This is a genomic window from Verrucomicrobiaceae bacterium, from assembly GCA_016713035.1.
Lineage (GTDB): Bacteria > Verrucomicrobiota > Verrucomicrobiia > Verrucomicrobiales > Verrucomicrobiaceae > Prosthecobacter.
In genome coordinates, this window is sequence record JADJPW010000012.1 from 1 (window position 1) to 115,343 (window position 115,343).

78 protein-coding genes and 2 pseudogenes (1 of these 80 running past the window's edge) are annotated in these 115,343 nt (G+C 58.7%); 30 read left to right on the top strand and 50 right to left on the bottom strand.

Features of this window, described 5'->3' with window-relative positions; genetic code table 11:
- Nucleotides 1–280 precede the first annotated feature (280 nt).
- The gene (locus IPK32_23880; GenBank protein ID MBK8094924.1) at nt 281–505 is read left to right on the top strand and encodes a hypothetical protein; all 225 of its coding nucleotides are present in this window, start codon (nt 281–283) and stop codon (nt 503–505) included.
- 405 nt (nt 506–910) lie between these two features.
- On the opposite strand, the gene IPK32_23885 is transcribed toward IPK32_23880, so the two are convergent.
- The 15 genes from IPK32_23885 to IPK32_23955 form a co-directional block, all read right to left on the bottom strand.
- Nucleotides 911–1,159 carry a hypothetical protein gene (locus IPK32_23885; protein MBK8094925.1) on the bottom strand — a complete coding sequence of 83 codons (249 nt, stop codon included), beginning with the start codon at nt 1,157–1,159 and terminating at the stop codon, nt 911–913.
- A gap of 6 nt (nt 1,160–1,165) precedes the next feature.
- Nucleotides 1,166–1,513 (bottom strand): hypothetical protein, encoded by a 348-nt coding sequence (locus tag IPK32_23890; protein ID MBK8094926.1) that lies wholly within the window; start codon nt 1,511–1,513, stop codon nt 1,166–1,168.
- A 158-nt stretch (nt 1,514–1,671) separates the two neighbouring features.
- Nucleotides 1,672–1,857: a virulence factor SrfB gene (locus IPK32_23895; GenBank protein ID MBK8094927.1), complete on the bottom strand. Its 186-nt coding sequence runs from the start codon at nt 1,855–1,857 to the stop codon at nt 1,672–1,674.
- A gap of 268 nt (nt 1,858–2,125) precedes the next feature.
- Entirely contained in the window at nt 2,126–2,434 is a 309-nt protein-coding gene (locus IPK32_23900) for a hypothetical protein (protein ID MBK8094928.1), read from the bottom strand.
- Nucleotides 2,424–3,038: a hypothetical protein gene (locus IPK32_23905; protein ID MBK8094929.1), complete on the bottom strand. Its 615-nt coding sequence runs from the start codon at nt 3,036–3,038 to the stop codon at nt 2,424–2,426. The genes IPK32_23900 and IPK32_23905 overlap by 11 nt, the downstream gene beginning before the upstream one ends.
- Nucleotides 3,039–3,456: 418 nt before the next feature.
- Nucleotides 3,457–3,669: a hypothetical protein gene (locus IPK32_23910; GenBank protein ID MBK8094930.1), complete on the bottom strand. Its 213-nt coding sequence runs from the start codon at nt 3,667–3,669 to the stop codon at nt 3,457–3,459.
- Between the two features lie 433 nt (nt 3,670–4,102).
- Complete coding sequence (locus IPK32_23915; GenBank protein MBK8094931.1) at nt 4,103–4,810, bottom strand: hypothetical protein; 708 nt, start codon at nt 4,808–4,810, stop codon at nt 4,103–4,105.
- Between the two features lie 21 nt (nt 4,811–4,831).
- The gene (locus IPK32_23920) at nt 4,832–5,206 is read right to left on the bottom strand and encodes a hypothetical protein (GenBank protein ID MBK8094932.1); all 375 of its coding nucleotides are present in this window, start codon (nt 5,204–5,206) and stop codon (nt 4,832–4,834) included.
- 64 nt (nt 5,207–5,270) lie between these two features.
- A complete protein-coding gene (locus IPK32_23925) occupies nt 5,271–5,939 on the bottom strand; it encodes a hypothetical protein (protein ID MBK8094933.1) in 669 nt (222 codons plus the stop codon).
- A gap of 56 nt (nt 5,940–5,995) precedes the next feature.
- Nucleotides 5,996–6,742 (bottom strand): hypothetical protein, encoded by a 747-nt coding sequence (locus tag IPK32_23930; GenBank protein MBK8094934.1) that lies wholly within the window; start codon nt 6,740–6,742, stop codon nt 5,996–5,998.
- Nucleotides 6,743–6,758: 16 nt separating this feature from the next.
- The gene (locus IPK32_23935) at nt 6,759–6,932 is read right to left on the bottom strand and encodes a hypothetical protein (protein MBK8094935.1); all 174 of its coding nucleotides are present in this window, start codon (nt 6,930–6,932) and stop codon (nt 6,759–6,761) included.
- Nucleotides 6,911–7,435, bottom strand: a complete 525-nt coding sequence (locus IPK32_23940) for a VWA domain-containing protein (protein MBK8094936.1) — start codon at nt 7,433–7,435, stop codon at nt 6,911–6,913. The genes IPK32_23935 and IPK32_23940 overlap by 22 nt, the downstream gene beginning before the upstream one ends.
- Before the next feature lie 509 nt (nt 7,436–7,944).
- Nucleotides 7,945–8,592, bottom strand: coding sequence for a hypothetical protein (locus IPK32_23945; GenBank protein ID MBK8094937.1), 648 nt, complete (start codon nt 8,590–8,592; stop codon nt 7,945–7,947).
- A gap of 163 nt (nt 8,593–8,755) precedes the next feature.
- The gene (locus tag IPK32_23950; GenBank protein ID MBK8094938.1) at nt 8,756–9,646 is read right to left on the bottom strand and encodes a DUF475 domain-containing protein; all 891 of its coding nucleotides are present in this window, start codon (nt 9,644–9,646) and stop codon (nt 8,756–8,758) included.
- Nucleotides 9,647–9,719: 73 nt separating this feature from the next.
- Nucleotides 9,720–10,625, bottom strand: coding sequence for a LysR family transcriptional regulator (locus IPK32_23955; GenBank protein MBK8094939.1), 906 nt, complete (start codon nt 10,623–10,625; stop codon nt 9,720–9,722).
- 128 nt (nt 10,626–10,753) lie between these two features.
- Here IPK32_23955 and IPK32_23960 point away from each other — a divergent pair, with 128 nt between their 5' ends.
- The 6 genes from IPK32_23960 (at nt 10,754) to IPK32_23985 (ending at nt 18,793) form a co-directional block, all read left to right on the top strand.
- The gene (locus IPK32_23960; GenBank protein ID MBK8094940.1) at nt 10,754–10,996 is read left to right on the top strand and encodes a hypothetical protein; all 243 of its coding nucleotides are present in this window, start codon (nt 10,754–10,756) and stop codon (nt 10,994–10,996) included.
- 26 nt (nt 10,997–11,022) lie between these two features.
- The gene (locus IPK32_23965; GenBank protein MBK8094941.1) at nt 11,023–13,176 is read left to right on the top strand and encodes an ATP-binding cassette domain-containing protein; all 2,154 of its coding nucleotides are present in this window, start codon (nt 11,023–11,025) and stop codon (nt 13,174–13,176) included.
- Nucleotides 13,177–13,251: 75 nt separating this feature from the next.
- Entirely contained in the window at nt 13,252–14,523 is a 1,272-nt protein-coding gene (locus IPK32_23970; protein ID MBK8094942.1) for a biotin/lipoyl-binding protein, read from the top strand.
- Nucleotides 14,520–15,989, top strand: a complete 1,470-nt coding sequence (locus IPK32_23975) for a TolC family protein (protein ID MBK8094943.1) — start codon at nt 14,520–14,522, stop codon at nt 15,987–15,989. Before IPK32_23970 ends, IPK32_23975 begins: the two co-directional genes overlap by 4 nt.
- 83 nt (nt 15,990–16,072) lie before the next feature.
- Nucleotides 16,073–16,438 carry a hypothetical protein gene (locus IPK32_23980; protein MBK8094944.1) on the top strand — a complete coding sequence of 122 codons (366 nt, stop codon included), beginning with the start codon at nt 16,073–16,075 and terminating at the stop codon, nt 16,436–16,438.
- 162 nt (nt 16,439–16,600) lie between these two features.
- Nucleotides 16,601–18,793: a bifunctional SulP family inorganic anion transporter/carbonic anhydrase gene (locus IPK32_23985; protein ID MBK8094945.1), complete on the top strand. Its 2,193-nt coding sequence runs from the start codon at nt 16,601–16,603 to the stop codon at nt 18,791–18,793.
- Between the two features lie 20 nt (nt 18,794–18,813).
- Here IPK32_23985 and hisF read toward each other — a convergent pair whose 3' ends face one another.
- Complete coding sequence (gene hisF / locus IPK32_23990; GenBank protein MBK8094946.1) at nt 18,814–19,572, bottom strand: imidazole glycerol phosphate synthase subunit HisF; 759 nt, start codon at nt 19,570–19,572, stop codon at nt 18,814–18,816.
- Nucleotides 19,573–19,736: 164 nt separating this feature from the next.
- A complete protein-coding gene (tal, locus tag IPK32_23995) occupies nt 19,737–20,678 on the bottom strand; it encodes a transaldolase (GenBank protein ID MBK8094947.1) in 942 nt (313 codons plus the stop codon).
- 302 nt (nt 20,679–20,980) lie between these two features.
- Here tal and IPK32_24000 point away from each other — a divergent pair, with 302 nt between their 5' ends.
- Nucleotides 20,981–21,739 (top strand): SDR family oxidoreductase, encoded by a 759-nt coding sequence (locus IPK32_24000; protein MBK8094948.1) that lies wholly within the window; start codon nt 20,981–20,983, stop codon nt 21,737–21,739.
- Nucleotides 21,740–21,756: 17 nt separating this feature from the next.
- Here the strand turns inward: IPK32_24000 and IPK32_24005 are convergent, their stop codons facing one another.
- Entirely contained in the window at nt 21,757–23,160 is a 1,404-nt protein-coding gene (locus tag IPK32_24005) for a sulfatase-like hydrolase/transferase (protein ID MBK8094949.1), read from the bottom strand.
- A gap of 52 nt (nt 23,161–23,212) precedes the next feature.
- On the opposite strand from IPK32_24005, the gene IPK32_24010 reads away from it, so the two are divergent.
- The 13 genes from IPK32_24010 (at nt 23,213) to IPK32_24070 (ending at nt 38,915) form a co-directional block, all read left to right on the top strand.
- On the top strand, nt 23,213–24,598 hold the full coding sequence (locus IPK32_24010) for an amino acid permease (protein MBK8094950.1): 1,386 nt from the start codon (nt 23,213–23,215) through the stop codon (nt 24,596–24,598).
- Nucleotides 24,599–24,633: 35 nt separating this feature from the next.
- Entirely contained in the window at nt 24,634–25,680 is a 1,047-nt protein-coding gene (locus IPK32_24015; GenBank protein MBK8094951.1) for a 3-deoxy-7-phosphoheptulonate synthase, read from the top strand.
- On the top strand, nt 25,677–25,985 hold the full coding sequence (locus IPK32_24020) for a DUF3820 family protein (GenBank protein ID MBK8094952.1): 309 nt from the start codon (nt 25,677–25,679) through the stop codon (nt 25,983–25,985). The genes IPK32_24015 and IPK32_24020 overlap by 4 nt, the downstream gene beginning before the upstream one ends.
- 141 nt (nt 25,986–26,126) lie before the next feature.
- Nucleotides 26,127–26,858, top strand: coding sequence for an RNA polymerase subunit sigma-24 (locus IPK32_24025; GenBank protein MBK8094953.1), 732 nt, complete (start codon nt 26,127–26,129; stop codon nt 26,856–26,858).
- Between the two features lie 139 nt (nt 26,859–26,997).
- Nucleotides 26,998–28,992 (top strand): serine/threonine protein kinase, encoded by a 1,995-nt coding sequence (locus IPK32_24030; protein ID MBK8094954.1) that lies wholly within the window; start codon nt 26,998–27,000, stop codon nt 28,990–28,992.
- Nucleotides 28,993–29,008: 16 nt separating this feature from the next.
- On the top strand, nt 29,009–33,091 hold the full coding sequence (locus IPK32_24035; GenBank protein MBK8094955.1) for an SUMF1/EgtB/PvdO family nonheme iron enzyme: 4,083 nt from the start codon (nt 29,009–29,011) through the stop codon (nt 33,089–33,091).
- A 278-nt stretch (nt 33,092–33,369) separates the two neighbouring features.
- A complete protein-coding gene (locus IPK32_24040; protein ID MBK8094956.1) occupies nt 33,370–33,822 on the top strand; it encodes a hypothetical protein in 453 nt (150 codons plus the stop codon).
- An 86-nt stretch (nt 33,823–33,908) separates the two neighbouring features.
- Nucleotides 33,909–34,871 (top strand): hypothetical protein, encoded by a 963-nt coding sequence (locus tag IPK32_24045; GenBank protein ID MBK8094957.1) that lies wholly within the window; start codon nt 33,909–33,911, stop codon nt 34,869–34,871.
- Nucleotides 34,872–34,960: 89 nt separating this feature from the next.
- Nucleotides 34,961–35,395, top strand: coding sequence for a hypothetical protein (locus IPK32_24050; protein MBK8094958.1), 435 nt, complete (start codon nt 34,961–34,963; stop codon nt 35,393–35,395).
- On the top strand, nt 35,392–35,676 hold the full coding sequence (locus IPK32_24055) for a hypothetical protein (protein MBK8094959.1): 285 nt from the start codon (nt 35,392–35,394) through the stop codon (nt 35,674–35,676). The genes IPK32_24050 and IPK32_24055 overlap by 4 nt, the downstream gene beginning before the upstream one ends.
- 116 nt (nt 35,677–35,792) lie before the next feature.
- Nucleotides 35,793–37,571: a hypothetical protein gene (locus IPK32_24060; protein ID MBK8094960.1), complete on the top strand. Its 1,779-nt coding sequence runs from the start codon at nt 35,793–35,795 to the stop codon at nt 37,569–37,571.
- A 233-nt stretch (nt 37,572–37,804) separates the two neighbouring features.
- Entirely contained in the window at nt 37,805–38,470 is a 666-nt protein-coding gene (locus IPK32_24065; protein ID MBK8094961.1) for a hypothetical protein, read from the top strand.
- Nucleotides 38,471–38,549: 79 nt separating this feature from the next.
- Nucleotides 38,550–38,915 carry a hypothetical protein gene (locus IPK32_24070; protein ID MBK8094962.1) on the top strand — a complete coding sequence of 122 codons (366 nt, stop codon included), beginning with the start codon at nt 38,550–38,552 and terminating at the stop codon, nt 38,913–38,915.
- 39 nt (nt 38,916–38,954) lie between these two features.
- Here IPK32_24070 and sufD read toward each other — a convergent pair whose 3' ends face one another.
- From sufD to IPK32_24130, 12 genes and pseudogenes are all read right to left on the bottom strand, one after another.
- Nucleotides 38,955–40,253 carry a Fe-S cluster assembly protein SufD gene (gene sufD / locus IPK32_24075; protein ID MBK8094963.1) on the bottom strand — a complete coding sequence of 433 codons (1,299 nt, stop codon included), beginning with the start codon at nt 40,251–40,253 and terminating at the stop codon, nt 38,955–38,957.
- Between the two features lie 3 nt (nt 40,254–40,256).
- Nucleotides 40,257–41,129: a hypothetical protein gene (locus IPK32_24080; GenBank protein MBK8094964.1), complete on the bottom strand. Its 873-nt coding sequence runs from the start codon at nt 41,127–41,129 to the stop codon at nt 40,257–40,259.
- A pseudogene (locus tag IPK32_24085) lies at nt 41,126–42,140 on the bottom strand (virulence RhuM family protein). The gene IPK32_24080 and the pseudogene IPK32_24085 overlap by 4 nt, the downstream one beginning before the upstream one ends.
- Nucleotides 42,137–42,889 carry a hypothetical protein gene (locus tag IPK32_24090; GenBank protein MBK8094965.1) on the bottom strand — a complete coding sequence of 251 codons (753 nt, stop codon included), beginning with the start codon at nt 42,887–42,889 and terminating at the stop codon, nt 42,137–42,139. The pseudogene IPK32_24085 and the gene IPK32_24090 overlap by 4 nt, the downstream one beginning before the upstream one ends.
- A 34-nt stretch (nt 42,890–42,923) precedes the next feature.
- A complete protein-coding gene (sufB, locus tag IPK32_24095) occupies nt 42,924–44,372 on the bottom strand; it encodes a Fe-S cluster assembly protein SufB (GenBank protein MBK8094966.1) in 1,449 nt (482 codons plus the stop codon).
- Nucleotides 44,373–44,415: 43 nt separating this feature from the next.
- Complete coding sequence (locus tag IPK32_24100; GenBank protein ID MBK8094967.1) at nt 44,416–44,604, bottom strand: DUF4177 domain-containing protein; 189 nt, start codon at nt 44,602–44,604, stop codon at nt 44,416–44,418.
- Nucleotides 44,605–44,621: 17 nt separating this feature from the next.
- On the bottom strand, nt 44,622–45,140 hold the full coding sequence (locus IPK32_24105) for a YcxB family protein (GenBank protein MBK8094968.1): 519 nt from the start codon (nt 45,138–45,140) through the stop codon (nt 44,622–44,624).
- A gap of 8 nt (nt 45,141–45,148) precedes the next feature.
- Nucleotides 45,149–45,907 (bottom strand): Fe-S cluster assembly ATPase SufC, encoded by a 759-nt coding sequence (gene sufC, locus IPK32_24110; protein ID MBK8094969.1) that lies wholly within the window; start codon nt 45,905–45,907, stop codon nt 45,149–45,151.
- Between the two features lie 117 nt (nt 45,908–46,024).
- Complete coding sequence (locus IPK32_24115) at nt 46,025–46,483, bottom strand: transcriptional repressor (protein MBK8094970.1); 459 nt, start codon at nt 46,481–46,483, stop codon at nt 46,025–46,027.
- A gap of 144 nt (nt 46,484–46,627) precedes the next feature.
- Entirely contained in the window at nt 46,628–48,445 is a 1,818-nt protein-coding gene (locus IPK32_24120; GenBank protein MBK8094971.1) for a squalene--hopene cyclase, read from the bottom strand.
- Nucleotides 48,446–48,472: 27 nt separating this feature from the next.
- Complete coding sequence (locus IPK32_24125) at nt 48,473–48,970, bottom strand: hypothetical protein (GenBank protein ID MBK8094972.1); 498 nt, start codon at nt 48,968–48,970, stop codon at nt 48,473–48,475.
- Nucleotides 48,971–49,072: 102 nt separating this feature from the next.
- Entirely contained in the window at nt 49,073–54,355 is a 5,283-nt protein-coding gene (locus tag IPK32_24130; GenBank protein MBK8094973.1) for a ThuA domain-containing protein, read from the bottom strand.
- Between the two features lie 237 nt (nt 54,356–54,592).
- Here IPK32_24130 and IPK32_24135 point away from each other — a divergent pair, with 237 nt between their 5' ends.
- Nucleotides 54,593–56,899 (top strand): DUF1592 domain-containing protein, encoded by a 2,307-nt coding sequence (locus tag IPK32_24135; protein MBK8094974.1) that lies wholly within the window; start codon nt 54,593–54,595, stop codon nt 56,897–56,899.
- 85 nt (nt 56,900–56,984) lie between these two features.
- Here the strand turns inward: IPK32_24135 and IPK32_24140 are convergent, their stop codons facing one another.
- From IPK32_24140 to IPK32_24185, 10 genes are all read right to left on the bottom strand, one after another.
- Nucleotides 56,985–57,275 (bottom strand): 30S ribosomal protein S6, encoded by a 291-nt coding sequence (locus IPK32_24140; GenBank protein ID MBK8094975.1) that lies wholly within the window; start codon nt 57,273–57,275, stop codon nt 56,985–56,987.
- Nucleotides 57,276–57,330: 55 nt separating this feature from the next.
- Nucleotides 57,331–57,942, bottom strand: coding sequence for an aminoacyl-tRNA hydrolase (locus IPK32_24145; GenBank protein MBK8094976.1), 612 nt, complete (start codon nt 57,940–57,942; stop codon nt 57,331–57,333).
- 48 nt (nt 57,943–57,990) lie between these two features.
- Nucleotides 57,991–58,668 (bottom strand): 50S ribosomal protein L25, encoded by a 678-nt coding sequence (locus IPK32_24150; protein ID MBK8094977.1) that lies wholly within the window; start codon nt 58,666–58,668, stop codon nt 57,991–57,993.
- A 66-nt stretch (nt 58,669–58,734) separates the two neighbouring features.
- Nucleotides 58,735–59,673: a ribose-phosphate pyrophosphokinase gene (locus IPK32_24155; protein ID MBK8094978.1), complete on the bottom strand. Its 939-nt coding sequence runs from the start codon at nt 59,671–59,673 to the stop codon at nt 58,735–58,737.
- A gap of 94 nt (nt 59,674–59,767) precedes the next feature.
- Nucleotides 59,768–62,083 carry a response regulator gene (locus IPK32_24160; protein MBK8094979.1) on the bottom strand — a complete coding sequence of 772 codons (2,316 nt, stop codon included), beginning with the start codon at nt 62,081–62,083 and terminating at the stop codon, nt 59,768–59,770.
- Between the two features lie 217 nt (nt 62,084–62,300).
- Complete coding sequence (locus tag IPK32_24165; GenBank protein ID MBK8094980.1) at nt 62,301–79,268, bottom strand: autotransporter-associated beta strand repeat-containing protein; 16,968 nt, start codon at nt 79,266–79,268, stop codon at nt 62,301–62,303.
- 942 nt (nt 79,269–80,210) lie between these two features.
- Nucleotides 80,211–80,885 (bottom strand): response regulator transcription factor, encoded by a 675-nt coding sequence (locus tag IPK32_24170; GenBank protein MBK8094981.1) that lies wholly within the window; start codon nt 80,883–80,885, stop codon nt 80,211–80,213.
- A gap of 97 nt (nt 80,886–80,982) precedes the next feature.
- Complete coding sequence (locus IPK32_24175; protein ID MBK8094982.1) at nt 80,983–81,663, bottom strand: response regulator transcription factor; 681 nt, start codon at nt 81,661–81,663, stop codon at nt 80,983–80,985.
- Nucleotides 81,664–81,834: 171 nt separating this feature from the next.
- A complete protein-coding gene (locus IPK32_24180) occupies nt 81,835–87,081 on the bottom strand; it encodes an autotransporter-associated beta strand repeat-containing protein (GenBank protein ID MBK8094983.1) in 5,247 nt (1,748 codons plus the stop codon).
- Nucleotides 87,062–96,475, bottom strand: coding sequence for an autotransporter-associated beta strand repeat-containing protein (locus IPK32_24185; protein ID MBK8094984.1), 9,414 nt, complete (start codon nt 96,473–96,475; stop codon nt 87,062–87,064). The genes IPK32_24180 and IPK32_24185 overlap by 20 nt, the downstream gene beginning before the upstream one ends.
- 380 nt (nt 96,476–96,855) lie before the next feature.
- Here IPK32_24185 and IPK32_24190 point away from each other — a divergent pair, with 380 nt between their 5' ends.
- A complete protein-coding gene (locus tag IPK32_24190; protein MBK8094985.1) occupies nt 96,856–97,539 on the top strand; it encodes a response regulator transcription factor in 684 nt (227 codons plus the stop codon).
- Here the strand turns inward: IPK32_24190 and IPK32_24195 are convergent.
- Both IPK32_24195 and IPK32_24200 read right to left on the bottom strand, forming a co-directional pair.
- Entirely contained in the window at nt 97,516–98,946 is a 1,431-nt protein-coding gene (locus IPK32_24195; GenBank protein ID MBK8094986.1) for a hypothetical protein, read from the bottom strand. The two genes, IPK32_24190 and IPK32_24195, sit on opposite strands and share 24 nt — an antisense overlap.
- On the bottom strand, nt 98,943–99,893 hold the full coding sequence (locus IPK32_24200; protein MBK8094987.1) for an ABC transporter substrate-binding protein: 951 nt from the start codon (nt 99,891–99,893) through the stop codon (nt 98,943–98,945). The genes IPK32_24195 and IPK32_24200 overlap by 4 nt, the downstream gene beginning before the upstream one ends.
- A 240-nt stretch (nt 99,894–100,133) precedes the next feature.
- Here IPK32_24200 and IPK32_24205 point away from each other — a divergent pair, with 240 nt between their 5' ends.
- The gene (locus tag IPK32_24205; protein ID MBK8094988.1) at nt 100,134–100,436 is read left to right on the top strand and encodes a DUF485 domain-containing protein; all 303 of its coding nucleotides are present in this window, start codon (nt 100,134–100,136) and stop codon (nt 100,434–100,436) included.
- A gap of 51 nt (nt 100,437–100,487) precedes the next feature.
- Nucleotides 100,488–102,098, top strand: a complete 1,611-nt coding sequence (gene actP, locus IPK32_24210; GenBank protein ID MBK8094989.1) for a cation/acetate symporter ActP — start codon at nt 100,488–100,490, stop codon at nt 102,096–102,098.
- 9 nt (nt 102,099–102,107) lie between these two features.
- Here the strand turns inward: actP and IPK32_24215 are convergent, their stop codons facing one another.
- From IPK32_24215 to IPK32_24235, 5 genes and pseudogenes are all read right to left on the bottom strand, one after another.
- On the bottom strand, nt 102,108–103,076 hold the full coding sequence (locus IPK32_24215; protein MBK8094990.1) for an ATP-binding cassette domain-containing protein: 969 nt from the start codon (nt 103,074–103,076) through the stop codon (nt 102,108–102,110).
- Nucleotides 103,077–103,532: 456 nt separating this feature from the next.
- A pseudogene (locus IPK32_24220) lies at nt 103,533–104,510 on the bottom strand (ABC transporter ATP-binding protein).
- Nucleotides 104,507–106,522, bottom strand: a complete 2,016-nt coding sequence (locus IPK32_24225; protein ID MBK8094991.1) for an ABC transporter substrate-binding protein — start codon at nt 106,520–106,522, stop codon at nt 104,507–104,509. The pseudogene IPK32_24220 and the gene IPK32_24225 overlap by 4 nt, the downstream one beginning before the upstream one ends.
- A 128-nt stretch (nt 106,523–106,650) precedes the next feature.
- A complete protein-coding gene (locus IPK32_24230) occupies nt 106,651–108,162 on the bottom strand; it encodes an ABC transporter permease subunit (GenBank protein MBK8094992.1) in 1,512 nt (503 codons plus the stop codon).
- Between the two features lie 7 nt (nt 108,163–108,169).
- Nucleotides 108,170–109,420, bottom strand: coding sequence for an ABC transporter permease (locus IPK32_24235; protein ID MBK8094993.1), 1,251 nt, complete (start codon nt 109,418–109,420; stop codon nt 108,170–108,172).
- Nucleotides 109,421–109,571: 151 nt separating this feature from the next.
- On the opposite strand from IPK32_24235, the gene IPK32_24240 reads away from it, so the two are divergent.
- The 5 genes from IPK32_24240 (at nt 109,572) to IPK32_24260 (ending at nt 113,852) form a co-directional block, all read left to right on the top strand.
- Entirely contained in the window at nt 109,572–109,811 is a 240-nt protein-coding gene (locus tag IPK32_24240; GenBank protein ID MBK8094994.1) for a hypothetical protein, read from the top strand.
- Between the two features lie 107 nt (nt 109,812–109,918).
- Nucleotides 109,919–110,560, top strand: a complete 642-nt coding sequence (locus tag IPK32_24245) for a TIGR00266 family protein (protein ID MBK8094995.1) — start codon at nt 109,919–109,921, stop codon at nt 110,558–110,560.
- 5 nt (nt 110,561–110,565) lie between these two features.
- Nucleotides 110,566–111,864 (top strand): M48 family metalloprotease, encoded by a 1,299-nt coding sequence (locus IPK32_24250; GenBank protein MBK8094996.1) that lies wholly within the window; start codon nt 110,566–110,568, stop codon nt 111,862–111,864.
- Between the two features lie 31 nt (nt 111,865–111,895).
- Nucleotides 111,896–112,903 (top strand): clan AA aspartic protease, encoded by a 1,008-nt coding sequence (locus IPK32_24255; GenBank protein ID MBK8094997.1) that lies wholly within the window; start codon nt 111,896–111,898, stop codon nt 112,901–112,903.
- A 37-nt stretch (nt 112,904–112,940) separates the two neighbouring features.
- Nucleotides 112,941–113,852: an aspartyl protease family protein gene (locus IPK32_24260; protein MBK8094998.1), complete on the top strand. Its 912-nt coding sequence runs from the start codon at nt 112,941–112,943 to the stop codon at nt 113,850–113,852.
- 88 nt (nt 113,853–113,940) lie between these two features.
- Here the strand turns inward: IPK32_24260 and IPK32_24265 are convergent, their stop codons facing one another.
- The 3 genes in view from IPK32_24265 to IPK32_24275 are tightly spaced (at most 31 nt apart) and all read right to left on the bottom strand, a layout consistent with a single transcriptional unit that may run on beyond the window.
- Nucleotides 113,941–114,315 (bottom strand): hypothetical protein, encoded by a 375-nt coding sequence (locus tag IPK32_24265; GenBank protein MBK8094999.1) that lies wholly within the window; start codon nt 114,313–114,315, stop codon nt 113,941–113,943.
- Nucleotides 114,316–114,346: 31 nt separating this feature from the next.
- Nucleotides 114,347–115,045, bottom strand: coding sequence for a hypothetical protein (locus tag IPK32_24270; protein MBK8095000.1), 699 nt, complete (start codon nt 115,043–115,045; stop codon nt 114,347–114,349).
- A protein-coding gene (locus IPK32_24275) for a hypothetical protein (protein ID MBK8095001.1) crosses the window boundary here: on the bottom strand, nt 115,038–115,343 show its end. The gene runs 408 nt beyond the window's last position; only the last 306 of its 714 coding nucleotides appear in the window; its start codon lies off the right edge, out of view; it ends in the stop codon at nt 115,038–115,040. Before IPK32_24275 ends, IPK32_24270 begins: the two co-directional genes overlap by 8 nt.

The following is a 115,343-nucleotide window of genomic DNA, read 5'->3' on the forward strand; positions in this document are numbered from 1 at the left end:
GGGCAACAGGCTCTCCAGCCAGTAACGAGTGCCATCCAGGTCAGGCGGCGCGTTCATTGACGATCTGCTCGCGCTGGGTGAGTGCGGCTTCATTGGCGCTGACGTTTTGCTCCCGCGCATCCAGCTCTCTCTGCACGATGCCCGCCTGCTCGATGACGGCTTCATATTGGGCGCGGCAGGCCAGGATCTGGCTCTGCTCCTCTTGAGTCGGGGTGGATTTGCACCTGCGGCAGTAGCCCTCTGCTGTGAGTCTATAATGCTGCTGCCGCTGGCTTTGGCGATGTCATTACTCCATTTCTCCAAATCAGCCGCCTGCTCGTCATTGGCAGCAGTGAGCCGCCCGAGTTCGGCTTTTTGCCTGCTCGATCTGCTGCCAGAGCTGGGTGAGGTCTTCCTCCGCTTTTTGCCACGTCCGGAGAAGGTGCCGATGGCGGCATGGGAATGGATGCCACGGGCGGCGCTGGCGGCGTCTGCACCGCCAGCAGCGCCACGACCTCTTGCTTGATTTGGCCTGGAACTTTGGTGAGCTGGTAGAGCAACTCTCGAAGGCGGTCTGAAGGGTGTTTTCCATGGGAAAATGATCGGCGTGTTCAGGCGGCGGCATGTTCGGGCCAGGCGACATCGAAGCGCCCGGAGTCCACCCAGAAGTCTTCGTCTTCCGGGGCGTGCAGAGTTGGAGTTCCAGCCAGCCATCGAGGCTCTTGCCGTCGCGCGTGGTGGGATGGGTCATGCGCAGGCTGGTCGGGTCTTCTTCACGCTCCAGGGTAACGATCACTGTGGCGGCGATAGCGTAGCTCCCGCTTGCGCGGCTTTGCGGTCCTTCCAGCGCAGTTTGTAGATTTGCTCCGGTTTGGCGGCGGAGGGGGAAGGATTTTTCTACCAATGCGAGTGCCGACTTGCATGGGCACGGTCACTTTGTCTTTGCCGGGGACGGTGCCATCTGCGGGCTGCTTGCTGAGGTAGGGGTCAGATACAGCGGATCAAACTTCCACGGCATGGCTTTTCCGGGCATCGCGCCCCAGTAAAACGGGAAGGGTTGGCCGTTGCCGACGCGCTTGATGCTCCAGTCACTCACGAGGCCGTGCTGGATGGCCTGATACAGCGCGGCTCCCACGGCAGTGACGGTTTTGGCGTCGTTGATGGTGGTGTTGGAACTCATCGGGTATCAATCACCCGCTGGATAGTTTTCGCCTGAAGCACGCGCTGGGGCAGCACGGGGGGAGTCCTCCAGGAGAGCCTTTACTTGCGGCAGTTCGGAGGGCTTGCCGCTGGAGCGTGATGAGGTCCACGCCAAGGCGGTGACGTATTTCGCCAAGGACTGCACGAGCGGGCGGAAGACGAGGTCGATGCAGTTCCTCAGGCGCTCCGCATCGTGGAAGATGGGGTCTTGCTCGGGCATGACCTCGACTTCCAAAACGGCGCGGCACATGTCGTTGAACTCCTGGAGTGCGCCAGAGTCCACGAGGCGGCTTTCCCGCACCCATGATGCGGTCAGGGACCAGGCTCGTGCCATCAGCGGAGGTATCCCGCCCTTCGGATAAATCTTTCAGCCACTGACGCACGATGGGCATGAAGACCAGCTTCACGATGCGTGACCAGCGGGCTTGATGAGCCGTCTTTTGAGGGCACTTCTGAAGATGTCCTCAAACTTACTCATCTGCTCATCGTCACCTAAAAACGCGTGCCGAGAGCTGGGAGTAGCACGGCTTCCACGATCTCCTTCGCCAAAGTATCCCCGCGATGGTGCTGGAGTCGCGGGACAGTAGCTGGCCTCCACTCGACTCCCTTACCCATGAGTAGATCACGATACTCGATGATGGAGATGTCCGTGGTGCCGCCGCCGATATCCACGGTCATGACCCGGACTCGGGCCTCGGTGCTTTACCGCGCCCGAATAGCTCCGATCCAGTTCTCGCCCTATTGTCCAAGCCGCACGATCTCGCCAGATGATGGGGAGCTGCGAGGCCACGGCCTCATCGAGATCCATGATCAGCTCCGGTCGGCTGCCGCCCTCGTGACGAGTCGCCGATCTCGTAGATGAGCGAGGGGTGAAAATATCGACCGCCTTTTTGCCACTTGGCGCGGTAGTCATTGATCTCCCGCGTGGACCAGCCGGAGGGGAAGGTCACCAGCACACGGCGCAGGCGGCGCGGGACGAATTCACCATTGGCCGCCCGCCATTGCTTTCGGAAGTGATCTGCCGCACGGACTGCTCCAGGATGGCGAGCGCTGCCCATGTCATGGCATCCGCTCGCGGATAGCTGGGGCGGTCAGGGGCGGGTGTGGGGCGCTTGGAGTAATCTGCGTCTTCGTTAGGCGGGCTGTTGATGTCCCAGTCGTGTCCATCGAGCGGCAGGAAGCGCAGCATGGAGCCGGCGAGCTTTGGCAGCTCCGTAGGGCGGCGTGATTGCGGGTTCCAGCGATTATGAACCATCGTCCACCACTCGCGGTGCTCGACGTCGAGCGAGTCTTTTATCCCAGGCGTAGCGCTTCGGTGAACTGAGCGTGTAGTTGCCACCTTCGTTGAGGTTTAGGTTCGCCAAAATTTCACGCGCACTGTCCCCCATGACGACGGAGACATCTCCACAACATCTGCGGCACACGTTGGGTGCCAGCGTGTGCGTCTCCACGCGTGTCTTGCTCAGCATCCCATCTTTGACCTGCTTTTCCGTTTTGTGAATCTCCGTGGTAGGCGTGAAGCCGACACGCGGCGGCTCATAGTCGGCAAACATCGGCTCATGCAGGATGAACCATGAGTCCACGATGGAGCAGGTGTCGTCCTGCTTGCCGCCCACAAAATCGATGTAGTCCGCGCCGCGCTTGATGAAGCGGATGCTGTGGCAAAGCGTGCTCAGCTTGCCCGCCTGGGCGAAGTTATGCTCCAGCGCCAGCACGACAGTAAGGTGTTTGCCGAAATCGACGATCAAGTCCACCTCACGCGGCTCTCCAGACGGTTTCTTCCATACGACATTCAGCACGGCCACGGTGACTTTTTCGCTGCCTAGCCCAGGCTCTGATGGGGATGCTCTCCACATCATCTGGCAGGCGTGTCGGGTCCGTGGCCGCATAGGGGCGGGTTCTCCGCGCCGTGCTGCCCAGCCTCTGGGCGTGGTAGTCGCGTTTGGGTTCGTAGATCGAGCCACGCTGAATGTCTCCAGATTACTTTCCAGAGAGACCCACATGCCATGCTGGCCCTCATTCATGCCAAAGCGACCCCGCAGCCAAGTGTGGGAGATATTTGTCCACGGCACACGCTCCTGCTCGCAAATGGTGCGCAGGGTGGAATGCGCCCGCAGCAGCTCCAGGCTGAACGGCAGGAAGGGAGTAATGGTGCCCGCTCTCGGCGAATACCTTGATCTCGGTGATGGGTGCTTCTTGATCTGGCATGGCGTGCGGAGGGTGAGTAGTTTGGCTCTCCAGAGCCGAGTGCATTGGTAGTGGATGATTTTTCAGGCTTTAAGACAGGGGCGATGAGCGCATCCAGGCCGCATCCCCAGCCTGCGGCACGCGATTTCCAGCCTGGAAGCTCTTGATGGTCTCCAGACGGGCGAGCAGCGGCTTGATGATGCTGACGTAATGCGGTGATGCCTCCGGGTCATACTTCTGCTCGTCCTCCGCCTGGGCGAACTGGCGCAGCAGTTCCAGGCGCTGGGTGATTTCATTATCCACTCCATGAGGTGCGGCATCCGCCGGATTGCTCCAGCAGGCTCGCGGCTCATTTTCACGGCAAAGCGGCGGCAGTCCTGCGCCTCGCGTCTGCCGCTCAGCGTGCCCATGTTATCGCGGAAGAAGCGCACCACCTCCTCCACATTTGCCGCCTCCACGAGAGCGGCGAGGACGCGCTGCGCATGAGTGGCATCCTGAGCCGAATCCCGCCACATGCGTTGCCGCCGCCCGGCTGGCACGCCAGGTGCGGAATTGCTTATCGACGAAGCTCCGCAGATTCGCACGCCGCGAAATGGCATTGGGCGGCACCTCCAGCTCCTCGGGGTCGATGTTCAGGAAGCGGCGCAGCAGGCGGCTCAGGTTCGCCGCGCGGTCATAGTCGTGATCTTCCTGGGCTTCTCGCTGAGTCGTTCGCCGATGCCGCGCATCCAGGCATCTAGCGCACGATTACGCTCATCCTGCGCAGCGTCTTTGGAAGGCAGATGGGGAGATTAACTCGATGAGGCGCTGTTTTTCGCCTCCCTGCAGCCTTTGGGCCAGCAGAGCTGGGCGGGCGGCTGGACGCAGCCTGCGTGGTGAGGGCATTGAAAAGGTAGTCCGTGCCGCCATTCGCCACCATTTGCTCGAAGGATTCGCGGTTGTCGCCAAAGCGTTCGATGAAGGCACGGTCTGCAAAAATTTCGGCCACCTTCTCCTGTACTTTCGCAGCAGGGAATGAAGGATGGATGCTGCCTTCCATCAGCCACGGATATGTGGTCGTGAACATATTGACCACACGGATCGGCGAGGTCGGCCAGCTTAGCGAACAGGCTGAAGTAGGAGTCCAAACCATTGCGAATGCCGCTGCATCATTCACCAGCTTCGCGCAAAAGGTGATGACGAGGTTCAGCGGCATCACCCGGCCCTGTGGCGGCCATTTTTGACCATAGGCGCGCATCCAGCTTTGGATGCCGGAAACGAGCTGCTTTGGCTGGCCGGGATGCTTACCCGCACGGGCGAGGATTGAGAAGCCATCGATGTCCAGCTCTACCGCTCGGCTGACGGCGATGGAGGCCGTTTTGCCACGTTTTAGCACCTCGGTGAGTCCCCGTACGAGATCAGCGGCCAACACGTCGTTGGTGATCTTTTCGCGCCTCGTGCTCATTACTCACGCCGGGGAAGTCCATCAAGTCCGCCTTTTCAAGGAAGGCAGCGACGACGGGTGCGCTGGGTCATCATCTCTCCGCAGCGGCAGCCGCAGTTCCCACACGAGTCCCTGAAACAAGCCAAAATCCTCACCACCCTGCACTAGCGGACGATCCAAGCTCGCGCCCAACGAGACAGAGCCATCTGCCGCCACGCGGAAGCCCACGCTGTCCACGAAAGCTTTGATCACCACGCGCTCAGACTTCGCGTAGTGCTTGTAGGCGTCAATGTCGAGCAGCAGCGCGGCCAGCCGCCAGGAGCAGCGTAGCGTGCAGCCGCTCGCGCCCCAGAGACTGATGAGCTGGGTGCGCTTCGTCTGGAGGCGATCACACAGGGAGTAATGAGACTGGGCCATGAGTCCCAAAGCAGTTCGTGGGTGAATTCCCGCAGCGCCTTCTTGTTCGCCAAGTGCGGGTGATTCAACAGTATGGGCCGCAGCGTCCGCCACGGCTCTGGAGGTTCGCATAGCGGCGGATGCCGGCCATGATGAGCAGGTCCAGCACGTTCGCCAACTGGTGCAGGGACTCGAAGCCCTCACGGTCAGGTGGTCCCGCAGCTTTTACGTTTTCCATCAAGGCGCGGAAGTTATCCATGCCCCAGGAGACTTCTTCCCCCTGCTTGTTGCGCGGCTGACATTCACTCTCATAGCCAGCGGCCAGTGCGTGGAGAATCTGCGTGTCGGTGGCAAGCGTGATGTCCACTGGAAAGGCCGGGTCTGGCACTGCGTCTGTCATCACGAAACGCGAGATGCAGCCGCTGCCGTCCGCGCCGCCGTTGTAGGGATTGACGACGATGTTGGAGCCATCGCTCTTGAGTTCACCGCCGAAGCGCACTGGCTCGGCTTGGCTCCAAGTCAGGGCAGATTGCAGGCCCAACTCATCACCATCTACATCCAGGTAGCCGGAGAGCAGAGTGGATTTGCCTGTCTGTGATGGCCCCCACAAGGCCATGCAGGGCCGGGGATTTAGCCCTGATCGCTCAATGGCCGCCGCGCGATCATGCACGGCATAAAGCGAGTCCAGGCAGGAGCCGCGGCTCACCTCATACTGGTCTTCACGCTTGTGACCGTGATCCCAATACCATTTCAAACAGTCATCGGCGAGGGTGCGGAGTTCTAGGGGCAGTCATGGTGGTTAAAGGGTGTTTAAGTAGAGCCATCCGGGCGTTTGGCGAAGGCGGCACCCAGCAGCCCGGACTTCTTGGGAGCAGGCGGAGGGAATTCGCTGGCGGATTCCGCCGCCGGAGGCGGTGCTGCCTTAAAGACAGCGGCGCTGGGCAGCTTGGCTGTAGCGGGTTGAGTCTGCTGAGCCTGCGCGGCAGGCTTCAGCGCCGTCCCGCCCCATGGTGATGGCTTCGTGGCAGTCTGCGTCTGGACCGGTGCCTCTTGCGGCTGCTCGGCCACCGGAAAAGGCGGCGGCTTGGCGGGTAGGGGTGGCGGCGTCTTCTTGGTCGGTGCCTCGGCGAGCAGGGCAGCAAGCTTTGCTTGCTTGGCCGCTTCCTCATTGGCCTTTTCAGCAGCGGCCTTTTTCTTGGCTTCTTCCTCTGCCTCTTCAGCTTCGCCATTCGCACAGCTCGGCGGCTTGCTGTTTCGCGGCTTGCGCCGCTTCGCCTGCTTTTTCGCCAGCTTCTCGGCTTCAGCTTTCATGCGCGCTTCCTCGGCGGCACGCTCTTGGTCCCGACGCTTTGCCTCAGCCGCTGCCAGCGCATCTGCTTTGGCTTTTGCTTCGGCCTGGCGGGCTTCATCCTCCGCCCTCAGCCTAGCCTGCTCCTCGGCGAGCACGCGCTCCTTTTCCGCCGTGATCTTCTGGCACTCAGCTTCCTTTTGCCGCTCGACTTCCAGCGCCTCGCCCAGGATGTCGTCGTCCAGTTTGAATGTGAATGCAGCAGCCATGGTTCACGCGGTCTGCTTAGCTGATGGATTGCTCAATGCGCTGTCCCGCCACCTCAAGGGTGAAGGTTTTCGATCCCACGGGCAGGGAGAAAACCAGCATTGTCGGCACACCGTCGTTCCAAGTTTTGGCAACATTACCTGCATCATCAAAAACACGGCCCGTGAGTGCTACCATCGCGTTTTCATCCACCACCTCGGCGAAGATGTCCCGTAAATCACGCATTGCAGGCGATCTTGTGGTCCCATATGTCCACCTCCAGCCCCTAACGCGTCCGGGAGGTCATCGAGCTGCTCCATCTGCGCCTCATCCACATGCTCACCCACGCCGATGAGCACGCATTTGATCGGTTTGGCAGTCCCCGCAGCAACTCGGCGCGACAGATCAGCGGTGTAGTTTTTCACCGCCTCCAAGTCATCCAACCGCCCGTCCGTGACGAAGACATAGAAGCCCCACTCCGCGTCGGCGAAGCGCTCCACGAAGTAGCGCAGTGCAGGCAGTAAGTGCGTGTGCTCACCCCAGTTCTGCGGGCCTGCATAGCTGGCGCTGCGTGCTTGATCTGCAGTCAGATCACCCATTTCCTCGATCTGGTCGCCCTTGTCGCCACATGCCCAATAAATCACTGAGGTGCCGCCATCCGCGTCGATCTTTTCCGCCAAGTAGGGAATGACCTCTCGTGCGATGGGCTCCACCATGTTTGGCTCCTTTCACGAGAAGCCCCTGTTTCAGCAGCTCATCCCAGCCGTTTTGATGATACTGCACCACGCTCATGCCATCGTAATCACGCATGTAAGCCTTCCCGGAAGCCAGCATTCGCTCCCTCCACGGACTTGTCATAATGCTCCGCATACGCAGCCCCTGGCCGAGTGCCTTGCGCATCGAGGCTGATCCATCGAGCGCCACACCGGTCTGAGAACCTTCTTTGTTTGGCTCCAGCAGGATCGTCGCCGACACATCCAGCCGGTCCGCGTGAGCTGTCACATTCACTTCACCGAACAGCTCATGCAGTTGGTTGTTCGGGATCTGCCTGTTGGCAGCGGGGAGGGGAGGTGGGGACGCGCTCATGGTTCATGTGGAAAGTTAAACCAGTGGCTGGGTGTAGGTGCCCACCCCAGGAATGTTCAGGACAAAAGCGGTCGAGCCGGAGCGCATATGAACTCGATCAAGGCTGGCAGCCCGTCCGTGTAGGATGCTCTGCAGCACTTTAACTGGTCTCCTGTCGAGTCTGACAGGGCGGCCGAGGGGCAATGATGCTATTCTCTCCCACGCACTCGTCAAAGACGCTATCAAGCGTATCCATCTCTGCCGCGTTGCGGGCGTCCCAGATGTCCACCTGTTCGCCATCGGGTGTTTTCAGACCGCCGTAGTCCATGTCATCCAGCTCGCCCATTTGGTCCACATCCACCTCGGCACCGAGACCGATGAGGACAAACTTCGTGAAGCCCCGTGTGCCTGCCGCCATCTGGCGTCCGATCTCCAGGCTCAGCTCCTTCACTTCCTCCAAGTCATCTAGCCTTCCGTCCGTGACGATCACAAAGATACCCCAGGGAGCGTTGGGGAACTTCTCCATGAAATAGCTCACCGCAGGTGCCAGCCGCGTCCCTGTACGAATTTCTTTGGCCCGGTGAATGGGAATGTTGGTGCCTTGGTTGAGTCCATGTCTCCCCACGATTTCAATCGCAGCGCCGCCCACTCCGCAGGCCCAATAAATAACCGAGGTATTTCCATCACTGTCGAAGTCCGCTAGCATCTGCGCCATGCTGCCTGCCACGACCTGCATCACATTATGCTCTGGCTTGCGGAACATCGGCGGCAGGTGCGCTCCGAGTTTGCGACATCGAATTCGAGCCATCTATCGCTAGCCCTGTCTGCGCATTCTCCACCTGCGGTTTCATGCGGATACGGGCGATCACACTTACACCTTCTGGGTGCGCATGAACTTCAATCTTCCCGAAGGGTCCGATGACAATGGAGCGGTCTAGTTGCATGGCATTCTGGGGTGAAATTCAGATGCGTTACGCTTCACCGGTAGAAGCAGCAGGCTTGCTCTTGAACAGACCGATGATGAGCTTAAAGGGCAGCAGGATGATCTTCAGCACGAGCCCGACGAGGATGGCGACAAGTTTCATCGGGCCATAGGCCAGCTTGAAAAGCGGACTCAGCGCCTTCTGCATGGCTCCAGACTTGGAATAGAGGATCGAAACCGCCAAAATGATGATAATACCGATGAACTTTTGGCCCGCGCTTACATGGACTGGGCCGGGGAGAAGTTGAAAACCACTGTGCGGATCACTCAGTAGCTCATAGCACAGGATAAAGCCGACATAGCCGATCAGCAGGAAAGCGGTGTCCGCCAGAATGGGGAATTTTTCGATCAACTTGATGCAGGCACCGGCCACGAACCTGAGTGCCAGGATGCCAATAAAGACACCGAGACAGACCACCCAGAGCTTTGGACTCATCGCCACAGCGGCAACGACGTTATCAACGCTCAAACTGAGATCCATTACCTCAATGGCGACGATAGTGGCGATGAAACCACGTTGATTGGGCGCGTCGGGCTTGCCGTCATTGTCTTCGTCGCCGCCACCCGTAAAATGCTCGCTCATCAGGTAAACCAAGTAAGCAGCGCCGCAGATTTTAGCCAGGGATTCTCGATGATCCAGGGCTGCGAAAGCCAGACATAGGCCTCTGAACAAATAGGCACCGACGATGCCCCACTTGAGTGCCTGATACTTTTGCTTGCCCGGTAGATGGCTCGCCATCGCCGCGATGGCGAGTGCATTGTCAACGCTCAGCAAACCCTCAATAACGATTAGTGAGATGATAATTGGAATCGCTTCGATCAACTCGGGAGATGTGGGGAACGCGAAGGCAGCGAGCAGATCGTAGGAGGAGATGTTCATATGGATTTAAGAATTACGCTTTGATAATGGAGTTTGTGCGTCATGTGCAACAAAAGTTCTCAGCAGCATCGGCCTACGGCTTCATGACCAGTTTCGACTCCCCTGCGATCACCGACACGGCCGGGTGCCGCATGGCTCGCTCCAGCATGATCAGGTAGCAGGAACATCTGCAAAGCACAGGCCGACCGACTGGCTTCAGCCCGTAGCGGCCCACTGCCTCCTCTAAAACTGATGTGGCGATCGGTGCCAGCCCCAAACCATCCGCTGCCGCTACTTTCATCAGTGCGGCATCATCAAACTCCGCCACGATGTGCGGACGGATGCGGTGGGAGTCGAACCACCGATCCAGCTCATGTCGCCAGGCCGTGCGGCTGGCAGGAAGGAGCACTGGGGCGTCTTTGAGTGAAGCGGGGAAGTTTTTCGTGAGCTTCTTGGCCAGCGCTGGCACAGCGCAGAAAACCACGGGCGATTCACCGAGCAGGTGGTTGAAGGCCTTCACTGGCATCGAAGAAGGCGCGGCTTCATCTGACAAAACGACATCCAACCTGCCTGCCGCCAGCGAGCCGAGAAGCTCCTGTGCATGACCTTCCGCACAGGAGAGCTGCAAATTCGGAAACGCCTTCACCGCAGGCCGAATGAGCCGCCAAGCGACGAGTTTCGGCAACGAATCCGTGATGCCGATGTTCAGGCGCAGATTCCGGGCGCTACCTTGGCCATGCAGCGAGCGCACCATCTCCGTGCCGAGGGAGAAAATCTCCGCCGCGCATTCCATCACGAGCCGTCCCTGTGCCGTGAGCTTCAATCCGCGTCCCGTGCGGTCAAAGAGCTGCTCTCCCAGGCTGGTTTCCAATGCCGTGATCTGGGCACTGATCGTTGGCTGCGACAGGTGCAGGCGGGATGCGGCGGCGCGGAGGCTGCCAGCCCGGGCGACTTCCCAAAACAGGCGCAAGTGGTGGTAATTGAGGTGAGGTTCGTTCATGGCTGATACTTCGATAATACCGAAACGCTGTTTTGAAACATCGAAATAGCCAAAGTGGGGGCTGGCGGCATTTTTTCTTCGTAGCCGCCATCCGGCGACTGCGATTGAGAGAACCAACCCAACCAACCATGAACACAAACCTTCTCATTTTGCTTTCACTCTCCAGCCTAGCGCTCGTCTCCTGCGCTGGGAGACCCTCGGTGCCTTCGCTCACCGACACCTACCATGGCAAGCCGGTCCTCACCCGCGCCAGCCATCCTTCCGGTGGCTCCATGACCGAGGTGGATGGCGCATATCTCGGGCGTCGCTACTACCACCCACCGGGCTCCAAAACGGGGCTGGCCTGGATCGACATCTATGGCCAGCGCTGAGATCTGGCACGCAAAAGACTCTCCCAATGCCTTCCCTAAACGCATCCGCTCCCAGCATCGCCACCCTGGCCCAGCTCGCTGCCATCACCGGCAGCGAGTTTGGCCATGAACGAGCAAGGATAGCCATTCAAAATGCTGCGAAAGCGGACGCGGATCCGCTCTCGCAGCTCATCTCGGCGGCGGCGGAGGTTTACATGAAGGTCACGCCCGTGCGGCAGCCGCTGGCGGAGGTTCTGTGGCATGCGCGGCAGGATCTGCCGGTGGTCATTTGGAGCGCGAAGGAGAAAAAATGGGTCGTGGTGACCTTCGCGGGCTGGTTTCGTCTGCGCATCGCGGATGGGGATCATCCGACGCATCGGCTCAGCATCTCGCGCAGTGAATTGGTGCGGATGCTGGGATTGCAGAGCGTGAATGAGGTCGTCGAGGCCGGTGTGGTGCATCCAGAGCGGCCTGCACATGCGATGAGCATCCACGCCGATCCCGAGCATCACGACCATGTCAGCCCCGAGCGGCGCTTTTTCCGGCTCTTGAAAGCGGAACGGCAGGACATCCTCACGCTGCTCATTTTCTCGGTTTTTTCCGGCATCCTGTACCTTGCTGCACCGCTCGCGGTGGACTCCGTGGTGAGCAATCTGGCCTTCGGCGGACAATCGCGACCGTATGTGCAGGCCATCGTGGTGCTCGCGCTGGCGTTGTTTGGTGCGCTGGGCCTGCAGGCGGTGGTGAGCGGCTTTCAATACTACATCTCAGACATCATCCAGCGCCGCATCTTTGTCCGTACGGCGGCAGACCTCGCGTATCGGCTACCACGCGTGAAAGCAGAGGCGCTGGATGAGGTGCATGCGCCAGAGCTGGTGAATCGCTTCCTAGATGTCGTCACCGCGCAGAAGAGCACAGCGCTGCTCCTGCTCGATGGAGTGAATCTCCTCTTTGGCAGCCTCATCGGCATGCTGTTGCTCGCCTTGTATCATCCGCTGATGCTCATGTTTGTCGTCATTCTGCTGCTGCTCATCGCATTGAGCATGTGGCTGCTTGGCAAAGGCGCTGTGAATACCAGCATCGCAGAATCCCGCGTGAAATACGATGTGGTGAACTGGTTTGAAGAGATCGCGACCTTCCCCTTCGCCTTCAAAGGGCCCGGTGGCTATCAAATGGCCAGTGAGCGTGCGAACCAGCTCGCCACTGACTACTTGAACAAGCGCTCCGCTCACTTCCGCATCGTCATGCGGCAGATCGTGGCGCTGCTGCTGCTCTCCGTCACGGCTGCGGCGATTTTGCTCATCCTCGGTGGCTGGCTCGTCGTCAGCCAGCAGATCACCCTGGGCCAGCTCGTCGCCTCAGAGCTCATCATGGGCAGCATCGTGACCGCGATGGCCAAGACCGGCAAAAAGCTCGAAGCCTGGTATGACGCCATGGCCGCGATGGACAAGCTGGGCCACATCTTTGACCTCGAAATCGAGCGCGAGGACGGTGAGCAACCCACCAAGCGCGAGGGCGGCGCGGAGGTGCGCGGCTGTGAGCTCTCCTTTGGCTACCATGAGCCCCTTTTCGCGAAAAAAACCTTCACCCTCCCCGCAGGCAGTCGCGTGGCCATCGTCGGCCCGCATGGCTCAGGGGCCAGTTCGCTGCTCGACATCCTCTTTGGCCTCCGCCAGCCCACCGAGGGCCATGTCAGCATCGACGGGCTCGATCTGCGCAGTTGGTATCTGGAGGCGCTGCGGGAGAGCGTCATGCTGCTGCGCCGCGATGAGATCGTGGATGGCTCCATCATCGAAAATCTCCGCCTCGGCCGCGTCGATGTCGGTCTGGATGAAATCCGCCAGGCGCTAGAGCGGGTGGGCTTGCTCGATGTGCTGCTGCATCGCCCCGAGGGGCTCAATCTCCGCCTGAAGGTCGGTGGCGCACCACTCAGCGGCAATCAACGCACCCGCCTCCTACTCGCCCGCGCTCTCGTGCAGCGTCCACGCCTTCTTTTGATCGATGAGCTCTTCGACAGCCTCGACGATGAGTCCTTCCACCTCCTCCAGACCGCCATCCTCGACCCATCTCTCACCTGGACTGTCATCCTCGCCACGCGTGATCACCAGGTCACACAGCACTGCGATCAGATCATCGAGCTGGCACCTTGTCATCTGACGGACGGAAGTCATCCCGTGAATGAGAAGGGAGAGGATAGATGAGAGAGGATAGAATCCAATCCACTCAACACTCTCACCACTCTCACTACTATCCTCTATCTTCTCTCTTCTTCTGAAATGACACTCGCCACCACCCCACCGCTCCCCGCCCTCTCGCTCGCTGGCAGCGCCAAGTTCACGCGCATCTTCAGCCGCCTGCTGGTGCTGGGATTCATCTCAATCGTCATCGGCATCCTGTTTTTACCATGGCGGCAGTTCGTATCCGGCGCGGGGCGAGTCATCGCCTTCAATCCGCTCGATCGGCGCATCAATATCGAAGCGCAGGTCTCCGGACGGGTGAAGCACCTCCACGTCGTCGAAGGCCAGAAAGTGAAAAAAGGCGAGCTCATCATCGAGATCCAAGACAACGACCCAAATCTCCTCAACAACCTCAAAGCACAGCGCGAGGCCATCGAAAGCCGCCGCGACTTTGCGCATGGCCGCGTCGAGTCGCTCACCGCGCAGATCACCCAGCAGGAACTCGCCAAGGCCCAGGCTATCGACGGTGCACAGCAGCGTGTCGCCGCAGCGAAGATCGCCGCAGAGACCTCGCAGTTGAATTACAACCGCACAAAAGACCTCTTTGAGAAGAAACTCGAATCGCAGCGGAATTTCGAGCTTGCCACGCTCTCTCGCGACTCCACCATCGCCGAGCTGAAGTCCGCCGAGGCCGCTCTGAAGCGCACCAGCAACGATTTCGATGCCAGCATCGCCTCCACGCATGCCTCAAAAGGCACCGCCTTGAGCGAGGTAGCCACCGCCGAGCGCGATCTCTCCGCCATCGACATCCAGATCAATCAAAACCTCCGCCAAGTCGTCGAATCGCCGCGCGATGGCATCGTGCTAAACGTCGCCGCCACAGATGGCACCTACCTGCGACCCGGCTCGCTCATCTGCGTCATCATACCAGAAACCGACAGCCGTTTTGTCGAGATCATGGTCGATGGCAATGACATGCCACTCATCCATCCACGCAAAGATGGCCTGCCAGGCAGTCCCGTGCGCATCGCCTTTGAAGGCTGGCCCGCCGTGCAGATGATCGGCTGGCCGCAGCTCGCCATCGGCACCTTTGGCGGAGAAGTCGTCTTCGTCGATGCCACCGATGATGGCACTGGGAAATTCCGCGTCGTCCTCGGCCCCAATGACGACATCGTCGATCGCGGAGATGGCAGAGGCCCCGTCACTGTCGGCTGGCCCGACAAAGACCGCTGGCTGCGCCAAGGAGCCCGCGCCAATGCGTGGATCATGCTCAACGAAGTACCTCTCTGGTTTGAACTCTGGCGTCAAATCAACGGCTTCCCACCTGTCGTCAGTGACAAAGACGGCAAACTCGACCCCACGAAGAAATGAAATCAGTTCCCGGTTCTCAGTTCTCGGTTCTCAGTTGCCGCTTCGCGGCCTGGATCGTCATTTTCCAATTTTCAGTTTTCAGTTCTCAGTTTTCAATCCTTAGGGCTGCCGAAAAGCCCAAAGCCCTCCTCCTGCCGGAAGTCCTCGCTTCCGTCCAAACTCAATACCCGCCTTACCTCGCCGCCTTGATCGAGCAGGACATCGCCAATGGCCGTGTGCGGCAGGCGATGGGCGCTTTTGACCTCAATCTCAATGCCGGCGGCACCATGAACCTCGCCGGATACTACGATGGCCAAACCGGCTACGCCATGGTCGAGCAGCCGCTGCCCTTCTGGGGCGGCAGCGTGTATGGCGGCTACCGCTTGAGCAGCGGCTTCCTCCCGAACTACAACAAAGACCGCACCGGAGTCGATGGCGAAGGCGTCCTCGGCTTTCGCATCCCGCTGCTGCGTGACGGCACCATCGACCGACGCCGCGCCTCCCTGTGGCAGGCCCAGATCGACCAAGAACTCGCAGATCCCATCATCCTGCGCCAATACCTCGACTTCATCCGCGCGGCCACCATCAGCTACTACAACTGGCTCGCCGCCGGTCAGCGCCTCGCCTTGACCGAGGAGCTCTTTCGCATCGCCAAAGACCGCGACAGCGCCATCGCCGAGCAGGTGAAAAAAGGAGCCAGCGCCCCCATCGTCCAGATCGACAACCAGCGCCTCGTCGTCAGCCGTGAAATCGCCACCGTGCAGGCCCTGCGGCGCTTTCAGGCCACCGCCATCGAGCTCTCGCTCTTTTTCCGCACCCGCGAAAAAGCCGAGCCCATCATCGCCAAGCGAGACCGCATCCCCACCGCCTTCCCGCCGCATCCACCGCTCGATGACAGCCGCCTCACTGCCGACATCGCCAAAGCGGCCGTCTTCCGCCCCGAAATCCGCCGCATCGAGCTCCTCGTACAAAAAATCGAAATCGACCGCAACCTCGCCAAGAACAACATGCTCCCCAATCTCGATGTCGGCGTCGAGGCTGGACAGATCTTCGGTGGCAACCGCCCCAAGGACATGGAGCAAAATGAAATCGAAGCCAAGATCGAGTTCAAACTCCCTCTCCAACGCCGTGATGCCAAAGGCCGCATCGACGTCGCCAACGCCACCATCGAGCGACTACACAACGACAAGCGATTCGCTCGTGATCGCATCGTCGCCGACGTGCGTGACAGCTACAGCGCCGTCAGCGCCGCTTACGACGCACTCAAAATGACTCGCAAAAATGTCGAGCTCGCTCGCCAGCTCGAAAAAGCCGAAAACGAGCGCCTGAAGCAAGGTGCCACCGATTTGCTCGCCCTCCAAATCCGCGAACAAGCCACCTTCGATTCCCAAGTCCTCGAAGTCGAAGCCCAAGCCGAATATTTCCGTGCCCAGGCAAATTACCGCGCCGCCATCGCAGCGGATGCGCCGAGTAAATTGACGCGGTAATCGAGAGGTGAGAACTCTTCTCGAAATTTATGACTAATGATCGTACCGCAAGACCTCGCCTTCAGCTTTGGATGCTGCGTCTCATGATGCTCATCCTCATCACGGGCCTGCCAGGAGCGCTGCTGCCGGAGATCGCGTTCCAGAAGTTCGCGTGGCTCATGGGTTATGGCAAACAACCCATCACGCCGCTCGTTGTCTATTTGTCAGGCAATGCCGGATTCGCCTATGTCGTGATCGCCGCCCTGATCTGGGTCATCTCGCGGGACCTGGAGCGCTATCAGCCGCTCGTGCGAATGTGCGGCTGGATCATGGTCATCGCAGGCCCCGCTTATCTTTCGATCGATATGCAATGCCCGCTGCCGCTGTGGTGGACGCTGATGGACAGCGTGGGCTGCTTGCTCATCGGCCTCACCCTGCTCTGGGCCTGCCCGCCGAAGTCAAAGGCATGAAGCGCTTCTTCGATCTGGCTCTTCTCCTAGTCGTGGCCCGTGCGCTGATGGATGGCCTCGCGTGAAGTTGCAAAAACGAAAGTTTAAACCTTCGAAATACTCGAACTGACGCTTTGAAAGAGTGAAATCGTCAAAGCATGATCCAGGGACAAACTCTGGACCATGCCCCATAACCAAGCACCTCTCTCCTACACGCTCCCAAAGGACATCACCGCGAGCATCGCGGTGTCTCTCGTGGCGCTGCCGCTGTGTCTCGGTATTGCGCTGGCTTCGAATGCGCCGCTGTTCTCTGGGCTGATCTCGGGGATCGTCGGCGGGATCGCGGTGGGCATCCTCAGTGGCTCGCACAAGAGCGTGAGTGGGCCTGCGGCGGGGCTCACGGCTATCGTGGCTGCACAAATCGCTGCATTAGGCAATTTTGAGGCGTTTTTGGCGGCAGTGGCGATGGCTGGGGTGATGCAGATTTTGATGGGCACTTTCCGTTTGGGCTTCATCGCGGCGTTTTTTCCGATGAGTGTGATCAAAGGGCTGCTGGCGGCTATCGGCCTGATTTTGATCCTCAAGCAGATCCTGGCGACGCTTTCGGACATCCTGCCCGGTGCGGCGATGATCGGTATCGTGTCGGTATTGCTGCTCTTGCTATGGGATAAGGTGAAGGTGCTCAAAAAACTGCCAGTGCCCTCTGCGCTGATCGTGGTGCTGGTGGGTGTGGGGATCAATCTGATGCTGCGTAAGATGGGCCATGCGTGGGAGGTGAGGGCCTCCCACCTCGTGCAGGTGCCGGTGGCGGCGGATTTTAGGGCCTTCGTCGGTTTTTTGCAGTTCCCGGACTGGGGGCATTTTAGCAATCCGCTCGTCTTCAAAGCCGCCATCACGGTGGCGCTGGTAGCCACGCTGGAGACCCTGCTGAATCTGGAGGCTGTGGATAAGATCGACCCGGATCAGCGCCAGTCTCCGCCGAACCGGGAGCTCGTGGCTCAAGGCGTGGGGAATCTGATCGCAGGACTCATCGGCGGGCTGCCGATGACGAGCGTGATCGTGCGCTCCTCGGTGAACATCAATGCGAATGGCAAGACGAAGCTCAGTGCGATTCTACACGGTGTCCTGCTCATCGGATGCGTCGTCACGGTGCCGCACTGGCTCAATGAGATCCCACTGGCTGCGCTGGCGGCCATTTTGATCGTCACAGGCTTCAAGCTGGCGAGCCCGAAGCTCTTTAAGCAGATGTGGGATGAGGGGAGGCAGCAGTTCTTGCCCTTTGCCATCACCATCGCAGCCATCGTGCTCACGGATCTACTCACGGGGGTGCTCATCGGCCTAGGTATGAGCATCCTTTTCATCCTGCATAGCAACCTGCGCCGTCCACTGCGCCGAATCGTGGAAAAGCATGCTTCGGGTGATGTGCTGCGCATCGAGCTGGCGAATCAAGTGAGCTTCCTGAACCGGGCATCGATCGAAAAAACGCTGCATGAGGTGCCCCGTGGTGGTCGCGTGCTCATCGACGCACGAAACACTCACTACATCGACCCAGACATCCGTGACCTCATCACCGACTTCCGTGACAAGACCTCTCAGGCGCACGGCGTGGAAGTGGGCTTCCTCGGACTGAAGGAGCACAACATCCGGGAGGATCATGTGCAGTTTGTCGATTACTCTAGCCGTGAGGTGCAGAGCGGCCTCACGCCTAGCTCTGTGCTGGAAATCCTCCGCGCTGGAAATAAGCGCTTCCTCACTGGCCAGCAGATCGAGCGTGATTACACCCGGCAGATCACTGCCACAGCGAGTGGACAGTTTCCTATGGCGGCGGTGCTGGGTTGCATCGACTCGCGTGCGCCAGCAGAGGTCGTCTTTGACCTCGGGCTGGGGGATATTTTCAGTGCACGCGTGGCTGGGAACATCGCGACGAGCGAGCTGCTGGGCAGTTTGGAATACGCGTGCGCTGTCGTCGGCTCGAAGCTGGTGGTGGTGCTCGGCCACACGAGCTGCGGCGCAGTGAATGCGGCGGTGGATCTGCTCACGGCGGCAAAGAAAGCCAGCGAAGCCACGCCATGCGCCAATCTCGACGGCCTGGTCACTGAAATCCAGCAGGCCATCAATCCTGCGACGCTGAAGAAGCCCGATCAATGGGCCCCAGGCGAAAAAGCAGCCTACACGAACGAGATCGCCCGCCTGAATGTGATCCAGACCATCCGCACCATCCGCCAGCGTAGCAGCACGCTGAATAAGCTCGTGCTCGAAGGCAAGATCGCCATCGTCGGTGCACTCTATGATGTGAGCACTGGCGAGGTGGGCTTTTTCCAGACGGCGGAATCCAGCGCCGTCGAGCTACCGGTGCCTATAGTGGCGCTCGTGTGAGTCTGCGAGCGGAGCGCTGCTCACAGCCGCACGGGGACGCCATGTTCACCGAGGAAGCGCTTCACATCGCCCACGGTGTATTCGCCAAAGTGGAAGATGCTCGCTGCGAGCACGGCATCTGCTTTGCCATCACGGAGCACATCGACCATGTGATCGACCTTGCCTGCGCCGCCGCTGGCGATGACGGGGATGGTCACCGCCTCACTCACCGCACGGGTGAGGGCGATGTCGTAGCCGTTTTTCGTGCCATCTGCGTCCATGCTGGTGAGCAAAATCTCACCGGCACCGCGGCGGCAGACCTCTGCGGCCCACTCGACGGCGTCGAGCTCCGTCGGATTCCGCCCACCGTGGGTGTACACGGTCCAGGAGCCGCGTTCGTTGCGCTTCGCGTCGATGGCGACGACGAGGCACTGGCAACCAAAGGCCTCCGCCGCCTCGTCGATGACCTGCGGAGTCTTTACCGCAGCGGTGTTGATGCCGACCTTGTCCGCGCCAGCGAGGAGCATCTCGCGCATGTCGGCCACGGTGCGGATGCCGCCGCCGACGGTCAAAGGCATGAAGCAGCTCGCGGCGGTGCGTGCGACGACATCGACCATCGTTTTGCGCTCCTCATGGCTCGCGGTGATGTCGAGGAAGACGAGCTCGTCCGCACCCTGGGCATTATAGACCTGGGCGCACTCCACGGGATCACCTGCGTCACGCAGTTGCAGGAATTTCGTGCCTTTGACGACACGGCCTTCCTTGACGTCGAGACAGGGGATGATGCGTTTGGTGAGCATGGGGGCGTAGTGAGCCGTGTGGATTGAAAACTGAAAATTGGAGACTGAAAATTGTAAATTGGGTCCCGAAGGCTGCTTGAAGCTACCACGAAGGCGTCAGCTCCAAATTATCAGTTTTCAGTTCTCAGTTTCCAATTTTCAGTCCCGTCGTGTGAGTCCGATTTTCAGCCGATCGCTGCCTTCACCATCGCTTCGAGTTTCACGATGTCTTTGGCGAAGTTGCGGATGCCTTCGGCGGTTTTTTCAGTGGCCATGGCGTCTTCGTTGAAGAGCCAGCGGAAGGTTTTTTCATCGCTGCCGATGCGCTCGATCTTTAGCGATGCGGCGTTGGCGGCATTGAGCTTGGGCTCGATGGTTTCGGTAGCGTTTTGTAGCTCGCCGAGCAGGCCTGGGCTGATGGTGAGCAGGTCGCAGCCACAGAGCTCGGTGATTTCACCTTTGTTGCGGAAGCTAGCGCCCATGACCTCGGTCTTGTAGCCGAAGTGCTTGTAGTAGTTGTAGATTTGCGTGACGGACTGCACGCCTGGGTCTTCGGCTCCCACGAAGTCTTTGCCGGTGCTCTTTTTGTACCAATCAAGGATACGACCGACGAAGGGGCTGATAAGCTTGATGCCGCCCTCTGCGCAGGCGACGGCCTGGGCAAGGCTGAAAAGCAGGGTGAGGTTGCAGTTGATGCCTTCTTTTTGCAGCACTTCGGCGGCTTTGATGCCTTCCCAGGTGGAGGCGATCTTGATGAGGATGCGCTCACGCGGAATGCCTGCTTTCTCATATTGTCCGATGATCTGGCGGGCCTTGGTGATGTTTGCCTGGGTATCAAAGGAGAGGCGTGCATCCACCTCGGTGGAGACACGGCCGGGGACGATCTTGAGGATTTCCAGGCCAAAGGCGACCACGAGCTGATCCATCACCGCATCGACGCCGCCAGACTTGCCGTCCGCGACCGCTTTGTCGAAAATGGCCTTGTACTCCGGCTTCGAGGCAGCCTGGAGGATGAGGGAGGGATTGGTGGTCGCGTCCTGGGGTTTGTAGGCCTTCATCGCCTCGAAGTCGCCTGTGTCGGCGACGACGACGGTGTGTTTCTTGAGCTGATCGAGCTGGGTCATGATGGTGGGGGGTTTTAGGGGCCGCGAGAGTAAGGGCAGCCGCGTCTTTCGCAAGCTGGCAATCCAGGGCGTGATGAGGACTGTGGGGCTTCTGAGTGGAAATTTTGAGTGTTCAGAGGGCCATTTGCCCCACCAGAATGACAGGATTAAGAGGATTTCAGGATTCAATGCAACCACAGCAAAGCATTAGCGTCACGTCAGCGTCTCATTAGCGGTTCAAAACCATGACACTTTGCCTTTAGGAGTGGATCGAAGTTCGCGAAGGACGAAACTAGCGTGGGAGCAGCAGCGTTTGCATCTGCTCCATGATTCCCATCGATCTCAAAGGCAAAATCGCACTCGTCACGGGTGCTTCACAAGGCATCGGCTCCCAAGTCGCACGGACGTTTCACCGAGCTGGAGCGACGGTGGTGCTCAATCACCTCGGCACGGCTGCCACAGCGGCGGACGCCCAGGTGATCGCGGATGAGCTCAATCTGATCCGCACGGACAGTGCCAGCCTCGTCGCGGCGAATGTGGCCGACCCCGAGCAGGTGAAAACGATGATCGCGGAGGTGCAGGCACGCCATGGCGGGCTGGATTTCCTCATCAACAACGCTGCCATCATCAAGGACCGCACCATCGCCAAGATGAGCTACGACGAATGGGACGCCGTGATCGACGTGAACCTCAGCGGCGTGTTTTACTGCTGCAAGCATGCGCTGGAGATCATGCATGAAGGCGGGGCAATCGTGAGCTTTGGCAGCATCGCCGCGATCCAGGGCTTCTTCGGCCAGGCGAACTACGCCGCTGCCAAATCGGGCGTGCAGGCGATGATGCGCGTGCTCAGCCGCGAGGCCGCCAAGCGTAACATCCGCGCCAATGCCATCGCGCCCGGCGTGATCGATACTGCGATGGCCGCGACGATCCCCGAGGCCGTACGAGCCGAGATGCTCAAAAACGTGCCGCTGAACCGCTTTGGCACGACGGAGGAGGTGGCGAGCGTGGTGCTCTTCTTATGCTCACCTCTAGCCAGCTATGTCACTGGGCAGACGATCGAGATCAATGGTGGCTGGCGTGGGTGAGGTGGGTGCTGTGTGCGCTACCAGCCAGAGATGGTGCTGAGATCGACTTTATCATCCAGATCGGCACTGAGCTGCACGAGGCGGCCTAGCAGCTCCTTCTTCCGCGTGGCCTGCGCTGGATCGGCGGCTAGGTCGGTTCGCTCCAGCGGATCAGCCTTCAGATCGTAGAGGCGTAGCACTTTGGCCTTCGGATAGGCGATGAGCTTCCAGCCCTGATGCGTGATGGCACGCTGAAGACCGAGGTAGGCACCGTAGATCGACTCGTAGCGGCTTTTTTCACCACTCAAAAGAGGACGCACGCTGTTGAAGAAGACATGCGCAGGCCGCTCCGCACCCGCGAGATCGAGCGCGGTGGCCATCACATCCTGCAAATAGATGCTGGTGTCTTTTTGCGCTCCCTTGGCCACTCCTGGACCCGCGACGAGGAAGGGCACACGCACGCTGTGGTCATGCATGTTTTGTTTTCCAAACAGCCCGTGATGCCCCACCGCGAGCCCGTGGTCTGCGGTGAAGAAAATCCAGGTATTCTCTGCCTGGCCGCTAGCGTCCAGTGCATCCAGCACACGGCCGATCTGCGTGTCCAAATGCGAGATGAGCGCATAATACTCACGCCGATGTGTTTTCACGGCCAGCTCTGTGCGCGGCATGGGCGCGAGGTTTTCATCCCGCAGGGAGTGTGGGCAGCCGATGTCATCCTTGTGCGGATACTCGGGCAAAAAGCTCTGCGGCACCGCGATGCGGCTGAGTGGATATTTGTCGAGATAGGCCTGCGGTGACTGACGCGGATCATGCGGCGCATTGAAGGCTGCGTAGATGAAAAAGGGCTCCGTGCCGGCTTTCGCGTCCTTCAGAAAGTCGATGGTGTGATCTGCGGCGACCTCACTCCAATGCCGCCCACCCTCCCAGAAGCCGCCGATCGATTCATCCGCTGCATTCCACGGATCAGGCTGACCGGCGAGCGGGCGATTGTAGCTCTGCGGTACGGTTTTCGGCATCCCGGCGCGGACATCTCGTGTGACGTCGAAGCACTTGGTGGCATCGGTCTGGATGTGCCACTTGCCGGTCATGTAGGTCTTGTAGCCGGCCTTGCTCATCAGTTGCGGCCACAGCACGCCAGCTCGGCGCTCTTTGTCCGTCGCTTTATAGATCGCATCCGCGCTCCACACGCTACGACCGGTGATGAGCATCGTGCGGCTAGCCACACACACCGCGCCGCTCCAGGAGCCCATGTTGTAAGCATGCGTGAAGGTGGTGCCTCGGGCGGCGAGTCGGTCGAGATTCGGCGTGTCGATGTCTGTGTGGCCGAAAGCACGCACGGCCTCATAGGTGAAATCATCCGCGAAGAGGAACAGGACATTCGGCTTCGCGGCATAAAGCGACAAATGGAAACTCAGGAGGAAAAAGACGATGCGTGTCATCATGCCCAGACAAAAACGCTGGTGAAGCTGGAGGCTTATCGGCTAGAAACAGCGCATGCCCGCACCCACGCCATCACCACCGCAGCCCACGCTCGACCAAACGATCGGTGGATGGCAGATCCTGTTTTACGGTCTCGGCTCCATGCTCGGCGCGGGGATTTATGCGCTGATCGGCAAAGCAGCGGCCGGGCTCGGCAACGCGGTGTGGCTAGCATTTCTCATGGCGATGATCGGCGCGATGCTCACCGGCCTCTCGTACGCCTGCGTGGGCGGGCGCTACGCGAAAGCAGGTGGCGCAGCCTATGTGACGCAGCGTGGGCTGCATAAGCCGCTGCTCAGTTACGTCATCGGTATCGCCGTGATGATGAGCGGGCTCACCAGCATGGCCACTGGCTCGCAGGCCATCATCGGTCAGGTGAAAGAGCTATTCGGCTGGTCGCTGGAGGAGTCCGCGGTCAAACTCATGTCCATCGGTGTCGTGTTCCTCGTCGGCTGTGTCATCTACCGCGGCATTCGCGAGAGCATGTGGCTGAATATCCTCTGCACAGTCATCGAGGCCAGCGGGCTGCTCTTCATCATCGCCATCGGCATGCGCTACTGGGGCAGCGTAGATTACTTTCAATCCCCAGTCGATACCGTGGAAGGCGGCATCGGCTCCGGCATCACCCTCGCGCTCATCATGCAGGGCGCGGTGCTCACCTTTTACTCCTTCATCGGCTTTGAGGACATCCTCAACGTCAGCGAAGAGGTCAAAAATCCCGCCAAGAATGTCCCCTTTGGCCTCATCGGTGCCATGATCCTCGCGACGTGCATTTACATGGCCGTCGCCATCACCGCCGTGTCCGTCGTGCCGTGGCAGGAGCTGGCGAAAAGCGATGCCCCGCTCATGGAAGTGGCCCGCAGGGCCGCACCATGGTTCACCGGCATCAAACCGGTCTATGGAGCCATCACCATCTTCGCCATCGGCAATACCGCGCTCCTAAACTACCTCATGGGATCACGCCTGCTCTACGGCATGAGCCGCCAGGGCCTACTACCCGCTGTGCTCGGCAGCGTGCATCCCGTGCGCAAAAGCCCGCACATCGCTGTCTTCGTGCTTTTTGGCATCGTCTCGCTCCTAATCCTCAGCGGCAGCGTAAAACAACTCGCGGAGTCCACCGTGCTGCTGCTGCTCATCGTCTTCACCACCGTGAACATCTCCCTCGTTGTCCTGAAACGCCGCCCCAGTGAGCCACGCGGCGGCTTTGAGCCACCGCTGCTCGTGCCCATCTTCGGCGCACTCGTCTGCGCCATGCTCATCATCGTCCGCGTGCAGACTGCCATCACCAGCGCAGATGTCGCCCAGCGCCCCGCCCCGCTCATCGCCGGATCCATCCTTCTCATCAGCGTGGCGCTCTATTTTGCACTCAAGCCAAAGAACCCGGTGGTGGTTGAGGATTGAAACGCCATCCTTTTGGCTCTACTCCACAGCCAAACATGAGCAAGACCGTCAATCTCAACATCGCCTCCAACATCGCCCTGCCGTCACCGCACTCGCTGGTCACTGAAATCGCACCTACCGCCGCGCAGGCAGCCTTTGTGACTCAGTCACGGCAGGACATCCGCGACATCCTCTTCGGTCACGACACACGTTTTCTCGTCATCGTCGGTCCATGCTCGATTCATGACACGGAAGCCGGCATGGAGTATGCGCGGAGGCTTGCCACGCTGGCGCAGGAGCTCAAAGACCGGCTCTGCATCGTCATGCGCGTGTATTTCGAAAAACCGCGCACCACCGTCGGCTGGAAGGGCCTCATCATGGACCCGGACCTTGATGGCACCTGTAACATCCCAGACGGCCTGCGCCTCGCACGCCGCATCCTGCGCGATGTCATCGACCTCGGTCTGCCCACCGCCACGGAGCTGCTCGATCCGATCACACCGCAGTACATCGCCGATTTGATCTCCTGGAGCGCCATCGGTGCCCGCACGACGGAATCGCAGACGCATCGCCAGATGGCATCCGGCCTCTCCATGCCTCTCGGATTCAAGAACGGCACCTTCGGACACATCACACCTGCCATCAACGCCATCAAAGCCGCGATGCAGCCACAGACCTTCCTCGGTGTGAGTGAAGACGGCATCGCCTCCGCTGTCACCACCAGCGGCAATCCCCACTGTCACATCATTCTGCGCGGCGGTGAAAACGGCCCCAATTTCGGCGCGGACGACGTGATGGAGACCATCGACGGCCTCACCGCCGCGAAGCTGAAACCCGCCATCATGATCGATGCCAGCCACGGCAACTGCGCCAAAGACCACCGCCGCATGCCAGATGTCTTCCGCGAGATCATCCGCCAGCGCAGCGACGGCCAGCAGGCCATCATCGGAGCCATGCTGGAAAGCAATCTCGTCGGCGGGCACCAGAAATTCCCGCAGCCGCTCGATCAGCTCGTGCGCGGCCAGTCCATCACCGATGCCTGCATTGATTGGGAAACGACCGAGGCGCTGCTGCGCGAGGCGCACACCTTGCTAAAGCTATGAACGACCTCGCCGAACGCATGCAGCACGATCTCGCTGAGATCGGGAGGACACGCATGCCTTTTGGCAAATACGGGCCTCAGCACTTCCCGCCGGACGGCATCCCGATCTACGATATACCGGCCGAATACCTCGGTTGGTTCGCGAACAAGGCCGGATTCCCCAAAGGCCGTCTCGGTGAGCTGCTGCGCATGGTTCACCAAATGAAGGCCGATGGCAGCGACACTGCTTTTGACCCTTTTCGGAAGAAAAACGGCTATACCCAACTGCGCCCCCAAAGACAGAAGACGTGGGTCTTTCCAGAGTGATCAGACCGCCCGCTCCAGCTTCTCGTCGATGCGGGCGACGAGGGTATTCCGACCTTCCTTGTGGCGGCCACCACGGGCTTATCGAATAGTTTGCAACACCTCCATTCCCGTCGGGTAGTACTTGGGCAGACCTCACTGATCATGAGCCCGACTCTGCCAAGCCCCTCTTTTCAAGCCACTCGCTGGAGCCTCGTCCGCGCTGCAGCGAGTCATGGTGACTCCAGTGGCGCGAGCCAGGCTCTTGCTGAGATTTGTGAAGTCTGTTGGTATCCAGTCTATGCCTACATCCGCCGCGCCGGGAATAGTGAGCATGATGCACAGGACCTGACGCAGGGCTTCTTTACCAAACTCATCGAGAAAGACATCCTCGCGGCGGCTGATCCATCCCGTGGAAAGCTGCGCAGCTTCTTACTTACTTGCGTGGGAAATTTTCTCCATCATGAGCATGCGCGCAGCATCGCCGCGAAGCGTGATGTGCGCCGCTTGACCAGTTTTGATGCCCAGTCCGCAGAAGAGCGCTACCGCCATGAGCCCGTGGATCGCCTCACCCCTGACCGTCTATATCAAAGGCGGTGGGCGCTGACCCTGCTGGAAAGCACCCTGGAGCTATTGAAGAAAGAATATGACAGCACGGGGAAGGGCACCTTGTTCCATGAGTTGCGACCCTTCCTCGGCTTCGGTTCCGCGGCGACCAGGAGTTACGAGGAGATCGCCACACAGCTCTCCATGCCGTTGGGCACGCTGAAGAACCACATCTTCCGCATGCGCCAACGCTGGCGTGATCTACTTTTCGAGCGGGTCGCCGCCACGCTCGAAGACCCCACCTCCGACAACGTCAAAGCCGAACTCGCGGAGCTGATGGAGTGCCTGTAAATACTCCTACGGAACGAACCTTACATGTTCCGATGCAACTCGTGCTGCATGAACCGGTATTTACTTTGGTACAACCCGAGTCCCTCCCATGAACACGCCTAATGCATCCGATGAACCCATTTTGCCTAAAGCGAGTGATATGAAGAACAGCGCAAGCGATGGCCAGGAGGACACGTCTGAGGACTCCAATGAAACGATCCTGGGCCTAAATCCCGCCGACCTGCTATTGCGCGGCCTACAGTCTGGGAAATCCGCCACGGGTAGCCCCCAGGCTTGGCAGCCACCCACGCCGGAGGAGCTGGCAGCACTGCTGCCACAGTATGAGATCGAGGCCCTGCTCGGACGTGGTGGCATGGGAGCCGTGTATCGCGGCAAACAGATGGCACTGGACCGCGCCGTGGCCATCAAGCTCCTCCCCGCCGAACTCGCCGCTGACACCGAGTTCCTCACGCGTTTTCAGCGCGAGGCACGCACGCTCGCCAAGCTCCAGCACCCTGGCATCGTCGCCGTGCATGATTTCGGCCAGACCAGTGAGGGGCACCTGTTTTTTGTCATGGAGTTTGTGAACGGCACGGATCTCGCCCGGCTCATCCACGGCCCGGGTGTCAATCCAGCACAGGCATTGGAGATCATCGCCCAGGTGTGCGAGGCCCTGCAATACGCCCACAGCCAGGGCGTCATCCACCGCGACATCAAGCCCGCCAACGTGCTCGTCAATCAGGAAGGCCGCGCCAAGCTGGCGGACTTTGGCCTCGCCCGTCCGACCTCCGATGAAACGGCCAGCCTCACGCGTAGCAACGTCGTCATGGGCACGCCCGACTATATCGCCCCTGAGCAGATGTATGGTCACGCCGATCACCGTGCCGACCTCTACTCCCTGGGCATCATGCTCTACGAGATGCTCACCGGCCAGACCCCGCGCGGAGCCTGGGCACCGCCGAGCCAGCGCGTGCAGGTGGACGTGCGGCTGGATCAGGTCGTCATCCGCGCCCTCCAACAAGATCCCGCCATGCGCTACCAGCAGGCCAGCGAGATCAAGACCGACGTCGATGTCATCCGCACCACGCCGTTGCCGAAGGCGGCCAAGGCGAAAGTCAACCTCGCCTCCGCAGCCCCCGGCCAGCGCACCACGCCGCTGCCGAAGGCGAAGAGACCGGCGAACAAGGTGGCATGGGCCGCTGCGATCGTCTTGCCGCTGCTGGCGGTCGCCGGATGGTGGGGGATCATTCGCAACGATCCACCACACTGGCAGCGTATCGAACGCACTGAAGCCGCATGGAAGGCCGACGGCTTCGAAATCAAAGATGGCTGGGTGGATTTCGGCTCATTGAATGTGAACAAGCACACAACTGAGTGGAAAATGTCTGAAGCAGCACATGAGAAGCCAGTGTTGAGAAACATGGCTGTTCGAGTTCGCTTCAAATGGAATGATCAATTGCAGCCGCAGTCCGTCATCAATCTCTTCGTGCGGACAAGCGATGTGAAACATCCCATGGCGACCCTTTGGAGAGATGACGTGAGACTTGTGCTGGCACCGATGAAAAGAACCCTTGGTGACTTCACCCTCAATCCGTCTTTGAAACAGGGGCAGGAAGGCATCTTTGAGGTCGCAGTGATTGAAGATCGTATTCTTGTCCGCGTGGATGGCAAAGTCGCCTATGATGTGGTGCAGGCTGGTTTGTCAGTACAGGGCGGATTTGAAGTTCAGAGTCACAACTGTTGGCTGCGTGACTTTGAATACCTGAAACTCGACGGCATCGCCGACCCGCTGAAGGCGCTGGAGTGGGATGTGTCCGCTAATGCGCCCTCGACGATCCCATGGACACGCATCGAGCGCACTGCTGAAGAATGGGCCAAGACTGGGCAGACCTTAAAGGATGGCTGGGTGCATAACCCGGACAAGAACATCCTCGTTTTTGACCGCCTCTCCGCCGCCAAAGCGACCTCGCAGTTTGTGGTCCGCACAAAGGTGAAATTCCACGAGATCGAGGCCTGCCTGCTTTTCGTGAATCAGACCGCAGGTGGTCACACTTGGCGGAAGATCCAGTTTTACTCCCACAAGCAAACCATCCTCAACGGCGACCACCCTCCAGCAACCACGCAAAGGCATGTGACCAAGGTGGAGCCTCGATGAAGAAGCCTTGGTGGAGATGCTGGTGGCTGGCGACAAGGTGTACACCCGGTTCAATGGCCAGCCCGTGGTTGTCGGCGACTTGAGTCCCATCATCCCCTGGGTGCAATGTCATCTGATGGGAGGCCTGAGCTACAGCCTGCGTGATACCGAATACGCCATCCTCGACGACATCCCCGACCCGCTCAAGGTGCTGGGGTGGGAGGTGCCAGAGGCCACCACGGAGAAGCCCAGCACCGCCACGCCCTCCGATGCTGTGCTCAAGACCAGAAACGATGGTGGCAAACTCAAGTTCTGGGGCAAAACAAGACGCGGAGAAGCCAACCCCGGCGGAGCAGCGGACTTTGATGACTTCGTGCAAGTGTCGGTGGAAGACATCGGATGGGCTGCGAGGAGATCGAGCGTCCAGGAGGTCTGGCTGGCCGCTACTAGCTCTAATCCCCAAGTCAAAGATGTTCCCTTCCCGGTGAAGGGACGGGCCTTGTCTAGGGCCGGTTTAGTAGCGGCTCTCCAGGCACCGGAAGGAGCCTACCGCGACCCGATCTACTTCAATGGAAATGTGACTCACCCGAATGCAACTTCACTTCTCAAAACGAAAAACGCGGTCCTTTGGTTGGGCGCGGATGGCACCATTCTCACGGTCGGTTCTCAGGCGGATAACTGGAAGGGCATCAAGCCTCCGGATAACTTTTTCGCCAAGGCTCATGCTTACACCGCTTCCGAACAAACCTTCATCTCAGCCCGAAATGGAAGCCCTGTGGAAAGTTGGAACTCCGTTACCGGACAGAAACACGAATTCGCCATCTTATCGGACCAAGTGCAAGAGATGGATGCGGCGGCTGATTTTGTGGTAATCCTCACGAAGGACGGGGAAGTCAAACTCTTCATGGATGACGGACGCCCGATGCGCAGCGCCGATCCTCGCGGTGCGAAAGCACCCTCAGGCAAAGGAGGCTTCATCACCGTCCGTGCCGGGCGCGGGATGGCCGCTGCGCAAAAGCCGGATGGCAGTTGGATCGCCTGGGGCGACTCGGAAAAGCTCGCGGCCAAAGTGGCGGAACTCGGTCACGTCATTGACCTCGATTTCGACTATGACGGGAAGCAAAGCGAGCTGATGATTTGGATCGAGCCGGTGGACGGAAGCACGGCGGCGAGTTCCCCCAAAGATGAAGGCTGGCGCGACTTCCTCGCCGAACTCGCCGAGGGTCCGCGCAAGAACGAGCAACTCGGGATTTTCTGGAAGCGTGAGAGCAGTGGCTGGCGGGTCGCCAAATACTTCACCTTCATGATTCCAGACGAAACGGGATGCGACCTCGCCATTCGTGCGACGGGAACCAGCAGCCGGCTGAGTGTCTTTGCCCGCAGCGACTACTCGGGATCGCTCTACGCCAGTGCAGGATTCGCCAAAATCCAGCGCTCGGACGAAGTCCTCAAGCAATTCAAGCTCGGCCAGAACTTTGACGCATCCAAGGGCCATACCGTCGAACTCCGAGCCATCGGAAACACGCTCACTCTACTCATTGATGACAAAGAACTGGGATCGGTGGAGGACGACACCCACCCGGTCGGAGGACAGTTCGGAGTCACCGCTGGGGAAGGCAGCTTCGTCGAGAAGGTGGAATACCGGTTCCTGAATGAACCCGCAAAGACGGGTGCAACCGCACGAGATCCTCAATCCACCGCCGAAGCCAAAAAACGCCTTGTCGAGGCGCGGGCACATCTCAAGGCGGGTGATCTGGCTGAGACGCGGAAGCTAGCGGAGTCGGCGCTCACCACCGCACCGGGTGATCTGACCACGCAGGCGGAGGTGGCGCTGATCCTGGCCGAGTCGCAGGCACCCGAGCGGGCAGCGGCGCTGGCGCAGGAGTTTGTCACGCAGGCCGAGGCAGAGCATTCGCAGTTTGCTGCCATCACCGAGCTGCGGGTGAAGCTCACGCCGACGCTCAAGCAATACGACCAGCACCTGCGCACGGCGGCGGAACTGGTCAGCAAAGGCGATGACGCGGGTGAAATCCGCGAACTCAAAGCCGCGCTCACCCTCGTGCCGGATGGCAAGCAGGCCGCCGAGAAGCTGACCGCGAGCCCGCTCCATGTCGGTCGTGCCTTGCCGGGCCGCAAATTCTCCAACGAACTCGGCCACACCTTCGTCCCCGTCGCCGGCCTGCCCAACGTCCTCTTCAGCATCTGGGAGACGCGGGTGAAGGATTTTGAAGCCTTCGTGAAGGAGACCGGCTACGACATGAGCGAGCAACGCAACAGCAACCCATCGCTCACATGGAAAAAACTCGGCTTTGAGCAGACAGGTGATCATCCCGTCGTGATGGTCGCTCGCTACGACGCGGAAGCCTTCTGCCGTTGGCTCACCGACAAAGAGCGCGCCGCCAACCGCCTGTTGCCCGGCCAAGTCTATCGCCTGCCCACCGACCGTGAATGGAGCGCCGCGATGGGCATCCTCGATGAAAAGGGCGACTTCTCCGTCGGCCGCCAATTCCCGACTGATGTCTTCCCCTGGCCGAAAGACACCCAGCCGAAGCACAACGCAGAAAACTGTTTCTGGAAGAACGACGACTTCCCGAATACTGCCCCGGCCGGCAGCGGCCTCGCCAATCGCTTCGGGCTTTATGACATGATCGGCAACGTTAAGGAAATTTGCGCCGATCCGTGGGACTTCAGCAGTATTCCGCAAGTTGTTCTGCGTGGAGGATCGTTTCGCCAACCCGAGACGCGCTCCCATCAGCGCGACACCCTTTCGGGCGGATTCCACGGCCATCAAAATCTCGATCGCGCCAAGGTCGATGCCGGCTTTCGCTGCGTGCTTGATCTCAAGTCGGAAGCGATGCGCCTGGTGCAGGCCGATCTCGAAGCAGCCGTGGAGAAGTTCCACCACACGAATAACGAGGGAGGGAAACGAGTGGAATTCACCACCCTCGCCACAGATGAGATGGTGCTGCTGGATATGACCCGATGGGGTTATCCCTCCAGTGAGGCGCTCGTTTTTTTCGCCGAACTGCCTGTCACCCATCTTTTCGTGCATGGCGGTGCGATCAAAAAACCGTTCGATGCCCTCAAAAAGATGCCTCTGCGCGTCCTCTGCGTGGACAATCTCTTCCCGGAGGAAAACTTTCTCGAGACCGTGCGTGGGCTACCCCTGCAATGGTTATTGATTGACCAGAACGAGCAAGGGAAGATGAGCATAGCGAGCCTCGGGCCGCTGGCAGGGATGAAGCTCAAGGGGCTGGACTTGGTGAACTTCAAACACCTCAAAAGCCTTGAGCCGCTGCACAGCATGCCTCTGGAGGAATTGCACCTGCGAGGTTCGACTCCGACGCTCGACCTGAAGCCGCTGCAAGGTGCCCCTTTGGTGCATCTTACCATCCCAAAAGACGCCCCGAGGGAGTGGATGCTGGCGGCGAGCACCCTTTTCCCGACTTTGGCCCGAGGTTTCGATTCCCGCTCCGCACAGTTTCTTGCCCCCGTGAAGGCTGCTCTTGCCAAAGAAGACGACCGCGAGGCTATGCGGCTGCTCGACGAGGATGAAAAGACGTTTGCCAGCCTTCCATGGTGGGCGGGGGAATTTGGCAAGTCGCTGCGCAGTGATTACACCAAGATGCGTGCCACAGTCACCGCAGCCAGTTGGATGCGCCGTGCCCGTGAAGGTGACTTTGCCGAAATCACCCGCGACGCCAAGATCTTCAACGGCCACGCCTACCTTCTCGTGCGCGGGGCGATCACCCTTGACGATGGCCAGCGCGCCGCACAGGCGCTCGGCGGGCATCTCGTCACGATCACGAGCAAGGAGGAGAACGACTTTCTCCTGCGGGAATTCATGACAGGGAAGGACGCTCCGCGCGAAATCCTGCTCGGCGCGGAAAAGCGCAATGGCACTGAAGGCGGCTGGCACGGCTGGCATTGGGTGACGGGCGAAGATTGGCCCTACACGTATTGGGCGGATACTGCGGCGGCGGCCAGACCCGAGGCGGGTCAACACGTCGGACTGCACGCCATGGGCAACTCGAGTAGTTGGTGGTATACCACTGGCCCTCGGCAGGCGATCATCATCGAATGGGAAACCCCCACGCCGCAGCCGCTGGGGAAAAAGTGAGTCATGAAACGGAGCTGCGCGTTGAATGAGGCATATTGAGCACGGCGGAAAGTTGACGGTTGTTTACCGTGTGACGGTAGTTGCTGCTAAACAAGGCTGCTCTTCTGTAGAAATCACCGTCACCCGACGGGGTACATCCGGGAGCTTCAGCAAGCGCGAAAAACTTTTTTCAGGCGCTTTGCAACCCGCGGAACGGCAGCCGGTAGCAGGGAGACAGAAGGGCGTTCCGCCACGGTGACGGCCCGGTCTTCAGCCTCCCTCAAACATCCGCCAAGCTCATGAACTCATCCGCCAATGTCTCTGAACCGCAGCAGCATCCCATCGCCCAAGGGATGCATTTTTTTGCCATGTTGGGCGCTGTCGCAGGCCTTTGTCAGCACGGTTTCCAGGCAGGCGTGCTCGTCGCCTACGCCTTGCCTGCCGCCGTGGTCGGTCTGGTGCTGTGTGGGATCATTCACCTCGCCTCGGCGGATCAGGAACTCTCCGCAGCTCGGATCGCGAACTATCAGGTCGTAATCATGGGCAAGGCGATGATGCTCTTCGCCTTTTACTGGCTGTTCCGCTGGACGTTACCCGGACTGTTGCCGGAGTCTCTGCAAACCCAAACTTGGGCGCAAATCCTACCTGTCTGCCTCAGCGGCGGTGCCCTGTTTGCGCTGCCTTCAGCATTGACGGCGCGGCTGGCTGCACACGCCGGAGCCACCCCGGCCCAGAACCCATCCGAGGCCTGATTCTTTGACGACGATCAAAGACTGCCCGCGCAAACCAGCCACCCAATGGCCCCTCCTGCCCGCAACCTTCTACCACGCCCAACATCATGAAAGCCAACGCCCTTTTTCACCTCATCTGCCTGCTCGCGATCAGCCATGTCGCACTGCCTGTTCCTTGTCACGCAGACACCAAGAAGAAAACCAAAACGCCGCCTGCCCCGAAGTATGCGACCCAGCGGGCCGCGTTTGCCGCCAAGCTGCCTGAGTTCAATGCAGCCTGGCAAAAAGCGATTGGAGAAGCAGGAAGCCCTGACGTCTTCCTCGCCCTTGCCTCTCATCCGCAGAACAAAAAGAAGTCGGAAGTGAAATTTAAGGACAACGAATTCCCCATGTCTTTCAGCGGCTTCGGTATGGACCCCTCTGAATGGGATCCTTCTGCATGGGATGCTTATGTGAAGGACGCTATCAAAGACTACCTGAAGACTCATGGGGATGAAAAAACACCCGTCGAGGTTTTTCCTGGCACCCGCGTGTCATTGAGCATGTCCGTGGGTTTCGACGTGCCTGAAAACGCGCCTGCCGGGGACAAGCCGGTCGCCGTCTTTGCCAATCCCAGGGTCAAGCCGCTACTCCCCTACACCTGGGCCAAAACCAGCGAGGGATGGTTTCGCGGCAACGATGGCAAGCCAATGAATGTGATGAGCTTCCGCTATACTGTGCAAGTGCCGGATGACGCCGAACCTGGTGACCTGCCCGTCACGATCGGCGGCACAGCGAAAGGCCCGAAAGACGAGTTTGAGGTCGATAACAAATACACCTTCCGAGTGAAGAAGCCCGTACCGGTGAGCCGCGAGACACTGATGGCCCTGTGGGCCAATGGAGTGAACACGCTGCAAAAAGCCAAAAACGACAAGGCAGCGACTCCAGACATCATCAAGAAGATTCCCGAGCTGCTGACCGCGCTGCGCACCCAGTTGGAAAAGATCACCGCCCGTCCCGAGAACACGGCAAACGCGGAATTGGTCAAACTCATGTTCGAGGACGCTGCCACCAAGGCACTCCAAGAATAGTCGAACCAACAACCTCATCACCCATCAAGAAGGGCTCACTGCCACCGTGGCGATCCATTCAGACAACACCAACAAGACTCACCTCCACCATGAGCACCACATCCGCCAACGCATTCCAATACAGTCAGCTTCCCAGTGGCCGCATCTTTCAGACAGGATGGGTGATCTTTTGCATCCAGGCGATTCTCACCATGGTCTGGTTGCAGCTTGCCCTTGGGCTGCACTTTCCAGGTTCCATGATTGTCATCCTGCCTTTCATTTTACTGATGAATTTGTTCGGCCGCCACAACCGTATTGGATGGGCACGAGCTCTGACAGTCGCGGCGCTGCTGATCGAGTCGTTGTCTGCCTTTGGACATGTGTGGCTGCTGCTGCACGGATCTGCCGATGTCCCTGCCGAGCACGCGCACATCATTCCGAAAGCGGCATCCTTTGGTCTTGCTTGGGATCTACTGGTCATCCTACTGCTAGCCTTCAGTTGGAGAGCCGCGAGGGCCATTGATGCCGGGGCGGGCAAGTCATGAAACACCCACCCTCTTCCATCCTGAAATCATCACTCATCCGAGTGCTTTGCACCCTCCTGACCGCTGCCCTAGGAGTCTCATGCCAAAACAAGGTGAACGCCCCACAGGCTGCCGCCCAGCACAGCCCACGCCCTGTGCCAACACAGGAAACACAAGCGGATCATGAGCATTTTGAAGGCCAGTTGACCGATGCCATGCGGACGCTCGTGCCCGGCTACAACAACCAGCCGATCACCTACACCACTCCCCATGGCCGGAGAACCTTCACACCCAAAAAATAGCAAATTTGCAACCGGTAGCGCCGAAACCGGTAGCACAGAAACAGATGGCCCATGGCCACCCCAGCAGCCCGATCATTCCCAATTAGCAAGATCAACATCACATCTAAAAACTAGACATGAAGCATCTATACCCATCCTCACATTCCGGCGAATGCTTGAGCTTACAGTTCATCTACTTCATCGCGCTGTTGTTTTGCAGCAGTTGCAGCAAGGCACAGAACGTCCCGACTGCTGAAACACCCATTCACGAACTTAATACAAGCATCAGTGGCCAATGGCTGGAGCTAGAAGAGCCTTTTGATACTTTGACCTTGAGTCCAGACGGCACCTATCAACGCTCTGGGAAGAATGCCGAAAAAGGAAGTTATGTCGTCACAGACGATCAAATCGAGTGGCGAGCACCGAAAAACGTATGGAAGAACAAATACATTCTGCGTGGTGACATGCTGGTTACCATCCATGAAGAGCTACCAGGGCAAATGCAGCGCCGGTTCAAACACCGGAGACTGATCAATGGTTTGGAAGCATCCGCCGCCACCTATGAGCAGGCACCATCCTTGGCGGAGATGTCTGCTGGGATCATTGTGTCTGGGACTTTGAAAGCCGAACGCAAATCCTTCTCCTCTTTCACCCAGAGTGGCACCTACATGGATTGGGAACTGGATCTGGTCCTGACAAACGGTACTACGCATGATCTGGTCTTGGGAAACACATTAGCCGTAGCTCAAATCTCCACGGATGGTCTGCCCACAGGTTATTTGCGAATTTGCGGGCCACATCCTGTACCGACAAATCTGAAGTCGCCCGAAAGCCCACATAGCACCTATTTTCTTGATGATTTCGATTCCACGGATGGTGGTCGTTCAATCTATATTGAGGGTGCCCGATTCCAATTTAACGGCAAGGGCCAACACCCAGCCCACTCTGGATTCGGCGTTCTCCAAGGGAAATCAAAAAAGGCTCTTTTAGAGTCCATATCCCCAAATGTCTGGCTCAAGCAAGGAGCCATTGCGGACATGCGCGTGGTCTTGCCAGATCTCGTCGTCCGCCTATCACACGACAAGCACGCGGTCTTTCATCTGCTGGCCAGCTTTAAAAAAGTAACTGGTGATGAGGAAAAGTCGGAGTGGCAGGTGCAAAGCCAGGAACTGTTTTCCTCCGATCCCGTTGAGCTAGAAAAGATGGTAACAACCGCGGATGGGGCAGGTTTTCGCAAAATACTAGCCATGAATTGGCTCATCGCATCCGATCCAGAAAATGCAGGCAAAAAACTAGCGGCGGCAACAGCACACATCAATCAAGGGACCGCTCTGGCGCTTGCGCTGCGTTGCTGCGCAGCTTGGAAGCTCTCCGGGTTTGAAACACAAGCGCTCAAACTCGAAGAGGCGGAGGACACGCCCATCGGCATCGCCGCAGCCGCCGGGCACTATTTGGAAGAGATGAAAACACCCCGACGTTGGACCAAAATTTCCACTGGCACCGCCGCCAATCAAGGGCCTGGAGACGCCAACCCCAGCCTCGGCACCAACCGATGGGTAGGCCTCAAAATCGACCTCACAAAGGGCATCACCATCCGAAGATTCAAAGCTGGCTTATCTGGGCCGGCATCAGATGAGGTCATGGTCCTGCATAAGGACGACAATGGACGGCCTGGGATCAAGATTGCGGACCTCGCTGGCGCGGGTGGCGAAGGACGGTGCAAGCTCGCCTTGGAGAAAGGTGTGTATTGGCTGGTGGTCAGTCGTCCGGCCAACAATGACAGGTTGGGAGCTTGGTGGCCGTTAGCTCCCAGCGGCACACCTTTCAGCAGCTATGCCACTTCTGACAATGGAGGCGCCACATGGCAGACCGGGACGAGCGGTAAGACCTGCGAATGCGAGTTATGGCACGAGTGAGAACGCCAAGATGTTAGTCCCGAACCAGTCAATCACCTACACCAGCCGACAGTGCTAGAGAGCCTTCCCGTCCAAAAATAACGGAATTTTGGTAAAGCATCCAAAACTTCCGGCTCTGGATTTGCAACCCAGCCACCCGGAAACCGGTAGCACAGAGACAGATGGTCCATGGCCACCCCAGCAGCCCGATCACTCCCAACTAGCAAGATCAACATCACATCCAAGACCCAGCTATGAAAACCAACATCCCGCATCTCCTCATCACCCTGTTCCTGGGAGCAATGCTGTCCTCCTGCGTTAACATCAAGCCGCTCGCAACTCTGCTGCCGCCAGCATCCAAGCCGCATGTAGCAGTCGTCCCCAGCGAAGCGACTTATAAAGAACGTGGCATCAGCTACACTGACGCCGGTCTCCAGGCGGGCAACATGTACGGTCCCCTCGGCATGCTGGTGGGCGCTACCATGCGCAGCGTGACATTGAGCCACAACGCGGCCTTTTCCAAGATCTGGGTCAAGAGCGGCAAAAACGCCTCGAACATCATCCTGAATGAGTTTCAGCAAGAGTTGGCCCGCAACGGCTACATCCTGGACCCAGCATCACCCAACAAGCTGAAGATCGCACCCGGCGGCGGCATGACCACCTGTGATCGCCCGAATGCCCGTGCCAGCAAGAAGAACTACTTCGCGCATTGCATGCTCCGCGTTTCTGCAACGACACCCGCAGGGACGATCTACTACCCCCCGTTCATGCTCACCTGCACCAGCAAGACGGCGTTCACCTTTGAGACCGTGACCGTCGAATCCTACGAAGCCGCGCTGCGTGAGGCCGCCAGTCAGGCGGCAAGGAATGTCATCCAAGGCCTCAAACCCGCTCCAGCAGCCGCAGCAACCGCAAACTGACAGATCTCTCCGCCGCCCAGCAATGTGATAAGAATTTCCTGAACTGGTCGAAATTTTAAGCCTTACCAAGCTCCATTCTATGAACACACAGACGTTCCCCGCACTCCTTGGCCTCCTTTTCCTCGCCTCCTGCAATGGTGGCGGCAGCCGCTCGAATGGCCTCCCCTCATCCACGAAGGTCACTCGCGATGGCAGCGGCAGGATCACCGTCACTGGGCGTGACACGGCCTCCGTTCTGCTTGGGGCCGAAATGGCCGCTCGCGGTCAGGACTCTCCCTCCCCTATCGTTACCACTCCAGCGCCAACCAGGCGTAAAACCCAAGCTGATCTGGAGGCAGAAAAGGAAATGCGGCGTAAGATAAAAAACAACCAGTTCATCCCAGGCTATCAAGGTGGCCCATTGAAATACTCCACCGGCAACGGCCTGAAATCCTTCGTGCCGTGATGGAGCCACTTGAGGCATGGACTGAGCTGTGCCAAAGCTTTACACCGCCCGCTCCAGTTTCTCGTCGATGCGGGCGACGAGGGTGTCGAGGAGTTCGCTGTTGCCGAAACGCTCCACCACGCCAGCGAGGAAGCCTTCGATGATGAGCTTGCGGCTTTCGCTGTCGCTGATGCCGCGGGCTTTGAGGTAGAAGAGTTCTTCGTCGCTGATGGGGCCGCTGGTGGCTCCGTGGCTGCATTTGACCTGATCGGCGTTGATTTCGAGGCCGGGGAGGCTGGTGGCTTCGGCTTCGTTGCTGTTGAGCAAGTTGCGGCAGGTCTGGTAGGCGTCGGTGTAGTGGGCGCCTTCATCGACGATGATGAGGCCGCTGAAAATGCTGCGGGACTGGCCGTAGAGGGCGTTTTTGTAGAGCAGGTCGCTCGTCGCGTGCGGGGCTTTGTGGCGCTGAAGTGTGCGCTGATCGACGATTTGCTCGCCGATGGGCAAGCTGACGCTGAGCATGTCGCTGCGGGCACCCTGGCCGACGAGGTCGCTCACGCTCTCGCTGCGGCTAAAGGCGGCACCGAGCTGCACCTGGAAGCTCTTCACGCTGGCATCGCGTCCGGCGGTGATGCTGGAGAGATGCAGCGCCTGGGCGTCATCGGCCAGTTCCTGGCAGGCCGCATAAGTGATTTTGCTGCCGCTGCCGCCGACGAGATCGGCGATGGCGATGCTGAGGCCGCCTTCCCCTTCGAGACTGCGATAATGATCGACGACGCTGACCTCGGCGTGGTCGCCCGTGACGATCAGCGTGTGCGGAAAGATGGCCGCGTGGTCGCCGACGACCCAGTGGAAGATTTCGACCGGCTTTTCGATGACGACGTTCTTCGGCACGATGATGACGGTGCCTGCTTTGACATGCGCCAGATGCAGCGCGGCGAATTTGTTCGAGCCGAGTGCTTGTTCACCCTTCATGAAATGCTGCTGCAGGGCTGCTTCGTGGGATTTGAGGGCCTCCTCGAAGCTCACGCAGACCACACCGGCGGGAAGACCGCTCGTGTCGGACTCGACGAGCGTATCGTTCACGAAGACAAAGCGTGCGGCGCGTTCCTTGAGGCCCTCGGTGGCTGCGAGCGCGGCTTTGGACTGCTCGGCAGTCGGAGCCTTGGCCGGAGCGTGGTCGGCGAGCTCGATCTTCTTCGCGTTCGAGTAGCGCCAGTTTTCGTCCTTGAGGCCCGGAAGCGGCAGGGACTGGAATTCTGTCCATGCGGCGTTGGAACGGGAAGTGAACCAGCTTGGCGTGGAGTTGCTGCGAGACGGAGAGAGGGCGAGAAGGCCGGTGGAGGTGTCGGATGTCATGATTCAGAGAAGAGACGAAGTCTTTGGACTGCGGCAGCCTGCTGCCGCTTTGGGGTAGGCAGCCCTGCTGCCGCCGATGGGTGAAAGGTGAACGAATAGGCGACTCGTTCTCGCCAGCAGGCTGGCATGTTGCGGAACCTTGGTGGCAAGTTTCGTGCCCTTTAGCCAGGCCTCGGCGAGCGCAGGATGGCCGCTGAGGTGACCAGCGGCGCGGTAGTCGGAACTGCGCAGCGCATAGGAGTGCACGGCGCGTTCTTTGACGACGCATTGAGCATCCGCATGCATGAACCAGACCTCGTTGCCGTCATTCCAGATGAAGCCGGTGTGATGATCGAGCCCCACGACATACAAACCGGTGCCTCGCTCACGAATTCGCTGCACGAACTGCTCCACAGGCATGCTGTGGCCTTTCACCAGCGCATCCTGGCCGATCAGCGTCTGGATGATGTGCAACGACGCCTGCTGTCCGAGCCGCGCACGCTCGACCTGCAAGCCGGCGTGTAACAGCAACGTGGAGACATAGTAGCCGCAGGCGATCTTGCCCTGGCCCGGCACTTGTGTGATGCCGTTGAAGTCCCAAGGCGTGCCTTTCCACCATGGCGCGAGATGTTTGGCAATGCCGTTCGAGAGAGCGACATGGGCCTCCTGGAGCACTTTTTGCCGTTCGGACGCATTGGCGGCAGTTTGCAGCCGTTTCGCGAGGTTTTGACGATCCGACTCGATTTTGGCGCGAGCCGCCTCGTAGCTCGCATCCGGCGGTGGCGGCTCTTTTTCGACCAAGGGCAGCGAAACACGTCCGGTGACGCCCAACCACGCCAAAACGGCCACGCTCGCAACGAGCGCGGTGCCGAGAAGGATGGAGGATGAGCGGGTCATGGACGTTTTTTTCGGGCCTTGGGCAGTTGTTTGACGAGGCGGTCAAAGTCGGACTCGAACTCGCGATCCTGGTGGACTCGAAACTCGGCATATTCCTTCTCCGCGAGCGCCAGGGCCACGGCATGGGAGACGCGGCCTTTGTCCTGGAGGATTTCCTGCTCGTTGAACTGGAGGAAGGCGTCGAGCTTGGTGATCCAGTCCGTCATGCGCATGGCGCGGCCACGACTGGCCTGGAACTCGGCGTGGTCGAGGTATATCCACAATGTGGTTGAGTGCCTTGAGTTCGTCCGGCTGGAGGTAGTTTTTGGCGATGCCGACGTCCGATTTGAGGATTTTGCCCTTGGGAGCACGCCGCCACGTGGTGAGGCCCATGGCGGGAAGTTTTTTGTCCGCGCGCTCGGCGATGATCTCTGCTGCCGTGAGGCCCGTGATGGCGAAATGGAGCTTGTTCTGCACCGTGGCGAAAAACTGCTCCGCAGCGGCGGTTTGCAGCGAGTAATCGAGCGCGGTGGCGAAGATGTCGGTGATCTTTTGATAAGCGAGTCGCTCGCTGGCGCGGATTTCCCGCACCTCCTCCAAAAGCTCGTCGAAGTAGCGTGTGTCGAATCGGGTGCCGCTCTTGAACCGCTCCTTGTCGATGGCAAAGCCTTTGAGGATGTAGCTTTTGAGCCGGTCTGTGGCCCAAGTGCGAAACTGCGTCGCCCGGGCGCTCTGCACCCGGTAGCCGACGGCAATGATGGCTTCGAGGCTGTAGAGCTTGGTGCGGTATTTTTTCCCGTCTGCGGCAGTTACCGAGGATTCCTCGGTAACTGAAACTTCGTCGAGTTCCCGCTCCGCAAAGATGTTTCGCAGGTGAAGCGAAATGTTGTCCGTAGAGCACTCATAAAGCTCCGCGATGAGCTTTTGAGTCAGCCAGACATTTTCATTCTCAAACCGCACCTCCACACGAGTCCGGCCATCTTCTGTTTCGAAGATGGTGATCTCGGGCTGTGGCTGATGGGAAGGATTCACGACACACCTCCTTCCCGAAGCATCTGTGCACCACAAGAAGGGCAGTTCCCGGTGGCTAGAACGACTTTCAGCAAAGATGCCTGACTCTGAACCGCTTGGCACCGCGGACAGGCCAAACCTTCGGTTTTCACTTTGTTTGACGTCATCAGTATGCCCACGACAAGAATCACTCCGAGTGTGATAAGGAGTTTTGAGTCTGCGGGCTCGTTTCCTCCGGCCTTAAAGTGTTTCCAGGCACTCCAGCATGACAGGACCAAAATCACGGTCAACGGCACCAGCAGGCGCTTGTACATCAGCGCGGACATCGACTTGTATTTTCGCTCGTAGTCAGCACGGGAAGGCAGCGCGGCATCAAGGGCTCGTTCCGGAGTCCTTGGCGTGTTGTCTTCGAGAATCGGCTCTTTACACTGAACGCATTTGCCGGAGGCAATGAGCCATCTGGAGTTCTTAAAACCTCCATTATTTTTGCCGCAGGCCGGACAGTGAATGGCGTTGAGCTTCGGGTCAGCATACAACATGCGGTAGTAACACCAGATCAGTCCGACCAGTCCGATTCCACAGAGCGACCAGAAGAGGAGACGGTCATCAGGACTCACCGGCGGCTTCTCTTTGCTAAACAGTTTGGTGAGTGTGATGAGCGGTGTGGCGAACAAAACCCCGGGCAGGACGATTCTACGTCGCAATACCTTTGCAGCGTCTCTGCGCTGCTGAAGGTATTGCTCGCGGGTGATCGTGGCTCGGCTCGACATTCGTCATTCTGGTTTCGTCATTCCGCGCATGCGGCTAGCCAACGCTGCCTTTCATTTCGAGATCAATGAGTCGCTTCAGCTCCACGCTGTATTCCATCGGGAACTCCTTCACGAGGTCGTTGATGAAGCCGTTGACGGACAAGCTCATGGCTTCGGCTTCGGTGAGGCCGCGTTGCATGAGGTAGAAGATTTGGTCGGCGCTGACCTGGCTGACGCTGGCTTCGTGCTGGGTGGCATGCTGGTTGCCGCGGACGCTGATGGCGGGGTAGGTGTCGGTGCGGCTGTTGGGGTTGATGAGCAGGGCGTCGCACTCGGTGTTGTTTTTGCAGCCTTTGAGGTGCTTCGGGATGTGGACGAGGCCGCGATAGGTGGCGCGGCCTTCGCCGATGGAGATGGATTTGCTGATGACGTTGCTGGTGGTCTCGTCGGCGGCGTGGACCATCTTCGCGCCGGTGTCCTGATGCTGGCCGCTGTTCGCCAAAGCGATGCTGATGACTTCACCACGGGCGCGTTTGCCCTTCATGATGACGCCAGGGTATTTCATGGTGAGGCGGCTGCCGATGTTGCAGTCGATCCAGCGCACTTCGGCGTCCTCATGGGCGATGCCGCGCTTGGTGACGAGGTTGAAGACGTTGCTGCTCCAGTTTTGCACGGTGACGTATTGGATCTTCGCGCCTTTCATGGCGACGAGTTCGACGACGGCGCTGTGCAGCGTGGCGGTCTCAAACTTCGGCGCGGTGCAGCCTTCCATGTACATGACCTCGGCGCCTTCATCGGCGATGATGAGCGTGCGCTCGAACTGGCCGAACTGCTCGCTGTTGATGCGGAAGTAGGCTTGGAGCGGATGTTTCACCTTCACGCCGGGCGGGACGTAGATGAAGGAGCCGCCACTGAAGACGGCGCTGTTGAGCGCGGAGAATTTGTTGTCGCCCGTGGGGATGACTTTGCCGAACCACTTCTTGAAGATCTCGGGGTATTTGTGCAGGCCTTCGGTGCTGTTGACGAAGATGACGCCCTGCTCTTCGACGGCGGCTTTGATGTTCGAGTAAGCGGCCTCGCTGTCATACTGCGCCTCGACGCCGGCGAGGAATTTGCGCTCCTGCTCGGGGATGCCGAGGCGGTCGAAGGTCTTCTTCACGTCCTCGGGCACGTCGTCCCAGGAACGCTTCGGCTTCTGGCCGTCGCTGAGGTAGTAGCGGAATTCGTCGAAGTGGATGTTTTCGAGGTCTTTCGTGGCCCAATGCGTGGGCATGGGCTTGTCCTGGAAGACTTTGAGCGCCTTGTGTCGGAACTCGCGGATCCAATCGGGATCGCCCTTCACATCGCTGATGTAATCGACGGTCTTCGACGTGATGCCGAAGCCGGAGTCGAACTTGTTGCGCTCGGGGAAGGTGAAATCGCCGACGCTATCGACGCGGATGTCGGAGATGTCGTTTTCGACGGCCGGTGGGACGTCGAGGGTGGAGTCGGGGGCGGAGACCATGGGGATTTATGATTTTAGATTTTTGATTCCTAATTTGGCCGGGTTAGGCGGCTTTGGGACGTTTGAGTGTGACCATGAGGACTTGAGTGCCTCCATTGTGTTGGCCGTCGATGGGCGTGACGGCCACGAGCTCCCAGCCGTTGGCGCCAGCATCGGCTAGAAAGGTTTTGATCTCCTCCTCGCGGAGGTTCAGCTTATTCAGCATGCCTTCACGGATGCCGAATGTGGCCATGTGATATTCCCAGGTCCTCATGTGAGTTTTGAGTGCTTGGTTTTGGCGGCGAGGAGGTCGAGGAAACGGGTGTAGTCAGCCTCGGAGGTGAATGCGGTCTTGGGGAGCCAGATGAACAGAAGCTTTTGCTGATAAAGCAATACACCTTCTGTGGTGGTGGCAGTCTTATGGAAAGCATTCCAAAAATAAGTGCCGCGGAATGCGATTGAATCGACTCCTAGACCAGTATCCGCGATGCTACATGCGATCTGCGTTCCAAAAAGAGGACTACTTTTGAGATTTGATATAAAGAGAACCTTCTGCAAAAAGAGAACAAGCGGCCAATAGGCAATCAAGAAAATGGTGATGTAAACAAGATAGCCTCTCGCCTCGGGTGAAATTCTGGTAACAACAAATGAAACCATCGATGCGACAACCATCACGAGTAAAATAGCTCGAATCGTACGGTAGATCCAACTCGCTCGCACATGCCAGCGATAACCCGCCAACATGGTTGGCTGGTCGAAAGTCACCTTCGCTGTAATCTCTTCGCTCATCGTTTCAGTTAAGCAGCAGCGGCCAAAGGCTCCTCATGGACCCAGTCGTAGCCGCGTTCTTCGAGTTCGAGGGAGAGCTCTTTGCCGCCGGTTTTGACGATGCGGCCGTCTTTGAGGACGTGGACGATGTCGGGCTGGATGTAATTTAAGAGGCGCTGGTAGTGGGTGATGACGAGGAAGCCGCGGTTCTCGCTGCGCATGGCGTTCACGCCGCGGGAGACGATTTTGAGGGCGTCGATGTCGAGGCCGGAGTCGGTTTCGTCGAGGATGGCGTATTTCGGCTCCAGCATCATGAGCTGGAGGATCTCGTTGCGCTTCTTTTCACCGCCGGAGAAGCCTTCATTGACGCTGCGGCTGGTGAAGCTGCGGTCCATCTCGAGCTGGTCCATGCGGGCGTAGAGCGTTTTGTAAAACTTCACGGCATCGATGTCCTCGCCCTTTGGCAGGCGGGCCTTCAGCGCGGCGCGGAGGAAGTTGGCGTTGCTGACGCCGGGGATCTCATGCGGGTATTGGAAGGCGAGGAAGAGTCCGGCGCGGCTGCGGGCATCGACGGCCAGATCGAGGATGTTTTCGCCATCGAGGAGGACCTCGCCGCGGGTGACTTCGTAGTCTTCGTGGCCGCAGAGGACCTTGCTCAGCGTGCTCTTGCCGCTGCCGTTCGGGCCCATGATGGCGTGGACTTCACCGGGGTTGATGGTGAGGTTCAGGCCTTTGAGGATTTCGCGGCCGGGGATCTGGGCGTGGAGGTTTTTGATCTCTAATGACATGTCGGGGGCTTTTTGGGGGGAAATGATTCCTGATTTTAGATTCCTGAATCCTGATTCGATTTTCGGTGCGGGACTAAATCAGGAATCAGGAATCCAGATTCAGGAATGAAGGGGAGGTTAGGTTCGAGCGCAGTTTTCGCAGACTCCATGGATGGCGAGGTCCGTTCGTGTCACCCGCGTGCCTTTGGGGAGGTTCCAGAACTTGGCGGGGTCGAAATCGGTGGCCGGGTGGGCGTCGATGACTTTGCCGCAGGTCTCGCAGTGGAAATGGACGTGCTCGTGGAGATTGGCGCAGTAGCGGGACTGGCCGCGCTCCAGGTGGACCTGCTTGATGAGGCCGTGGGTGGTGAGATGGTCGAGACAGTTGTAAACCGTGGCCAGGGAGATGCCGGGCGAGCGGGATTTGACCCGGTCGAGGATGTCGTAGGCCGTGGGGTGGTCCGTGGAGCCAGCGAGCACGTCGAAGACCTCGCGACGGTGAGGCGTGAGGCGCACATCGGCCCCGAGGACGGCCATGCGGCATTCGAGGCCGGTAGGCTTCGAAGGGGCACGGGTGGAGGTGGCGGAGGGTGGCATGACGAGCTCAGTTTTAGAATTGGAATGATTCTAAGGCAAGCAGGAAGATGAGCTGGAGCTTTGGGGAGGCTCGGGTTTGCCGCAGAGGGGCGGAGGAGCGGAGGGGGCAGCGTTTTTGGGATCAGATCGGTCCGATGTGACGAATCATTCGCTCTCGGAAAGCCGCTGCCGGGCGGTTTTCAGCGCCTGGAGGGTCCAAATCACGGGGTAGAGGCGTTCGTGATACCACAGCTGGGCGAAGTAGAGACCAATGGGGGCGCTGGGGAAGTGGGTGCCGTGGCGGGTGGCGGCGAGGAGCCACTGAAGAGGAGAGAGGAGAGCGGAGAGAGGAGAGCCGGGAAGGCAGAGGGCATGGAGGGCAACGGCGGTTTCTTCGATGCTCGCGGGGCTGACGGGATCGCCACCGAAGGAGCCATCGGGCTTTTGGGCGGCGCGGAGGTAGCCCAGGCCACTTTGGATCAAGGCGGTGGCCTGGACGGAAAGAGCCTCGCTGCCGAGGAGGTGGTTTAGGACCTGGGCGGTGCCATAAACGGGGTTCATCTCGTCGGGCGTGTGTTCGTTGCCGAACCAGAGGGGGAGCCAGGAGCCATCGGCGGCTTGGTTTTTCTTCAAATAGGCCAAAGCGCGTCGGGTGGCGGTTTCGATGCGGTTTTGGAGCTCTTCGGGCAATTCGGCCTTCCACGTCCACCACGCGAGGAGGGCGTGGGCGGTGATTTCGGGCGTGGAGCGATCAAACGGCAACGCACCCCAGCCGCGGCAGAAAGTCGGGATACCGCCGTCGCGGTTTTGCAGGTCGAGAAGCCAGCGGATGCCGGGAATCACGCTCGATTTCACCACAGAGGGCACCGAGAGGCACAGAGATGCTTTTTTAGAATCCTCTGTGTTCCTCTGTGAACTCTGTGGTGAATCCGAAAGCAACGCTTTGAGAGCGATGAGCGCACTCGATGTGTCATCAGCATCGGGCACGCCGCCGGGGAGATCGGTCCAGGCCCAGCCGCCGGGAGCGGCGTTGGTGAAGGGATGCACGTCGCGGTATTGCTGGGCGAGGAGCCAGTCAGTCACGACTTGGCGGGCAGGAGTATCCGCGCCCCCTTGCAGAGCACGCATCGCCAGCGTGGTGCCCCAGGTGGCAAGATTGGTGTCGATGGGCCAGGCACCATCTTCACGCATGCTGCGGCGGAGGAATTCGACGGCGAGCGGCAGGCAGGGATGATCGAGATCCCCTGCCCCGGCGAGAGCCATGGTGACGAAGCTGGTGAGCGGCGTGGCCTCCAAATAGCCGCCGCCGGAAGGTTGCAGCGTTTGTAGCATCGGCCGCACACGCTTCCACGCAAGGGCCCGGAGCCAGCGCAGCGGATTCCACCTCGCGGGCGGTGCTTTTTGAAAACGAATGTGGCCGATGGCGATGAGCGCCGGCAGCGCATAGCTCACCACCGGCAGCCCCACCGCGCCGAACCACGTCCGCGGCAAAGCAGCGAGCTCGAAGGGCAGCGCGATGACATGCCGCCACGGCTTGTCACCGAGCGTGCCGCAAAGCGAGCAGAGCATCAAAATGGGCACGCTGAAGGTCTTGTCCTTGCCGTAGCGGGCGATGACGGCCTTCGCGATGGCTGCTGGCTCCAGAGAGCCCGTGCGGGCGATGATCCAGGCCTCGGCCGCAGGCGAAGACGTGCCCACGAGGTGCAGCGCACTCCAGCACAGCAGCGTGGTGGAGAGATTGCTCTTGCTGAGGGTCGTGTCGCCCCAGCCGCCGTCGGTGTTTTGATGCTGGCGGAGCCATGCGGCACCTTTTTCGATGAAATCGGCATGCTTCGCGGCATCGACGAGTTTCAGCGCCACGACGGCGGTGGCCGTGGAAAGGGCGCTGGAACTCAGTTCACCCTCCCAGTGGCCTTTTTCGTTCCGCAGGCTCAAAAGATGAGCCTGGGTGCTGGCGATGGCGCGGTCGAGTTCGGCGAGCATCGCGTAAAAAGAGGGCTACGGGCCGGTTCAGGCCAGTTTGAGATCCGCGTGAGCCTCCATGGCCTTCGTGAGGCCGGGCCAGCCACCGGGGCGCTGGCGCTGGAACATGGTCAAATAGAGAGCGACATGCTTCGCAGGGTGATCTTTGAGCAGGGCGTCCACGGCTTCCTGGGCCTTTGCGTCCTCGATCTCGCCGGGCAGCTCCATGACCTCGCCTTTGCCGTCGTGAGCGACGCCGATGGCATCGAGGAAGGTGGTGAGCATGCTCATTTTGCCTTTGAGTAGCCAGATCTGGAAAATCTGCTCCGTGACGCCCTCATTGCTGCGGAGGCGGAGCTGATCGAGTAGCCACGCAGCCTGATTGGGCTTGGACTTCTCCATGATGAAGACGGGGCGCAGCTTCCGCTGGGCAGCGAGCGTGTTGATGACAGCTTTGTAAGCTGGGCGCTGGTCCTCCTGCATGTAGCGCATGATGAGGGACTGCATTTCGGGGCCGATAGCGGCGAGGATTTCGTTCGGAGTCATGGAAAGGGGAAAAGGGTCTGTGAGCTACCACGGCACGAAAACCACCGCAACCGCGACTTCACCCCGAGCGCGAGTGAACTCAAAAGTCATGCTCGCACTCCGTCACTTCCCGCTCGTCCACTTTGCCGCGTTGATGAGGAGCTGCTGGTAGGGTTTCAGGTCATGGGTGCGGGCGTCGTGGCCGAGGGCGATGCCGACGACGCGGGCTTTTGGATGTTTGGTGATCCAGACGCTGGGGTGCGGCTTTTGGTATTTGTCGCTGTTGCTGGTCTCGGCGAGGACTTCGATGGGCGCGGTGCCTTCGGGGGCACCTTCGGCATTCACGTAGTAGAGTTCGTCTTCGACGGTGAAGCTGGCGGGCACGTCCTTCATGACGGGATGGTCGGCTTTGAGGGCTTTCACGTCGAAGGGATGGATCTTGTCGTGGCCGCGGGCGCCGCCGCCGACGATTTGGGCGTTCAGCTCCGGCCAGCCGCCGAAGCCATACCAGGTGCCGGGATGCAGCATGACGATGCCTTTGCCTGCGGCGGCGAAGTCGAAGAGCGCTTTGCGATACGCGCCGGTGTCGAAGAATTTGCGGTTCACGCTGATGATGGCGGCGTCGGCGTTGGCGAGTTCGGCAGCGGCTTGGTCGCGGTCTTCGGTGTAGTGGACGGTGAAGCCGGCGGCTTTCAGCGTGGCGACATCGGTGGTGCCGAAGAAGTCTTTGAAGTTGTGCGACGAACCGCCGCCGATGACGAGGACCTTGGTTTTGCCAGCTTCCCACTGCACGGGCGCGGCTGGAACAAGCGGGCCATCGCCTTTGCCGCCTTCTTTAGGGGAATCAGGAGCGGCGGGGCCGACCTGAGCAGCTTCTTTGGCCTTGCCTTTGCCTTTGGCAGGTGTCGGGCGTTTGGAAACGTCGGCGCTCAGCGGAGCAGGCCCTTTTCCTTCGATGTCGGCGGTGACAGCGATGATGACCGGCGGCGTCTTATTTCCCGCAGGGCTTTCGAGGATCAGCGTCTTGGCGACGGCTTTCTTCGTGAGTTCGAGTGTGAGGAGGCGCGGTTCCTGGCCGTCGGCGAGGCCTTCGATGCCTTTGGAGCCGGGGACTTCGACGGGGCGGATGTAATCGCTGAAGTGGATGCCGTTGAGGAGGGTGAATTCCTCTTTCTCGCCGCCTTCATAGACGACGGTGGCTTTGAGCGCAGGCGCTTCATCCTGCACGGCGGGCCAGCCCCAGCCGGAGACGCCGCTGAGGAGTTGCAGGCTCTTCGCGGCGACATTGATGGCCACTTCGGCCTTCGCGGGGAAAGTCTGCGAGTGGTTGTCTTTGCCGGGGCCGCCTTTGAGGACGATCAAATTGCCGCCGGTGGAGCTTTTCGCGGGATCTTGGATGAAAAACGGCACGCCATCGACCTTCACGTTGCCGAACTTGGTGAGCTTCACTTGGCCGCCGCGAGGATCAGCGCTGGCGAAGAGGCCGTCGCGGCTGTCGGCGGTGAAAGCATCGGCGAGGTGGAGGATGCGGAACTGCTTCATCGCATCGCCGCAGATGAAGGCGAGGATATCGCGCAAGGCATCCGGGCCGAGCGCATCGAGGCCTTCCGGCATGAGGCTGCGGCGGGTGTTTTCGCGCTTGTCGATGTCGCTCTTCAAAATCTCGCGCACACCGGCCTGCGTGGCGAGCGTGACGGTGGAATTGTTCTCGCTGGTGATGACGCCGACGAGCACCTCGCCCTTCTTCGTGGTGATGTTGAAGGCCCAGAAGCTGGGATCGACCTCGCGGTTCGGATCGACGATGTGCACGAGCAACTCAGCGGGACCATGCGCACCCATGCCATCGAGCGGCGGCCCGACGGCCACACCGACGTCACCGAGCTTGTGGCACACCGCGCACGCGGCGAAGAGCACTTTGCCCTGCGCGGCATTGCCGGGCTTTTCGACCTCCGGCACGAGTTTGGCGATGATGGCATCCTTCGCGGCATTGTTGACCTTGAAGAGGTCGTGCGCCCGTTTGGCGATCTGCTTGTTCGGATGCGAGCGCAGACGTGCGACATCGCCGGGGGCGAAAAGCTCGCGCTTGAGCGTGTCGGCCTTCACAGCGTCGAGGAGGGAGTTGGTGGCTTCGGGGCGCTTGAGGATGGCTTCGAAGGCTTGGGAAAGTGGTTTCGGCTTTAGCCGAATCATGGAGGGAACGAGTGCCTCAGCATGACCGCTTTGTTCCAAAGAATTGATCAGTCCAGATTGGAGCGCTTCGGAGTCCCCAGATGCGGCTAAAGCCGCAACCACTTTCGCTGTCGCGTCTGCGGAGCCCACACTAGCAAGTGCACTCGCCGCGCTCACACGCGCCTCCACATGCGCGGCGTTGTCAGAAAGCGTGGCGCTGAGTTTGTCGAGCTGCGCTTTGACCTCGGCAGCGAGCGCACCGCCTTTGTCCCACTTCGTCACGAGCGGCAAGGTGGCGGCAGTGAGCGAAGGCTGGCCGAGGAGCTTCTTCAATGCCTCCGTGAGAGCCGGAGACATCGCAGGAGCTTCGTTCATGCTCGTTGCGATGCCGCGGAGGATGGCATTCTTCACTGGATCAGCCTTCGCATCGGCGTTGGCGCAGGCGGTGATGAGTTTTCCCGAGTCCTCCAAGATCGCAGCCGGAACTAAAGCGCTTACCAAGCTTTCCAAATCCTCGGACTGCTTTTGAGCAAGAACATCAGAAATCATAGCTGACGGTGCAACCGTACAGGCCGCAATGATTGCTGATCTTGTCCACGAGTCGGTATGCTTTGAGAACAAATCGATGTAGGCAGCCCGCAACACAGGGTCTCCAGCCATAAAAGCCAACTTGTAAATGCGTAGAGGAAGGTCTTGCTCGGGAGCATTTCCCAGTAGCTCAGCGTATTGCGAGCGTCTCGCCTCAATAGCTTCCACCGTTTGGTTTTCTGCACCACTGCTTTTGAAGCCAGCCGGTCCAAGAACCTTTTTTACACCTGGGAATTCATCATCTCCAAAACCACTCTTCTCAAAAGCAGCGGCTGAGACAGATTCTGCCATTGCTTTGTCCTGAAGCTGATTCAGCAGCTTATCCAGAGAGTCGAGACCAATTTCATTCAGCAGGCGACGAGCAGTTTTCTTCACCGCTGCATTACCCGGTTCTTTGATGATTGAAGCTAGAGCTACGACGTCAGTCTTTTGCAGCACAGGCACCTCCACCTTCTTCGCCTCCTTGTGCTGCACCTTCCAGATGCGGCCGTAGTAGTGGTCGCGGTCGGGGCGGACGGCGGCGTTGGCGGGGCCGTGGGTGGGGCCGCGGGTGTCGTTGTGAATGACAGCCTGATTGCAGAAATCGACGATGTAGAGCGCACCATCGGGGCCGACGCGATTTTCGATGGGGCGGAACCACAGGTTCTTGCTGCGGATGAACTCGGTCTGCTCGCGGCCGGGCTCGCGCTTGGCTTTGTAGGTCACGCCATCGGGCTCGACCATGAAGTGGCTGACGATGTTCAGCGTGGGCTCGGTGGTGAAGTAACCGTAGTTCCACTTCGCGGGCCAGGCACCACCTTCATAGATGGCGCAACCAGCGGCGGCGGTGTAGCTGCCGACCTGGTCGATCTGCACATAGGCCTGCTGCTCCCAATGCATGGCGGGATAGGTCGGCTCTTTCGGCAGCATGCCGTTCGTGCCCATGACGCCGGGCAGCTTGCCTTTGGCCAGCACATACTCCGGCAGCACGACGTGGATGAAGTGATTGCCGCTGGTGGGCTGTGTGTAGAAAACCTGGCCGTCGCTGGTGATGTCGAGGCCCCAGGTGTTGCCGCCTCTCGAAGCATATTGCTCGAAAGCGGTGCCGTCGGGTTTGAAGCGGACGACTCCCGCGCCGATGGGGCCCAAGTGCTTAGTGTTTAGTGCTGAGTGCTCAGTTTGGTTTTTCTGAGCACTAAGCACTGAGGACTGAGCACTTGGCTGGGGATACCCAATCACATCATCCGTGCTCGAATACCCATGCGTGGCATAAACCCAGCCGTCGAGGCCCCAGCGCATGTTGTTGATAACGGCGTGCGTGTCGCGGTTGCCGAGGTTGGTGTAGAGCTTGGTGCGTTTGTCGGCCTTGTCGTCGCCGTTCGTGTCCTCGAAGAACCACACATCGGGCGCGGCGCAGACGATGACGCCGTTTTTGTAAAACACGCTGCTCGTGGCGAGCTCGATCTCGTCGGCAAAGACGGTCTTTTTGTCCATGACGCCGTCGCCGTTCGTGTCGGAGAGGATGGAGACGCAATCGAGCGGTTTGCGGTCGTAGTGGCCGGGCTGGTTGGCACCGCTGTCCTTCCACGCGTCCACGTTTGATTGGCGGAGGCCGTTTGGATACTCCGGCGTCTCGACGACCCACAGGCGGCCTTTTTCATCCCAGTCGATGTTCATGGGCTTGTTGATCAGCGGCTCGGCGGCGACGAGGCTCAAATTGAACTCGGGATGCACTTCGAGCGCCTTCGGCAGCTCCTGCGGGCTGGGGCAGCCGCCCTCGACGTAGCGCAGCGCATCGCCCAACTCGTCCGGTTTGCAGAGTTCGTCGATGTTCTCACGCTTTCCGGCCCAGGCGATGCCGCGGAGGATCAGGGTGCGGATGCCGTTGTGGCTGAAGTTGCGATGGTAATGGCCGGGGATGCAGGTGAAGGCGCGGTAGGTCGTATCGGGGGCATTCTTGCCCCCTTCAGAGGGGCCAGGAATGGCCCCATTACGCTCATAGGTCCACACCTGCGGCTGGATGTCGTAAATGTTCACGGCCTTCTTTTTCGCCACGGCCTCGGCGGCGCGTTGCTGCGCCTCTTTGTTGCCGCCTTTGATCTGCGGCGTGTTCGGCGTGTAGGCAGCGGCGAGGATCTTGGCCTCGGGAAGCAGATCCATGTCGTAGTAGATCTCGTCGTCGATGTCGAAGTTGCTGATGTCCTTCGTGATCGCGTTGTCGTGATCGGTGAAGTAGAGGCTCATGGGTGCCTCCAACCACTTCGTCTGCCCAAAGTGCCACGAGCCGCCGATGATCGTCTTGAACCAATCGTGATCCTTCGACACCGCCGCCGCGTGAATCGTCACGATGCCGCCGCCGCGGGCGAGGAACTCCATCAGGTTCTTCCGCTCATCGCCGATCTTGATGTTTCCGGCCTCTTGGGCGTGAAGGATGAGCACGTCCGTCTTGTCGAGCTGCTCCTTGGTCGGGAATTCCATGCCGCCCTCGCACTTGGCGCCGCGTTCATTGAGCATCGGCACCCATTCCTTCAAAAACTGCGGGAAATCATGCGCCCCCGGGCCGTGAGATTTTTTGCCAGCACGGATGAAGACGCGGAGCGGCTCGGCGGCGGTGAGATGTGAGGCGTGAGAAGTGAGAAGTGCCGCGAGAAGCAGGAGATGGCGTTTCATGGTCGGAGAAAGGTGGATGCTACGCGAAAGGAACGTTCTTTGGGAAGGACGTTTTTGCACGGGGGGCTATCTAGGATGCACATGAAACGCGGTCGTCTTCTGGGCGTTAAAGGCCGCTCCGATGAGAGACAACGATGACATCCCGGTGGCCCCAGCGGCCGGGATGTGATCGAGACGGAGTTGCCGAAGAAATAATCGTTCGCGTCGGCTGTTCCGGTGCGTTGATAGCTCTGCCCCATGCTTCGTTCCCTCCACGTTTCCTTTTACCTTTTCACGGCCTCTTCCCTGCTCGCAGCGGAGCATCCTGGAGCGGTGATTTATCAAAAACTCTGCGCGGAGTGCCACGGGGACCGTGGGCAGGGCGTGGAGGACGAGTATGATGACCCCCTGACAGGTGAGCTCTCTCTGGAGGCCCTGGCGAAGGAGATCGACAAGACGATGCCGGAGGATGATCCATCGAAATGCGGTGCTGAGGAGTCCAAACTGATCGCGGCCTACATTTATGATGCCTTTTACTCACCAGCGGCTCAGGCGCGGCTGAATCCGCCGCAGCGGGATCTGAGTAGGCTGACGATCGAGCAGTTTCGCCAGAGTGTTATGGACGTGGTCGGTCGTTTCCGCATGGGGCCGGGTTTTGATCGCCCCATCGGTGGGGAGCAGGGGCTGAAGGCGAGCTATCGCGGTGTGGAGCTGCCAAAGCCCGGTGAGAAGGCGGTGGACACTACGCCGAAGAAAGGCCTCAAAAAGAAACGCCCGAACAAAACGATCCAGAGGATGGAGCCGGTGATCGCCTTCCGCTGGGGGGCAGATAGCCCGGAAAAAGCAGTGCTGGAGGCGGAGCAGTTCCAAAATAGCTTCGAGGGCAGCGTGATCGCCGCTGAGAGCGGAGTGTATGAGTTCGCGGTGCGGTCAGAGAATGGCTTCCGACTGTGGATCAATGATGACGATGAAGGCGATGCCCTCATCGATGGCTGGGTGAGTGCGGGGCCGCAGGTGCGTGAGGAGAAAAAGAGCATCTACCTCGTCGGTGGGCGTGCCTACCGGCTGGTGCTAGAGCATTTTAAGTTCAAAGAAAAGACCAGCTCCATCGAGCTCTGGTGGCAGCCCCCACACGGCACGGCGGAGCCGATCCCGGCGCATGCGCTACGCACAGAGCGGCCGCGTGAGCTCATGATCGTGAGTACGGAATTCCCGGCGGATGATAGCAGCAGCGGATATCCGCGTGGCACTTCCATCTCCAAGGCCTGGGACCAAGCGGTGACGGAGGCCGCCATCGCGACGGCGGAGCATGTGGTGGAAAACATCGACGAACTGGCCTTCACGAAGCCGGGAGCACCTGATCGCACGGAAAAGCTGCGCAAGCTGGCGGAGAGCTGGGTCGAGATCTGCACCCGCAGGCCGCTGGATGACGAAATGCGGCGTTTATTCGTCGATTCGCAGTTTCAGGCCGCAAAGTCGCCCGAGACGGCGGTGAAGCGCGTGGTGCTGCTCGCGCTGAAATCCCCGGAATTCCTCTATCCAGGCCTCCAGGGGCCGCAGAAGGCAGATGATCACGAAATCGCCTCCAGACTGGCTTTGACGTTATGGGACAGCATTCCCGATAAAAAGCTGGCTCAGGCCGCTGCGGCTCAAAAGCTCCATACTGCCGAGCAAATCCGCGCAGAGGCCCAGCGCATGCTGCTGGACCCGCGCACCAAGGCGAAGCTGCATGGCTTTTTCCATCACTGGCTGGAGCTCGAGCGTGCTGAGGGCACGAGCAAAGATCCGAAGGTGTATCCCGACTTCACGCCGACGGTGCTGGCGGATCTGCGTGAGTCGCTGCTGCGATTCCTCGATGAAGTGGTGTGGAGTGAGAAGTCAGACTACCGCGAGCTGCTCCAGGCGGACTACCTGCTGATGAATGAGCGCCTGGGCAAGATTTACGGCCATCCGGTGACGGGCGAGGACTTTCAGCGGGTGGGTTTTGACCCGAAGCAGCGTGCGGGTGTGATCACGCATCCCTACCTGCTAGCCTCACTCGCCTACACAAAGCAGTCGTCACCGATCCACCGGGGTGTCTTCCTCACGCGGAACATCGTGGGCATGTCGCTGAAGCCGCCGATGAAGGCGGTGGTCTTTGAGGACAGCCATTTTAACCCGAAGCTGACGATGCGGGAGAAAATCACCGAGCTCACACGCAGCGGCGGCTGCATGAGCTGCCACCGGATGATCAATCCCCTGGGCTTCAGCCTAGAGAACTTCGACGCGGTGGGCCGCTGGCGCACGAAGGACAACAATAAGCCAGTGGATGCTGTGAGCGAATTCTCCACGCATGAGGGCAAGACCGTGCGCCTGAGTGGCCCGCGTGACATCGTGAACTACGTCGCCGCGAATCCCAGTGGCCACCGTGCCTTCATCCGCCACCTGTTTCATCATTTCATCAAGCAACAACCCACCGCCTATGGCCCGAAGGCGCTCGATGAACTACAGCGCAGCTTCGCCGCGAATAGCTGCCACATTCAGAAGCTGCTGATCGACATCGCGCTGGTGGAAGCACTGCGTTGAGGCCGGAAGCTTCTTGATCTGGCGCAAAAAAAGCGGCGGGCTGAGACAGCCCGCCGCGATGAATTGGAGATGGATGAGCGTGTGCTTACGCGACCTTCTTCTGGTAGTACTGCTGGTACACGTTGTCGTTGAGCTTCAGCTTGGCACGAGCGGCGTCGAGGGAGGAGGGCTCTCCTTCGCACTGGATGTTGATGAAGGTGCCGGCTTCGACGTGGCGAGGATTGAAGGGGAATTTGCGCTTACCGAGGTTGTCGATCTGCTTCACTTTGAGGCCTGCGGCTTCGAAGTCTTTGCTGACGGTTCCGACGAGTTGCTCGACGGTTTCTTCCTTACCTTTGGTGTCGAGGACGATGAGGGCTTCGTATTGGCGTTTCATTTTCGGTTTTGGGTGGATGTGGGTTGTGTGTGTTTGCGTGTTGTGGTGAGAAAAATCAGGCTGCTGCGGCTGCGGGGGCATCTGGAGCACGGTTGAAGGCGTTCATGGCATGACCGAGGCCGCGCTCGATGGCGAGGAGGATGGCATCCGTAGCACGGGTGATGATGGTTTGCAGCGCTGGATGCTCCTCTGGGCGGAATTTTCCCAAAACATGGCCGACCATGCGCTCACCTACGGGACGACCCGCCTCTGGAGCGATGCCGACTTTTAGCCGGGGGAAGTCCTGGGTGCCGAGGCTCTGGATGAGGGAGCGGATGCCATTATGGCCCGCTGCGCTGCCACTGGTGCGGAAGCGCAGGGTGCCGAGCGGCAGATCGACGTCATCATAGACGACGAGGGTCTCTGCTGGCGTAGCTTTGTAGAAGTGGCCTACAGCCTGGACGCTGCGCCCGCTGTCGTTCATGAAGGTGAGCGGCTTGAGCAGGTGCTGGCCGGCGCTGGCTTTGGCCACGAGTCCGCTCCAGCGCTTTTCCTCGCGGAAAGCGGCAGAGAGGCGTCGAGCGAGTTCGTCCAGCACCATGAATCCAATGTTGTGACGGGTTTCGCGATAGGTTTCGCCTGGGTTTCCGAGTCCGACGATGAGCCGTGGCTGAACGTGCTGGATCAGGCCGCTGCTCGTGCTGTCCGGGGTAGCGGCCACAGAGCGAGGAGGTGATTATTTCTTGGCCGGTGCGGCGGCAGCCTTGGCTCCTGCAGCAGGGGCGGCGGCTCCAGCGGCGGGCTTGGCTCCGGCAGCTGCTGCTGCGGCGGCAGGCTCAGGCTCGGCCTCGACTTTGGGCTCACTGCAATGGACGACGACGACATCGCCTGCGAGGCGGGTGCGGACGCCCTCTGGGAGCTTGATTTCACTGACGTGGATCGACTCATTCACGTTCAAGGCGCTCACATCAATGTTGATGCCTTCAGGGAGGTCTTTCGGGAGGCAGCGGACTTCGAGATCGTGATGGATGGCTTCGACGAGGCCGCCGAACTTCAAACCAGCGGCGTCACCGACGAGGACGACAGGGACGTGGGCGTGGATTTCTTCATCATGAGCGACAGCGTGGAAGTCGATGTGAAGGATGCCGCCTTTGAGGTAGTCATGCTGCACTTCCTGCACAAGGGCGAGCTGGTCCGCAGAGGAACCCGCGATCTTGAGGGAGACGAGGATGTTATCGGAAGCGGAGCTTTCGAGGAGCTTGGAGAAAGTCTTGCCGTGGACCTGAAGCTGAGCAGGGGCGGTTTTGCGGCCGTAGAGGGCAGCGGGGACGGTGCCAGACTTGCGCAGGCGTTTGACGGCGCGAAAGCCTACGACAGTGCGGGGTTCGGCGTTGAGATCGAGGATTTTGGCCATGACTGGTGTCTCCGGTAGATTGGGGGTGAGTTCTGGAAAAAGGGCGCGGAGACTACATGCGGCTGCCTAGATGTCAAACAGCGAAGTCACGGACTCGTTCCCATGGATGCGGGCGATGGCCTGGGCTAGGAGGGGGGCGATGTCCAGTGCGGTGACTTTTTCCCCGGTGGCCTGGGGGGTGGAATTCGTCGCCAGGAGCTCGACGATGGGCGACGCGGCGATGCGGGCACGGCCTTTGTCCCCCAGGACGCCGTGGGTGACGCCGGCGTAGATTTTCCCGGCACCGTGCTCCAGGAGGAGCTTCGCAGCGGCGGTGAGCGTGCCTGCGGTCTCGGTGAGGTCGTCCACGAGGAGGACATTTTTGCCCTTCACGTCGCCGATGACGCTGTGGGCCTCCACTTCCTCTGCGCTGACGCGATTTTTCGCGACGATGGCCATGGGGGCCTTCAGCGCCTTGGCAAAGGCGTGGGTCATTTTGATGCCCCCGACGTCTGGGGAGACGACGACGAGGTTTTGGTCGATGCCACGCTCACGGATGGCCTTCATGAGCACCGGGGCGGCATAGAGATGATCGACCGGGATGTCAAAGAAGCCCTGAATCTGCCCTGCATGCAGATCGACGGTGAGGACGCGGTTCACACCTGCGGCGACGAGTAGATTCGCGACGAGCTTCGCCGTGATGGGCACGCGGGGGCGGTCTTTGCGGTCCTGGCGTGCGTAGCCGAAGAAGGGCAACACAGCGGTGATGCGTGCGGCACTGGCACGCCGCACGGCATCGACCATGATGAGCAGCTCCATCAGATTCTGGTTCGTCGGCGGGCAGGTGGGCTGGACGATGAAGATGTCACTGCCACGGATGTTTTCGTGGATTTGCACGAAGGTCTCTCCGTCCGGGAAAGTGGTCAATTCAGCCGCACAGAGCTGGGTTTGGAGATTTTCGGCGATCTGCCGCGCGAGGGTGGGGTGTGCGGAACCACTGAGGATTTTGAGGCTTTGGCTGCTCATGAGGAAAAAGGACGGGGAAGCGAGCTTTGGCGAGTCCGTCACATAAATCAACCCAGGCGGCTCTTTGGCCTCAATTTAGCCAAATCTGACGAAATCATGCCGTGCGGCGCACACCCCGTGTGCTGAGCACACTGCGGACCATGCGGACCATGTCGGCGGGCTCGTAGGGCTTCGGCAGCACGGCTGCGAAGCCATAGGCGGCTGGTTTTGCCATCACGGGATCATCACTGTATCCACTGCTGACGATGGCGAGCACCTCGGGGTCCAACTGGCGGAGTTTTTCCATGGTGCGGACGCCGCCCATGCCATTGGGGATGCTGAGATCGAGGATGACGAGGTCATACACGCGGCCCAGATTCATGCTCTCCTGGTAAAGGCGCACGGTTTCGCCGCCTTCGATGCTCTCTGCTACCTCGAAGCCGTGGCTGGCGAGATTTCTCACGATGAGATTCCGCACGAGTGGATCGTCTTCGAGCACGAGGATGCGCGGCTGAGTGACCGGGGCATCTGGCGCTGCATCAAAAACATTCGTGAGGCCAAAGGCGTCTGTCTCCTCGGCATCCGCATCGAGCGGCAGGTAAAAGCGCACGGTGGTCCCCTTCCCCGGCTCGCTGCTGACGGTGATGGTGCCGCCGTGGGCTTTTGCGATGCTCTCGCAGACGGTGAGACCGAGCCCGGTGGCGTTTTCACTTTTCCGAGTGCTGAAGTAGGGCTCGAAAATATGCGGCAACTGCTCTGCGCCGATGCCTTCGCCCACGTCCTGCACCTCGATCGCGATGCCACTGGGCTGAAAGCCCTGGTCATCGACCATCTCACCGGGGAACATGGCCTCATGGTCTGGTGCAAAGGCACGGATGGTGATCTGGCCGCCCTCTGGCTGCGCCTGCTCGGCATTGCGGATGAGATTGCTGATGAGACGGCGGATCTGCGCGGGATCGACGGGGACCTGCGGCAGATTCGGCTGCGTCTCGATGCGGTAGTCGATGCGTGCGGCTCGCGTATGATGCGAGAAGAAGGTGTCGATGAGTTCGCTGATGTTCGTGAGCCGCTTGATCGGGGCACCACCGCGGGCGAAGGTGAGGAGCTGCTGGACGAGATTCTGCGCCTGGAGAGTCGCCTGCTTCGCCGTATGCAGCTCTGGCAGCACGATGGCATTGCGCAGACGCATCTCTGCGAGGGAGATATTCCCCAGCAGGACGGTGAGCAAATTATTGAAGTCATGCGCGAAGCCGCGTGCCAGTAGGCCGAGCGACTCCAGACGGTCTAGGCGGCTACGGCGCTCCGCTTCTTCACGCTTCGCGGTGACGTCCTGGATGAGGAGGAGCATGCCTTCGCCAAAGGGATGCCCACGCAGCTCCAGCCAGGCACGCTTTGCTTCAAAGTATAAATCACGGCTAACGGGCTCTTTATGCAGCAGCGCATGGGCAAAGGCCTCGTGGTTCTCCTCACGCAATGCCGCAGGCAGCAGATCCCAGAGTGAGCTGCCCAGGAGGCCGCTCGCAGGCCGCGCAAAGAGCCGTGTGGCGCTGGCATTGGCATAGGTGAGCCTCCAGCGGCCATCCAGGGCGATCAGCGGGTCCGAGATGCTTTCCACCACATCGACAAGTGGGGCATTGGACTGCACTGGGGGCTGCTTTGGCAGCTCAGAGGTCACTTCTGTCTCCTGGAGGGCACGGAAGAGGATGATGAGCCCGGTGAGATTCCCCAAAGAATCGCGCAGCGGCGTGCTGCGGTCCTGAATCGGCACCCGGGCACCAGTGCGGGTGGTGAGCCAGACGGTGCGCTCTTTTTGCGCATTGGCGGAATCGACGCTGAGAACCTCCGCTGGCTCGCCAGAGGTCTGGAAGATGCGGAAGACCTCATCCAGCGAGTGGCCCACGGCTTCCTCTGCTCGCCAGCCTGCCACGCGTGCCGCTGCGGGGTTCATGAAAACGATCCCACCTGCCAAATCGGCCGCGATGACACCATCTGCCAAGCTTTGGAAGGCCTCGAAGAAGCTATGCTCACGGCGGCGGCGGTCCTGCTCATCCAGGTGCCTTTGCGCCGCTACCTCGATCGCCAGACGCAGCTCATCCTGATTGAAGGGCTTCAAGAGATAGCCCTGCGGCTTCGTCTCACGGGCACGGGCCACAGTTTCCAGGTCTGCACAGGCTGTGACATATAAGATGGCCACCTGGCTGCGCTGCTGGAGCCTAGTCGCCGTCTCAATGCCATCGAGCTCTCCTGCGAGATGGACATCCAGGAGCACGAGATCAGGACGCATCTCATCAAAACGCTCCAGCGCCTCCTCGCCAGAAGCACAAATACCCGTGACGAGATACCCCAGCTTGCCGAGCGATGCGGCCATGTCACAACCGACGAGGCCTTCATTCTCGACGATCAGGATGCGGATTCGGTCAGTGCCGGTCATGGTTCAATTTGGAATATCCACTTTAGCCAACACAAATTTCATCCGCCATAAAAATCAAACCACATCTTGAGAGGTTTTGGTCAGCCGGATTCCTTTTGGAACCACCCCTTCATCAGCGAGCACTGGCCCCAAAACAAACCTGGAGTCCCCTTTCGGAGACTCCAGGATGATTTTGTCGTGAATCGAGGCGATATTCTGCCACCCCGACACTGGTTTCTTACTTCAAGCGGCGACGGCGGCGCAGAGCGAGTCCAAGCAGACCCAGCAGCATCAGCAGCGCACGAGAAGGCTCTGGGACGACGACGATAACAATACCAGCCGTATTGAACAGGCTCACATCCCAGCGGAAGGCACCACCCAGCTCAAAGAGGTCAAGATCGTAGCCCGTTTCTGCACCTGTGCGCCACAGACCATTTCCATTGCTATCTGCGACACCCCCGACATTGAAGGTGCCCGTGATGCTGCCCCAATCGACAAGATTGAACACGTCACCATGAGAAGGAGTGTAGCCATTGTTGGTGAGCACGATCTTAGTAGCACCATTGGTGACCGTCAGGGCGCCGACAACGATCAATTTATCATGTTGAGCCGTGGTGACAGGGTCATTGATCAGGTGGGAGTAGGTGCTATCCACAACCAAGCCAGTAGCCGTGCCGTTGCCAGCCCAGGTACCGTAACCAATGTCGTTGTAACCGAGAGCGTTGCTGGCGGTGAAAGAAGAGCGCTGGATCTGCAGTGTGGAGACGGATGTAGCGCCCAGAGTGGCCGCTGCCGTAAAGGTCAAGGTGCCCATTGAGCCACCAGCTTCATCACCAGGCTTAACACTACCATTAATGATGGTGGAACCATGGATCTGGCCAGTGCCAGCGATGATGGTATTGACGGCAGCGGTAAGTCCTGCGGCTGTTATTGCTCCCGTGTCACCCACACCATTGCGACCGACCTGAAGGATACCAGCGCTGACAGTGGTTGTGCCGGTATAGGCGTTGTCCACAGTGAGTGTGGCCCAACCGTCGCCGGTCTTCACCACATTGAGTGCGGCGGAAGCAATAGGACCCGAGCCAGGAGCAAAGAACTGACTGTTGAGGGTGCCATCGCGGAAGTGGGCATCCCACTGCACCTCCGTGGCGGCTGGCGTACTCTGCGTGATGGTCAGGGTGCCCGGCGTGATGGCTGCGTTTTCGATAATTTCGGTGCTGCCATTGGTGCTTGCTCCCATGGTTCCGCCAGCCGTTCCACCGATGAATGGTCCAGCTCCCCCGTTGGTACTCAGGGCACCAATGGTGCGGGCGCCTCCACCGATCTGTAGGATGGAATTGTAGCCCATATCGACATCATTGGCTGCCGTGAGAGCAGTGGCATGCTCAAGGCGAAGGATCGCGGTTTGGTCCTGATCATAGCTAGTGTTGGTGTTGACACGCACGTCACCGGTCCAGGCGCTGCTGTCACTCTTCATGACAAGATAGTTGTAGGTACGTCCACTGGAGGAATTGCTGGCCGTACCATCTGCCTCATCAGCGGTAAAGACGAGGTTACCGCTGGTGGTCAGACCGTCTTTGAGCACACCATTGAGGTTGACGTAGTTTTGACTGCCGCCGTTCTCTGCAGTATCGTTGACGTAGAGATTGAGGTTGTCGTTGAGGGTGATGTCACCGTTGATATCAATCCGAGCACCGTTACCGAAGGTCTCAAAGGTAAGGCGCTTGGTCTGGGTGGGGTTATAGATCACATTGACGTCGTGATTGAGTTCGGTGGTCTGATTGTGAACACCCGATTCACTGTTGACGGCAAATTCAGCGGTGCCCTGGCGGCTGTTGGAGCCGATAGTGATGGTTTTACCGGTCAGGTAGCCAGTGCCCGAGGGGTCTGCCTGACCGAGTGACATGAGCCTGCCCTGCATCACGGTGAGGTTGCCGGTGTAGTCAGGATTATTGGTGCGGATTTCCATCGTGCCTTGGCCATCCTTGAAGATGTCGCCATTGCCAGTGAGGTAGCCGGAACCGCTGCCATTCCAGCCGACACGGAAGGTCTGGCCTGAGACGACATCGAAGGTCGTAGCACCTTCCAGTGTGAGGATGCCGCCTAGGTTGACGATACGTTCGTTGTTGGGGTTGAGAACTGGGGAAGAGATTTCGGTGGCACCAGCAGTGTCAGCTGTGTTGCTGGTGACTGTATTGATGGTGCCAACGCTGACGTAATTGTTGCCTTTGAAGGTGATCCACTCATCAATGACCCACTCACCAGAGTCATTGCCGTTGCCCATCTGAATGGCGAGATTGGTACCTGAGCGGAGGATAGTGCCATCCGCATAGCTGTTGTTGGTACCCATGATAGTCGAAGTGCCAGCCGCGTTATTTCCAACGTCACCGGCCAGGCGCAAGGTGCCCTGGCGGACATCAATGAGGCCTTGGAAGAGTTCGTTGTTGGCGTTGCCACCACCGACGAGGGTCAGAGTGCCCGCCCCGACCTTGATGAGGTCACCGCGGTTGATGTTGTCGGAGTTGATATCATTGGCGATGCGGAGTTCACCAGCGCCATCCACGACGTCAATGGTGCCACCATTGCCACCGAAGGTGACACCCGTGTTGGCAGCGGTCTGGCTGAAACCGGTGCCGGTATAGCGCAGGGTGCCGCCATTGAGGGTGAGCTGCCCGGCATTGTAGGAAGCCGGATTTGGGCCGAGGCGGCTGGTAGAGTCGATGCTAAGGACTGACCCGTTGATGAAGGTCTGTCCATCATAGGTGTTGGTGCCATTGAGGACGACCGCCCCCGTGGTGCCGATGGTGGAAGCATTGGTGGTGCTAGGGCCTGCAATGACGAGATCCACACCTGCGCCAGTGATGGGCACGTTGATGTTGAGATTACCAGTGCCGTAGTGGTGGAGGATCAACTCTACTCGACCACCGCTGGTGGTCAGACCTGCACCAGCACCACCAGTAATGGTTTTGTTGGCGGAACCAACGTTGCTACTCACGAGGATGCCACCGCCGGAAGAGGAGAGGCCGTTACCCGCCACTGTAAGGACATTCGCGCCGAGATTGACTATGCTATCCGCATTGGCGTCGAATCGGAGCGTGCTAAGGGAGAGCGCACCACCCAAGCCGCCGCTAAAGCCCGCGCCGCCGTTTTCGGACACGTCTTGATTAGCCGCCCAGGAGGCGACGTTGTTATTATACTCGTCCAGTGCACGGTTATAAGCACGCACATCATTGCCGTTTCCTGCATCTGACATGGCGAAGTCTGTGGCCGTGCGGGACAGGGTGCCGTAGGTGGCCCAAGGAATGACCTGATTCTTCACAGCTGCCGTGGTGGTAGCGTTAAAATTGAGGGTGATCTGGGCCGTGCCGCCAGCTGCGCTGTCTTCAACCAAGTTGGCCGTGGCACCAAGATTGCGGGTAAAATTAGAGGTGGGTGTGGTGCCGTTGGCATTGGCATTGCCCATACTCAACGTCATGTTGCGGGGCGTACCAGTGTTGGTGGTGCGGGCGACGATCTCGGAGCCACCGATGGAGAAGGCGACGAGACGGTTTGCGGCATCCGCCGTAGCGAACCCTTCCGTGGTTGCGATGCTAGGGGAGGCCTGCACGATGACCGTGCCACCGTCAAAGCGGACGTTTGTATTACCGACAATGGCAACATTCGTCGCGGCGGTGTGATTCAGAATCAAGGTGCCACCTGCCAAAACGAAAGCGGAGGTGCCGGCACCAGCTGTGGAGTTTTGCAGTTCGACGGTTCCAAGTCCCTGCTTCACGAAACCAAAGACCTGATTGGCAATGGTCCCGATGTTTCCAACCATGCGTTGAGCAAAACTGACTTTGCCGCCGTCCATGGCGTAGAGATTTGCCACCGCTCCAGTACCGGTCGTGCCGCCATTATCACCGAATTGCAGGGTTCCATTTCCATTTCCAAACGTTACGGTGCCGGTTTCATTCAAGCCACCGATGTAGCGGTTGCCCGTGCCGACGGATTGCCAGGAGGCCATGTTGAAGACCTGATTGGGTCGGGTGAGGAAGAGGCCCGCATTGCCGTTATTGACACCCGTGCCGCCCGTGGTGCCAAATTGGAAGCCGGTCATCACGCTTGATCCATTGGCGAGGAAGCTGTTTCCTACAGAAATGTTCGGTGTCAGGGAGTCGGCATTGGCGATTTTACCAATGGCGGCCGTGGTCCAGAAACCTGTACCGTCACCGGCGGTTGGGTCGTAATCGATGAGGAGGTTGCCGGACTCAAGAGTCAGACGCCCAGCGGCGTTGTATTGACGCTCGAGGTGGTAGTTGGTCTCAAAGGTGCCCCCACCAAGGTCCACACGCAGGACGTTGTTTTCATTGGTGACAAGGCCCGAGGTCGGCAGGGTGGATACGGGGAGCGCGACTGGGATAGCCCCGCCGCTACCGTCGTCCTTGTCACCGATCTGGCCGCGAATGATGAAGACGTTGTTGCCAGCGGAGTTAAAGGAGATGCGGCGAGGGTCGTTGGCCAGCACGTCTTCACTCACCACGGTATTACTGCCGAAAAGATTGCCATTCAGGATACTGGTGGCGCTGTTGTCCGTGCGTATACGCGGAGTGAAGAGGGCCTGACCGGCGAGATCGACGTTGTCGAGAGTGACATTGGAGAACCAGTTTGTGACATCGTTGTCATTGCGCATGACTTGATTATCACCATTAAGTACACCGATGAGGATATCTTCACGAGAAGCAGCGGTGCCAACCTGGATGCCGTTGCCGGAGTTGAGGCTTCCATTGCCGGTGACAACAATGCCATTGCCCGCGCCACCTACGCCTGCGGCGGTTCGGCCATTGCGAAGGAAGAGGGTTCCATCGCTGATTGTAGTGAGGCCGGTATAGGTGTTGGCTCCATCAAGGGTTAGTGTCTGCCAGCCGGTTTTGGTCAGGCCAATAGCATTGGTGATGTTCGAGCGAATTTCCAGAGAGCCGCCAGCGATGGTGCCGTCTGTTGTGTTGAAGAAGCCATTTTGGACATTGATGATGGCTTCTTGGCCATTGAAGTCGAGCGCACCACCGAGAATGAACGTGCCTGAGCTGGAGGTATTACCCGTGGTGAAGTAGGCGCTGCTGATCATGCCAGAACTAATTTTGAGCGTGCCTTCCACCATGAGGTTGATGGCGTGATGGTTGTTTAATCCAGTGGCACCTGTGCCATCGTGGTCGGTGAGGGCACCGAAACGAAGGGCATTGATGGTAGTGTCCTCGCTCATGACAGTGATGGCATCGCTAAGGTTGACGTTTTGAGTCGCCACACCTGTTGTGGTGGGATTGAGGAGGCCATTGGACGGAGCGAAGTACTCATCGTCGTCCAACGGGCGGAGGAAACCGCCTTCCATGGTGTTGAAGTGACTACCAGCCATGAATTGAAGATTGCGCTGCTGGTTCCAGAGGTCGGAACGGTTGCCGTTGTTGAAAGCTAGAAGGCGGAGGTCAGCATCAAGGCCGAGTGGAATATTCCCCCCGAAAACACCCTGGACAATGCTCCGAGTGGATGTGTTTACCGCACCTGCTCCACCGATCTGGGAGGCGTTGAGGGTGGTGACTGCGACGCGACTGCTGTCACCAGCGGCGGCCGTGCTGAACGTGGAGGTAGCATCGAGATTATTGATACGGAGGATACCACCGGCAGTTCGGTTCAGAGTGGTGATGGTGAGGGTGGTGTTCACCCCAGCCGTATCTGTGCCGTAGATATCAAGCAGGTTCGTACCGCTACTAACGTTGATGGTTCCGAGCGTTTCCGTGTTGGCGACGCTTCCGGTATTGAGACGCAGCCAACCATTGTTGAGGTTCAGGACGGCATCATCCGCGATACGGTTGTTGTTGTTGGCACCCGTGACACCAGAGGTCGCGTCAAGGCGATTGGTGTTATCGAGCGTGATCATACCGCGACGCTGGAGATTGATGTTCGCAACATCGGAGATGGCACCATTGGCACCATTGAGGGTGAGACTGTATTCCGCCCAGCCTTCGCTGAAACCTTTGGTGACGTAGTCAACCCCGTTGATTTTATAGGTGTGCGATTCCCAAGGTGTGGCGCTTTGGCCGAGACGCAACACATTGAGGTCGCCGCTGAAAGTGTTGTCATTGGTGAGACGGACCTCGGCCGCGCCTTGCTTGGTGAAACCGCCAGCACCTGTGATCTGGCCACCAACAACCAGCTTGGAGGTAGGAGCGGCAGTAAGGTTCCCTTGCTCAGTGACGGTGTAGTTGCCGACGGAGTCGCTGATGATGAGGTTGCGGTTGGCCGTGCCAGTGAGAGCGATGTCGCCATCCAGGAAAACAGTTCCGTCCGGGATGTTGAAGAAGTCAGCCTGGAGGTAGTTATAACCGTTGTTAGTGGCAGCCAGAGTGCCGTTCATGGTGATGTCCACCGTGTTGTGCAGATTGTAGAAGTTGGCCAGAAAGAGGCGGGCACCGACGTTCGGGCCCGTAACAGTCGTGGCGGCGATGGCACCCGTGAGATCAGCGGCTGTCTGTCCGCCGTAACCGATTTCAATGCCACCTGCACCGTTGTTGAAGTCGGCAGCAGATAGGCCCGAGAACGCGGTCGGAGAAGTCGTTTCCTTGGTGATACGAAGCGTGCCTTCACGGACGAGGATGTTCCCGATATCCGAAGAGAAGCTAGGGTCAAAGAAGACCACATTGTCCGTAGCCGCACGGGAGCCCTGAATCGTTAGATCGAAGCCGCCGCCGTTGATGACGGGTTGATTGGCCGTGAAGGCGTTCACCAAGGAATTGGCATTGCTGGGATTGGTGTCGAAGTTAGCCAGATTCAGAGCCGAAGCATTTACATGACCGCCGCCATTGATGGTGGCATTGGCGTCAAGAGTGAGGAAGGAAAGTGTACCGGTACCAGTAGTATTGCGCAGGGCACCAGTGCCTCCGAAGCCGGCACCGGAGATTTTGATTTCCTCACGCGTAGTGAGGATGTCGTTGGCCCAGTTGATTTCGGCATTGCGGAGATCAAGGGATGCACCAGAAGCGACGATGGTTTCGTTGCCGACCCCGACGGCACCGAGAGCACGCTGCTCGCCATCCGCACCGAGGTAAAGAATACCGGCATTGATTAGAATCTGGCCGGACAACGTGGCGGTCTTATTGATACCTGTGTAGCCGTCGTACACATCGGCGAAGTTGTTGGCGCTGAGCTGAAGGATACCATTGCCGGACTTGGTGAAGCCGTTGGTGCCGTAGATGACACCAGTGATGTTTAGGCCCACAGTGCCATTCGTGGTGGCAGTGGGGATATTGAAATCAAGTCCCGCTGCGGTGGTATTGTTGAACTGCTGACGGCCTGACCATGTGGCGGTAGAAGTGGTGGTGTTGTTGACAATATTGACCGTGCTTCCTTCAGCATAGTTGGTGATCTTGCTGTTGGTAACTGCCGCCGTGTAGAGGAAATTAATATCTCCAGCGATGTTCATGAGACCTCGAACACCACCAAGGGCGTTTGCTTGGTTGCCGACGCGAATGGTGCCGCCGAAGAAATCAAGATCGCCGTTCCAACTACCGTTGTCGTCGTCGAGAAGGAGGACTCCCAGGTTGTTGGTATCCATGATAATCTTGCCTTCGCCGTTGAAGCCTGGGGAGTTGTAGATGGTGGTGTTCGTGGTGAGGAAGCGGAGCGTGGTACCTTCAGCCAACTGCCAGCCGGTTGAATTGTTACCCCCACCAGTGACTGTATAACCACTGAGGAAGGCGTCGGTCGCCGTATTTGGGGCGGCGGCAGTTCCACCGACCTGGATTTCACCCTCATAGAGGTTTACAAAACCGGTATAGGTATTCAAACCACTAAGGATGAGTTTGCCCGCACCGGTCTTGGTCAAAGACTGAGCCGTGGCTGCGGTATTGTTCTGGATGACGGAATTGATCTCCAAAACACCTGCGGTGTTGTGTTGGTGGACGATGGTTGAGAAGTTTACAGTGCTAGCGGCATTTTGAAGGGGCCCACCCTTGATGACGGTAGCAAAGGCACCCACATTCGGGGTTACGAGAATGCCGCCTGCCTGGAGACCGACGGCGGTGCCCTGGACACCGAAAGCGGAACCAAGTGTGAGTGTGGTGGCTTGGTTGGCGTTAAAACGGAAGGTATTGTTCAAAGTCGCGGCCCCAGTGTTGGCCGCAGCTACCGTGATGTCCGTGTTGTTGCCCGTTGCATAGAGGTCCGTGGCATAAGTCGCCAGTGCGTTGATGGCACCGTCCAAAGCGTTGGTGGAATTGAAGGCCCAGTCTGTCTTAGCCACTGTGGCGAAAGCACCCGTTGTGGTGGTGCCGAGGATGCCCGCAGTGTTGGTGGTGTCTGTGTCGGCAATGCCAGAGGCCCCGAAGTCGATGGTGCCCTGGTTAACGGCGCGGGTAATGCCATTGAGGCGAAGCACCGCAGTGCTTCCTCCCGCGCGAGTGATGGCACTGGATCCCGGCTCAAGAGTGAGTCCACTGACCACTTCAAGATGGGTGCCACCACTGAGGTGGACAGTACCACCACTTTGGCCAGGCTGTTTGCCAACGCCGGCGACATTGGGATCCACACCTGCAATGGTATGGATGGTGATTCCACCCAAGGTAAGTGCAGCGGCATCCGCTAGTTTGCTGGTGTTATTCGTACCGTATTCAAGGGTGAGAGTGCCGTTGCGAACGAAGGTGGCAGCAGTGTTCGTATTCACTCCAGAAAGGATGAGGTTGCCATTACCCAGCTTAAGGAGCTGACCGGCACCCGCCCAAGCCGTGGTTGCATGATTCATTTCAAGAGAAGCACCGGAGTCCACATTCACGCGGAAGTTGACACCTGAGGTGACTATTCCCGATAGGATGTTGGTGCCGCTCAAAATATCCAAGCCGCCTTCCGCTGTCGAATTGGTGATGTTATTTGCCAATGTGATGCCTCCACGAAGCTGAAGGCCTACTCCACCACCGCCATTGATGGTGATGGCACCGGTGCCGAGGGCATTGCCGGCCTTGATGGCGAGGGTGCCACCAGTGATGGTTGTACCGCCAGTGTAGCTATTCCCAGCAACCGGATCGAGGAGCCAGAGACCTGCTGCGGACTTTAACAGAGAAGTGGCACCCGTATTGTCTGCGATCAAGGGGCGGAAGGTGTTTTCCGAGATGGTGGTGCCTGTCAGCACGAGGGTGCGGGCACCGGTGCCGGTGTAGGCAAGGGATCCTGTATTGCTCCAAGTCATTGTCGGAGCCGTCGTGGTGGCGACAACGGTGCCTGAAGCGGCGATTTCTGCGCCACGGGTGCCTTCACCGACTGTAAAAAGACGGTCGGTGCTTTGATTGGTGTAACCGGTCCAAGTCAATACACCACCATTTGTCCCGGAGGCCGAGAAGACGAGATTCGAGGCAGCATTTGATGAGGCACCGATGCCGCTAGCCAATCCGCCATCGGCAATGTGAGTGATGCTGATGCCCGCGCTGGCTGTAGCTGCACCGACGGAGCCGATGGTGGTGATGCCAGTATAGGTGTTCTTAGCAGAGGTGGTGAGTGTGCCAGCCGTGCTTCCATTGACAGTGCGGCTCAGATTGCCCGCGCCAGTAAAGAGACCGTTGTAAGTGCTGTTACCTCCGAGGATGGTGAGCGTCTGGCCCGCGTCGATGGTTGTCTCGGTGAGGACGTCACCGGTCAGCGTTCCGATTGTTTCGGAAGTAACCACCCGTAGTTTGGCCGTGCCGGAGAACCGCCCGTCGCCGCCGTCACCATTGAGCGCCACAGCGTTACCGTCAGCGATCGCAGCACCACCGGAAAGCTCCAGGATGCCGTTGTTGATCGTTGTGGTACCTGTGTAGGTGTTCGCACCTCCTAAACGCCACGTGCCCGCACCTTCCTTGATGAGACCAGTGGTTTGACTGGTGGTTGGGTTGCTGATGACACCATTGATGGTGTTCTGTGTCGTGTTGCTGCCGTCGAGTATCCAGTTGTGGCTGCCGGTCGTGCCCGAGCCGAGGGTTCCGTTGATCACAATGGTCTTCACTCCATCGTTAATAAGTTGCATGCCAGTGGTGTTGGTGGTGTTGGCATTAACCCCAGTCCAGCTAATGTTAGTGCCAAAGGTGGCGGTGCCCGCAGTGGAGTCGTTAAAGATAATCGTGCCGATGTCACCAGAGGCAGAGAGTGTATTGGTGCCCTGACCGAAGCCTGCATCGCCTAACTGGTCGGTATTGCCGAACATGTCGTAGCGGCGGCCATTGAAGTTATTGGACCCAAGGGTGATGATGCGGGTGGCTGTCTGGCTACCCATGGAGCTGGTGGCATCCGCACCCGATCCGAGCTGCGTCAGTTCCAACATGCCCACATTGACGGTGATGGCTCCTGAGAAATCGTTGCTGGCATTGGTCAGTGCCCAGCGGCTGGTGATGCCGAACCGGTCATCATCAGTCGAATTGGTCATGGCGATGGAGAGGACATTGGCACCGTCCGAAATGATGCCATCCACACGGTTGGTGATGGGGTTAAAGTAACCACCGGTCTGGCCAATGAGGCGCAGAGTGCTGGTGGCTCCCGTAGCGGTGAGATTTCCAGAAAGGATCAGAGCACCCGTGCCATTAGCAGCGATGTAGTTGCTTCCCGTGCCGGCCAGGGTGAGATTCTTAGCGAACGTCTCGCCTGAGCCAGTGTATTCGAGACCACCATTGAGCGCTGCGCTGCCCAAGGTGACATTGGTGAAGCTGCCAATGGCGTTTGTCAGGTTGGCGGAGGCCACCGCACCCTGATTGATGTTCAGATTGCCGGAAATGGTGTTGGTGCCATACATGACCGCGAAATTACCTAATGCCAGTGTGAGATTTCCCGTGCCGGTGAAGGCTCCAGCTTGGAGCTGTGATGCAGCACCATCGAGGGTCAGCGTGGCACCTGAGGCAATATTGGTCGTGCTGCCACGCTGAGTGTAGAGAACATCGAAGGTCTCGTTCCCCGCGATGCTAAGAGTGGCTCCGCTGAAGACCTGCAAGTCGCCACTGTCTTCCCAGGTGTTTACACCGCCCGTGCCTAGGACCAAAGTGCCACTTCTCAAGTAAGAGTTGGCGGTATTGACGGAATTGGCTCCTAGAAGGGTCGTGGTGCCAGTGTTGTCGAAGAGCCAGACATTGTTACCAGAAAGGACACCATTGTAGCTGTTGCTGGCTGAGCCGCCAAAGCGGAAAATGCCATTGTTGGTGATGTTGAGCAGGTTGTTTGTCCCGCCACCAACGAGTGTGCCGTCGAAGCTGAGAATCCCGCCGGCCTCTGTCTGGAGAATGGCTCGTTGGCTGCCGGGAGCTGGCGCGTTGGTAGCACCAATGGTGAGGTTGCCAGTGAGGTTGATGTTACCGATACCCTGACGCAGTAGGGTGGCGTTGCGAGCGGTCGTGCCGTCACTGTTGGCATTGAGAGTGATGTTGTTGGCGATGGTGTTATCCGCGATAAGGTGGTAGCGAAGATCCGAACTCCCGCCTGTGACAGCCTGCACCGTGATCGCGCCTGTGCCATGCATGCCCGTGTAGGTGTCATTACCGATACGGAGGGAGACACCCACATTCTCAGCCTGCCGCCCGATTGTGGTGGTGCCGGAGTAGGTATTGTCAGCCGTGAAATAGACCGTATTCCGTGTCGTCGTGAAATTGCCGCTACCGGAGATGTTGTTTCCGATGACATAATGTCCGTCATTGATGTTGTAGATTAGTTCGCCGTTGTTGACGACGCTGCCCGTACCAATGAATCCGCGAGAGTTGTTGCCGATTTGGAGGCGACCACCGGCGGTGATGGTGGTGTTTTCCCAGCGGGCACCAGCGGTACCGACCGGCGCTAGGATCAATGTGGAAGGAGAGGCACCGCCCACGTTGGAAATCGTGAGATCGGCACCGGGTAGGCCAATGATGTCCCCGGAGATAACGTGGCTGACGGCAGCCCCTGGATTGCTAACATGGATCGTGCTATCGCTGGATAGCACAATCGGGGCGGCCAAAGTGGTGGCCACGGTGCTGCGCAGATCAAGCGTGCCACCGTCGAGGTTTAGTACTTCGCTCATGGTACCGCCTGCGGCGACGTTGAGCAGAAGAGTGCCGCCGGTGTTCACGGACGTGAGGTTGGCCCAGCGATTGGTAGCAGCGGTAGCTGCGGCACCAAGGCCGGCGTTGTTGGTGATTTCAAGGATGCCAGCTCGGACAGTCGCACGTCCCTGGAAAGTATTCGCAGCACCGAGTGTAGTCGTGCCTGTGCCAAGCTGCTCAATGTTTCCTGTGCCGGAGATAATGGCAGAAGCAATACTCACCGCATTGCTGCGGTTAAAACCGATTGTTCCGTTGTTGAGGATCGCTCCAGATCCGACCATGCCGGTCGTGCTGCCGCCTACAGTGGCATCGCCAAGCTGGAGGTAGCCATTGCCCACATTGGTGGTTCCAGCGCCGCCGATGTCATTGGTAATCAGCGTCTTGCCACCACCTGCCGTGGTAATTGTCTGGCCACTAGCGACGTTGGTAAGGACCAAGTCTCCCAAACGATTGTTCTGATGAATGATCAATTCGTTGCCAGTCGCTGAGAGGGCACCCGAAATAGTGGTGATATTGGCATCGACAGAACGTGTCAATAAAATGCCTCCCGATGCTATCGTGGTAGCACCTGTGATATCGGTCGCATTTGCGCCACTAAAACGGAGAGTGTTGGCAGAACCGCCAGCGTTGGCACCTGCCACGGTGATATCTACATTTAATCCAGCCCCAAATACATCGGCCGAGAATGTGGTGAGCCCCGTTATAGCCGCAGCGGTTCCATTGCCAACGGCCCAAGTGGAGCCATCGAAAGTTGCCCATCCGCCAAGAAGTGCCGCACCAGAGATGGAACTGGCGGCTGCACCTGAGGTGACATTGAGTGTTCCTCCTGCATTCCTGGTGATGACGCCAAGGTTGATGCCGCCAAGTCCCGAGCCCTCTGCATATGGAGCGTCAGCCTGGAAGTTCGCCCAGGAGACAATTTCAGATGCACCTGCATTGAGGGTGGTGGAGGCAACCGATTCAAGGATCGTGGCAGTAGCAGCGCTGCTGAGAACCTGGATTCGTCCGCCATTGAGCGTGAGGGCTCCGGTGCTAGGCAGGATATCGCTGCCAGCACCGTAATTGAGATTGAGAAGCGAAGTGCTGCTGAGAGTGGTGCCACCGGTGTGCCCGTTGACTCCAGACAAGGTGAGACCACCGTAATTAGAAAGAATTAAAGCACCGGCTCCGCTCGTGGCACCCGAGTAGCCTACGGCGGAATAGGTGCCGCTGCGGCCCTCCTGAATGGTCAGCGCCTGAGTGAGCACCGCGTTGCCAGAACCAGCGATGGAGCCGATGGTGTCGGCAAGCGTGACCGTAAGCTGTGTACCAGCGCCATTGAGATTGACGCGGGCGGTGTCGCCCATCGCGCCGCCAGCGCGGTTAAGCGTCAAGGCAGCGTTAGCGCCGACATTGACGGAGCCGCCGAACGTGTTGCTGTTTCCCGTCAGTGTCACGGTAGCCGCAGCAGGTGCGTTTAAATTGAGCACACTGTTGAGGTTGCCAGTGATGACCGAAGAGATGCCCTGCGTATTTTGGGCAGCAGCCGTCAGAGATCCGTTCACGAGAGCAATCGTTCCAGCACCAGCCGAATTGTCGATCAAAGCGACCGTTTCCGAGAAACCGTTCAGATTGAAGGTGCCACCCGTGATATCGAGTATCGTCGAATCCGACAAGCTGCCGCGGATGTCGGAAGTGCTGACCACGCCCACGCCTGCGGAACGGCTCAGGGCGCCCAGAGTGAGAGTGCCAGCATTGACGTTGGTGGTGCCGGTGTAGGTGTTAGCACCGTAAATCTGCCAGTTGCTGGCACCAGCCTTGGTCAGGTTGCCCGCGCCGGATATGACGCCATTGAAACCACTGCCGGTACTTGAACTGACTGTCATTGTGGTGCCTGTATTGATCACAGCATTGGCGCTGCCAGTTAGGTAGCTGCCGAACAAACCGCCAGCCAAGCCATTTGGCAGGACACGACTCACGCCCGCACCACCTTCAAGGATGGCCAAGGTGTCTGTGACGCCATTGGTGAAGGTGGTCGAATTGTTGGACATGTGAACAACATTGGCACTATCCAAGCCGCCGGCACCGAGATTGCCAAAACCACCTCCGTCGATGAAAATTTGACCGTCAAAAACGTTCGTTGTTGGATTGCTCCAAACAAAGTTGCCGGTACCCTCTTTGAGGAGCCATGTCGCAGTACTTGTTCCACCCAAAATCTGTCCGGTAAAGGTGGAATTGCTATTGTCGCCACCAAAAGCCAAAACGGCAGTGTTGGCGCTGGTGTTGGCACTGCCCAGAAGGTTAATCGTGGTGGTGGCACCCAAACCACCTGCGAGAGATCCCACGCGCTCAAAGGAGGTGAGATTGGTCGTACTGTCGGCGAAGTTCAGGTTGGTGGCGTTGGTAGCGCTGAAGATGAGTTGGGAGTTGTCACTCAGAGCATCATGCAGAGAGTACTTCCCTCCATTCCAGATGCCGCCGATTTGCACGTCCCCTGCATTGATGGTGGTGGCACCACTGTGGGTGCTGTTACCCGTGAGAATGAGGAGACCGGTGCCGTCCTTCGTAAAGCCGCCAAGACCGGTGAGAGCACTATTCAAGACACTTGTGGCGGTGACGGTGGGTGCAAAATCCACACTAGGCCCGGCTGGCGGGGTGCGGTTCACCAGCACCGTGTCGTTATCGAGAATCTGAACCACATAACCAGGTGCCGTGACGCCTCCTCCGCTGATGAGATCACCCGGCTTGAGACCGGCGGTATTGATGTTGCGCACGATGCGTCCATTGGCAGCAGCAGAATCAGCGGTGGCAGCGAAGACAGTGGGCGCACCATTGGTGTAGGTGGAGGTAAGCGCCGCGCCCGTGCCAAGGGCAATGGTGGTATTGCGGGTGCCTGTTACCGCACCAGTTGCCTCCGACACATTCACCCCAAGTGAGGTATTCCAGCCCGAGATTCTAATCGTAGCTGTGTCTGCCACGGCAGCACCACTATTTAGAACAAGTCCACCGCCATTTTGACCGCCGTAGTTTGTAATGGTCACGTTACCCTGAAAGGTGTTGGTGCCTGACAGTGTCTGGACACCCGTGCCGACTTTGGAGAGACCGCCAGTCGTACCAGTGATCGCACCAGCAAAATCCAGGGTGGAATTGTTTAGACCAGTGATGAGGCTTCCAGTACCCATGGCCAGAGTTGCACCCGCGACACCAGAAAGTCCGCCCACGGTTTCGTTGTTGTTATTCAAATCCACCGTGCCAGTGGCGCCGATGACAATGGTTGACCGGTCAGGCAGGATGCTGAAAGGGGAGGCGGCACCGAGCAGGAGGGTGCCATCATTTACCGTAGTGGTGCCGGTGTAGGCATTGCCGCCGGTCAGGGTAAGGGTGGCCGAACCGTCCTTTGTGATGCCTCCAGGGAAAGCACTGGACGCTTCGCGGATCACACCGGCAACCGTCGTGCCACCATCAGCCACTGTGAGGGTGGCCGGAGCCGTCGCGGTGCCAAGAGTGAGTGTCGAGTTTGCATCGCTGGCGAGGGAGGCAACGCTGGAGCTAGCGTTGATATTGAGACTGGATCCCGAATTGTTGATGGCCACCGCAGCAGCGCCCGTGAGGCTTCCAAGGGTTAGCGAGCCAGCGTCCACGGTGGTCGTTCCCGTGTATGTTTGGGCGGCCGTAAGGATTTGTGTCCCCGCGCCATTCTTGACGACATTGCCTGTGCCGCTGATAACGCCCCCATACGTCAAGGCATCAATGGCCAGTGGCGACAGCGTGAGTGTCGCGGAGCCGAGAGTGACACTGGTAGCAGCCGCACCACCACCGCCCGTGAGGCCGCGGATATTGTTGCTGAAGCTATTGAACGCAAGGGTCGAAGCCGTGTTCGGGTCCAAGTGGTACTTGGAGTTGGGGGAAAACGCCGTCGTGTTACCGGCGGTTAGGGTGCCGAGTTCGATACGAGTGCCGCCCGTATAGGTATTCGCAGTGGTAGGGGTGAGAGTCAGGTTGCTCGCGCGGAGTTTCCTAAACGCATAACGTTGAGCGTCGTCACCACCGATGCCAGTGAAGTTCTGGGTAAGCGTCATACTGTCGGTGCGATTGTAGGTGAACATGCCGTCATCCGCCGCAGTAGCGGCAGAAGAACCAGGCGTGATGGCGAAAACGACATTGGTCCCGGGAAGTGTGCCCACTGTGTTATTGTTTCCCAACATCACACGACCGCCAGTGATTGTCAGGGTGCCCGTCATGGTATGGGCCGCAGTGTTGTCGAAGCGGATGCCGCCATCGCCGGCTTTCACTAGGTTCAACACATCACCCCCGTTGTCGGCAAGGACAGATGAAATAATGATGCCAGAAGTGCGCTGGTTTGTCCAAATATACATCGTATCAGCAGCGGCGTCAGCCCCGACGCCCGCCGTGAGGGTACCCCCAGAGATCGTGGTATCGGTAGTATTGTCGTTTTTTAGGATCCCGCCAGAAACAATGTTGAGCGTCGTGCCCGCCGACTGCGTAAAAGCGCCAAAGCCGCCCAGTTTCAAGGAATTGATGGTATCGCTGGACACAGCAGTAACACTCCCAGTTGTGCGCACGTTCTCCGTGCCAAGGGGAACGTCAGTCCAAGCTCCGGTGCGGTCCAGATAGGTTGCCAGCGCCGTAATTGAGCCGCCGCCGACCGCCCAATCCGTCTTGTTCACCACCGCCCAACCACCGAGAATGCCGTTCGTGTTCCCAGTGGATGTCGTGGCGCGAGCTGTCGTGCCCACATTCAGCAAGGAGTCGAAGCCGGACCGAGTGATTGCACCGACATTGAGATTTGCCGTCGTGCCTGCAAACGTAATCTGGTTCGCACCTGTGCCGAGCGTCAGACCATTGATCGTCTGGCCCGTACTGCCACCGGAAATCGCGAGTGAAGCGCGATTCAATGTAAGCGAAGAAGCAGCATCAATGCGACTGCCCGCCGTAGCGTAATCCAGTGCCAAGGCAGAACCCGTGACTGTGGTCGCGCCCGTGAAAGTGTTTACCCCACGAAGGTCTACCGTGCCACCGAAGCCCGTGTCGGTAGAACCCGTGATATTAAGACCCGCAGTTGCACCACTGATGATATTATCAATGCGGAGCGTTCTTCCAGCGCCCACCGACCAATTCTGCGTGACACCACCAGCCAAGGCGATCGCCATGATGTTTGTAGCGGAGTTGCTGTTAAAAGTCACGTTTGCCCCCGCGCGAGACATGTCGATGCCACCCGATCCGATGGTCAGAGTTTGAGTTCCCGCAACTGCGCCGCTTTGAATAGTAATCGCTCCAGTATTCCCACTGAAGACAAGCCCCCCTACGTTAACGTTTGCTGAGGCTGTGCTACTCAAGTTAAAAGTGTTTGTAGCATTAATCAGGCTCCCAAAATAAATAATATCGCCAGAAGTAAATGCATTTCCGTTGGCGTAATTCTGGATAATTGCCCCAGGGGCCACGGGGGCCGTAGTAGCTGTATCTAGAAACGACGTCCCTCCGTTGGTCTTATAAGTGGTGGCGGAAAAGGCATGCTGCCCAGGCAGCCAGAGGCCCATCAGGCATGTCATAAACCAACCGAGCGGGGTGCGATATTGACGGAGTGTCTTCATAATAAAAAGGGACAGAGGGGCGCTGGGAAAATTAAAGAGTAAGTTTGCTCGTGAGTAAGAGACGTGTGCGTGTTGCCGAAGGTTTGGATTATTCCGTATCAACGTGCGGCTCTAAGTAGTTCATGCCGTTGCGCAGATGATTGCCGCTTGAAGACGAAAGACTCGTCCGGCTTTTCCGCTGGAGTGATACGCAGTTATAATGTGGCATGTGCTAATTCTCTTCTTTGGTAGCTTGGGGAGCAAACGGTTGTCTTTGAGAGAAACCTGTTCCCGCCGAATAAATCCTTGGGCACAAATTTCAGAATCATTTCAATCGAAAGGGCCCATATTGGCCATTGCTTTATTGCTTGCCGTTGAATAAATGCATAATACTTTTAGTGTAAGCCAATGGCTTATTTCTTGATAAAATGAAGGGTTCTAATAACTTTTCTTGCCCCTAAACTCCCTGTTTCCAAGTTTTAGCCACACCATGAGTCTTAAAACTGCCAGGTTATGTATTTTTTAATTTTGCCGCTCGCCCGACCAACGAATCGCAAAAAAAACTAACTCGCCAGGATCCCGCATTCCTAATTTGGCACGAATATTCAGCTTGTGGACATCGACGGTCTTGGTGCTGATGCGAAATGAGTCACTAATCTGGCTGGAGCTCTTTCCCTGACCGATCAAGGAGAAGACCTCGAACTCACGATCACTGAGGGTTTCCAGGCTGCCCTTGGACTCGGATGCCTGGACTCCAGATGAAAAGGCTTTGAGGATCTCTTCGGACATGTCCTCGCTGACGGCGATCCCACCGGCTGCGACACGCTTCACGGCATTTTCCAAGGTTTTTTGGGAGGCGGTCTTCATCAGGTAGCCGCGTGCTCCGGCACGCAAGGCACGCGGGGCGTAGAGCTTCTCATCATGTAGGGAGAGGATGAGGATGGCCATGCGTGGGCGGAGGAGGCGCAGGTCTTTGATGAGATCGAGTCCGGAGCGGTCTGGCAGAGATAAGTCCAAAATGAGGACATCTGGTGGGTCATCTGCGGTTTTTTTGACCGCCTCGGATGCGGTGGCTGCTAGCCAGGTGCAGACTAGGTCCGTACACTTTTCAAAATAAAGGCGCAGTCCCTCTCTCATCAAGGTGTGATCATCCACGATGGCGACACGGGTGGGCCGAGGGGCGGTTTCGGATTTCATTCACCAAGGAAGTGGCCTGAAGATCGAGAACGTCAATACAGATGATGGCTGAGGGGTCCGCCACCAGGAGGCGATTCATTACGCTCCAACCCGTTTCTCAATCGAGAAGGTGGGAGAAAGATGCATGCGCTGTGCTTTGCGAGTTTTGAATGGTGCCGTGTTCTGAACTGGGCTGAAAGTGGGATTGAAGGGCTCTTTTGAGAAGGGCATTGCGGTTCGGAAGATGGAGTTTCCGCCGAATGCTGAGGATGTGCTGGGTGAGCGTTCGATGGCGGATGCCAAGCCGCTGCGCTATCTGCGTGGGAGTATGGCCGGAGCCGATCATCTGGAAGACTTGCTGTTCTTTTTCAGTGAGCAGCGTCAGGCGCTCTTGGGGCACCTGCTGATCGGCAGTCTCGGAGTAGGAGTGTAGAATGCTGCTGGAGGTCGTCTCGCTGACGTAGAATCCGCCTGCGGCGACTTTGCGCACAGCGCCGATGAGTTCCTCATGAGAGACGCCCTTCATGAGGTAGCCCCTGGCGCCTGCTTTGATGGCTCGTTGACCGTAGAGACCCTCCTCATGCATGGTGAGTGCGATCATGGGTAGTTTTGGCCGCAGATGGCGGATGTCCTTGATGACCTCGATGCCGGAGCGATCTGGCAGGGTGATGTCCACGAGGAGTAGGTCAGGGGTGTCCTCTCGGAGTCTGTCCAGCGACTCGGCGGCGGTGAGGGCAGACCAGGCAAAGCTCATCCCGTCTATGATTTGGAAAAAAAGGCGCAGTGAGTCATTCAACATGGCATGGTCGTCAATTATGGCCACGCGTATGGTAGCTTTCGGATGGGTGGCATTAGGGGCGGAGGCATCCTCAGCCTCCCCAGAGTCCTGCGCTGGGCTCCAGGGAGGTTTTTCAGGAGGGCGGTCCGTAGGTCTCATAAAGTGGGGGAGACGGGTCCCCATGCGAGTCGATCAGCGTGAGCGCCGACGACGGAGGGCGAGCCCCAGTAGGCCAAGCAGCATCAAGAGAGCGCGGGAGGGCTCTGGGACGACGACGAGGATGCCATTGGTGCTCAGGAGGGAGACATCCCAGAGAAGTCCAGCACTGAGGGTAGGCAGCTCCAGATCCCCCAGGAGTCCACCGTTACGCGTAAAGGTGCCTCCATTGGCCGTGCCGCCAGCGTCAAAGCCTGTGGCAGAAATGGCGCCCCAGTCGAGCAGGTCAAACCACTCACCGCCGACAGGCGTATAGCCACTGAGGAAGGTCAGGGAGACTAGTGAGGAGCCAGTCAGAGTCAGTTGATTGGAGATATTGACCAAATCATGGTTGGGGCGTGCGGCGCCTGTGGCGAGAGCATCATTGGTAGCAGCTGTGCTGGTGAGGTGATTCACATAATTCGTATCACCGATAACCCAGGTCCCATTGGCGATGTTTGTGGCCAAAGTGGTGTCCATGTATGTCTCCTGGCTACCTGTGAGGCGGATCGTCCCAGCGGTGGCATCGAGTGATCCTGTCACGTCGAGAGTTCCATTTCCAGTCGGGTCGGTGCCAGCGGCAAGGAAGTCACCTGGTGCCAGGGTGCCGTTGAGGACATGAGTCGTCGTGCCGGCGATGCCATTCACCGTGCCGCTACCGATGAGGAGGGCCCCCGCATTGACGGTGGTGGCTCCCGTGCCAGTGCTGCCGGCATCACGGGTCGCGGCCGTGCCGCCCGTGCCGACCTGGAGAGTGCCAGCGGTGACGGTGGTGGTGCCCACATAGGGATTCGCAGCTTCCAGAGTGACGGTTCCGGCATCGATTTTATTGATGGAGAGCACATCTGCGACTCCAGGATTCGTTCCGGCTTCACCGATCATACCCGTGAAGCTGATCCCATTGCCATCTGCTGTGCTGGAGGTCAAAATGACCGTTTTGGTCTCAATAAAGTTCGGAATGACGTCTCTCAGGGAAATGAAGCCTGAGAAAGTCCCGGTCCCAGATGTGACGAGGCTGCTTCCGCCGATGGTGATGGTGCCCGTGCCGTTGGTCGCATTCACGTCGATGTGATTGGCGACAGTGAGTCCACTGACATTTTGGAGAAGGGCGAGGTTTGGGTTGAGTACGTCTTCACGGAAGCGAATGGGCTCCTGGGTGGTCTCATTGCGAACGACGATATTTTCCTCAAACATGAACATGGTCTGGCCCGCGTAGGTTCCATTGGTCACTGCCACTTGGCCGCCATAGCGCATCTGATTGGATGTTTCGAAATCATCCGCCCGCACGAGATTCATGGTGCTGCCGCTCACACTGACGATGGTGTAGATGCCGTTGCGCTCGGGATTGGCCTCTTCGCCTGTGATGAGGATGCGAGCACCCGGTGCGGTATAGGTGAAGCCATCAATGGTGCTACTGACGCCCATGAAAGCACCGTGCCCCGTGGTCGCTGTCGCATCCTGGCCGCCAGTCGTGGAGCTTACGCCGTCACCATTGGGATTCCAGGTGCCTGAGCCGAGGATGCTGTCAAAGGTGGCGCGATCCACTGCCGCACCGATGGTGGAGGTGGTGTCGCCGATTTCGATGACTTTCACACCAGCGGCGGTGCTGTTTTCCAAGAGGACACTGCCGGCACGTATGATGGTGCCACCATTGACGTCGTCAGAAGGAAATCCAAAAGCGCCTGCGCCATAGGTATTGGCCGTGGTGAGGCGGAGAGCGCCTCCATCGATGACGGTGATGCGACCATCTCCGCTCACCGTATTGGTGAGGCTGAGTTGTGTATCTGCTATCTCACCCGTAGCGATGGAGCCAGCACCCGCGAAGATGTCGCGATTGAGCGTCACGGTGCCGCTGATATTTGAATTCGCTACCGTGGAGGTGATCGCAGCGCTGCCCACGCTGTTTTCGGTGGTCACGACGATGTTATTCGTGAAGGTGGGGGTGTTTTGGAGATTCAGGGCGGTATAGTCATCTGCTCCCGTCACGCCAGCTACACCGAGCTGCACGGCACTCGCACTAGCGCCAAGTTTTGCACCTTCAGCGACGTTTAGGACGCCATTGGCGATCTCCGTGTTCCAGGTAGCTGCACTGTTGTCGAAAGTCGATAGAGTCTGAACGGCCCCATTGCCATTGACGCGGAACGTGCCCGCACCCGTGATGGCTCCGGCATACACGGCATCTTTGGTCCTGTCATTGCCGACGGTCAGTATCTCAGCTCCGGTAAAGGCCACGACGGCATTCGCTGGCGTGAGTCCAGTCGAAGAGAGTGAGCCAATGACCTGATTGAACCCATTGACCGCAAGAGTGCCGGAAACCGTATCTCCAGTGACGACATGGCGTGAGTTTTCAGAGAGCGTATTGGCCGCTCCACCTTGCATTGTCCCGGCGGCGACATTCGTGTTCCCACTGTAATCGTTGCCCACATGATTCAATTGGAGGATGCCTGATCCCGTCTTGGTGAGTCCACCGACACCCGTAGCGATGCCAGCGACCTGAGTCGTGGTGGCGGCATCGGTCTCGATCGTGCCGCCTGCCGCATCGAGCTGGACGCCACGGTTCGCATGGAGTGTGAGTGAGGCGGTGGTGTGGAGTGTGCCTCCAGTGAAACGGAGGTTATCAGCGTCCACTGCGTTTTGCTGCCAACCGAGGGCTGTATCCTGGGCGATGGCGATTTTACCCGCCTCGAAGACTGTGCCGCCGCGATAGCCATTGCCTGCGGTCGTATCGCCTGTGGGTGTGACAGGTGTGAAGGTGAGCTCTCCCGCTCCTTTTTTGTGGACGGTGATGTTCCCATCAATGGTGCCACCGTAGATGGTGCTGGAAGCCTGGTTGACGGTGAATGTGTTGTTATCAAAAGCACCGTTATTGACGCTGCCACCGGCACCACTGAGAGCGGCTACTTCTTGATCATTCCCATTCAGATCGAGCATGCCGCTGGTCGATGCCATCTCCAAAGAGGTAGTCGTGGGCAGGGCGTTATCGCGACCGAGCTGGAGAATGCCATTTTCGATGCGTGTGGCACCTGTGTAGGTGTTAGCACCGTTCAGCAGGATTATATCTTGGCCTAGTTTGGTGATTCCACCACTGCCGGTGATGGCACCATCGATCTGGAGGTAGGAGCCACGCAGGGCTGGATCGCTCGGATTACTGCCCGTGGTGGTGTTGATCTTACCTTGGTCATAGATCCCACTCAGATCCCAGACTCCGTTGCTACTGGTGGCGTAGGGCTGACCGAGGAAGGAATCCCCTGTCAGATTGATCGTGACACCACTACCGAGTGTGTGGATCACGGCGACCTGCTCCCAATCGCGGGGCAGATAGCCCATGATCGACCCACCATTGAGTGTGATCGTCTGCGTACCAGTCTGGTTATGCATGACCTGGAGGCTGACGCCCTGAGGAAGCGTGTAGTTCCCACTACGGGCACCATCCACTGCCCAGCGCTCCGCCGAGCCGGGGTCCATCGTCAGTGTCGCAGTCGGGGCGAAGCCCGCGACGGCGACTTCCAGGACGCCTGTGGAGTTGACCTTGAGTGTATTACCTGCACCACCAAAGGCACCATTGTGAATGGCACGCACAGCGCCTTCGCCGACGGTGATTGTGCGGCTACCGGTGAAACTGGCCGTATTGTCGCCCAAGGTGAGGACTCCATCGCCGATTTTGCGTAGATCGTAGAGACCGCCGTTGTTTAATCCGCTGACACCTTCACCAGAGCCAAACTGGAAGCCACTGGTAGAGCCTGTTCCGAAGGTATTGGACTCGACTTGCACCATGTAATGATCGTAGAGCGTAACTGTGCCGGTCCGCGCTGTACTGCGGTAGCCATCAATTAGGAAGATCATCGACCCTTCCTGGCCGACTCCAGGCACCGTATTGGTGGTACGCAGATCGACATCCGGGATTTGCTGGAGCCTATCGCTCGCCATCGGCAGGTAAATGCGGTTCTGGGTGTTGTAACCCGTGATTTTACCACCATTCCAGGTGAAGAGGTCTGGTGTGCCGCTGTTGTAATTGTAGCGCACTTCAGTGATGTTATAAGTGGTGTCATTATCCACCATGTGTCCAGCATTCAAGATTACCTCTCCAGTGCTGGCAGCGTTTGGGGTGAGGAATTGAATCCCGCCACCATTGATGATCCAGTCACCGGTGAATTGGGGCTGATCACTGCGGACATTGAGGAAGGAAGTACCTGATTTGACGACTTCGCTGGCAAAAATTTTGCCATTGATCTGGAGCGTGTTGTTATTGGCCCAAATCAGCGCCTGACCTGTACCATCGCCAGCACTGCCAAAATAGAGGTCGGCATTGATGGTGGGTGTATTGGCAGCCTGCATGAGGCCGCCGCTGCGGATGATGATATTCTTGAACTGGCCATCTGCACTGACATTGATGTCGCGATCTACTCGCAGAGCGTGGATATCGAGGTTGGCACCGAGTGTGGCGGTGGCGGTGCCGAGATTGAGAATCTCGGTGCCATTATTGGCTGCCATGGTGAGCGTTCCACCTGCAGAGGTGATGTAGTTCGATGGAGCGGCTCCTTCCGTGATGAGCTGGAATCCCAATGTGGCATCGTATTTCAAGAATTGGTTCTGGCTGCGGCTCACGATCCAAGGATCGACCATATTATTGGTCACAGGCACCTGGCCAGCAGTGGTGCCAATGCCAGAGCTGACGATGAAGCGGTCTGTGTTCACCGACCCAGCGTCACCCAGCAAGTCGGTATCATGACGGAGCATGAGAGTAGAGGTGGTGGTGCCACGGAATAGATTGCTGGTGATGAGTTCCGCGCCGAAACCTGTGTTGCGACGAACCACGACCTCGGCACCGCGACCGACAGTCAGATCGCCGATGATTTCTTTATTCGCAGCGTGGTCGGAATTGTCACCTATCAGGTCGAGCACCGCCCCGTCGAGAGTGATGCCGACGGTATCTGCCCAGCGGCCACCGCCACCGATGGTGCCTGCTGCTTGAGTGCCTGTAGTGCCACTGCCAGTGAATGGAAGACCTGTTGAATCACCGTTGTTAAAGCGGATGCGTGAGCCAGGATGGAATACCCAGGTATTGGCATTGGTCGTTCCACCCGTCGTTACAGCGGTTCCTGAAGAGCCCTCGATACGCACTTCACCAAACACATCCACCGTGCCAGATCCGAGGGGAGTACGGAACGTCGTCCCAGTCCCGATGGCTCCGCCTTGCAGCGACAAGGCAGTGGCACGGAATCCACTATCCACGTGGCGGCTCACTGTGACAAGAGTGCCCCCCGAATACGTATTGTTTCCATTGGCATTGAATAAGACCATTACCGTAGCCAAAGACGTTATTAGCAGAGCCAAGGATCATCTGGTTGGCACCTGCAAATTGGAAACTGCCCGCCGTCGGGTTCAATGTTAGGGTGCTGCCACCGCCGCCTAGAAGGAACTGAGCATTACCAACTCCCCAAGGAGTGACCGAATTCGCCGTCAGATTACCATTGCCGCTATTGTAGCTGGAGCCCAGGAACCAGTCTCCGCCAAAGCGGGCAGACATGTTGGGATCTACAGCGATGGATTGATTATTATCGATCGCTACCACACCTGATCCGCTGCCGATGAACTTCCCATTGTAGCTGTCCAGCACGCTCGTGAAATTCGCAGCTGTGCGCACTCCGAGGACTGGCAGATGCGTGGTGCTCTCCGTGACAGAAACCACACCCAATCCGGTGCCGAAGCCCGACGTATTATCCATGGATAGTGTGGCACCCGCACGGACGATGATGGAGCTGCCTGTACCGCCGAGAGAGTCATTCGCCGATTGCTGTACAATGGCACCACGCTGGATATCAATGATGCCATGCCAGTCTGCGTTGCCGCCAGCGGTGGCCTCGTTCAGAAATACGTTATGAAAGCCACTCTTCGTGAGCCGACCGGAACCCTGCAACTCTCCCTGGAAGCGGAGTTCAGTACTGTCATTGTAGAAAACCGCGCTGTCATTGACGATCACGTTGCTCTCGATGAGGTGGTCGTCACCAAAGCCATCCGAAAGAAAGCGGATATGGGCTCCATTGATGGTGCGGAAGAGATTTCCCCCGCCATTGGCACCGATGGTCATGTTGCGCTCGGCGGTGGCACCGTTGCGATTGGAGACAAAGGTAACGGCTCCCGCTGCGGTGATGTCCTGGCCAGCAGCGGCGAAGAAGGCGCGGGCCGTATTCGACTGCATGCGGATCTGGCCGAAATTCAGCAGGTAGTCGCCAGTGCCAAAGTTGTTGCCCGCATTCGCGATGGCGGCGATTTCGCCACGGTTCAAAGTGACCGGGCCAGTCCAGCCGGTGTTATCTGCCTCGACGCGGAGTTGTCCGTCGCCTGATTTGATGAGATTCGATCCATTGGGAGTGCTAAGGGTGCCGCTGAGTTCCAGGCGCTGGGCCTGGATGTGGAGACCGAAGGGGGCTGTGCCATTGATGGTCGTGGCACCGCTGACCTCAATGGAGTAGGTGTTCGCGCTATTCGTCCCAGAACTGTTATTGACGATGAGGGAGCTTCCCTGAAGCGTATTGGAACCCATAATCGTCAAGGTTGGGATGGTGACAAGAGCCCCTGCAGTCGAGGCACCCGTATAACGCTCGGCAAACAAGCGAGCATAGGGCATGTCCGCCGCCAGGATGATGGCGTTGTTAAACGTGGTGTTGGCGTTGTCGTTGGTGCGCAGGCGGATTTCCGCCAACTGCTGACCGTCGTTGTTGCCCAGCCAGTCTCCTGCAATGGTGAGGGAGGCTGTCCCTAAAGTGCCGGCACCATCCGCGAAGAGTGTACCACCATTCATCTGGATGTTCCCCGTGATGGCATTGGCCGTGTTGGTGAGCTGGAGCTGCCCTGCGCCATGATGGACGAGATTAGCCGCTGTCACGACCCCGCCGATGCGAGTGGTCTGGCCACTCTGGTCAGAGTAGATGACGCCCTCCACGGGAGTGGAACCATCCCCGAAATAGACATTGGTGGTGTCAAAGTTGACTCGGGCATTGTCGCGATTATCGACGATCAGACCACCGCTATGGATATTGATCTGGCCGCCTGTGAGCGTGGTATCGTTACTGGCAGCCTCGTGGCTGATGCGCAGAGCCCAGACATTGGCGGTGCCACCCAGTGTCGCGTCTCCGGTTGTGGTGTTGTAGCTGGCGATGTCTGTGGATAGCAATCCAGCAAAAAAGGTGGCACCTGTGCCGACAGCGCCGGAGGACTGCGTAAATGCCATGTTCTGCACACCAAAATCAGCGTTGTAGGTGAGGAAAGTATTGCGGCTAGGATTCATCATCCAGACTGGCATCATGCCCTGGGCGTCTAGCATGGAGGTACCATTGTCGATGAAGAACTTCTGCCCCTGGAGATCCACACGGCCGAGCTCATCCGCGTTTTCACGGACATCGAATGTGGCTTGTCCAACACGTGTGATGCTAGGTGTGCTGAGGACGATCTGGCCATTGCCGCCATTGCGCTCGAGTAAGACTGCGGCCCCCTGCTCCACGGTCATCACACCGATACGCTCCTGATTCTGACGGCCACTGCTATCAATCATGTTCAGGGTAGCTCCGCGCAGCGTCATGCCCGTGGTGTCACCCCATTTGTTCTCATCACTTTCAAAACCCAGGTTGCTGTTGTCCAGGCGGGAAATCAGCATGGTGTCATTCACATCCATGCTATAGTCGAGACGCAGGCGAGAGCCTGGATAGAGATTCACCGTGTTGAACTGGCTGCCATCATCACGGGTGAAGCGACCATCACCACGAGCCGTCAACCCACCGAAAACATCGATCGTCGGCGAGGCGAGATCTCCTGTGATTTCGAGGTAATTGTTGGTGTTCCCCGTATTGTCACTGCGGAAGATGGTGGTGTTACCGGTATAGGATTGATCTCCGTAGAGACGGATGCTCGCAGATGTATTGTTGAGTGCGAAACCGTTATCATACTGCGGAGCGCCCACCCAAAGGCTGGCTGTGCCAGAAAGAGCATTGGTCTGGGTAATGCCCAAGACTGCATTGGTACCCAGGAAGCGATACGTATTATCCACACCTGCACCCATGCTCGCGGCGGTGTAGAAGGTGGTATCCCATGCTCCGACGCCCCATTTACCGTTGCCCAGCTTTGATTGGTCGATCTGATTGCTGTAGAAGCCTTCATGGAGGCCTAAGTTCAGTGATCCATTGCTCGTCGAGAAGACATTGTAGCTGGTCACTGGAGCATCCACCCCGAGATCGATGCGTGGGAGGCTACCCCGCAGATCGCCAAAGACTTGCACCCGCTGTCCCTGCGCACTGAGGATGTTTGAGGGAGCATTGATACGAATCGCCGTGTTGCGATTGATGACGATGTCTCCCGTACCGAGATTGGCGGTAGCGCTGTAGGCGAACAGGTTTGTCGAAGTCATGTACCTTGAGGCATCTTCTGGTGCACGCGTGCCAAAGAGGATGAGTCCATCCGTAGCGACGGTCCCGCCACTCCATCCGCTATTATTTCCCCCAATTTCAAGATTGCTGCCACCTATTTTAGTGAGCGTGTAGTTCCCAGTAATGCTGCCATTGAGCAACAAGGGTGCGTCCGTCTGGATACGTGCATGGTTGATGAGTGTGGTGGTACCATCGAAGCGCGGATAAACGGCATTCCCGCCGGTGACTAGGAAGAGCTGCTTATCGAGCGTGAGATTGTTAAAGGTCACGATCTTATTAGCGGTGCCCGTCTGATGACGATCTGTATCTAGGACGGAATTCCCGCCCTGGTGGACGATGCTGTGGCCCAATGGGATGACCTGGAAGTTGCTGGTATTATCGCCGGATACTCGGACCTCCCACTCACCACCGCGTAGTAGGATACTGGTGGAGGATGGGATGGCATTGGCAAAGCCCGTGGGAGTGGACCACGACTGATCATTGTTCCATGAGGTGACGAATCCCTGTGCGATATCAAGAGTGCCGAGCGAATTCGGCATCGCAGGATCCCAGTTGTCCAGCGTGAGGCGCCCACCACCGATTTTGGTGAGGGTGGAGCCAGCTCCGCCGATGATTTGGCCCGAGAAAGTGGTACTAGCACCCTGGCGGCCCACCACCAGGGTCGCGGTACCGAGATCAAGAGTTCCACCAGTATTAAGCACTGGGCTGACGACGCTGGAGCCAACGAGGTTGCCGAATTCTTGGTTGTTATTGTTGAGCAGGACTGTCGCCCCTGGCTGAATGGTGACGATGGAGCCCGAGACTGCATTGAGGTTCTCGAAGGTAGGCATCACATTGGCCGCTGTCAGGCTCAGGGTGCCCTGATTCACTTGGACATTGCCCTGGAACGTATTTGCACCAGAGAGCTCGAGAGTGCCGGGGCCATATTTGATGAGGCCCGTCGCTACCGTGTTCGACGCGTTGTTTCGATAATTGGTAAGGGGTGCGCTGATGGTCGAGGCTGCGGCATCATCCACGTAAATCGAAAGCGCATTGGTGCCAAAATTCACTTTTCCGCCGGAGATGTCAGCGCCGCTGTTCAGGATCATCCCTGCCTGACCAAGGGTGCCAGAATTGGCAGTCCCAACATTCAAAGTAAAGCCGCCCAGTCCGACATTGGCATTGGTGCGGAAGGCATAGACCGAGCGGTTAGCAGTCAGCGTACTGGCCGTAGCTCCCGCATCCCAGAGGGCAGTGGCTCCGGTGGCCCCATCAAGGTCTCCAGTGCCAGAGTAGGTCGCGGTGACTATGGCGAAGCCTGAAACGCCTGCATAGTGCGCTGCATTGGAGCCAGAGGCCTGAATCGCCGCCCAGGTGCCGATGGTGTTGTTCGCCAGCGCAGGAGCCGCCGTGAAGGCGACGACTTCATTGGTGGCTCCGCCAATATCGGTCGTGATGCCTTTGAGGGTGAGGGTTGAGTTATTGGTGCGTGCGAGCGAACCGAAAGTCCAGGCCGTGGAATTCCCGCCCGATCCGGTGCTGTCCACGACAAGGGCTGCATTGCCAGTCGTGATATTCAGGGCACCTGCGCTTGTCGTCGCATTGGCGGCTGCGGTGTTGTTGTTGAGGCGGAGAGTTCCGTTAGCGACAGTGAATGGCGTGTCCGTGCCAAAAGGATTCCCCGCAGCCTTGGCCTCACCAACGAGCGTGCCCTGACTGACAGTAACGCTACCTGTGGTGAAGGTGTTTCCGCCCGAGGCTGGATCGAGAATCACTGTGCCAGCCCCTGTCTTGTTCACTCCAAAGCCACCGCTGATGGTACCTGTGAAAGTGGTGTCGCCTCCAACCACGGATGTCAGGGCAATACCTGCGCTGGTGAGTGCGATGTTACCACTGAATGTCTTTGCCCCAGCATCTAGGCCACCCAGTGTCTGGGTGCTGCCTGTGGCCGTGTTTGTAAAACCATTGGAGATCGTGCGGACGCCTGAGGCGAGAATCTGGGAGAATGAATTATTTCGGAAAGTAGCCCCCGCTGTGCCGAGAGCATTGTCATGTCCTGCCACGACGTAACCATTGCTGATCAAGAGACCGCCAGCAAAGGTATTGTTTCCATTAAGGATCAGAGTTCCCTGTTCTGATTTTTCCAGGATATTTGCAGCCGCACCATCGACGACCCCGCTGAGAGTGAGTACGGCACCACGCGGACGGAAGACGATGCTGCGGTTCAGGGTGGTTGTGCCCTGGATTTCCAAGCCGTAACCGTTAAAACCATCAAAATACATGGCGCTGCTATCACCGCCGTTGGTGGTATGCGTGCCACCATGGCCGATCGTTAGACTGCCATTCAACTGAACCAACTGATTGCTACTGGTGCCATTGAACGAACCTACCGTAATCACGCGCGTCTCTCCGCCATCATTGCCAGAGGTGATGATGTTGTTCTGGACGACAAACGGCCCAGTCCCATCAAGGCGAAACTCCAGGTCCGCACGACGATCATTGGTATTGGCGAAATTGATATCGGATCCAGCCGCGCCAGCTGCACCGACGTTGTTCAGCACCAACCGTCCCTGCTCCACCTGGGTATTCCCCAGGTAGGTATTGTCGCCCCCCAGAATGAGCACGCCGCCCTGGCGTTTACGGATACCCACAATACCTGTTCCTGTTTGCGAGATCACGCCATTGAACGTCAAACTGCCAATACCCGAGTGGTAGTTGTTATCATCACCTACATCAAAGAAGGCATTGCGTGCCGTGGTGCCATTCTCCAGCGTGACGGCACCATTAAAAATGGTATTCATCCAGGTCGTACCAATACGATTCACCGCCAGAACACGATCCGCATTGTCCATACGCATGGTGAAGTCATTCAGCGTCACGTTACCAAAGTAGCCGCCACTGATGGGGATGGTCCGCAGAACCGCATTGGCACTCTTCACGAAGATATTGCGGGCGGCGTATTGCGTATCGGTCTGGCCATAGTGACTATTCAGGGGATCGATGCCCAGCCGCAGCTCACCGCCACGGAGGGAGATGTTGTTATCGGCTGCATTGAGTGCCCCATTCTGACCGACGACAAGAACACCACCATTCCCAATCAGCGTACCAGCCGTGAGCGCGGTGCCGACTGTCTGGGCGACAACGCCCGTGTAATTTTGAGCATTCGGGATATAAACAATGCCCCCGATCTGCGTCCTAGCCGTCTCATCAATGGCTCCGACTGTTAGCGGAACTGCACCTGTGAGCACATTGCTATTGGCGATGGTGAGCGTGCCGCTGCCCGCGCCGAGGAAGTGCCCCTCCCAGTTACCTCCCGTTTTTGTGCGACCTGTAGCTGTGAGTGTTGTTCCAGTGTATGTGCCATTGCCCGTATCTGCGCCAAACCATGCCTGCACATCTGGAGCTACCGCCTTGACCTGCGCGAGGACATCCGTGGAAAAAATGTTATTACCACTCAGTTCTATGGCAATGCGGTTCGCACGTCTTGCGTCGGTGCCAGTCTGCTGATTGACAATGAGAATGCTGTTGCCCCCAGTCTGGATTGGTGCGGTCGTATTGTTCGTCATGCTGGAGAAGCGGATCGCTGATCCGTCACCGTAGCCCGCACCAAAGGCGATGGTCGCTGGCGTATCATCACTGTTATTCTGGAGCGCGATCAACTGGCGGGTGCCGATGTTCGTCGGAGACTCGATCGTGATTTTCCCGCCTGCATTGATGAAAATATCATTACCACTGACATTGGCCCCCAGAGTGCCGTTCTTGCGAAGCCAGACCACACCTTCTTGGACGATGGTTGTACCGTCATACGTCTTTGCCTCATCAAAGAAGAGCACACCACCACCACGCTTGACGATTCCGCCTGAGGAGACATCTCCAGAGATAGTGCCCAACACAGCAGGTAAGCCACCAGAGCCGGAGCCGTCCAAGCGTAGATAACGCTGACCATACAGTAAAAGGGGATTCACCATGGTGAGGACATGGGTGGCATTCCCGCCGTTCAGGGTGAACTGGCCAGGATTAAAAGTCGCAGATCCCCAAATAACTGGTGCTCCAGCACCACCAAAATTCAGATCAATAGGAGCCCCATAGGCACCAAAGCCCGAGCTACCACTACCTAGTGCCACACCACCACCGATGATCTGCACTTCTCCAGCAGCCACACCTAGCGCACGGGTGAAGTCATTGTCATTCTCGTAAACGGCCTGATTTTGCGGACTGCCTCCGAAGGTGAGATTGCCACTTCCCAGCGCCCGCTGATTCTTTGCCCCGATGATGTCCTGGAACATGCCCTCATTGATGTAGGTGGTGCCGGTGTAGGTGTTGTTGCCGAGGAAGCGCGTCGTGTTCCCAGCCGTCTTTACCAGCGAGACCGGATTCCCCGCATTATCCGCGATTTCTGAGCGGATGGTGTGGAAGGCCCAAGCGATGTCATACAAGGTGTAATCACCCGCGGAACCTGCTGTGAGCTGTGGCACAGAAATGGTGTGCCCGTCATCCAAAGCGATGATACCGCCGGACTCGATTTCCAAAATAGTGCCCGCAGCACCGCCTACGACACGATCTGTTGCCCCAGCAATCTTCAAAGACTGGATGGTGCGGTTTGCAGAGATGGTGTAGTTAGCGTTGTCCAGGAAGATGTTCTGGCCGGTCGCCCAAGTACCCTCAGCAGTGTTGACCGCATTGTCCGCAGCGACGAGCTCGGTGTAACCGAAACCACCAGACGCCACAGGTACATATTTCAAGAAATCCGCCCCCGAGTATGCCCAGCCGCCAACAAAGGGTACCGTGGTTGGACCTGCCTCTAATGCATTATTCAGAATACGATGCTTTGCTGCCGTGCCGAGAGCTGCGCCCACAAGGTTGTCCACCACGAATTCCAAGGTCGTGCCAGGATTTGGCTTCAGCAGATCCGTGAATGCCAGTGTCACAGAACCTGTATCCGCCGAGCGGAAGCCGATTCGGTTTTGACCGCTGCTCATGGTCGTCGTGCCGAGCGTTTGTGACACCGCATAATCGAAGAGAATTGTTGAGGTGCCACTGAAGGAGGCGTTATCAATATAAATGGCTGATGCCTTCATATCGATAGGAGCCGTGGTGGAAAAGCGAGAGTCCGCAGCACTACCTGCGCTTGTTGTAGAGTTTCCAAAATTCAGTCGGAGGAGTGAATTGCGCAAATTCAGTGCCGATATGTCATTGTAGGGATTGTCAGCAGCCGTCGCCCCAGAAACTTGGTTCGAGCGGATTTCACCCTGGAGGGAAGTGATGGTGCCAGAATAGGTCTGGCCTGCGGTGATATTGTTGAGCTGAAGACCGCTCGAACCGTCGTGAGTGATGGAATTCGCTCCAGACAGAGCGCCAGACAGTACGACAAAGTTTGTCCCACCGATTTCGAGATCCTGGTTCACATTGATGGTGCCTGAGAGGGTCAATGTAGAAGCATCTGACTGAATACGCGAAGTGCTGCCAAGGGTAATCGGACCCGTGAAAGTATTGCTCTCACGACCAAACATATTTCGCAAAGCACCCATGTTGCGGAATCCGTAGCCATTCAGTGTGAGCGGCTCTGTATTGAGGGTAGCACCACTACCAGTCAGACCAGCAGCAGAAGACTGGTCATTGGCAATAGCAAGGGTGGCTCCAGAATTGATCACGACGCCCTGAGTCGTTGTACCGAGAGCGGCAGCATTATCAGCGTAAGTCGCGATGAGGGTGATGCCGTCATTCAGTGTGGTCAGGCCGCTGTAGGTATTGACTCCGCGCAGGACCAACAAGCCATCCCCCTCTTTCGTGATACCGCCGGCCCCAGAAACGACGCCTGTGAGCGAGAGGCTGCCATCCAACACGTTTAATGTTACAGGGTCTGTTAAAGTGATATTGGAAGTGATGGCATCCGCCCCGATGCCAGTTTTATTGATCACTGCCAATCCACCGCCACTGAGCGTCAGCGGTCCTCCTGTGCCAGGTGCAATGATGTAGCTTTGCTGGCCGCTGGTGTCCCCGATGTTCAGCGTGCCCAGTGTCACAGCGCCATTGAGATTGATGATTTGGTTCCCGCTGAGGTCCACCAAATTCAGATTCGCCGTATCGCTCACCGCATTGGGCACCGCAGTCGGCGTGAGGTGCTGGAGGTTGGCATTCCAGTTGTAGAGGTGCTGCCAGGAGTACACCCCTGGGAGTCCTGACTGACTGACGCCCCAGTCGATCGTGGCAGCACTCGATGTGCCTATGCCAGATGCCATGAGAAGGATGCTCAGTGATGCGGTCGGGATTCTCGCAGTGGTTCTGAACCATTGAAGAAGGTTGCTTTGGCGGCTCATTGTTATGAATGGAAGTAAGATGACAAATGTCAGCCTACAGGTCATGTCCTGGAGCGGGAGGCAGGGCGTGATCTGAGACGGCTGTTAGGGTCATCATTCTGCCCGCAAGTCTCCATTTCCCTCTACAAGTGCCTGGCTTGATGTGGGGCAATCCACATCACCCAATGCAGGCAAACCACATTGCCATATTGGAGTAAACTTTTTGCTTATAGACCCAGTCCTTAACCATCGCTCATGATGTGTGGGTCCAGAAAACTCAATCATCGACCGTCCGTACACCTCCACGGAATCACCTGCTAAAGATGAAGAATCCTCTCCCAACCAAAATAACTAAAGTCGCTGTCGTCGAAGACCATACCTTCATGCGTGAAGGTCTCCGCGTGCTTCTGAGCAGTATGGAGGGTTTTTCCATCGCGTGGTTGGCCGGCACTGCGGCAGAGGCGGCTAAGATGCTGCGGGAAAACGAACCCGATGTGCTGCTCGTGGACATCACCCTCCCAGATCGCAACGGTCTGGAAATCATCAAAGATGTGCGTGCACTCTACCCGAACGTCAAAATCCTCGTGCTGACGATGCATGAAGAGCGTCTCTACGTCACTCGCGCCCTCCGATCTGGTGCCCGTGGGTATCTGACAAAGGATGCGACTCACGCACAGTACGAGGAGGCTATACGCCGCGTCGCCGCAGGCCATCTCAGTGTCAGTGAATCTGTATCTGAGGAGATCATGATGAATTATGCCCTCGGTGACACGGGAGCTAAGGCGAAGTCAGGCATCGAAGCTCTCAGTGACCGGGAGCTGGAGGTCTTCATCCTCCTTGGTGAAGGAAAAAGCACGCATGAGGTGGCCGAAGCACTGCGCATCAGCCCAAAGACGGTCGATGTCCATAAAATGAATATGCGTAGCAAGCTAGGCGTGGAAGATGGTGCGGCCATCACACGCCTCGCCATCCAGTGGACTGAATCACGACGCCACGGTGGAAAATAAGTTTCCCTCTGTCTGCATGGGCTCATCTTCATAATGGATGGGCAGGAGGCGCACTTCGCAACAGGCCTCACTGCCCACACCATTCGCTCCAGAGTGTATGTCAAAGCGACCTCCGAGTGCTCGCACTCGCTGCCGCACGAACTCCAATCCAACGCCAGCTTTCCCTATCGGCGTCTCCATCTTCGGCAGCCCATCATTGAGGACTTCTAGCCTCAGTTGGCGCTCATCATAGGTCACTCGTATGCGGATCAGGGATGGTTTAGCATGCTTCGCGGCATTGACTGCCAGCTCCTGGCAAATGCGGAAAATATGCGTGTCCACCCAGACGCCCAAGCTCCTCGATCCGGCCTGATACTCCTGGTCACAACGCACAGAAAAAGAAGCCGAAAGCGTCTCCGCCATGTGACTCAAAGCCTCTGCCAGCCGCCCTTTTTGAACCAGCATCGGTGCTAATCCACGGGCAAATCCACGCGTCACTTTAACCGCCATCATCAGATCCGAGGCCACCGTATTTGCCAATGAGGCCTGCGCATGCCCTTCCCTCTGGAGCACGGATTCTAGCACACCGCTCTTTAGTTGTGCGGCCACCATCCGCTGGCATACATCATCATGCATATCCGCTCCAATGCGTCTGCGCTCCTGCTCGGCGACTTCCATTTGCCGTAGCTCTGCGCTTCGGATGTCATGCACCGCCTCTACAAAGCTCTGGGCGATGATCCCCAGCTCATCCTGGCGGGGCCGTGGAGCGACAGCCTCTACCCCAGACCTCGCCACCGTGGTGAATCTCAGTAGCTCCTCCACTCTCTCCGTCACCAGCCAGTCCAGCACGAGCCACAACAGCACACATGCAGCACCTAGCAGGCAAGCCCGCAGCATCGACTCCCGCAGCGCATCCCCACGAGCCCGCTCCAACGCTGCAGAAGCGTCAAAATCCAGCAACAACACCCCCCGGTCCCGATCATCATAAGTCGTGAAAAATGGAAAGGCCCCTATCACATTCCCTGCCGCCTGATCTCTGATGATTGTCCCCTCCATATGCTCCTGCACCTGTCGCACGACCTCCGCCGACACATTGCCCAGCGGCGTATCATTGAGCTTCCGTCCTTGCCATTGTATCTGCGTCGAGTGCCTCACGATGCCGCGCTCGTCACATACCAGCACTAAATTCAAATCCTGAACCAAAGCGGCGTGGCTCGTCTCCATCTCCGCAGCCATCTTCATGGCATTACGAAAGAAATACTGCAATGATCCCGCCATCCTCACGCCTTCGATGTCCGCCTCTCGCATGAGTCGATCCATCGTGCGTTGCTCTAGCAAATACAGCGTCCGCCAGCCATCCAGCGAGATCAGGAGCAGCCCCAGCAGCAGCGCGAGGATGGTCAGCTTGGACTTGAGAGATCGGATCACGGCTCCACCTCCTCGATAAGAGATGCATCCACCCATTTTGCCACCTCGGCAGCGTCCCAGCCAGGAATCGCCCCTTTTCTGAGCATTTCCTTATTCTGATTCACACTCAGCGGGATCACTCTCTGCAGCATCTGGGAAAATTGCGCCTGACTCAGCCCCTGCCTTGCCAGTACCCACTTCAGGCCACTCGCAGAAGCATCTCCATCTCTCAAAATCTTACCTGCGGGCTCTAACACCCGCAGAAGCTCCAGAACCTGCTCCCTCCACCCCACCAGCGCAGACTCACTCACCACTACCGCACGGATGACAGGCCGACTAGGAGGTGTCGAGTCTGCTAAGATCTGAGCTCCTGACTGGCGAAGGGGTGACATCCACGGCTCAGAAATAGCCACCGCGCTCACATCGCCCCTGTTCAGGGCCTCTGTCATCTCTGGTTGCAGGAGGGTCACGGGTTCGACATCCGCCATGCTCATCCCCGCATGCTCCAGTGCCCCCAGCAGCAGCCTACGCCCACTACCACGCGCATCGACACCCACACGTTGCCCTTTGAGTCCGTGAATCGTAGCGATGCCCTGCCGTGCCACTAGACCATCGGCCCCATGTGACTCATCCAGTAGATACACCACCCGCACCTTCTTTCCTGCACGCGAAAGTGACTCCGCATCCGCCAAGGGTAAAACCGCCACATCCGCAGCACCATTGCTCAACATACGATACGCAGCCGAAGGCCACGTCAGCTCGACCCACTTAAACCTATCCTGGCGCAACATAGCAGACTCCCGTGCCAACACCAGCGCCTCAGACCCAGGCCACATACCCAGCGCCACCACCAGCGGCCGCGCATGCTCCCGACGCGGGAGCCAACTAGCCAGCGCCACCAGAAGCACTAGGATCGCTACCGCGATGATTCGGCGGATTCTCGATGCATAATACGATTCCATGCGCATGCACACAGAGAAGCCCTGTGTTCATCATCCAGCAAGCATGGATTGCTCCCCCAGACAGATCGCCCTCAGCAGTTTCAGCCAATACATCGAAGGTAACACGATCCATGAGGCTATCCTTTGCTCCCATGAGTGCCTTGGAATCGAAAGTGCCACGGCGATCAGTGCATTCTTTCTTTCACCCTGTTTTCCAGGAAGCTCTCCTTGCCAAAACCAGGGCCACTCCATAACCTCCGCCCTCTTATGTCCGAAAAATCACCCGACTGGGCCCAGCTCGAGGCCAAACCCGCCTTTCAGGCCCTCCTCAGCCGCAAGGCAAAGTTCATCATCACCGCGACGGTCTTTTTCGTCACCTACTACTTCGCGCTGCCCATCCTCGTCGGCTACTTCCCAGAATTCATGAAGAAGGAAGTGCTCGGCCGTTTGAATTGGGCTTACCTCTTCGCCCTATCGCAGTTCTTCATGGCATGGGCCTTAGCCTGGATCTACACCCGCAAAGCCGCCCAATGGGACAAAGAAGCCGCCGCCATCATCCACGGCCATTGATCTTATATCGACCTCCACTTGACCCTTTGACCCTTTTTTCTCCCACTCTCTATGACTATTGCTGTTTGGATGTTTCTCGCCTTCGTCGTCGCGACGCTCGGCATCACGATTTGGGCCGCTAAAAAGAATACCAGCGCTGGCGCCTACTTCGCCGCAGGGCGTAGCATCACTGGCTGGCAAAACGGACTCGCCGTCGCGGGTGATTACATGAGTGCCGCTTCATTTCTGGGCATATCGGGCATGATCGCACTCTTCGGCTACGACGGCTTCATGTACTCCGTCGGCTGGCTCGTCGCCTACCTCACCGTCCTCATCGTGGTGGCAGAGCCTCTTCGGAATGCGGGTAAATACACCATGGCAGACCTGCTAGCCTACCGCCTCACTCCACGTCCCGTGCGGGCCATGGCATCCCTCAGCACCATCACCGTTTCCACCTTCTACATGGTCGCACAGATGATCGGCGCAGGCACCCTTGTGAAGCTGCTGCTCAAAGACCTGCCCTGGATCAGCACCGAGGCCGCCATCATCGGCGTAGGCGTGCTCATGGTCGTGTACGTCGTCTTTGGCGGCATGCTCGCCACGACCTGGGTGCAGATCATCAAGGCCATCCTGCTCATGACCGGCACCATCTTTCTCAGCGTGCTGGTGATGAAAAATTTCAACTACAGCTTCAGCACCTTCTTCGAAGCCATCGCGAATCTCACCTACATCGACAAAACCGGCGCAGAAGTCACCAAGAACTTCCTGGAGCCTGGCATGAAATTCGGCGCAGATGTCACCAAAGGCTGGGGGCCGCTTGATTTGATCTCCCTGGGCCTCGCGCTCGTCTTTGGCACCGCAGGGCTGCCGCACATCCTCGTACGCTTCTACACCGTCCCTGATGCCAAAACCGCCCGTGTCTCCGTCGTGTGGGCGATGGTCATCATCGGCACCTTTTACATCCTCACCACCTTCCTCGGCTTTGGCGCTGCTACGATCCTCAAGCCAGATCACATCGTCACCGACAACATGGCCGCCCCACAGCTCGCAGAGGCACTCGGTGGGCCGCTTTTCTTCGCTTTCATCAGCGCCGTGGCCTTTGCCACCATCCTCGCCGTCGTGGCCGGACTCACCATCAGCGCCAGCGCCAGCTTCGCACATGACTTTTACTCCAACGTCCTCCACCACGGCAAAGAAAACCGCCCTGGGCAGGAAGTGAAAGTCGCACGCATCACCGCCTTCGTCGTCGGTGCCATCTCCATCTTCCTGGCCATCCAGCTCCAGAACGTCAATGTCGCCTTCCTCGTCGGCCTCGCCTTCGCCGTGGCCGCGAGCGCGAATCTGCCCGTCATCGTCCTCAGCATCTACTGGAAGAAATTCAGCACCACGGGTGCCGTCGCTGGCCTAGCCGTCGGCCTCCTCAGCAGCATCATCCTCATCATCCTCAGCCCCAGCATCATGGGCATCGACGGCCCAGAAGTCGTCGCCGCAAAGCGCCACCTCATCCAGGCAAACGCCCTCTTCCCGCTCACCAATCCAGGCATCCTCAGCATCCCACTTGGCTTCCTCGCTGCCGTCATCGGCTCCCTCATGAAGCGCGAGCCAGAGGCCGAAGCCAAATTCACGGAGCTCAAAGTCCGCGCCCACACCGGCCTCGGAGCGGAAAAAGCCACGGCACACTGATCCAGCCCATCAGGTGCAGCATGGACAGGCCTGCACCCAGTGCCCAGGCGACACCTCTTTGAGCGTCAGGTCCATCCGCGTGCTTTCCTCCCACTTCGGATGCTTCATCCGGTGCCCGAAAGCACAGCCCGCAGGCGGATTGATCGGCGAAGGCACATCACCACGCAGCAACTGCCTCTCACGACGCTTCGTCGGGTCTGCGATGGGGATCGCATCCAGAAGCGCCTTCGTGTACGCATGTTGCGGATTCTTATAAAGCTCCGCCGCAGGAGCCATCTCGACGATTTTGCCGAGGTACATCACCGCCACGCGGTCGCTCATGTGCTGCACCACGCTCAAATCATGCGCGATGAACAGATACGCCAGCCCAAAGTCCCGCTGAAGCTCCAGCAGCAGATTTAGAACCTGTGCCTGCACGCTCACATCGAGCGCGGAGACCGGTTCGTCGCATACGATGAGCTTCGGCTTCAGCGCGAGCGCTCTCGCGATGCCGATGCGCTGCCGCTGTCCGCCGCTGAACTCGAAGGGATACTTGTGCACACCATCCGCTGGCAATCCGACACGCTTCAGCAACTCCGCCGCCCACTCACTGCGCTCGGCCCGCGTGCCCATCTTTTGAATGATGAACGGCTCCTCCAAAATCTGCCCGATCGTGTGGCGCGGGTTGAGCGACTCCGCCGGATCTTGAAACACCATCTGCAATTCCCGCCTCCACTCACGAAGCTGCCCCTGCGACTTCGTCGAGATGTCATGCCCATTGAACTGAATACTGCCCGCCGTCGGCTTGAGCAACCGCACGACCGATTTCGCCACCGTGGACTTCCCACAGCCGCTTTCGCCCACCAGCCCGAGCGTCTCACCCGGCTGCAGCTCAAAGCTCACGCCATCCACCGCCTTGCACGTGGCCTTCGTCGTGTAAAACACGCCGCCACGTACCGGAAAGTGCATCTTGAGGTTCTGGACGGTGAGGAGGCTCATGATTCAGAGGTTCGGGGGGGGGGGGGGGGGGGGGGGGGGGGGGGGGGGGGGGGGGGGGGGGGGGGGGGGGGGGGGGGGGGGGGGGGGGGGGGGGGGGGGGGGGGGGGGGTGGGGGGGGGGGGGGGGGGGGGGGGGGGGGGGGGGGGGCGGGGGGGGGGGGGGGGGGGGGGGGGGGTGGGGGGGGGGTGGGGGGGGGGGGGGGGGGGGGGGGGGGGGGGACAGGCCCGGGGGGGGGGGGGGAAAAAGGAAAAGGGGGGGGGGGGGGGGGGGGGGGGGGGGGAGGAGGGGGGGCGGGGGGGGGGGGGGGGGGGGGGGGGGGGGGGGGGGGAGGGGGCCGGGGCAAAAAGAGAAAAAAAGGAAAAAAGGGGGGGGGGAGCGGGGGGAAAACCCCGGCCAGGAGGAGCGGGGGGGGGGGGGGCGGGGGGGGGGGGGGGGATTGTCAGTCGGCCGGCGGGGTTCAAAGCACGCGCAGGCCTCCACACCGTGGCCTTGGCCGCACTCTTTCCAGGGCTGGCGTTGGTTCAAAACGTCGTCGCTGTGGGCATTCGGGCAGCGTGGGGCGAAGCGGCAGCCTTTGGGCATGTCTTTAAGGCTTGGCACCATGCCGGGAATGACGGGGAGAGGTGTCTTCGGCGGGTGATCGAGCTTCGGCAGGCACTGGATGAGGCCTTGCGTGTAGGGATGGAGCGGTTTGGCGAAGATTTCGCTCACGGGGCCGCGTTCCACGATGCGGCCGGCATACATGACGATGACTTCATCACAAACTTCGGCGATCACACCAAGGTCGTGCGTGATCAGGATGACGCTCATGCCGAGGTCTTGCTGCATGTCGCGGATCAGCTCCAAAATTTGCGCCTGCACGGTCACATCGAGCGCGGTGGTGGGCTCGTCGGCGATGAGGAGCTTCGGCGTGTTGATGAGCGCCATGGCGATCATGATGCGCTGACGCATGCCGCCGCTGAGTTGATGCGGATATTCGTTCAGGCGCTGCTCTGGGGCTGGAATGCGCACTTTTTTCAGCATGTCGAGACTTCGGGCCAAAGCCTCGCGCGGCTCGATTTCGGGCTCGTGGAGGAAAACGGCCTCGCAGAGCTGTTTGCCGATGGTTTGCACCGGATTGAGCGCGGTCATCGGCTCCTGGAAAATCATCGAGATGTCGTTCCCACGCACTTTCCGCATTTCTTCGGGCGAAAGCGTGACCAGATCGCGATTTTCGAAGCGGATGCTGCCGCCGAGGATTTTGCCGTGCGGCTGCGGAAGGAGCCGCGTGATCGAAAAAGCCGTCACGCTCTTCCCGCAGCCGCTTTCGCCGACAATGCCGAGCGTCTTGCCCTTCGGCACCGTGAAGCTCACGCCATCGACGGCTACAACGCGTCCGGCATCGGTATCGAAGCCAGTGACAAGATTTTCGACCTGGAGGATGGGTTCGCTCATTTGTCGCGGTATTGGTCAAAGACGCGGGAGACCTCGCCGAAGCTGCGTCCCATGCTCATGGCTTCATGCGTTTCGTTTTGAATGGCTTCGTCGATCCAATAAACGCCGGAGTCCATGACCTCGCGGGTTTGCATTAGGTTGCCCTCCTTCGGCCAGCGCACCCAGCGCCAGTGCAGCATGCGGTAATACGGCGAATCCCAGGCTGGAATGGCGCAGCCCAGCTCCTGCACACGTTCCTGGACGAGCCACGAGTACTTCTGCACCTCATCCTCATTCGGAGCCTTGCGCTGGAGGTCGATGAGCTTGTCCAGCTCAGGCTCACCCGTCATGGTGAAGTTGTTCGTGTTCGTTTTCACTTTGCGACTGCCGTCCGGCTGGATCTCCCAGGCATTCTCCGTCGCGTAATACTCCCACAGGTGTGGATGCGGCGGTTTGGCACCCCAGGCGGACATGATCATCTCGTGCGTCTTTTGATCCCCCTTTTTGAAGAGTTGCGTGATGTCGAGTGCTTCGATTTTGATTTCAAAACCAGCCTTCAGTGCATCCTCCTTCAAAATCAGCGCTGCCTGCGTGAAAGCTGGCATATTCGCGACGGTAAAGGTCAGCGAGAGGCGTTTTCCCGATGCATTCATCAGCACACCGTCACCACCGCGCTTGGTAAAGCCTGCTTTGGCGAAATACTCCTGCGCCTTCACCGGATCATACGACTTGGCCTTCAGCTTCGGACTCGTGAAGCGGCCGAAACCCGCAAAGGTGCTCTGCATCCGCACCGCATCGCCACGTAGCACCACCTGGATCACGCGCTCGAAGTTGAGCGCGTAGTTGATGCCCGTGCGCACGTCCTGATTGTCCAACGGCGGCTTGCTTTGGTTCAAGTAGATGCCGCGTGAGAGACGCGGATACACATTATAGAAGGTGTACTTCTCAATGTAGCCATTCAGCACCTCCGGCACCTCACTCTTGTCATACCAATACGTCGGGATGAGGGCGATGAAGCGCTGCGGACAAAACAGATCCAGCTTTCCCTGACGAAACATCTCATACGCCGTGTCCACAGAGGCCACCATGCGGTACTCGATTCGGTCCACATTGAAGCGGTGGCGGTAAAATTTCTTGTCCCGCGCCCACCAGTCCTTCACCCGTGTGAGAGTGATGCTGCGGCCATACTTGATGTCTTCCTGAGCGATGTCATACGGCCCTGTCGTCGGCATTTTCCGCCACTGGTAACGAGCGGGGAAATCATCGGTGAACTCCTTGAAGAAATGCCGCGGCATCGGCCCGTTGTCTTCGCTGGCATGGTAAATCGGGTCCGGTTTTGGCTCCCGCATGGTGATGCTCATCGTGCGGTCGTCAAACTTCGTGATACACTCATACTCCTTGGTGAAAAAGTCGATGGCAAAGGGGTCCTGTAGGTTCTTCGACAGACTCATGTAAAAGAGCATGAAGAAGTCCTCCACCGTGACCTTCACGCCATCCGAGTAGCGTGCATCAGGATCGAGCCGAAAGTAGGCCGTCTTCTTGTCCGCCGACTCCGCCCAGGCCTCCGCGATACCCGGCATCCACTTCGTCGTGTCTGGGTGGTGCATGACGAGGCGCATCTCCACATTGTCCGAATGCTCGCCACGAAACGTGTTGTTCCCATCCGGCCCCAAAAAGCGCAGCGTCGGCGGAAAGTCTGGCGTGTCGATGCGCAGCGTGCCGCCCTTCTTCGCCTCCGGCGAGCCGAGGTCCGCCAAATCCGCGCCTGTTTCCCATTTCAGATCCTTCGGCAGGTCGGCTGGCGTGAGGAAGCGATAGATATTCGGCTTCGCCTTCCACTCCGCCTCCACCTCTGCCGTGTTGTCGTATGGCGGAAAGCGGTCGTCGGAGTCGCGGTCTGGCGTGCATGACGAAAGCAGTAAACTAAAAGCACAAGCCGCCACGATGAATCGCGATAGCGTCGTGGAGTGCGGTGGCAGAGGGGCAAGGCGCAGACTTGCCCCGGCGACACCGCTGTCGTCGTGAAGAGACACTTTCGAAAACCAACCCGCCATCGACAGCGGTGTCGTCGATGCCGGATGGCTCCGGCATCTCTGCCCCCGCACTCCACGACGCTCCCGCGCCGAAGACGCTGCATGTGTCTTTGAGTGTGAAGGTGGCTTCATTCGTATGTCGTGAATTTTTTCGGGTCAAAGGCCTCGCGAACCGCCTCACCCACGAAGGTGACGAGGATGAGCACGCTGGCCATTGCGGTGAAGGCGCTGGTGACGATCCAGGGATAGCTGAAGTTATCCACGCCCTCATGCAGCAAGCGGCCCCAGCTCGGCACATCCGGCGGCAGGCCGAAGCCCAGGAAGTCCAGTGCGGCCAGCGAAGTGATGACACCCGCTACTTTGAAAGGTGCTAGCGTCACCAAGATGGCGATCACGTTCGGCAACACATGGTGGAAGATGATGCGCGGCGTGCCGGCACCGAGAAGCCGTGCGGCGGCCACGTAGTCACGCTCTTTTTCTTTGTAGGTCGCGGTGCGGATGTAGTTCGCCGTCTCCATCCAGCCAAAGGCAGCCACGATGGTCACCAGGATGAGCAGCGTCGGACTCACCAGCGAGCTGATGATCATCACGACAAAGAGGAACGGCAGCACCGACCAGATCTCGATGAGTCGCTGCCCCACCATGTCCAGCACACCGCCAAAGAAGCCCAGTGCACTGCCAAACGTCAGTCCCACTGCAAATGTGATGATCAAATACAACACCGCCACGCCCAGCGACTGCTGTAGGCCGCCGTAGAGCATCGCCAGCACATCAATGCCGGTCGAGTTGGTGCCGAGGTAATGCCGCGTGCTCCAAGATGGCGGCGCTGGCGGGTAAATCAGTGTGCGCAGCTCAGGATGCGCCTGCGACTCCAGCGCAGCCGCTTTTCCGTCCGAGAAGTCCGTGTAGCTCACGCGCACACCTTTCTCAAAGCTTGCCTTTTCGACCGGCTGGCCGTCCAAATCCCAACCACGCATGTCTCCCTGACGCAGACCGTGACGGAACTGCCACTCCTGCCGCTGCTGCTCCGGCTTCGCGATGAAGACTGAGTATGCCGTGCCGTTGAAGGGCTCCGTTTCGCCTTGGCGAAAGACCTTCCCATCACGCAGCGCGACCGTTTCGATGATCGCAGGCGAATCCAGCGCCGAATCATACGGCACCAGCGGCAGCAGCACCCAGTCACCTTTTTGCTCCAAACGAAAGCGAGCCTGCAAATCGCGGTAATCCGCCTCCGCATCACTTTTCAGGCCAAACGTCGTCCCAGGCAGCACCTCGGTCACAAAAGGAAAATACCACTTCCCCGAGTGACTCACCATCAACGCCCGTTTCCCGACGATCAGCGTGTCCAGCGACGCCACAGCACCCAGCGCCAACAAAATCACGAACGCCACATAACCGCGTCGAATGGCACGGAAGCGCCGCAGCTTCTTCGCCGTCTGTGGACTGATGTTCCAGGCCGTTTTGCCAGTGAATAGCAACACCAGCGCTGAAATAAAAATCACGCCGCAGGCCAACCAGCCCAGTACGCCACCAAACACAAACGGCACCTTCAAAACAGGCACACTCAGTTTCAATACGCGTAGCACCGCCGCCAAGATGGCGTAGGCGAGCAGTAGAAAGCCGGTGGTGCGAGGATTCATCGTTTCATCATTCAAAGCGCACTCGCGGGTCCGTCACCGCGACAAAGAAGTCGGACAAAATGTTCCCCAGCACGATCAAGATCACATCCAGCGTGATGATGCCCATCACCAGCGGGTAATCGCGGTCACTGATGCTCTGGATCGTCAGCATGCCGAAGCCGTCGATCTGGAAAATGCGCTCGATCAGCATCGAACCACTCACAAACACCAGCGTCACGTTCCCCAGCGTCGTCGCAATGGGGATGAGCGAATTCCGCAGCGCATGCCCCAGCACTGCACGGCGATAGCTCACCCCTTTCGCGATGGCGGTGCGCACGTAATCCGCCGCGAGGTTGTCCATGAGATTGTTTTTCATCATCATGGTCATCAAAGCGAAGTTGCTGATCATGTAACAGGCCAGCGGCAACATCGCGTGATGGGCTAGATCCCAAATTTTCTCACTCAGACTCAAGCTGGCGAAGTTTTCACTCGTAAAGCCCTCCGTCGGGAACCAGCCCATGCGTGCGGCGAGGTACACGACAAGCAAACTACCCAGCAAGAACCCAGGGATCGCGTAGCCGATGAAAATGAGGATCGAAGTCGCGTTATCGACCACCGTGCGGTGCTTGATCGCCTTCAAGACTCCTAGCGGGATGCAGACGATGTACGTCAGCACAAAGGTCATCAGCCCGTAAAACAGCGACACAGGCATTTTGGAGAGCATCATGTCGAGCACGCGGAGGTTGTAGCTCGTGCTGAGGCCAAAGTTGCCTTGAAGGATGCCATTGAAGTCCGGGCGAAAAACCGCCACGCGCTGCTTTTCCGCTTCCACACGCGTTTTCCAGCCATCTACCTTTCCAGTGCTCAGTTTGCCTGTTATCGTCACGGTGGCCTGAGTGACCTTGTAGGCGTTATTGGGCTTCCATTCGGCTTTGGGCAGCAAAACCTTCAAAGTGATCGGAAGCTCCGTTTTGCCGTCTTCGAACTTCACGAACTGCTTCGACTCCTCACGCGGCCAAATGCCCAACCACACGCAGTACGCCGGAAAAAACGGCCTATCGAAGCCATAATAGGCCGCGAGCTGCTCCTTTTGCTCCTCACTGAGCGAGCCACCCGCATCACGCCCACCACCACTGCGGTCGCCCATGGCCAGCGCCTGCTGCATCGCCTTTTCCATCGGTCCGCCGGGCACAATCCGCGTCAAACCAAAGACCACCAGCGTCGCACCGATCAAAGTCGGCAGCAGCAACATGAGGCGGCGGATGAAGTAGGCGGTCATTCAGCAGTGAAAAAGCGAGGAGACAGAAAGTTTGAGGCAGTACGGTCCAGCACACAAGACTTTGTGCGTGTTTTACTCCGTGATGAAGAAAAAGATGATCCCCGAGTTTTTTCTTGCCCCCAGAACAGTCAATCGCTCTAAGTGGCGGCCTATGGATTTGAATATTTCCCTGACTCCGGTTTTGGCTGCTCGTGGCGGTGGTATCGGCGGCATCGTCCGCTGGTTCATCCAAGTGGTCATCTATGATATTTGCGTGACGACGATCGCCGAGGTGCTCGGTGTGAGCCGCCTCATCGCTCTCTTTATCTTCCTCGGCATCTTGCTGCTGATCAGCTTCGGCGGCTACTTGCTGCGCAAGAAGATGAGCGGCCAGGCGGATGGGGATTTGTGATCGCGGTATCGCGGACACGTTTTCCCACCGTACAGGAGGCCTGACCTCACACTCTATGCGCCACCAAAGTACTGCACGCTCCGGCTTTCTCCACGCTGCGTCTCGACATGGCGGAGGGGGAGCGCATCCTGGCGCAGCCAGGGGCGATGCAGGCGATGACGCCGGGCTTTCACATCGAGGTAAAGGCCGGGCTACAGATGCAGGGCAAAAGCGGTGTAGCAGGTGGTGTGCGCAGCTTCTTCGGTGGTGAGAGTTTTTTCACGGTGTGCTACCAGGCGAAGCGTGATGAGCAGCACATCATGCTGGCACCGGAGCAGATGGGAGAAATCCGTGCCCTGGAGGTCACACCGGAGTCCACACTGCTGCTGGCTCGCGGTGCTTTTTTAGCCTGCACACCTGAGCTTTCCTTTGAGCTGCATAATGCGGGTATGCATGGCCTGCTGGCCACGCGGGGGCTGTTTTTCCTGAAGACAGCGGGCACGGGCACACTCTTTGTCTCCAGCTATGGTGGCGTGATCGAGCAGACGCTGGCGGAGGGGGAGCGCTTCGTGCTGGATAATCGGAACATCGTGGCTTTCACCGGTGGGATGGCCTTTGAGTCCGTGGTGCTGACGAAGTCGATCAAGGACTCGCTTTTCTCCGGCGAGGGCTTCGTGGTGCGCTTCACCGGTCCTGGCAAAGTGGTGTATCAGACACGGGCGCGGCCCTCGATGGGCTTGATCCGTGGCTTCATCCAGTCGGTGACCTGATCGCTATGATGCAGGATCTCCCAGAGCTGACTTTGGAAAAACCCCGGCGGCTGGTCACGCCGACACGCAAGTCTCTGCTGTCCCTCTTTCAGGCCAGTGAGGCACGCTCGCGGCTGTGGATCGCGCTGGAGGTGCTGCTCATCGCCGTCGGTGCGGCGTGGTGGGCTGCGCAGCCACACAGCATCCCAGGCTGGCATTTTGCGCTGCTCTTTGCGGTGGGTTTCCTGGGCTTGTTCGACTTTGTGCCGCAGGTACTGACCACCAATCGCAAGCGCCTGGAGGACGTGCGACCAGAGGCGAAGCTGGGGCCACACACGCGTGACTCACTGCTCGCCGCCGTGCAGCGTGTGAAGGAGCGGCTGGGCTACTCACACCGCCCGGTGCGGGTCTATTTGGCCAAAGAGAAGGACGTCAATGCGCTGGCCATGCGGCTCGATCTGCTGCCGGGCTGGAATCTTTTCAACAGCGTGCAACTGAATCGCTCCATCGTGCATTTACTCGATGAAAAGGAGCTCGAGTCGGTCATCGGGCACGAGCTAGGCCACGTCTTCGCCTACTCGCCGCTACCCAGCCGCTGCATGCTCATTCACGGCTTGCTCTCCGGCGTGCTGACACTGGTGATCGCGCAGTTGCTCCAGAATTACGAGATCTATCTCGGAGCACCGCTCTTCGCGCTTGGTATGGTGCGGTGGGTGGCATTCCGCACCTGGGTGAGTCAGATCCGGCTGGTCGAGTTCCTCTGTGACGACCACGGAGCCCGCGCCGCAGGCCTCATCCCCGCCATGACGACGGAGATCAAACTCGGTCTGGAGCACGAAGCCCGCACCTCACTGCTACTCCGCGTGCTGGAGGCCAAGCTCAGCAACGCCACCCATGTGCCCATCCAGGACCTACTCCAGTCGTATGAAGATGCCCTGCCCTTCGGCGGTGTGCGCACGGAGGAGGCACGGCAGCAGCTGGAACAAAGCATCCGCCAAAAGCTCACCAAAAGCGATGAGACCTCCCTCATGGGCTTTTTCCACTTCCTCAAAGGTGACAACACCGACCACGAAGCACTCCAAGAGCAAGTCACCGAGCTGCGCACCGTGCAGCGTGTCGCCAAAGTGCCCGTGGAGCTGCCGGAGGTGCTGCATGATCCGCGCCGCCTCCTCGAGCCCACCGTCCACGCCATCGAGTCCCACCCAGACCGCGTGCTCGTGCGGCTCGCAGAGGAAATCAGCGATCTCGGCTCCACGCACCCGAACACCTCACGCCGCCTGCTCTACCTCTGGCGGAATCGCGATGCCATCCTCCGTGCCAGTTGACAGCATTTTCAGCGCAGCGAAAGGCTGCTGCATGCTCCGTGCCGCGCTCGTCATCACCACTGCCTGCTTCTTTCTCGCAGCCTGCGGCGTCAGCCATGGCCCGGTCTCCGGTGGCACGCTGCGGCAGCTCCAGTCCCAGGCTGTCACCGTCGGTGAAGCACGCAGCATGCTCCGTGGTGACCGCTTTGACACCCGCAGCAGTCCACCTGGCCCCACCCTGCGCATCCCCATGCGCCGCGATCACGCCGGGCTGCCACACGTCGATGCCAGCATCAATGGCCGCTCACCCACACGCCTCCTCTTTGACACCGGAGCCACCGTCACCGTGCTCAGTGCGGATCTCGCCATGCGCAGCGATCTAGCCACCGTCCCAGGTGCCAAACCACAAATGCAGGGCGTCATCGGCAAAGAAGCCGGCATGGGCGGCGTCATCGAGCGGCTCCAGATCGGAGATTGGCGGCTCGAAAATCTGCCCTGCGTCATTCGCCTCCAGCGCAGCAGCGGCGGTATCGACTACCTCGGCCAGGACTTCGACATCTCCGTGCTCGGATTTCATCTCGCGCAGAAATACTGCTCCTACATCACCTTCGACTACCCGCGTGGCGAGATCGAGCTCGGCTTCGGCCAGCGCTTCAGCGGCCCACGCCTCGCCAAGCATGTCAAAAGCTCCTACAAGCTCCAGCAAGGCGTCCCCATGACACGCCTCACCACCGGCAAAGTCTCCTGGGATGCCATCGTGGACACCGGCTCGGCCTTCGGCGTCGAAATCGACCAAAAACTCGCCGCACGGCTCGGCCATGCCACGGGCGGCACCGCTGTGGATGCACCCTTTGTCATGATCGGCGTCGGCGGCACCACCACGCCGCGTGAAGCCGGCGTCCGCATCATCACCGTGCCCGGACTGCGCATGCTCGGCCATGAATTCAAAAAAGCGCAGCTCGATGTCATGCCTGGCATGCCACGCATCGGCAGCTTTTTCCTCAAAGACTTCCGCGTCACCTTCGACATCCGGCGCCAGCTCATCTGGCTCGAATGGTGAACGAAAACTCCCCTGCCCCCACTTAAACGAACCCGCCATGCACAAGCTCGCTCTCCTTCTACCGCTCGCTCTCCTCTCCTCCTGCGCCATGCCAGGCATCCCCGGCATGCCCTCGCGTGGTGGCAGTGGCCATATCAGCAGCTCTGGCGACATCGTCATGCCCATGCGCCTCCGTGCCGACGCACCGCACATCAGCGGCAGCATCAATGGCAGCCGTGCCCTGCCCATCCTCGTCGATACCGGAGCCTCCGTATGCGTCTTTGAGTCCAACATCGCCGCAGGCACCGGCATCGCAGCCACAGGGCACAACGCCAGCCTCCGTGGCGTGCATGGAAACGCCGCCGCACGCAGCGGCGTCATTCGCGCCCTCGACTTCGGCCCCTGGCATCTCGACAACGTGCCCTGCTACGTCCGCCACAGTGCCACACCGCGCATCGGCGGCCTCGGCAGTGCCATCCTCGGCATCGACCAGCTCCGCAGACACGCCAGCTACGTCACCTTCGACTACCGGCGTGGCACCATCGAGCTCGGCCGCGGCCACAGCTACACCCCACTCGGCGGGAATACCACCCGCGTGCCCTTTCGCATGAGTGGCGGCCTACCCGTCATCCGCGTCAGCAGTAGCGGCCTCACCTGGGACGCAGTTATCGACACCGGCTCCTCCTGGGGCATCGTCATCAATCAAGCCACCGCCGCACGCCTCGGTCACGCAGGCGGTGGTCGTGGCATGGGCGCAGGACTCGTCCTCAGCGGCGTCGGCGGCAATGTCAGCGCCGACCGCGCGGGTGCCCGCATCATCCGCGTGCCCAATGCCAGCCTCTGCGGCCAGACCTACTACAATCCCGAAGTGTACGTCATGCCCGGCCCCATGCGCATCGGCAGCCGCTTCTGGCAAAACTATCGCATGACCCTCGATTTCCGCACCAGCACACTGTGGCTGGAGCGCTGATCCTCCGCAGCATCCGCTTCGTCCGTTCAGGCCGTTCAGGCCAAAGCTACCGCCATCAGTCACCACCTCCTCACAGCCCGCAGCCACCTCAGAGCGAGAACGTGCTCGCCAGACTGCCCGTGAACCTCACCCGCACCGCCGCGGCATCACTCACCTGCGCAAACCGAGGTGAAACCGTATTGAGCACGACCTCCGTCGATCCGACGCCATCTCCCTTCACCGTCAAATTCACCGTCAGGCCTCCCACATGCCTCAACGTGAAAAAATGCTCCGAAATCGCCTCCACCGCCCAATCCGGCGAGAACTGCCACGTCACGACGTGCTCTATTTCATCGTTTAACGTGTCTGTGATGCAGACACTCCTATCTGCCTCCAAAACGCTCACCACGCGCTGCACGCCATCGAGGCCCACGGAGCATTTTTCGCCTCCCACGGCCAGTTTCGGCACTTCGTGATGATTCATCCATAAAAACGGCCCCGCGCGTTTCGGCGTCTCACGGCCTGAAATCGGCACCGGGCCATTGTGAGCCTCCCAAGCCGCCAATTTCGCCCTCAGAGCCGCATTTCCGTAATACGAGCCCGTTCCCGGATCGATCACCAGCGGCAGGTTTTGCAGCCAAATCGACGCATGCAGCGCATCCAGGTGCCCATGCGCCGCCAGCGGCCCCAAAACCCAGCGGCGAGCCATCCACGCGCACCGACCACGCCAGATCCCGCCACATCGCCTGCCCACACTCTGAGTAGCGCAGCCATTTCCGCGATACCGAAGCCTCAAACCTCGGCGCATCGCCCAACCAAAACCTCAAACTCACTCCCCAAGCCTCACCCAGCATCCACGCACGCCATTCCAGCTCCGCATGCGCACGCTCCAGCGTCAGCGGCATGATCTGCGCATCATCACTGTCGCCGAAATCCCATCCGCCCATCGACAGATCGCAGAAAAACCGCGCCGCATCCCGCAACCGCTCCAGCACCGGCCCTCGCAGGCCATCCACCACTCTTCCAGCCTGCCAAGCCATCTCCCACGCGAAAAGATGGTAATGCAAACCCTGCTCCTTGTTCCCACCATCCTCCGCAAACTGCCGCAGCACCTCCGTCTCGAGCATTTTCCAAATCGACTCCGCATCGCGCAGTCGTTTCGCCAGCGACGGCCATCGCCGCGTCACCATCACCAGCGCCGCGAGCTCACCCATCAGATGATTGTTCGCCGAGGAGCCAAACGACCTCTTCCGCCACACCCACCACGCATGCATCGGCACAAAATCCTGCGCGATGCGTTCCTGCTCCGCGATCATCTGCTCGTCCCCACAGGCCCGCGTTAGGCATCGATCCAGCAAAATTCATCAACCGCAGCGCCCCCTCCAGCGGGCTCGTCCAGTGAATCCCCTGCCCCACCGGATTCTTCTCAATCCAATCGTGCATCCACATCTGGGCCGTCTTTAGCGACACCAGCTCGCCATTCAGCCACGCATCCTGCGCCAGCCGCACCAT

Bases quoted from the DNA above. Each gene is read 5' to 3' on its own strand.
- IPK32_24190 (MBK8094985.1), top strand. From the start codon at position 96,856: ATGAAGAATCCTCTCCCAACCAAAATAACTAAAGTCGCTGTCGTCGAA.
- IPK32_23975 (MBK8094943.1), top strand. From the start codon at position 14,520: ATGAAATCAGTTCCCGGTTCTCAGTTCTCGGTTCTCAGTTGCCGCTTC.
- IPK32_24185 (MBK8094984.1), bottom strand. From the start codon at position 96,475: ATGGCATCTGGCATAGGCACATCGAGTGCTGCCACGATCGACTGGGGC.
- IPK32_24025 (MBK8094953.1), top strand. From the start codon at position 26,127: ATGAGCCCGACTCTGCCAAGCCCCTCTTTTCAAGCCACTCGCTGGAGC.
- IPK32_24090 (MBK8094965.1), bottom strand. From the start codon at position 42,889: ATGTCGAGCCGAGCCACGATCACCCGCGAGCAATACCTTCAGCAGCGC.
- IPK32_24250 (MBK8094996.1), top strand. From the start codon at position 110,566: ATGATGCAGGATCTCCCAGAGCTGACTTTGGAAAAACCCCGGCGGCTG.
- IPK32_24175 (MBK8094982.1), bottom strand. From the start codon at position 81,663: ATGTTGAATGACTCACTGCGCCTTTTTTTCCAAATCATAGACGGGATG.
- IPK32_24245 (MBK8094995.1), top strand. From the start codon at position 109,919: ATGGCGGAGGGGGAGCGCATCCTGGCGCAGCCAGGGGCGATGCAGGCG.
- IPK32_24165 (MBK8094980.1), bottom strand. From the start codon at position 79,268: ATGGCGATCGCCTTGGCTGGTGGTGTCACGCAGAATTGGTCGGTGGGC.
- IPK32_24050 (MBK8094958.1), top strand. From the start codon at position 34,961: ATGAGCACCACATCCGCCAACGCATTCCAATACAGTCAGCTTCCCAGT.
- sufD (MBK8094963.1), bottom strand. From the start codon at position 40,253: ATGACATCCGACACCTCCACCGGCCTTCTCGCCCTCTCTCCGTCTCGC.
- IPK32_24160 (MBK8094979.1), bottom strand. From the start codon at position 62,083: ATGACCGGCACTGACCGAATCCGCATCCTGATCGTCGAGAATGAAGGC.
- IPK32_24115 (MBK8094970.1), bottom strand. From the start codon at position 46,483: ATGCCACCCTCCGCCACCTCCACCCGTGCCCCTTCGAAGCCTACCGGC.
- IPK32_24060 (MBK8094960.1), top strand. From the start codon at position 35,793: ATGAAGCATCTATACCCATCCTCACATTCCGGCGAATGCTTGAGCTTA.
- IPK32_24150 (MBK8094977.1), bottom strand. From the start codon at position 58,668: ATGGCCAAAATCCTCGATCTCAACGCCGAACCCCGCACTGTCGTAGGC.
- IPK32_24040 (MBK8094956.1), top strand. From the start codon at position 33,370: ATGAACTCATCCGCCAATGTCTCTGAACCGCAGCAGCATCCCATCGCC.
- IPK32_24170 (MBK8094981.1), bottom strand. From the start codon at position 80,885: ATGAAATCCGAAACCGCCCCTCGGCCCACCCGTGTCGCCATCGTGGAT.
- IPK32_23955 (MBK8094939.1), bottom strand. From the start codon at position 10,625: ATGAACGAACCTCACCTCAATTACCACCACTTGCGCCTGTTTTGGGAA.
- IPK32_24260 (MBK8094998.1), top strand. From the start codon at position 112,941: ATGCACAAGCTCGCTCTCCTTCTACCGCTCGCTCTCCTCTCCTCCTGC.
- IPK32_24020 (MBK8094952.1), top strand. From the start codon at position 25,677: ATGAACGACCTCGCCGAACGCATGCAGCACGATCTCGCTGAGATCGGG.
- IPK32_24140 (MBK8094975.1), bottom strand. From the start codon at position 57,275: ATGAAACGCCAATACGAAGCCCTCATCGTCCTCGACACCAAAGGTAAG.
- IPK32_24000 (MBK8094948.1), top strand. From the start codon at position 20,981: ATGATTCCCATCGATCTCAAAGGCAAAATCGCACTCGTCACGGGTGCT.
- IPK32_23965 (MBK8094941.1), top strand. From the start codon at position 11,023: ATGCCTTCCCTAAACGCATCCGCTCCCAGCATCGCCACCCTGGCCCAG.
- IPK32_23915 (MBK8094931.1), bottom strand. From the start codon at position 4,810: ATGAGCACGAGGCGCGAAAAGATCACCAACGACGTGTTGGCCGCTGAT.
- IPK32_24010 (MBK8094950.1), top strand. From the start codon at position 23,213: ATGCCCGCACCCACGCCATCACCACCGCAGCCCACGCTCGACCAAACG.
- IPK32_23905 (MBK8094929.1), bottom strand. From the start codon at position 3,038: ATGATGTGGAGAGCATCCCCATCAGAGCCTGGGCTAGGCAGCGAAAAA.
- IPK32_24230 (MBK8094992.1), bottom strand. From the start codon at position 108,162: ATGAATCCTCGCACCACCGGCTTTCTACTGCTCGCCTACGCCATCTTG.
- IPK32_23970 (MBK8094942.1), top strand. From the start codon at position 13,252: ATGACACTCGCCACCACCCCACCGCTCCCCGCCCTCTCGCTCGCTGGC.
- IPK32_23950 (MBK8094938.1), bottom strand. From the start codon at position 9,646: ATGAACATCTCCTCCTACGATCTGCTCGCTGCCTTCGCGTTCCCCACA.
- IPK32_24055 (MBK8094959.1), top strand. From the start codon at position 35,392: ATGAAACACCCACCCTCTTCCATCCTGAAATCATCACTCATCCGAGTG.
- IPK32_24240 (MBK8094994.1), top strand. From the start codon at position 109,572: ATGGATTTGAATATTTCCCTGACTCCGGTTTTGGCTGCTCGTGGCGGT.
- IPK32_23960 (MBK8094940.1), top strand. From the start codon at position 10,754: ATGAACACAAACCTTCTCATTTTGCTTTCACTCTCCAGCCTAGCGCTC.
- IPK32_23945 (MBK8094937.1), bottom strand. From the start codon at position 8,592: ATGGCTCGAATTCGATGTCGCAAACTCGGAGCGCACCTGCCGCCGATG.
- IPK32_24035 (MBK8094955.1), top strand. From the start codon at position 29,009: ATGCTGGTGGCTGGCGACAAGGTGTACACCCGGTTCAATGGCCAGCCC.
- IPK32_24235 (MBK8094993.1), bottom strand. From the start codon at position 109,420: ATGACCGCCTACTTCATCCGCCGCCTCATGTTGCTGCTGCCGACTTTG.
- IPK32_23940 (MBK8094936.1), bottom strand. From the start codon at position 7,435: ATGGTGGAGCCCATCGCACGAGAGGTCATTCCCTACTTGGCGGAAAAG.
- IPK32_24255 (MBK8094997.1), top strand. From the start codon at position 111,896: ATGCTCCGTGCCGCGCTCGTCATCACCACTGCCTGCTTCTTTCTCGCA.
- IPK32_24155 (MBK8094978.1), bottom strand. From the start codon at position 59,673: ATGAGCAGCCAAAGCCTCAAAATCCTCAGTGGTTCCGCACACCCCACC.
- IPK32_24135 (MBK8094974.1), top strand. From the start codon at position 54,593: ATGCTTCGTTCCCTCCACGTTTCCTTTTACCTTTTCACGGCCTCTTCC.
- IPK32_24120 (MBK8094971.1), bottom strand. From the start codon at position 48,445: ATGCTCGCCGAACTCGACCGCGCCATCGCCAGCACCCAGGCTCATCTT.
- IPK32_24015 (MBK8094951.1), top strand. From the start codon at position 24,634: ATGAGCAAGACCGTCAATCTCAACATCGCCTCCAACATCGCCCTGCCG.
- IPK32_23930 (MBK8094934.1), bottom strand. From the start codon at position 6,742: ATGGCTGCTGCATTCACATTCAAACTGGACGACGACATCCTGGGCGAG.
- IPK32_23920 (MBK8094932.1), bottom strand. From the start codon at position 5,206: ATGGCCCAGTCTCATTACTCCCTGTGTGATCGCCTCCAGACGAAGCGC.
- IPK32_24125 (MBK8094972.1), bottom strand. From the start codon at position 48,970: ATGACTCCGAACGAAATCCTCGCCGCTATCGGCCCCGAAATGCAGTCC.
- actP (MBK8094989.1), top strand. From the start codon at position 100,488: ATGACTATTGCTGTTTGGATGTTTCTCGCCTTCGTCGTCGCGACGCTC.
- IPK32_24130 (MBK8094973.1), bottom strand. From the start codon at position 54,355: ATGAAACGCCATCTCCTGCTTCTCGCGGCACTTCTCACTTCTCACGCC.
- IPK32_23890 (MBK8094926.1), bottom strand. From the start codon at position 1,513: ATGGCACGAGCCTGGTCCCTGACCGCATCATGGGTGCGGGAAAGCCGC.
- IPK32_24005 (MBK8094949.1), bottom strand. From the start codon at position 23,160: ATGATGACACGCATCGTCTTTTTCCTCCTGAGTTTCCATTTGTCGCTT.
- IPK32_23885 (MBK8094925.1), bottom strand. From the start codon at position 1,159: ATGAGTTCCAACACCACCATCAACGACGCCAAAACCGTCACTGCCGTG.
- IPK32_24205 (MBK8094988.1), top strand. From the start codon at position 100,134: ATGTCCGAAAAATCACCCGACTGGGCCCAGCTCGAGGCCAAACCCGCC.
- IPK32_24270 (MBK8095000.1), bottom strand. From the start codon at position 115,045: ATGGGTGAGCTCGCGGCGCTGGTGATGGTGACGCGGCGATGGCCGTCG.
- IPK32_24200 (MBK8094987.1), bottom strand. From the start codon at position 99,893: ATGCGCATGGAATCGTATTATGCATCGAGAATCCGCCGAATCATCGCG.
- IPK32_24100 (MBK8094967.1), bottom strand. From the start codon at position 44,604: ATGGCCACATTCGGCATCCGTGAAGGCATGCTGAATAAGCTGAACCTC.
- IPK32_24070 (MBK8094962.1), top strand. From the start codon at position 38,550: ATGAACACACAGACGTTCCCCGCACTCCTTGGCCTCCTTTTCCTCGCC.
- IPK32_24265 (MBK8094999.1), bottom strand. From the start codon at position 114,315: ATGAATCATCACGAAGTGCCGAAACTGGCCGTGGGAGGCGAAAAATGC.
- IPK32_24080 (MBK8094964.1), bottom strand. From the start codon at position 41,129: ATGACCCGCTCATCCTCCATCCTTCTCGGCACCGCGCTCGTTGCGAGC.
- IPK32_23980 (MBK8094944.1), top strand. From the start codon at position 16,073: ATGATGCTCATCCTCATCACGGGCCTGCCAGGAGCGCTGCTGCCGGAG.
- IPK32_24215 (MBK8094990.1), bottom strand. From the start codon at position 103,076: ATGAGCCTCCTCACCGTCCAGAACCTCAAGATGCACTTTCCGGTACGT.
- IPK32_23880 (MBK8094924.1), top strand. From the start codon at position 281: ATGTCATTACTCCATTTCTCCAAATCAGCCGCCTGCTCGTCATTGGCA.
- IPK32_23900 (MBK8094928.1), bottom strand. From the start codon at position 2,434: ATGGTTCATAATCGCTGGAACCCGCAATCACGCCGCCCTACGGAGCTG.
- IPK32_23985 (MBK8094945.1), top strand. From the start codon at position 16,601: ATGCCCCATAACCAAGCACCTCTCTCCTACACGCTCCCAAAGGACATC.
- IPK32_24030 (MBK8094954.1), top strand. From the start codon at position 26,998: ATGAAGAACAGCGCAAGCGATGGCCAGGAGGACACGTCTGAGGACTCC.
- sufB (MBK8094966.1), bottom strand. From the start codon at position 44,372: ATGGTCTCCGCCCCCGACTCCACCCTCGACGTCCCACCGGCCGTCGAA.
- sufC (MBK8094969.1), bottom strand. From the start codon at position 45,907: ATGTCATTAGAGATCAAAAACCTCCACGCCCAGATCCCCGGCCGCGAA.
- IPK32_24065 (MBK8094961.1), top strand. From the start codon at position 37,805: ATGAAAACCAACATCCCGCATCTCCTCATCACCCTGTTCCTGGGAGCA.
- IPK32_24105 (MBK8094968.1), bottom strand. From the start codon at position 45,140: ATGAGCGAAGAGATTACAGCGAAGGTGACTTTCGACCAGCCAACCATG.
- hisF (MBK8094946.1), bottom strand. From the start codon at position 19,572: ATGCTCACCAAACGCATCATCCCCTGTCTCGACGTCAAGGAAGGCCGT.
- IPK32_24045 (MBK8094957.1), top strand. From the start codon at position 33,909: ATGAAAGCCAACGCCCTTTTTCACCTCATCTGCCTGCTCGCGATCAGC.
- IPK32_23895 (MBK8094927.1), bottom strand. From the start codon at position 1,857: ATGACCGTGGATATCGGCGGCGGCACCACGGACATCTCCATCATCGAG.